82 protein-coding genes and 2 pseudogenes (1 of these 84 only partly in view) are annotated in these 107575 nt (G+C 69.2%); 50 read left to right on the top strand and 34 right to left on the bottom strand.

The features are described 5' to 3' along the window. The first annotated feature begins 247 nt into the window (after nt 1-247). The 10 genes from ACTWQN_RS26225 to ACTWQN_RS26180 all read left to right on the top strand — a co-directional run bounded on the left by ACTWQN_RS26225 (nt 248) and on the right by ACTWQN_RS26180 (nt 15248). Nucleotides 248-1108, top strand: coding sequence for a helix-turn-helix domain-containing protein (locus ACTWQN_RS26225; RefSeq protein ID WP_443206228.1), 861 nt, complete (start codon nt 248-250; stop codon nt 1106-1108). A 55-nt stretch (nt 1109-1163) separates the two neighbouring features. Beyond that, nucleotides 1164-2174: a helix-turn-helix domain-containing protein gene (locus ACTWQN_RS26220; protein WP_443206227.1), complete on the top strand. Its 1011-nt coding sequence runs from the start codon at nt 1164-1166 to the stop codon at nt 2172-2174. Between the two features lie 139 nt (nt 2175-2313). Then, nucleotides 2314-4110, top strand: coding sequence for an FAD-dependent oxidoreductase (locus ACTWQN_RS26215; RefSeq protein WP_443206226.1), 1797 nt, complete (start codon nt 2314-2316; stop codon nt 4108-4110). Between the two features lie 7 nt (nt 4111-4117). Then, a complete protein-coding gene (locus tag ACTWQN_RS26210) occupies nt 4118-6091 on the top strand; it encodes a hydroxyquinol 1,2-dioxygenase (protein WP_443206225.1) in 1974 nt (657 codons plus the stop codon). Nucleotides 6092-6192: 101 nt separating this feature from the next. Next, nucleotides 6193-6930 (top strand): hypothetical protein, encoded by a 738-nt coding sequence (locus tag ACTWQN_RS26205; RefSeq protein ID WP_443206224.1) that lies wholly within the window; start codon nt 6193-6195, stop codon nt 6928-6930. Nucleotides 6931-7394: 464 nt separating this feature from the next. Beyond that, nucleotides 7395-9842: a CehA/McbA family metallohydrolase gene (locus ACTWQN_RS26200; protein WP_443206223.1), complete on the top strand. Its 2448-nt coding sequence runs from the start codon at nt 7395-7397 to the stop codon at nt 9840-9842. Nucleotides 9843-10140: 298 nt separating this feature from the next. Further along, nucleotides 10141-11724, top strand: coding sequence for an alkaline phosphatase D family protein (locus ACTWQN_RS26195; protein ID WP_443206222.1), 1584 nt, complete (start codon nt 10141-10143; stop codon nt 11722-11724). A 165-nt stretch (nt 11725-11889) separates the two neighbouring features. After that, nucleotides 11890-13383, top strand: coding sequence for a DNA-3-methyladenine glycosylase 2 family protein (locus ACTWQN_RS26190; RefSeq protein WP_443206221.1), 1494 nt, complete (start codon nt 11890-11892; stop codon nt 13381-13383). Next, the gene (locus ACTWQN_RS26185) at nt 13380-13895 is read left to right on the top strand and encodes a methylated-DNA--[protein]-cysteine S-methyltransferase (protein ID WP_443206220.1); all 516 of its coding nucleotides are present in this window, start codon (nt 13380-13382) and stop codon (nt 13893-13895) included. The genes ACTWQN_RS26190 and ACTWQN_RS26185 overlap by 4 nt, the downstream gene beginning before the upstream one ends. A gap of 108 nt (nt 13896-14003) precedes the next feature. Continuing rightward, nucleotides 14004-15248, top strand: coding sequence for an MFS transporter (locus ACTWQN_RS26180; RefSeq protein ID WP_443206219.1), 1245 nt, complete (start codon nt 14004-14006; stop codon nt 15246-15248). Here ACTWQN_RS26180 and ACTWQN_RS26175 read toward each other — a convergent pair. Then, nucleotides 15168-15407 (bottom strand): annotated as a pseudogene (locus ACTWQN_RS26175) (histidine phosphatase family protein); the annotation flags it as partial. The gene ACTWQN_RS26180 and the pseudogene ACTWQN_RS26175 overlap by 81 nt on opposite strands. Before the next feature lie 118 nt (nt 15408-15525). Between ACTWQN_RS26175 and ACTWQN_RS26170 the strand changes: the two are divergent. Further along, nucleotides 15526-17208, top strand: coding sequence for an ABC transporter ATP-binding protein (locus ACTWQN_RS26170; RefSeq protein WP_443206218.1), 1683 nt, complete (start codon nt 15526-15528; stop codon nt 17206-17208). A gap of 14 nt (nt 17209-17222) precedes the next feature. After that, complete coding sequence (locus tag ACTWQN_RS26165) at nt 17223-18965, top strand: ABC transporter ATP-binding protein (protein WP_443206235.1); 1743 nt, start codon at nt 17223-17225, stop codon at nt 18963-18965. Between the two features lie 151 nt (nt 18966-19116). On the opposite strand, the gene ACTWQN_RS26160 is transcribed toward ACTWQN_RS26165, so the two are convergent. The 3 genes from ACTWQN_RS26160 to ACTWQN_RS26150 all read right to left on the bottom strand — a co-directional run bounded on the left by ACTWQN_RS26160 (nt 19117) and on the right by ACTWQN_RS26150 (nt 34324). Next, a complete protein-coding gene (locus ACTWQN_RS26160; RefSeq protein ID WP_443206217.1) occupies nt 19117-19326 on the bottom strand; it encodes an MbtH family protein in 210 nt (69 codons plus the stop codon). A gap of 14 nt (nt 19327-19340) precedes the next feature. Then, nucleotides 19341-33026 (bottom strand): non-ribosomal peptide synthetase, encoded by a 13686-nt coding sequence (locus tag ACTWQN_RS26155; RefSeq protein WP_443206216.1) that lies wholly within the window; start codon nt 33024-33026, stop codon nt 19341-19343. Nucleotides 33027-33316: 290 nt separating this feature from the next. Then, on the bottom strand, nt 33317-34324 hold the full coding sequence (locus ACTWQN_RS26150; protein ID WP_443206215.1) for an iron-siderophore ABC transporter substrate-binding protein: 1008 nt from the start codon (nt 34322-34324) through the stop codon (nt 33317-33319). Nucleotides 34325-34448: 124 nt separating this feature from the next. Here ACTWQN_RS26150 and ACTWQN_RS26145 point away from each other — a divergent pair, with 124 nt between their 5' ends. Beyond that, nucleotides 34449-35480: a FecCD family ABC transporter permease gene (locus ACTWQN_RS26145; RefSeq protein ID WP_443206214.1), complete on the top strand. Its 1032-nt coding sequence runs from the start codon at nt 34449-34451 to the stop codon at nt 35478-35480. A gap of 3 nt (nt 35481-35483) precedes the next feature. Beyond that, nucleotides 35484-36548: a FecCD family ABC transporter permease gene (locus ACTWQN_RS26140; RefSeq protein ID WP_443206213.1), complete on the top strand. Its 1065-nt coding sequence runs from the start codon at nt 35484-35486 to the stop codon at nt 36546-36548. 300 nt (nt 36549-36848) lie between these two features. Here ACTWQN_RS26140 and ACTWQN_RS26135 read toward each other — a convergent pair. The 4 genes and pseudogenes from ACTWQN_RS26135 to ACTWQN_RS26120 form a co-directional block, all read right to left on the bottom strand. Next, nucleotides 36849-37358 (bottom strand): annotated as a pseudogene (locus ACTWQN_RS26135) (TerC family protein); the annotation flags it as partial. A 135-nt stretch (nt 37359-37493) separates the two neighbouring features. Continuing rightward, nucleotides 37494-39668, bottom strand: a complete 2175-nt coding sequence (locus ACTWQN_RS26130; RefSeq protein WP_443206212.1) for a xanthine dehydrogenase family protein molybdopterin-binding subunit — start codon at nt 39666-39668, stop codon at nt 37494-37496. Beyond that, on the bottom strand, nt 39668-40627 hold the full coding sequence (locus tag ACTWQN_RS26125) for an FAD binding domain-containing protein (RefSeq protein ID WP_443206211.1): 960 nt from the start codon (nt 40625-40627) through the stop codon (nt 39668-39670). The genes ACTWQN_RS26130 and ACTWQN_RS26125 overlap by 1 nt, the downstream gene beginning before the upstream one ends. Then, a complete protein-coding gene (locus ACTWQN_RS26120; protein ID WP_443206210.1) occupies nt 40614-41066 on the bottom strand; it encodes a (2Fe-2S)-binding protein in 453 nt (150 codons plus the stop codon). Before ACTWQN_RS26120 ends, ACTWQN_RS26125 begins: the two co-directional genes overlap by 14 nt. A gap of 238 nt (nt 41067-41304) precedes the next feature. Between ACTWQN_RS26120 and ACTWQN_RS26115 the strand changes: the two genes are divergently transcribed. Both ACTWQN_RS26115 and ACTWQN_RS26110 read left to right on the top strand, forming a co-directional pair. Further along, complete coding sequence (locus ACTWQN_RS26115) at nt 41305-41889, top strand: TetR/AcrR family transcriptional regulator (RefSeq protein WP_443206209.1); 585 nt, start codon at nt 41305-41307, stop codon at nt 41887-41889. Nucleotides 41890-42084: 195 nt separating this feature from the next. Further along, complete coding sequence (locus tag ACTWQN_RS26110) at nt 42085-43191, top strand: alpha-hydroxy-acid oxidizing protein (protein WP_443206234.1); 1107 nt, start codon at nt 42085-42087, stop codon at nt 43189-43191. Between the two features lie 77 nt (nt 43192-43268). On the opposite strand, the gene ACTWQN_RS26105 is transcribed toward ACTWQN_RS26110, so the two are convergent. Beyond that, on the bottom strand, nt 43269-46469 hold the full coding sequence (locus tag ACTWQN_RS26105) for an LpqB family beta-propeller domain-containing protein (protein WP_443206208.1): 3201 nt from the start codon (nt 46467-46469) through the stop codon (nt 43269-43271). A gap of 435 nt (nt 46470-46904) precedes the next feature. Here ACTWQN_RS26105 and ggt point away from each other — a divergent pair, with 435 nt between their 5' ends. Then, a complete protein-coding gene (gene ggt, locus ACTWQN_RS26100; protein ID WP_443206207.1) occupies nt 46905-48797 on the top strand; it encodes a gamma-glutamyltransferase in 1893 nt (630 codons plus the stop codon). Between the two features lie 217 nt (nt 48798-49014). Further along, entirely contained in the window at nt 49015-49716 is a 702-nt protein-coding gene (locus ACTWQN_RS26095) for an SAM-dependent methyltransferase (RefSeq protein WP_443206206.1), read from the top strand. 162 nt (nt 49717-49878) lie between these two features. On the opposite strand, the gene ACTWQN_RS26090 is transcribed toward ACTWQN_RS26095, so the two are convergent. Next, entirely contained in the window at nt 49879-50472 is a 594-nt protein-coding gene (locus tag ACTWQN_RS26090; protein WP_443206205.1) for a TetR/AcrR family transcriptional regulator, read from the bottom strand. A 99-nt stretch (nt 50473-50571) separates the two neighbouring features. On the opposite strand from ACTWQN_RS26090, the gene ACTWQN_RS26085 reads away from it, so the two are divergent. The 4 genes from ACTWQN_RS26085 (at nt 50572) to ACTWQN_RS26070 (ending at nt 53608) form a co-directional block, all read left to right on the top strand. Then, nucleotides 50572-51624, top strand: coding sequence for an aldo/keto reductase (locus ACTWQN_RS26085; RefSeq protein WP_443206204.1), 1053 nt, complete (start codon nt 50572-50574; stop codon nt 51622-51624). 521 nt (nt 51625-52145) lie between these two features. Then, nucleotides 52146-52808 carry a class I SAM-dependent methyltransferase gene (locus ACTWQN_RS26080; protein WP_443206203.1) on the top strand — a complete coding sequence of 221 codons (663 nt, stop codon included), beginning with the start codon at nt 52146-52148 and terminating at the stop codon, nt 52806-52808. Between the two features lie 303 nt (nt 52809-53111). Further along, nucleotides 53112-53471, top strand: a complete 360-nt coding sequence (locus ACTWQN_RS26075; protein WP_443206202.1) for a BlaI/MecI/CopY family transcriptional regulator — start codon at nt 53112-53114, stop codon at nt 53469-53471. Further along, the gene (locus ACTWQN_RS26070; RefSeq protein WP_443206201.1) at nt 53468-53608 is read left to right on the top strand and encodes a hypothetical protein; all 141 of its coding nucleotides are present in this window, start codon (nt 53468-53470) and stop codon (nt 53606-53608) included. Before ACTWQN_RS26075 ends, ACTWQN_RS26070 begins: the two co-directional genes overlap by 4 nt. A gap of 126 nt (nt 53609-53734) precedes the next feature. On the opposite strand, the gene nicT is transcribed toward ACTWQN_RS26070, so the two are convergent. Further along, entirely contained in the window at nt 53735-54847 is a 1113-nt protein-coding gene (gene nicT, locus ACTWQN_RS26065) for a Nickel transporter NicT (protein ID WP_504230368.1), read from the bottom strand. 271 nt (nt 54848-55118) lie between these two features. On the opposite strand from nicT, the gene ACTWQN_RS26060 reads away from it, so the two are divergent. After that, nucleotides 55119-56471: a DUF1015 family protein gene (locus tag ACTWQN_RS26060; RefSeq protein ID WP_443206200.1), complete on the top strand. Its 1353-nt coding sequence runs from the start codon at nt 55119-55121 to the stop codon at nt 56469-56471. A 21-nt stretch (nt 56472-56492) separates the two neighbouring features. Here the strand turns inward: ACTWQN_RS26060 and ACTWQN_RS26055 are convergent, their stop codons facing one another. Genes ACTWQN_RS26055 through ACTWQN_RS26040 form a run of 4 tightly spaced genes read right to left on the bottom strand, consistent with a single transcriptional unit; the run spans nt 56493 to nt 58983 of the window. After that, nucleotides 56493-57098 carry a hypothetical protein gene (locus tag ACTWQN_RS26055; protein WP_443206199.1) on the bottom strand — a complete coding sequence of 202 codons (606 nt, stop codon included), beginning with the start codon at nt 57096-57098 and terminating at the stop codon, nt 56493-56495. Nucleotides 57099-57115: 17 nt separating this feature from the next. Beyond that, nucleotides 57116-57883, bottom strand: coding sequence for a hypothetical protein (locus ACTWQN_RS26050; protein WP_443206198.1), 768 nt, complete (start codon nt 57881-57883; stop codon nt 57116-57118). After that, the gene (locus ACTWQN_RS26045) at nt 57873-58220 is read right to left on the bottom strand and encodes a hypothetical protein (RefSeq protein WP_443206197.1); all 348 of its coding nucleotides are present in this window, start codon (nt 58218-58220) and stop codon (nt 57873-57875) included. The genes ACTWQN_RS26050 and ACTWQN_RS26045 overlap by 11 nt, the downstream gene beginning before the upstream one ends. A gap of 37 nt (nt 58221-58257) precedes the next feature. Next, entirely contained in the window at nt 58258-58983 is a 726-nt protein-coding gene (locus tag ACTWQN_RS26040; protein WP_443206196.1) for a hypothetical protein, read from the bottom strand. Nucleotides 58984-60160: 1177 nt separating this feature from the next. On the opposite strand from ACTWQN_RS26040, the gene ACTWQN_RS26035 reads away from it, so the two are divergent. The 5 genes from ACTWQN_RS26035 to ACTWQN_RS26015 all read left to right on the top strand — a co-directional run bounded on the left by ACTWQN_RS26035 (nt 60161) and on the right by ACTWQN_RS26015 (nt 66920). Continuing rightward, entirely contained in the window at nt 60161-61033 is an 873-nt protein-coding gene (locus ACTWQN_RS26035) for an alpha/beta hydrolase (protein ID WP_443206195.1), read from the top strand. Between the two features lie 308 nt (nt 61034-61341). Next, entirely contained in the window at nt 61342-62658 is a 1317-nt protein-coding gene (locus ACTWQN_RS26030; protein ID WP_443206194.1) for an MFS transporter, read from the top strand. Nucleotides 62659-63185: 527 nt separating this feature from the next. Then, the gene (locus ACTWQN_RS26025; protein WP_443206193.1) at nt 63186-63788 is read left to right on the top strand and encodes a (2Fe-2S)-binding protein; all 603 of its coding nucleotides are present in this window, start codon (nt 63186-63188) and stop codon (nt 63786-63788) included. 7 nt (nt 63789-63795) lie between these two features. Continuing rightward, the gene (locus ACTWQN_RS26020) at nt 63796-64773 is read left to right on the top strand and encodes an FAD binding domain-containing protein (RefSeq protein WP_443206192.1); all 978 of its coding nucleotides are present in this window, start codon (nt 63796-63798) and stop codon (nt 64771-64773) included. Next, the gene (locus ACTWQN_RS26015) at nt 64770-66920 is read left to right on the top strand and encodes a xanthine dehydrogenase family protein molybdopterin-binding subunit (protein ID WP_443206191.1); all 2151 of its coding nucleotides are present in this window, start codon (nt 64770-64772) and stop codon (nt 66918-66920) included. The genes ACTWQN_RS26020 and ACTWQN_RS26015 overlap by 4 nt, the downstream gene beginning before the upstream one ends. 151 nt (nt 66921-67071) lie before the next feature. Here ACTWQN_RS26015 and ACTWQN_RS26010 read toward each other — a convergent pair whose 3' ends face one another. From ACTWQN_RS26010 to ACTWQN_RS25980, 7 genes are all read right to left on the bottom strand, one after another. Continuing rightward, nucleotides 67072-67383: a hypothetical protein gene (locus ACTWQN_RS26010; RefSeq protein ID WP_443206190.1), complete on the bottom strand. Its 312-nt coding sequence runs from the start codon at nt 67381-67383 to the stop codon at nt 67072-67074. A gap of 385 nt (nt 67384-67768) precedes the next feature. Continuing rightward, complete coding sequence (locus ACTWQN_RS26005; RefSeq protein ID WP_443206189.1) at nt 67769-69259, bottom strand: CehA/McbA family metallohydrolase domain-containing protein; 1491 nt, start codon at nt 69257-69259, stop codon at nt 67769-67771. Between the two features lie 261 nt (nt 69260-69520). Then, the gene (locus tag ACTWQN_RS26000; protein ID WP_443206188.1) at nt 69521-69934 is read right to left on the bottom strand and encodes an arsenate reductase ArsC; all 414 of its coding nucleotides are present in this window, start codon (nt 69932-69934) and stop codon (nt 69521-69523) included. A gap of 46 nt (nt 69935-69980) precedes the next feature. Beyond that, nucleotides 69981-71063: an ACR3 family arsenite efflux transporter gene (arsB, locus tag ACTWQN_RS25995; protein WP_443206187.1), complete on the bottom strand. Its 1083-nt coding sequence runs from the start codon at nt 71061-71063 to the stop codon at nt 69981-69983. Beyond that, nucleotides 71060-71437: an ArsR/SmtB family transcription factor gene (locus ACTWQN_RS25990; protein ID WP_443206186.1), complete on the bottom strand. Its 378-nt coding sequence runs from the start codon at nt 71435-71437 to the stop codon at nt 71060-71062. Before ACTWQN_RS25990 ends, arsB begins: the two co-directional genes overlap by 4 nt. A 124-nt stretch (nt 71438-71561) precedes the next feature. Next, nucleotides 71562-72911 carry an FAD-dependent oxidoreductase gene (locus ACTWQN_RS25985; RefSeq protein WP_443206185.1) on the bottom strand — a complete coding sequence of 450 codons (1350 nt, stop codon included), beginning with the start codon at nt 72909-72911 and terminating at the stop codon, nt 71562-71564. 355 nt (nt 72912-73266) lie between these two features. Beyond that, nucleotides 73267-73647 carry an aldo/keto reductase gene (locus ACTWQN_RS25980; RefSeq protein WP_443206184.1) on the bottom strand — a complete coding sequence of 127 codons (381 nt, stop codon included), beginning with the start codon at nt 73645-73647 and terminating at the stop codon, nt 73267-73269. A gap of 5 nt (nt 73648-73652) precedes the next feature. Between ACTWQN_RS25980 and ACTWQN_RS25975 the strand changes: the two genes are divergently transcribed. From ACTWQN_RS25975 to ACTWQN_RS25965, 3 genes are all read left to right on the top strand, one after another. Continuing rightward, nucleotides 73653-73799: a hypothetical protein gene (locus ACTWQN_RS25975; protein WP_443206183.1), complete on the top strand. Its 147-nt coding sequence runs from the start codon at nt 73653-73655 to the stop codon at nt 73797-73799. A 187-nt stretch (nt 73800-73986) separates the two neighbouring features. Continuing rightward, entirely contained in the window at nt 73987-76188 is a 2202-nt protein-coding gene (locus tag ACTWQN_RS25970; protein WP_443206182.1) for a putative bifunctional diguanylate cyclase/phosphodiesterase, read from the top strand. A gap of 306 nt (nt 76189-76494) precedes the next feature. Next, nucleotides 76495-77592 carry a hypothetical protein gene (locus ACTWQN_RS25965; protein WP_443206181.1) on the top strand — a complete coding sequence of 366 codons (1098 nt, stop codon included), beginning with the start codon at nt 76495-76497 and terminating at the stop codon, nt 77590-77592. Nucleotides 77593-77764: 172 nt separating this feature from the next. On the opposite strand, the gene ACTWQN_RS25960 is transcribed toward ACTWQN_RS25965, so the two are convergent. Next, nucleotides 77765-78148 carry a four-helix bundle copper-binding protein gene (locus ACTWQN_RS25960; protein WP_443206180.1) on the bottom strand — a complete coding sequence of 128 codons (384 nt, stop codon included), beginning with the start codon at nt 78146-78148 and terminating at the stop codon, nt 77765-77767. Between the two features lie 112 nt (nt 78149-78260). On the opposite strand from ACTWQN_RS25960, the gene ACTWQN_RS25955 reads away from it, so the two are divergent. Both ACTWQN_RS25955 and ACTWQN_RS25950 read left to right on the top strand, forming a co-directional pair. After that, nucleotides 78261-81011, top strand: coding sequence for a sensor histidine kinase (locus ACTWQN_RS25955; protein WP_443206179.1), 2751 nt, complete (start codon nt 78261-78263; stop codon nt 81009-81011). Nucleotides 81012-81064: 53 nt separating this feature from the next. After that, on the top strand, nt 81065-81196 hold the full coding sequence (locus tag ACTWQN_RS25950; RefSeq protein ID WP_443206178.1) for a hypothetical protein: 132 nt from the start codon (nt 81065-81067) through the stop codon (nt 81194-81196). A 75-nt stretch (nt 81197-81271) separates the two neighbouring features. Here ACTWQN_RS25950 and ACTWQN_RS25945 read toward each other — a convergent pair whose 3' ends face one another. From ACTWQN_RS25945 to ACTWQN_RS25925, 5 genes are all read right to left on the bottom strand, one after another. Then, nucleotides 81272-81640 (bottom strand): DUF6968 family protein, encoded by a 369-nt coding sequence (locus ACTWQN_RS25945; RefSeq protein WP_443206177.1) that lies wholly within the window; start codon nt 81638-81640, stop codon nt 81272-81274. A 95-nt stretch (nt 81641-81735) separates the two neighbouring features. Further along, complete coding sequence (locus ACTWQN_RS25940; protein WP_443206176.1) at nt 81736-83412, bottom strand: hypothetical protein; 1677 nt, start codon at nt 83410-83412, stop codon at nt 81736-81738. After that, entirely contained in the window at nt 83397-84185 is a 789-nt protein-coding gene (locus ACTWQN_RS25935; RefSeq protein ID WP_443206175.1) for an ABC transporter ATP-binding protein, read from the bottom strand. The genes ACTWQN_RS25940 and ACTWQN_RS25935 overlap by 16 nt, the downstream gene beginning before the upstream one ends. 23 nt (nt 84186-84208) lie before the next feature. Then, the gene (locus ACTWQN_RS25930) at nt 84209-84835 is read right to left on the bottom strand and encodes a TetR/AcrR family transcriptional regulator (protein ID WP_443206174.1); all 627 of its coding nucleotides are present in this window, start codon (nt 84833-84835) and stop codon (nt 84209-84211) included. Between the two features lie 208 nt (nt 84836-85043). Then, complete coding sequence (locus ACTWQN_RS25925) at nt 85044-85781, bottom strand: GntR family transcriptional regulator (protein ID WP_443206173.1); 738 nt, start codon at nt 85779-85781, stop codon at nt 85044-85046. A gap of 185 nt (nt 85782-85966) precedes the next feature. On the opposite strand from ACTWQN_RS25925, the gene ACTWQN_RS25920 reads away from it, so the two are divergent. Genes ACTWQN_RS25920 through ACTWQN_RS25900 form a run of 5 tightly spaced genes read left to right on the top strand, consistent with a single transcriptional unit; the run spans nt 85967 to nt 90685 of the window. After that, the gene (locus ACTWQN_RS25920) at nt 85967-86716 is read left to right on the top strand and encodes an isochorismatase family protein (protein ID WP_443206172.1); all 750 of its coding nucleotides are present in this window, start codon (nt 85967-85969) and stop codon (nt 86714-86716) included. Beyond that, a complete protein-coding gene (locus ACTWQN_RS25915; protein ID WP_443206171.1) occupies nt 86713-87561 on the top strand; it encodes an ABC transporter ATP-binding protein in 849 nt (282 codons plus the stop codon). The genes ACTWQN_RS25920 and ACTWQN_RS25915 overlap by 4 nt, the downstream gene beginning before the upstream one ends. Then, nucleotides 87558-88421, top strand: a complete 864-nt coding sequence (locus ACTWQN_RS25910) for an ABC transporter permease (protein WP_443206170.1) — start codon at nt 87558-87560, stop codon at nt 88419-88421. The genes ACTWQN_RS25915 and ACTWQN_RS25910 overlap by 4 nt, the downstream gene beginning before the upstream one ends. A gap of 1 nt (nt 88422) precedes the next feature. Further along, the gene (locus ACTWQN_RS25905) at nt 88423-89481 is read left to right on the top strand and encodes an ABC transporter substrate-binding protein (protein WP_443206169.1); all 1059 of its coding nucleotides are present in this window, start codon (nt 88423-88425) and stop codon (nt 89479-89481) included. Nucleotides 89482-89491: 10 nt separating this feature from the next. Further along, complete coding sequence (locus tag ACTWQN_RS25900; RefSeq protein ID WP_443206168.1) at nt 89492-90685, top strand: MFS transporter; 1194 nt, start codon at nt 89492-89494, stop codon at nt 90683-90685. A gap of 4 nt (nt 90686-90689) precedes the next feature. Here ACTWQN_RS25900 and ACTWQN_RS25895 read toward each other — a convergent pair whose 3' ends face one another. Next, the gene (locus ACTWQN_RS25895; protein ID WP_443206167.1) at nt 90690-91418 is read right to left on the bottom strand and encodes an IclR family transcriptional regulator; all 729 of its coding nucleotides are present in this window, start codon (nt 91416-91418) and stop codon (nt 90690-90692) included. 272 nt (nt 91419-91690) lie between these two features. On the opposite strand from ACTWQN_RS25895, the gene ACTWQN_RS25890 reads away from it, so the two are divergent. From ACTWQN_RS25890 to ACTWQN_RS25875, 4 genes are all read left to right on the top strand, one after another. Then, the gene (locus ACTWQN_RS25890) at nt 91691-92224 is read left to right on the top strand and encodes a tripartite tricarboxylate transporter TctB family protein (protein ID WP_443206166.1); all 534 of its coding nucleotides are present in this window, start codon (nt 91691-91693) and stop codon (nt 92222-92224) included. 10 nt (nt 92225-92234) lie between these two features. After that, on the top strand, nt 92235-93758 hold the full coding sequence (locus ACTWQN_RS25885) for a tripartite tricarboxylate transporter permease (protein ID WP_443206165.1): 1524 nt from the start codon (nt 92235-92237) through the stop codon (nt 93756-93758). Between the two features lie 25 nt (nt 93759-93783). Beyond that, nucleotides 93784-94755: a tripartite tricarboxylate transporter substrate binding protein gene (locus tag ACTWQN_RS25880; RefSeq protein ID WP_443206164.1), complete on the top strand. Its 972-nt coding sequence runs from the start codon at nt 93784-93786 to the stop codon at nt 94753-94755. A gap of 82 nt (nt 94756-94837) precedes the next feature. Further along, a complete protein-coding gene (locus tag ACTWQN_RS25875; protein WP_443206163.1) occupies nt 94838-95890 on the top strand; it encodes a TolB-like translocation protein in 1053 nt (350 codons plus the stop codon). 244 nt (nt 95891-96134) lie between these two features. Here ACTWQN_RS25875 and ACTWQN_RS25870 read toward each other — a convergent pair whose 3' ends face one another. Further along, complete coding sequence (locus ACTWQN_RS25870; protein WP_443206162.1) at nt 96135-96695, bottom strand: cysteine hydrolase family protein; 561 nt, start codon at nt 96693-96695, stop codon at nt 96135-96137. Nucleotides 96696-97002: 307 nt separating this feature from the next. Here ACTWQN_RS25870 and ACTWQN_RS25865 point away from each other — a divergent pair, with 307 nt between their 5' ends. The 5 genes from ACTWQN_RS25865 to ACTWQN_RS25845 all read left to right on the top strand — a co-directional run bounded on the left by ACTWQN_RS25865 (nt 97003) and on the right by ACTWQN_RS25845 (nt 101258). Then, nucleotides 97003-97200 (top strand): ferredoxin, encoded by a 198-nt coding sequence (locus tag ACTWQN_RS25865; RefSeq protein WP_443206161.1) that lies wholly within the window; start codon nt 97003-97005, stop codon nt 97198-97200. Next, nucleotides 97197-98423 (top strand): NAD(P)/FAD-dependent oxidoreductase, encoded by a 1227-nt coding sequence (locus ACTWQN_RS25860; RefSeq protein ID WP_443206160.1) that lies wholly within the window; start codon nt 97197-97199, stop codon nt 98421-98423. The genes ACTWQN_RS25865 and ACTWQN_RS25860 overlap by 4 nt, the downstream gene beginning before the upstream one ends. Beyond that, nucleotides 98423-99832: an aromatic ring-hydroxylating oxygenase subunit alpha gene (locus ACTWQN_RS25855; protein ID WP_443206159.1), complete on the top strand. Its 1410-nt coding sequence runs from the start codon at nt 98423-98425 to the stop codon at nt 99830-99832. The genes ACTWQN_RS25860 and ACTWQN_RS25855 overlap by 1 nt, the downstream gene beginning before the upstream one ends. Beyond that, complete coding sequence (locus ACTWQN_RS25850; protein ID WP_443206158.1) at nt 99832-100362, top strand: 3-phenylpropionate/cinnamic acid dioxygenase subunit beta; 531 nt, start codon at nt 99832-99834, stop codon at nt 100360-100362. Before ACTWQN_RS25855 ends, ACTWQN_RS25850 begins: the two co-directional genes overlap by 1 nt. Before the next feature lie 113 nt (nt 100363-100475). Beyond that, nucleotides 100476-101258, top strand: coding sequence for an IclR family transcriptional regulator (locus ACTWQN_RS25845; protein WP_443206157.1), 783 nt, complete (start codon nt 100476-100478; stop codon nt 101256-101258). Nucleotides 101259-101312: 54 nt separating this feature from the next. Here the strand turns inward: ACTWQN_RS25845 and ACTWQN_RS25840 are convergent, their stop codons facing one another. From ACTWQN_RS25840 to ACTWQN_RS25830, 3 genes are read right to left on the bottom strand one after another with little or no spacing between them, the layout of a single operon-like run. Further along, nucleotides 101313-102365, bottom strand: coding sequence for a Bug family tripartite tricarboxylate transporter substrate binding protein (locus ACTWQN_RS25840; protein ID WP_443206156.1), 1053 nt, complete (start codon nt 102363-102365; stop codon nt 101313-101315). Continuing rightward, nucleotides 102362-102883, bottom strand: coding sequence for a tripartite tricarboxylate transporter TctB family protein (locus ACTWQN_RS25835; protein ID WP_443206155.1), 522 nt, complete (start codon nt 102881-102883; stop codon nt 102362-102364). Before ACTWQN_RS25835 ends, ACTWQN_RS25840 begins: the two co-directional genes overlap by 4 nt. Next, nucleotides 102880-104379, bottom strand: coding sequence for a tripartite tricarboxylate transporter permease (locus tag ACTWQN_RS25830; protein WP_443206154.1), 1500 nt, complete (start codon nt 104377-104379; stop codon nt 102880-102882). The genes ACTWQN_RS25835 and ACTWQN_RS25830 overlap by 4 nt, the downstream gene beginning before the upstream one ends. A 229-nt stretch (nt 104380-104608) precedes the next feature. On the opposite strand from ACTWQN_RS25830, the gene ACTWQN_RS25825 reads away from it, so the two are divergent. Genes ACTWQN_RS25825 through ACTWQN_RS25815 form a run of 3 tightly spaced genes read left to right on the top strand, consistent with a single transcriptional unit; the run spans nt 104609 to nt 107390 of the window. Then, the gene (locus ACTWQN_RS25825; RefSeq protein ID WP_443206153.1) at nt 104609-105511 is read left to right on the top strand and encodes an NAD(P)-dependent oxidoreductase; all 903 of its coding nucleotides are present in this window, start codon (nt 104609-104611) and stop codon (nt 105509-105511) included. 29 nt (nt 105512-105540) lie between these two features. After that, nucleotides 105541-106266, top strand: coding sequence for a 3,4-dihydroxyphthalate decarboxylase (gene phtC, locus ACTWQN_RS25820; RefSeq protein WP_443206152.1), 726 nt, complete (start codon nt 105541-105543; stop codon nt 106264-106266). Then, complete coding sequence (locus ACTWQN_RS25815) at nt 106263-107390, top strand: MFS transporter (RefSeq protein ID WP_443206151.1); 1128 nt, start codon at nt 106263-106265, stop codon at nt 107388-107390. The genes phtC and ACTWQN_RS25815 overlap by 4 nt, the downstream gene beginning before the upstream one ends. Nucleotides 107391-107408: 18 nt before the next feature. On the opposite strand, the gene ACTWQN_RS25810 is transcribed toward ACTWQN_RS25815, so the two are convergent. After that, on the bottom strand, nt 107409-107575 hold the end of the coding sequence (locus ACTWQN_RS25810; RefSeq protein WP_443206150.1) for a winged helix-turn-helix transcriptional regulator. 340 nt of this gene lie beyond the right edge of the window; 167 of the gene's 507 nt are visible here — the last part of the coding sequence; the start codon falls outside the window, past its right edge; the stop codon is at nt 107409-107411.

The raw sequence follows: 107575 nt of genomic DNA, 5'->3' as shown, positions 1-107575 counted from the left end.
GGGTAGCAGACCTGGCGATTTCGCGCGAAAACGCCACCCGCCCCGCATGGGAGACGGCGATTTCGCGCTAAATCGCCCACCTCACCCGAGGTGGACGGCCCGACACGACCACTTCAAAAACAGGCACCGAAGGCTCCGCTACCCGCACCGCCACGCAAACCAATCCACGCACTCTTCAAGCCGGGCAGTGCACTAAAGTGTGGTGCTTGCTGATGGGCGCAGGGGCAGGAACAACAGCGGAGGTGTGGTGCCGAGCACGGTAACCTCGCGACGCAGACAACTCGGAAACGAGATCCGCCGAGCCAGAGTCGCCGCGGGAATGACCCAGCAGGCGGTCGCCGAGTTGCTCGGGTGCAGCCAGGGCAAGATCAACAAGATCGAATCCGGCATCGTGGCGGTCAAGAACGCCGAACTCAGGCGCATGCTCGACGCGTTCGGCACCGGGAAGACCGAATCCGAGGTGATGTTGGAGCTGGCCCGCTCAAGCAGCAACCAGCGCAGTCAGTGGTCCGGGTACCGAACGGCCGTGCCGCAGTGGTTCCGCACCTTCACCGACCTCGAACCAGCCGCCGCGGAGATCCTGAGCTGGCACGGCGAGCGCATCCCCGGACCGCTGCAATCCGAGCACTACATGCTCACCCAGTTCAGCGAGGACCGGGCTGCCGACGTGACCTCGTTGGTGCGCAACCGGTTGGACCGCAAGCAGGTCTTCGAAATCCCGCGGCCGCCGTACTACCGCTTCATCCTCGGCGAAGGCGCCTTCCACCGGATGCCTGGCGGCCCCAATCCCTCCGTCGCCCTCGACCAGGTCGAACATCTGCTGGACCTCCAACAGCGCTACCCGCGCGCCTACATCCACGTCCTGCCGTTCGGGGTACGCCTGCCGTACGTGCCCAACGACTTCACGATCATGCGGTTTTCCGACGGCACCAAGGACTTCGTCTTCGTCGAGCACGTGGCCGGTGGCCTCTACCTCGACGACGAGGACGACTTCGACCTGTTCAACGACGCGTGGGACCGGCTGCGCGGCGCCGCGCTGGAGCGCCACGACACCACCGAGTTCCTCCATCAACTCGCCGAGCAGTTCCGCGCACAAGTCACCTTCTGACCGGGCGAGCACGGCCAGTTCCCGCGCATTGAGCCCGGAAGGACGGAGGTGGCAGGTGGGGAAGCGACTTCATCTGGCTCCAGAGCGCGGCTTCTCGTATCCGCAGGCTGGGCGGCGGTCGGGTCCGGTTCGTTTCTCCACCGCGGGTTTGCCGACGTCGCAGCGGCTGGAGCTCTGGGAGCACTACAACGCCCGCGCCCTCATCGGCTTGAACTGCAAGACGATCAACGAGGCGCCGCTGGAGGCGACTGAGCTCAACCTGTGGTTGCCGAACGTCGAGGTGGCCCAGGTGACGGGAACCCCGCACTTCGTCGAGCGCACGCTGCACCAGATCGATCACCACCCGGCTTGCGCGGTCGTGCTGTACGTCGCGATGGCCGGTGAGGCGTTCTTCTACTACGACGATGGCGTCCGGATCCTGCGGCCAGGGCAGGCGGTGCTCTGCGACGCCGACGTGCCGTTCGTACGCGGCTTCGCACAGGGACTCACCGAACTCGTGCTGAAGGTCCCGCGCACCGTGTTCGAAGGTCTCGCCGAGACCGCGCCGTCGCGCGTCCCGCGCGTGTTCGACATCGCGGGCGGGCCGGGTGCCAGCAGCCAGGGCTATGCGCTCGCGAAGTTGATGCGTTCCGCGCTGGACGGGCCGCTGAACGAGGACCAGCACCGGTTGGAGCGGGAAGTGCTCGAATTGCTGCGGGCGATGGTGGTCGGCGCCCGGGCGGGCGATACCCGGTCGCAGCTGGCCACGGCCCAGTCCTTCATCGAACGGAATCTGACCGACCGCGCGCTTTCCGCGGCCCGCGTCGCGGCGGGGATCGGGATCAGCGAGCGACAGCTGTCCCGCGTGTTCAGCGAGCACGGCGGCCTGGCCCGCTGGATCACCGACCGGCGTTTGGACCTCGCGCGAGGGATGCTGACCTCGAACCGCGCCGACCAGCCCGCTGTCGGCGACGTCGCCCGCGCGTGCGGGTTCTCGTCGCAGTCCTACTTCGCCCGTGCCTTCAAACAACGCTTTTCGGAGACGCCCCGCGACGCGCAGCGCCGGGCCACCGATCGCCGGAGCTGACGAGCCGAGCGGGGTGGCTGCGCACTTTCCCGCCAAACCCGTGCCCAAATCCGCCAGTGCGTGCTTCCCGGTGCCCCGCCGTGCGACGGTCTGGCCGTTGCCGGAACAGCTGGCTGCGCAGTGCTGCGGAGGAAGAACAATGGCGATCTTCGACGACGGTCTGCCCGAGACCGATGCCCCGGTCTCCGGGCCGGTGGAGACGGAGGTGCTCATCGTCGGCTCGGGCCCGGCCGGTGCCTCGGCCGCGCTGTTCCTGTCCACGCTCGGGGTGGACAACATCATGGTCACCAAGTACCGGTGGACGGCGAACACGCCGCGGGCGCACATCACCAACCAGCGCACGATGGAGATCTTCCGCGATGTCGCCATCGAGGATCAGGTGCTGGCGGAGGCAACCCCGCACGAGCTGATGGGGGACACCGTTTTCTGCACCTCGATCACCGGGGAGGAGATCGGCCGCATCCGCGCCTGGGGCACGCATCCCGCGAGGCACGCCGACTACGAGCTGGCCTCGCCGTCGTGGAACTGCGACATCCCGCAGACCTACCTCGAACCGATCCTGGTTCGAGGCGCCACCGTACGCGGCACCCAGACCCGGTTCTCCACCGAATACCTCTCCCACGTGCAGGACGCCGACGGGGTCACGGCCACGGTGCTCGACCGGCTGACCGGCCGCGAGTACGCCATCCGCGCCAAGTACCTCATCGGCGCTGACGGCGCCCGCTCCAAGGTCGCCACGGACCTGGGGCTGCCGATGGAAGGGCAGATGGACATCGCGGGGTCGATGAACATCACGTTCCAAGCCGACCTCAGCGAACTCGTCGGCCACCGACCGTCCGTGCTGTATTGGGTGATCCAGCCCGGCTCCAACATCGGGGGCATCGGGGCGGGCCTGGTGCGCATGGTGCGCCCCTGGCACGAGTGGCTGATCGTCTGGGGCTACGACATCACCCGGGAACCGCCGGTGATCGACACCGACGCCGCGACCCAGATCGTGCGCAACCTGGTGGGCGTGCCGGACCTCGGGGTGACGATCACGGGAACCTCGCTGTGGGGCAACAACGAGCAATACGCGACGCGTCTGCAGTCCGGGCGGGTGTTCTGCGCCGGGGACGCCGTGCACAAGCATCCGCCGAGCAACGGACTCGGCTCCAACACGTCGATCCAGGATTCCTACAACCTGGCCTGGAAGATCGCGGCGGTGCTGCGCGGGCGGGCTGGCGACGAGCTGCTGGAGACGTACTCGGCCGAACGGGCACCCGTGGCCGAGCAGATCGTGCGGCGGGCCAACAAGTCCGCGCGGGAGTTCGGGCGACTGTTCGAGGCGATGGGCATCTCGGGGGGCGAGAGCGAGGCCGAGATGATCGCGAAGATGGACGGGCGCAAGGCGAACACCCCCGAGGGGGCTGCCAAGCGGGAGGCCATCCGGCGAGCGATGGAGATCAAGAACTACGAGTTCAACGCCCACGGCGTCGAACTCGGGCAGCACTACGCCTCCACCGCCGTGGTCGGTGCCGGATCGTCGCTCCCGACGCCGGAGCGCGACCCGGAGTTGTACTACCAACCGTCCACCGCGCCGGGTGCGCGCCTGCCGCACGCGTGGGTCGGCAACAGCAACCGCAAGTGCTCCACGCACGATCTGGCGCCCTACGGCCGGTTCACGCTCCTCACCGGGATCATCGGCGAACCGTGGGTGGCGGCTGCGGCGAAGGTCGGCGCCACGCTCGGGGTGCCGATCGAGACGGTCGTGATCGGCCCCGGTCGGGAGATCACCGACCTCTACTTCGACTGGGCCGTGCTCCGGGAGGTCGACGAGGACGGTGTGCTGCTCGTCCGGCCCGACAAGCACATCGGCTGGCGATCCCACCGGCTCGCCGACGCCCCGGAAGATGCCCTGCTGAACGCCATGTCGGTGATCCTGAGCCGGAAGGACTGAGCCGCAAATGTCTTTGGAATTCGCGCACCGCACTCTGGGGCAGCAGGTGCTGTTCGGCACCGGTCGCGCCGCGCAACACGTAGCCGCCGAGGTGCGGCGGCTCGGCGCCACCTCGGTCATGCTCATCGCCGCCCCGCCGGAGCGGGAGCTTGCCGAGAAGGTCAGCGCTGACATCGAGGTCGCGGTCAGCTACCACGACGTCGCGCAGCACGTCCCGGTGGACACGGCGACCAAGGCACGCCACGCGGCCGCGGAGCGCGGTGTCGACCTGCTCCTCAGCGTCGGTGGCGGATCCACGACCGGGCTGGCCAAGGCCGTCGCGCTCACCACGGGGCTGCCGATCATCGCGGTGCCCACCACCTACGCCGGTTCGGAAGCCACCAACGTCTGGGGTCTGACCGAGGACGCGCGCAAGACCACCGGGGTCGACGACCGAGTCCTGCCGACCACGGTGGTCTACGACGCCGAGCTCACCCTCTCGTTGCCAGCCAACCTGTCGGCGGCCTCGGGGCTGAACGCGTTGGCGCATTGCGTGGATTCGCTGTGGGCGCCACGGGCAGACCCGATCAACGCGGCGCTGGCCACCGAGGGCATTCGCACCCTGGCAGCCGGTCTACCGGCCGTCGTGGCGAATCCGAACGACCTCGACGCCCGGGAACGGCTGCTCTACGGCGCCTACCTGTCGGCGGTCGCGTTCGCCTCGGCCGGTTCCGGGATCCACCACAAGATCTGCCACGTCCTCGGCGGTGCCTACAACCTGCCGCACGCCGAAACCCACGCGGTGGTTCTGCCGCACGTGCTGGCGCTCAACGCCGCGTCCGCTCCGGAGGCGACCGCGCGTGTCGCCGATGCTTTGGACGGCACCGATGCGGTAGCCGCCCTCAACCAGCTCTACACCCGACTCGGAGCGCCCACCGCGTTGAAGGATCTCGGACTGGCCGAGGCGAACCTCGACGAGGCCACCGACCTCGTCCTGCCCGCCGTCCCGCCCTCGAACCCGCGCCCGGTCACCCGGGATGACGTGCGGGCCCTGTTGCGGATCGCGTGGTCGGGCGCGCCTCCGCTGGACGCGCGCAGCGAGCAAGCCCGGCGGGAGGCGGAGCTCACCGCCACCGTCCTGGCCAGCTTCCACGACGCCGCCAACAAGCGCCTGCAGACCGTGATGCGGTCGTTGACCACCCACCTGCACGCGTTCATCCGCGAGGTGCGGCTGACCGAGGAGGAGTGGAACGCCGGTATCGAGTTCCTGACCGCGGTGGGGCACACCACCGATGACAAGCGGCAGGAGTTCATCCTGCTCTCCGACGTGCTCGGTGCCTCGATGCAGACCATCACCGTCAACAACCAGGCCTACGGCGATGCCACCGAGGCGACGGTGTTCGGCCCGTTCTTCATCGCGGACTCGCCCAGGATCGAGCTGGGCGGCGACCTCACCGGCGGCGCCAAGGGCGAACCCTGCTGGGTCGAGGGCACCGTCACCGACACCGACGGCGTTCCCGTGCCGGGAGCGCGGATCGAGGTGTGGGAGGCGGACGCGGACGGCTGGTACGACGTCCAGTACACCGATGATCGGGTGGCCGGTCGCGCGCACCTGTTCACCGATTCCAATGGCACGTACCGGTTCTGGGGCCTCACGCCGACGCCGTACCCGATCCCGCACGACGGGCCGGTCGGGCGGCTGTTGGAGGCCACCGGTCGCTCACCCATGCGCGCATCGCACCTGCATTTCATGGTCACAGCCGAGGGGCGGCGCACGCTCGTCACGCACATCTTCGTCCGCGGCGACGAACTCCTCACCAGCGACACCGTCTTCGGCGTCCGTCCCTCCCTGGTCAAGGACTTCGCTCACCAGTCTCCTGGAACGTCCACACCGGACGGTCGGGACCTGGGCGCGAGCTCGTGGTCACGGGTGCGTTTCGACATCACCCTGGCGCCCGCCGATGAGCGGGCGACGCGAGGCGGAAGCAACGACGCGACCTGACGTGCACCGCGCTTGCGTCGATCACGCCCTTGGCGGCGGCACCTCCAGCGCTGGAGTCTGTATCGTCCTGGTCTGTGTTCCGGTTATGGCGACTCTTGCTGGTGTTTGTGCTCGTGGCTGCCGTGACGGTGGGCGCGGTCATCTACTTCAGCCAGGACACCTACCGGGACGTGTACTTGCGCCATGCCGACCGGTTCAACGCGATCCGGCAGGCCTTCCTCGCCGTATCGAAGGCGATGCCGCCGGTGGGGCAGATCCACGAGACGGCTTGTCCAGGTGTTCCGGCGGGTCAGCACCTCTTCGATCACCCGGACCCGCAGCTGGAACGTGTCGTTGGCAATACCGTTGTCGTCACGCAGGAGGAGCTGACCAATTTCGCAGACGAGCTGCCGGGTAGGTTCGACATCGCCTCAGGGTCCATCCTGGAGAACCTGATCGAAGGATCCGACCCGTCGTACCAACCGGACGAGCACGACTCCGAGTGGGCGGACGACGGATACGCCGAGTTCGTCGATGCCTTGGCGCGTACGCGATACGTGGTTGTGACCCGCGTCTTCGCCATCGACCCGGGATCTGCCACCCGCACCACCTTTACTGGCGGTTCGATGAACGTCGAGGCTGTGATCGCCGACCTCGATAGCCATGCGATCCTGTGCACTGCCTCGGCGAAGGCGATCCTGACTGCCGAGGAGCTGGAGTACCGATTCCCTGAAGGCGCGGATGAGGCCACGCAGTCGCGAAGCGCGCGGGCTGCCGTCGAGAACGCGTTGCAGGGTACCGCGACAGGTCTGTTGGAGGAGAAGTTGAACGGCCTGGGGCACGGCACCTTCGTCCTCTGACCGGAACCCCGCACGCCGACAAGGCCACGTTCTTGGTGAGCTGAGGCGGACAGTGCGTGACAGACCTCGCATTTCCCGCGTCGCGTCAGCTCGCCGTGTGCCCACACCCCCGGGAGAGCTTGGCTTCGCGTTCAGCCGCACCATGGCGGCGCGCAACACGTGATTAACCCGTTCGGGTGAAGCTCGCTGAGCCCACCAATCACGGACGGAGAACCCCAGATGGTCGACGACTGTCGGCATCCCGGCACGCACCGCAGCGCCTTCCTCGGGCTTGCCGCCGGGGCGATGCCGGGTGAGGCGTTCCTGCCGCCCAAGGCGAGCGCAACGCAGGTCGGCGTGCAGCCGTACCCGCAGACGGTGTTCGACGGCACCAGTCCCGCAGCACGAAAGGACGCTCGTCGTCGGCGACCAGCACGGCGTGGTGCACGGGATCTCCCTCCCCTGAGGGTCACGGAAGGACGGACATGGGTCTGACGCGCAGAACGTTCATCGTCGCGAGCGGGGCCGTCGCCGCGACCGGCATCGCCGCCTCGCCAGCGTTCGCATCGGTCGACGGCTTCGCGGGAGACCGCGCGGAACCGCAGGGGATGTGGCTGGTCGGCGACACGCACGTGCACGACGACCACTCCGCCGACGGGAGCCTGCCACGCCAGCAGTCGAAGCAGACGCTGCCGGGCAACCTGCCCGTCGGTGACCAGATCGGGCAGGCGGAGCGCACCGGGCTGGACTTCCTGCCGCTGACCGACCACCGCACCTACGACCAGCACTGGGATCCACAGTGGACGTCGGAGCGGCTGCTGCTGATCCCGGGCGAGGAGGCCAACGGTTCGCCGCACGCGATCGTGCTCGGCGCGGTCGACCACCTGGTGGACGGCGCCAATCCGCCGGGCTCCCCCGCGTTCCGGCACGTTCAGCAGTCGATCTGGGACGCCCGCTCGCAGGACGCGGTGTGGCACGTCGCGCATCCCGACGACGGCGAGTACACCCCGGCCGACGGGCCCAACGACAACGCCAGCGCACAGGGCATGCACGGCATCGAGGTGCTCAACGTCGCCTCCGACCCCGACGTGCAGGTGGACTACGCGGAGAACCGCTGGAACCGCGGTTTCCGCACCGGTGTCAGCGCCGCCAGCGACTGCCACTTCCGCGAACTGTGGGGGGTCGCCGGGCCGGGCCAACCGGCCACCTGGGTGTTCGCCGCCGACCGCAGCGTCCGCGCGATCCTGGACGCCCTCAAAGCGGGCCGCACCACGGTGTCCGCCAGCGTCGCGGGCCCGTTCGTGACGATCGAGGCCGACCTCGACGGCGACGGGAAGTTCGAGGCGATCGGCGGTGACGAGATCGTGATCCCCCGCGGACCGGCCCGCAAGGCGGCCTTGCGGATCCGGGTCCAGCGCGGCGCCGGAACGCGCCTGCTCGTGTACGCCGCGCCGGGGCGCTCGGCGGGCGCCGTGCTCGACACCACCGTGGCCGGGGACGACGACACCCACGTCCTGCCGCTCACGCTGTCGGCAGACCACGTCTGGTTCCGCGCCGAGGCGCGGTCGCCCGGCGACCCGTCCGGCGCCGACGCCGACCCGAACCGACCGGACCAGTTGCGCGCGGCGACCTCGCCCGTCTTCGTCTCGGTCGGCCGAGCGGCCACGCCCGAGCCGGAGATTCCGTTGCCCCCGGCGGAAACCGGCCACGACGGCGCCGTGGCGGTGCTCGGCGGCAACGGCGAGTTCACCGGGTTCGCCGACGTCGCCGCCACGGGCGGTGACGTGCACGTGGTCGCCCAGCGGCACGCGGGCGGGCGCAGCTCAGTCGTGTACCGCCGGGTCGACCGCGGTGGGCGCGGTCGACCCCAGTTCGAGCTGTCCGACGGCTCCGGGACCGCGACCGCACCCCGGATCGCCGCGTCCGGCCGCGACGTCTGGGTGATCTGGCAGGACGAACGCGGTCAGGAACAACCGCACCGACCCGCGATCTACCTGCGGCACAGCACCAATGGCGGCGCGAACTTCGCTCCTGCCGTACGGCTCGACGGCGGCACCGGCCGCGCTGTGCACCCCGCCATCGCGCTGCTCGGCAGCGGGCATCCGGTGGTCGCGTGGGCGGACAACACCGGCGGTGCCTTCGACGTGTTCGCCCAGGTGATCGGCGTCGATCCGCACCCGGTGAACGTGTCGGCCGCGGGCAAGGCGGTCAGCGCCGGTGACCGGGCCGCCGACGCCCGCTCGCCGCGCTACCCGGCCTCGCTGTTCCCGGCCGTGACCGTCGGCGAGGACGACCGCGTTCTCATCGTCTGGCAGGACGACCGGTTCGACCCGGATCCACTGTGGACAGGACACACCCCGCCCGCCGGATCACCGGCAGGCGGCGGCACCGATCCCGACAACTGGCAGATCCTCGCCAGCACCCGGGCGGGCCAGCACGCCGGTTGGAGCGACGCGGTCCAGGTCAGCGCCGCCACCGACCGCGCTGACCGCCACCCGAGCGCGGCCGCGGACCGCGACGGCGCCTTCGTCGTCGCCTGGGACAGCGGCGCGCTGCAGAGCTCCGGCGCGAACCTGGCACTGCGGTCGAGCCGGTCCACCGACGGCGGGCAGACCTGGTCCGCCTTCCAGTCTTTCGCCGAGGACCCGAACGCGATTAGCCAGCGGCCGCGGCTGAGCCGTGACCAGGACGGCTCCGTGCGCGCGGTCTGGTACGACTCGCGCGCGGCGGACTGGCGGTGGAAGGTCTGCACGGCCCGCGCCACCGCGAACGCCAGCTGGTCGGCGCCCGTCCAGCTGACCAGGCCGGGCAACGCCACCTTCCCCGCCGCCTCGGCCGGGCTCGTCGTGTTCACCGGCGACCGCGGCGCCACCGGCGGCCAGCGGGACGGGACCCAGCAGGTCCACCTGGTCTCCGCCGACGCGCAGTCCTGACGCCGCCCCGAAGGGAAGTTCCCGCCGCAGACCCACCGCCACGTCCACTACAGACCCTGTCAAGTCGGACACTTCCGGCTCTGCTACCGACAGCTCACAACGCCCTGGATCGAGCGTCAACCGAGTCGCGCATCGCTTCCCGGGGAACGTGGCTCGGATGACACCCAGCGCTTCGGGCCCTGCTCGGGTGTTGCCACAACGGCCACTGTTAATACCGCGTTCGATTAGCTGTCAGTTCCGCGCCATCAGGACACCGAACGATCGTCCACATTGTCCTTTGAATACGGGAGGTACGGCCTTGATCGAGCAATCGTCCGATGGTTGGAACCGCAGGAGGTTCCTCGGCGCGATGGGCGGCATCGCTGGCCTCGCGGCGCTCGCCCAGGTGCCAATCGAGAGAGATGCGCTCGCCGCCGCACCTCCGAGCTCGGGTGGGTACCCCTTCGCTCTCGGTATCGCCTCCGGTGACCCCGCACCGGACGGGTTCGTGCTGTGGACCCGCCTCGCCCCCGACCCGCTGGGCGCCCTCGGTGGCATGCCCGCGCGACCGGTCGCCGTCGACTGGAAGGTGGCCACCGACGAGGCCATGACCAAGGTGGTGCGCGAGGGCACGGTTGCGGCGCTGCCGGAATTGGCGCATTCCGTGCACGTCGAGCCCGTCGGACTCCGCCCGGATCGCGAATATTGGTACCAGTTCCGTTGCGGTGCCGACCTGTCGCCGGTCGGCAGAACCCGAACGAGTCCCGCCGCAGGTGCGCGGATTTCGAGCTTGTCCTTCGCGTTCGCCTCGTGCCAGGACTGGGCGAGCGGTTACTACTCGGCTTACCGCCACCTTGCCGAGGAGGACATCGACCTCGTCGTGCACCTCGGCGACTACGTCTACGAGGGCGGCATTCCGGCGGACGGCGGCTACCGGCGCACACCGGTTCCCGCACAACTGAGTCCGGACTGCCAGACGCTGCAACGCTGGCGCCTGCAGTACGCGCTGTACAAGACGGATCCCGATCTGCAGCGTGCGCACGCGCGGTTCCCCTGGATCGTGACCTGGGACGACCACGAGGTGCAGAACGACTACGCAGGCGACTCGTCGCAGTACAACGGCAACATCCGGCAACTGCGCGCCGCTGCGTACCAGGCTTACTACGAGCACCAGCCCCTGCGGCGTTCCGCCATTCCGCAGACCGAGGAGATGCGTCTGTACCGGCGGCTTTCGTACGGCGACCTCGCCGAGTTCAACGTGCTCGACGGTCGGCAGTACCGCAGCATTCCCCCGTGTGGTTGGGGAGAGGCCCCCGCGTGCGACGCGGCGTACGACCCGTCGGTGACGATGCTCGGACAGCGGCAGGAAAACTGGCTCCTAGACGGACTTGCCTCCTCGAACACGAGGTGGAACGTGCTGGCGAACAACGTCATGATGGGCCGCCTCGACCACGACGGGCCAGCCGGAGACATCCTCTGGCACGATGCCTGGGACGGTTTCCCCGCCGCGCGCAACCGAATCACGGATCACCTCGCCGATGCGTTGGTCCGCAACCCCGTCGTCATCACCGGTGACTGGCATTCGACCTTCGTCAACGACATCAAGCGCGACTTCGACGCACCGGATTCCCCCGTCGTCGCGACGGAGTTCGTCGGAACTTCCATCTCCAGCAACGGTGACGGCGATGTTTACGGCCCGTACTACGGCCCGATGATCAAGTACAACCCGCACATCCGGTTCTTCGACGGGGACCGGCGAGGCTACGTCCGGTGCACCGTCGATCGAGAGCAGTGGCAGACGGACCTGCGGATGGTGACAACTGTCAGCCGCTCGGACGCACCGGCTTACACCCACGCCTCGTTCGTGGTGGAAGACGGAAAACCCGGGGCCCTCCCGGTGTGATCTGGCGCCACGGGTGCGACCAACCGCCGCACCCGGTCGGCGTCGGGCCGCCGGATCACGCCGACGACCTCCGCCTAGCGGCGTGAACCGCCCGGGGACGGCGGCGGGCACCGCTTGGTCCGATGACCGCCAGCGCCGACGGGTGCGGCGGTGCAGGATGGCGGGGTGTTGGAGTTCGAGGTCCTGTACCGCGCGATGGCCAGTCGAGATCGGCGTTTCGACGGTCGTTTCGTGGTGGCAGTCACCAGTACGCGGGTGTACTGCCGACCGAGTTGTCCCTCTCGGACGCCTCGGCGCGAGAACTCCCGCTTCTTCCGGCTGCCCGCCGCGGCGGAAGCGGCGGGTTTTCGCGCCTGTCGGCGCTGCCGCCCCGAGGCGGGGCCGTCCTCGCCGGAGTGGAACGTGCGCGGTGACCTGGTGGGCAGAGCCCTGGGCCTGATAGCGGGCGGTGCCGTCGACGTGGACGGCGTCGGGGGCTTGGCGCGGCGGCTCGCGGTCAGCGAGCGGCATCTGCACCGACAGTTGGTGGCGGAGGTCGGGGTCGGGGCGCAGACGTTGGCGATCAGCCGACGCGCCCGGGTGGCCAGGATGCTGATCGAGTCGACGGCGCTGCCGATGACTGACGTGGCGTTCGCCGCCGGGTACACCAGCGTGCGGCAGTTCAACGACGGCATGCGCGCCACGTTCGGCTGTGCCCCGAGCGAATTGCGCGGCGCGCAGGCGGGCAGCGGCAACGGCGAACTCGTGCTGCGGTTGCGCCATCGACCACCGCTGCCCGCGCGGCCGTTGCTCGACTGGTTGGCAGCGCGGGCCTTGGATGGTGTCGAGGCGGTGGACGATCGGCGTTACGTCCGCACGATGCGGCTGTCGCACGGTTGCGGGCTCGTCGCCGCGGAGTTCGCCGACGCCCCGGACGGGCAGGCCGCCCTGACGGTGCGGTTCGCGCTGACCGATCTGCGCGATGTCACCGCCGCCGTGGAGCGCTGCCGGGAGCTGTTCGACCTGGACGCCGATCCGGCGGCGATCGGCGATGATCTCGGTGCTGATCCGGTGGTCGGTCCGCTGGTTCGCGCCAGGCCGGGGTTGCGGGTGCCCGGCTGCGCCGACGGGTTCGAGCTCGCCGTGCGCGCGGTGCTGGGCCAGCAGGTTTCGCTGGCGGCGGCCCGAACGTTCGGCGCCCGGTTGGTCGCCCGTTTCGGCGCTGCGCTCAAGGATCTGGAGGGCTCGCACCCTCGGCCGACGCACCTGTTCCCGACCCCGGACGCACTCGCCGAAGCCGATCTCGCGTCGATAGGCCTTACCAAGTCCCGCGCGGCCACGCTCCGCGCACTGGCCAAGGCGGTGTCCACGGGCGAATTGGTGCTGGACAGAGGGGCGGACCGCGCCGCGTGCGTCGCGGCGTTGCGCGCGCTGACCGGTGTCGGGCCCTGGACCGCCGGGTACATCGCGATGCGCGCGTTGCGCGATCCGGACGTCTTCCCGCACACCGATCTCGGCCTGCTGGAAGCCGCCCGCCGCCACGGCGTGGGCGGCGGTCCGCGCGCGCTCCAACGTCACGCCGAGCGGTGGCGACCGTGGCGCTCGTACGCCGCGATGCACCTCTGGACGAGCCTGCCGCCGCGGTCCCGTCGCAGCCCCCAGGAGTCGACACCGCGATGAACGCGATGGATGCGACCACACTGCCAACCCCGTTGGGACCGTTCAGCATGCTCGTCGACGACGATGGCGCTGTCCGCGCCGCCGGTTTCACCGTCACGCCCGACTCCCTGCTGGACGAGCTGCCGCTGCCCTGGCGCACCGCGACGCTGCGGGCGTGCCACGACCTCGGGGCGTACCGCGACGCGGTACGCGCGTACTTCGTCGGCGACCACCAGGCGCTGCAGGCCATTCCGGTGCTCCAGACCGGGAAGGGATTCCGCATGCGCGCCTGGCAGGCGATGCGCCGGATCCCGCCCGGCGCCACGGTCAGCTACGCCCAACTGGCCGCGATGGCAGGCAATCCCCGCGCCGCCCGGGCTGCCGGAGCCGCCTGCGCGGCCAACCTCGTCCCGCTCCTCGTACCGTGCCATCGCATCATCGCCTCCGATGGCGGGCTGAACCACTACTACTACGGGCTGAGCCACAAACGTTGGCTGCTGGAGCACGAGAAGGCAGCGCTTGCTCGTGGGTGAAAATCCCGGTTCGCACCGGAACAACCGCTCACGAGACGCCGCGCACGCGCGCGATGTCCTAACGGCCCGCTGAAGATTTCCCGGTCACCGCCGCGAGAAAGGATCGTGATGCGGCGATACTCGCACGTCCTCAGAACCGCCGATTTCCGCCGATTGTGGCTGGGTGCCTCGGTATCCGCGCTGGGCGACGCGATGAGCTGGGTCGCCCTGGTCTGGCTCGTGGTCTCCGGCTCGGGCGGCGTCGGCCAAGTCGGTCTGCTCGCCGTGTGCTACACGGCCCCGGTCGCGCTGGGCGGCCTGGCGGTCGGTCCGTTGTTGGACAGGTTCGACAAGCGCACCGTGCTGATCACCGACAGCGTGCTGCGTGCGACGGCGGTCGCAGCTATCCCGGTGACCGCCGCGCTCGGTGCGATGCCCGGCTGGCTGCCGTTCGCCGTGGCGGCCACCTACGGGCTGCTGAAAATGGTGCCGCTGGCGGGGTTTCCGGCCAGCATCCCGCACCTCGTCGAGGACCGCGATCTCGATGCCGCCAATGCGCTGGAAACACTGAGCTACAGCGTCGCCAACGCGGTCGGCCCAGCGGTCGCGGGACTGCTCATCCCAGCCCTGGGGCCGACGAACGTGCTGATCATCGACTGCGTGTCGTTCGTCGTGCTCGCCCTCACCGCGGCGTCTGTTCGCAAACCGCTGCGACCGGCGTTCGACACCACATCGGCTCCCGACGGCCCGGCGCCCGGCTGGAAGCCGACGTTCGCCCGGCTCCGCGGCGACCACGTGATCATCGGCACCACGATCTCCTTCATGGCCTTCAACATCGCCGAAGGCATGCTGCTCGTGACCGCGCCCTGGCTTGCCGACAACCGCCTGCCCGACGGTCCGGCAGCCCTCGGCCTGCTGCTGTCCTCGATCGCCGTCGGCGAACTCGTCGGCGCCATCACAGCGGGCGCGCACCAGCCACGCCGATCCCAGGCCCACGCCATCGGTGTCGTCCAAGCCGTCGCCGCGGCGGCCTTCCTCACGCTGCTCGCCGCCCCGCGGCAACTTCCGATCGCCGCGGGCTGCTTCGCCATCGGCCTGCTCAGCGCGCCGATGACCGTCTGGGCCCAGTCGCTGCGGATGCGCCGCGTCCCCCAAGCCCTGCACGGCAGGGTTTTCGCCACGCTGCGCACCCTGATGCAAACCACCCCCGCTATCGGATCCGCGCTCGTCACCCCGATGCTCGCGCAGGGCCGATTCACCATCGCCGTGATCGCCATGGTCATCATCGCCGGTCTACCGGCGCTGTACCTCGTAGTCCGCCACGCCGACCGGACCCCTGTTGCACCGGGACCACCAGGCGCGGTGTCCAAATGAGACACCCGACCGCCCGTGTGCAACCAACGCCGAACGCCCGGCCGGTCGTGCCGAGTTCCAACACTCGCGCAGGCGGGCGTCCTCCCGAACGCGCAGACCGGCCCCGGAAGCGACGATCTGCGCGGTCTCGCGAGCGCGTCGCAACGGGCTGCTGATGACCGATTTTGCCCTTCGGGTGCCGACTCCATGACCAACTCCTCACTTCTTAGCGTAGCCTTACCTACGGTCTGGGTTCTGGACGGGTGCGGTTCGAGACCGCCGGGAGGGTGAGGACGCGATGTCAGAGGCCACGCGCCCCGGTGCGCTCGGCAACGCGATTCGCGGGCAGTGGCGGCTGGTCACCGCGAGCACCGTGCTCTACGCGATGCACCAGGGCTCCGAGGCACTCGTGCCGGTGCTGATCGGCGTGATCATCGACGAGGCGGTGACCACCCGTTCGTCCGGCAGTTTGGTGTGGTGGCTGGCGGTGTTGGCCGCGGTGTTCATCGCGATCTCGCTGAGCTTCCGCTACGGCGCGCGTTTCGGGGAACGCGCGTCGTACCTGGCGGCCCACTTGCTGCGACTGGATCTCACCCGACGGGTCCTCGATCATCGCGGCGGAGCCGAGGCCGGGCGGCTGTCCGGGGAGCTGGTGAACATCGCGACCAATGACGCGAAGCGGGTGGGCGTGGTGAACCTGGCGCTGCCGATCGGAGCGGCCGGGCTCTCAGGGCTGCTCGTCGCCGGTACAGCGCTGCTGCAAATCTCGGTCGCGCTCGGCCTGATCGTGCTGCTCGGCACGCCGTTGCTGCTCGGTCTCGCCCACCTGCTCGGCAAACCCCTGGAACGGCGCAGCGATTCGGAGCAGCAGCGGGCCGCGCTCGCCTCCGGCATGGCAGCCGATCTGGTCTCCGGGCTGCGCGTGCTCAAGGGAATCGGTGCGGTGCCCGCGGCGGTCGCCCGATATCGGCGGACGAGCCGGAGTTCGCTGGCCGCCACGGTGCGGGCCGCGCGCGCGAAGGCCTGGCACGACGGTGGCATGCTCGCGCTCACCGGTCTGATGATCGCCGTCATCGCGCTGGTCGGCGGTCGACTGGCGGCGCAGGGCGAGATCAGCGTCGGCGGTCTGGTCGCGGCGGTCGGGCTCGCGCAGTTCCTGCTGGGCCCGCTGGAGATCTTCGCGTTCGTCAACGGGGAACTGGCGCAAGGCCGGGCGTCCGCGAAGCGAATCGACGCCGTGCTCTCCGCACCCACGGCGGTGCGGGGCGGGACGGCACCGCTGCCGGAACCGGTGCGGGGCCGGATCCGCTTGCGCGGTGTCACGCACGGTCCGCTGCGGAAGGTGGACCTGGACATCGAGCCCGGCAGCCTAACCGGTGTCGTGACGACCGATCCGCGCGCCGCCACCGCGCTGCTGGAGTGCCTCGGTCGATCCGCCGACCCACCGGCCGGGTCGGTGGAACTGGACGGCCATGAATTGTCCACATTGGACCTCATAGGCTTCCGCAGGACCGTGCTGGTCGCCGCGCACGACGCGGACCTGTTCGAGGAAAGCCTGCTGGACAACGTAACCGCGGGTGCTCGACGTGCCGCGCTCGACGATGCGCTGCGGGCGTCGGCCGCGGATGAGGTCGCGCGGACCTTGCCCGCGGGCACGGACACCGTGCTCGCCGAACGCGGGCGCTCGCTGTCCGGTGGGCAGCGGCAACGCGTCGCGCTGGCCAGGGCGCTGGCCGCCGAGCCGCAGGTGCTCGTCCTGCACGATCCGACCACGGCGGTCGACGCGATGACCGAGGCCCGAATCGCAAGCGGGCTGCGGGCCATCCGCGCCGGGCGCACCACGATCCTGGTGACCACCAACCCGGCCCTGCTCGGCGTGACGGAGCGCGTGCTCTTCGTGGACGGCGGCGCGGTGACGGCACAGGGTGATCACCACGACCTGCTGGCCGACGAGCGATACCGAGCGACGGTGCTCGCGTGAACGTCGAGGAAGCGATGCCGAACCACCTGCTGCCCACCGCCGACGGCGCCCGCGCCCGGTCCGCTGTCGCGGCACTGCTCCGGCCGCACCGATCGGTGGTCGCGAGCTCATTGGCGCTGATGTTCGCCGCGACCGGCCTCGGGCTGCTGATCGCCCCGCTGCTGGGCCACATCGTCGATCTGGTCGCCACCGGGCGCGGCGCGGACACGATCACGGTGCCGGTCCTGCTGATCCTGCTGGTCGCGATAACCCGGGGTGTGATCAGCGCCGTGAGCCTCGGGCTCGTCGCCAAGTTCGGCGAGGGTGCGCTGGCGTCGCTGCGGGAGCGCTTCGTGCAGCGCGCCCTCGACCTGCCGCTGGAGCAGGTGGAACGCGCGGGCTCGGGCGATCTCACCGCGCGGGTCACCAACGACGTCACCACGATCGGGCAAGCGGTCCGCACCGCCCTTCCCGAACTGGCGCGCTCGGGGCTGACCATCGCGCTCACCCTCGTCGGGCTGATCGTGCTGGACTGGCGATTCGCGGTGGTGGCGCTGGTGGTCGCCCCGATCCACATCTTCACGGTGCGGTGGTACCTGCGTCGAGCCATGCCCCTGTACACGGCGCAGCGGATCGCCGCCGGGGCCCAGCAGCACCAACTGCTGGACAGCATCGGCGGAGCGGACACGGTCCGGGCGTTCGGGCTCGGCGACGAACACGCCGATCGCGTGGACCGGCGCTCCTGGCACGCCGCGGAACTGATGCTCCGGGGCGTCCGGTTGGTCACCGGCTTCTACAACCGGCTGAACCTGGCCGAATTCGTCGGCCTGGCGACCGTGCTCACCACCGGATTCCTCCTGGTCGACAGCGGTGCCGCGACGATCGGCACGGCGACCGCGGCCGCGCTGTACTTCCACAACCTGTTCAACCCGATCAACGCCGCGCTGCGGCTGGTGGACGAGGCGCAGGTCGCGCTGGCCAGCCTCGTCCGGCTGGTGGGCGTCGCCGATCTGCCGGAGCCCCCGGAGCCGACGCCGACGCAGCGCCTGGACGCCTCGATCAAGGTCGCCGACGTCGAGCACGAGTACCGCCTCGGAGAGCCCGTGCTGCGCGGCATCGATCTCGAAGTCCGCTCCGGCGAGCGGGTGGCGCTGGTCGGCGCGAGCGGCGCGGGCAAGACGACGCTGGCCAAGCTGATCGCCGGTGTGCACCACCCGAGCCGGGGTTCGATCACCGTCAGCGGAGTCGACCTGCGCGAACTGGGGCTGGCCAGCAGCCGGGAGGTCGCGCTGATCAGCCAGGAGGTGCACGTCTTCGCCGGTCGGCTCGCCGACGATCTTCGGCTCGCCCGGCCGGATGCGACCGACGACGAACTCCGCGACGCCCTGGATGGCGCTGGCGCGCTCGACTGGGCGCACGCCCTGCCCGACGGGCTGGACACCGTCGTCGGCGAGGGCGGGCACCGGCTGACCGTGACCCAGGCCCAGCAGCTCGCGATCGCCCGAGTCTTCCTGGCGGATCCGCCCATCGCGATCTTGGACGAGGCGACCGCCGAAGCGGGCAGCGCCGGAGCGCGCGTGCTGGAGACCGCGGCGCTGAACCTGCTGGCCGACCGAACGGCGCTGGTCGTCGCGCACCGGCTCACCCAGGCCGCCGCGTGCGACCGCGTCATCGTGCTCGACGCGGGATCCATTGTGGAGGATGGCACCCACGACCAACTGCTCGCCGCCGACGGACGCTACGCCGAACTGTGGCGGACGTGGTCGGACGCCAGGTAGCGGCAACCGCGCCGCGCGGATCCGCCTCGCGTGAGGGTGGGCGATTTCGCGCGAAATCGACGTTTTTCATGCGGGGCGGGTGGCGATTTCGCGCGAAATCGCCAGGTTCGCCACCCGCACCGCCGCACAAAACGAGTGCGAAGACAGGTTCTCAGGTTCCGGGGGAATCGACGAGGCTGCGCGGGCGCAGGTCGGTCCAGTTGGCTTCCACGTAGGACAGGCAGGCTTCGCGGGAGTCCTCGCCGAAGGCGATCCGCCAGCCCGCCGGAACCTCGACGAACGACGGCCACAGCGAGTGCTGGTTCTCGTCGTTGACCAGCACCAGGAAGCGGCCTTCGGTGTTGTCGAACGGATTGCTCATCGTCACTGCTCTCCTCAGGTCAACGTCGACAACTTGGCGTTGGGGTCGTGCACTGCGTTGTGCAGCACCGTCCGCAGGCGATCGGCCAGCCCGCGGACGGTGCTCTCGTCGAAGGCGTCGGTGGCGTACTCGAACCAGCACTCGACCGGTCCGTCGTCCAACGGCTCGTAGCTGCTGAACGTCAGCTCGGTGCGCGCACCGCCGGTCGGGACCGCCGCCAGCCGCAGGCCCAACCGCTCCTGAAGCGGCGCCTGTTCGTGGTGCACCAGCATGACCTGCGGGATAGGCCGAATCCCCAGTTCCTGGACCAGGTGCTCGAACGGAACGTCCGGCCGATCAAGGGCGCTGAGGTCCGTTTCGCGCACCCGAGCAAGCAATGCGCGGAAGCTGGGGTCGTCAGCCGTGCTGGTGCGCAGCAAGACGGTGTTGAACAGGCAACCGACCACCCCGCCGAGTTCCGCCTCGGTGCGGCCCGCGACGAGCGTGCCGATCGGGAGGTCGGTGCCCGCGCCGGAGGCGGTCAGCGTCGTGGCCAGCGCCGCGTGCAGCACCATGAACATGCTGGTGCCGGTGTCGCGTGCGAGCGCATCGATCGCGCGGTGCAACTCCGGTGCCAAGGTGACTTCGAGCAGCTCGCCCGCGCCGCCAGGCATCGACGGCCGGTCGACCGGCAGCGCCAGACGGGTTGGGGCGCCCGCCAGCGTTCGCCGCCAGTAGTCCGTCTGCGCTGCGATGACGCTGTTCGGGTCGGCCGGGTCGCCGAGCAGGCGATGTGCCCAGACGGTGTAGTCCGGGTAGCCGATCGGCAGTTCATCCCATTCCGGCTCGTCTCCGGCCAGTCGGGTGGTGTAGGCGTGCGCCAGGTCGTCGAGCAGCGGCACGACCGACCATTCGTCCACCCCGAGGTAGTGCATGCTCAGCAGCAATGCGTGCCGACCCGTGCCGTCGGTGAGCAGCTGCGCCCGCAACGGCGGCCGACTGCCCAGTTCCGGATCCTGCCGCGCCAACTCCCGCAGCCGCTCGTTGAGCGTGCCGTCCAGGACCGGGACGACCTCCATTTCCGGCGGCTCCACCAGTCGCTGCACGACCGAACCGTCCTCTTCGGACAGCACGGTCCGCAGAGGTTCGTGGCGGCGTACGACATCGGCCACGGCCGCCCGCAGCGCGGCGGGATCCAGCTGCGGCCAGCGGACCGCGAGCACGTGGTCGTAGCGGTCCCCGGCCCGGAGATTGCGCTGGTTCGGCGCGAGCGGCAGCACGTCCGGCCTGGGCACCGGCTCCAATGGCGGTCGAACAGCCGTCGCGGCCACCAGCTGTTCCGCCAGTCCGGCGACCGTCGGCGAGTTGAACACGTCGCGGACGCTCAGGTCGACGCCGAAGACGGCGCGGATCCTGCCGAGCAGCCGCATCGAGGTCATCGAATGCCCGCCGAGTTGGAAGAAGTTGTCCCGGACGCCGACCTCCGGCAGGCGGAGGACTTCCGCGAACAGTTCCGCCAGCGCCTGCTCGCGCGCGGTGGTCGGCCGGGCGTTCCCGGCCAGTTCCGACCAATCCGGCTTCGGCAGCGCGCGGCGGTCCAGCTTGCCGTTGGGGGTCAGCGGGAGTGGTCCGTCGAGTTCCACCACGGTCGCCGGGATCATGTAGTCCGGCAATGACGCCGCCAGGTACGTGCGCAGTTCGGCGACTTCGAGCCCGCCTTCGACCGGCACGGCGTAGCCGACCAGTCGCGGGTCGCCGGTCTCCCGGTCGAGGATGACCGCGGCCTGCCGCACCGCCGGGTGCCGACTCAACGCCGCCTCGACCTCACCGAGCTCGATGCGGAAACCGCGGACCTTCACCTGGTCGTCCACCCTGCCCAGGAATTCCAGCGCGCCGTCCCGCCGCCACCGGGCCAGGTCGCCGGTTCGGTACATCCGCTCCCCCGAGGCGAACGGGTTGGCCACGAAACGCTGCGCGGTCAGCCCGGCGCGTGCGAGGTAGCCACGCGCCAGACCGCGACCGCCGACGTAGAGCTCACCGGCGACGCCCGGCGGTACCGGGCGAAGCGCGGCATCGAGCACGTAGACCGCGGTGTTCGGATCCGGGGTGCCGATCGGCGCGGGCCCGCGCAGGCCCGTTTCCGCCCGCCACAGCGTCGAATTCACCGTGGCCTCGGTCAGCCCGTAGCAGACGAACACGGTGCACCGGTCCGCCCATCGGTTGATCAGCTCCGGCGACACCGCCTCGGTCCCCATCAACAGCGTCACGTCCGCGGGCAGCGCGCAGTGTTCGGGCAGCGCCGAGACCAGCGAAGGCGGCAGAGCGAGGTGGGTGATGCGCCGTTCCCGCACGAAGTCGGTCAGCACCTCGCCCGGCACCCGAACTTCGTCCGGGGCCAGCACCAGGGTCGCGCCGACGCACAGGGACATGCACAGCTCGAAAACGGCGACGTCGAAGCCGATCGAGGCGAACTGCAGGACTCGTGAGCCGACGCCCACCCCGAACCGCTCCACCGCGGTGGCCACCAGGCTGGCGATCCCGTCGTGCGAGACCACCACGCCCTTGGGCCGACCGGTCGACCCGGAGGTGTAGATCACGTAGGCCGCCCGGTCCAGCCCGATCGGCCCGTTCAGCGCGATCGGCCCGTTCAGCGCGATCGGCCCGTTCAGCTCGACCGGCCCGTCCAGCTGCTCGGCTGGCAGGTCGGCCAACTCGACCTCGTCGATCAGCAGCCGCTGCACACCGATCACCTGCGGGATCTTCTCGCCGTGGCCCTCCGCCGCGAGCAGCAGCCGGGCGCCGGAATCAGCGAGCATGAACTCCAGCCGATCGGCCGGATGCGCCACGTCCAGCGGCAGGTACGCGGCGCCGAGCTTGAGGATGCCCAGCAGCACGGCGACCAGCTCGGCCGAGCGGGGCATCGCCACCGCGACGACGTCGTCGGCACCGACACCGCGTGCGGCCAGCAGCCGCGCGATGCGGTTGGCCCGCACCTCAAGCTCCACATAGGACAGTTCGCGGGCGCCGTCCACGACAGCGGTAGCGGCCGGGTTCTCGGCGGCGCGGGCTTCGACGAGCTCCGGCAGCGTCGCCTCCGGCACGGCGCGCCGGGTGTCGCCTGCCAGCACCTGTTCCCGCTCGGCGGTGGTGAGCAGGTCGACCGAGCGCACCGGCCGGTCCGGTTCGGCCGCGACGGCCTCGGCCAGCCGGGCCAGGCGATCGGCCAGGTCGATGACGCCTGCTTCGTCGAAGAGGTCCGCCGCGTACTCGACGAAGCAGCTGATCCGGCCGGTGCCGTGCTCGGAGAAGCTGAAGACCAGGTCGAACTTCGCGGCGCGGTTCTCGAACGGCTCCCACGCCACGTCCAGGCCGTCCAGTTCGACCGCGGTCTCCGAGCGGTTCCGGTAGCTCACCATCACCTGGAACAGCGGGTTTCGGGCGGCGGATCGAACGGGGTTGCACTCCTCGACCACGGCTTCGAACGGGATGTCGGCGTGCGAGAACGCGGCCAGATCGGTTTCCCGCACCTGTGCGACGAGCTCGGCGAAACTGGGGTCGCCGGTGAATCCCGTGCGCAGCACCAGGGTGTTCACGAAGAACCCGACGAGGTCGTCGAGCGCCTCGTCGGAGCGACCCGACACCGGGGCCCCGAGCGGGATGTCGTCGCCGGAGCCCATGCGGTGCAGCAGTGCCGCCACCGCGGCGTGCAGCACCATGAACATGCTGGCGCCGCTGCTGCGGCCCACCGCCCGCAGCCCGTCGCTGGTGGCCTCGGCGAGATCGAACTCGACGACACCGCCCACGCCGCTGGGCGCACCGGGGCGTGGTCGGTCGGTCGGCAGCGCGATCTCCTCGGGAATCGCGTCCAGCGCCGCGCGCCAGTACGCCAGCTGCCGGGCCGCCAGACTGTCCGAATCGGACGGTTCACCTAGCAACTTCTGCTGCCAGAGCGTGTAGTCCGCGTACTGCGCCGCCAGCGGCGGCCAGTCGGGCCGCCGCCCCGATCGCCGGGCGGCGTAGGCCGCGGAGAGATCCCGCAGGAACGGTCCGTCCGACCATTCGTCGGTCGTGATGTGGTGCAGCAGCAGCACGATCACGTGCTCCGCCTCCGACAGCTGCGCCACCGTGACCCGCAATGGCAGTTCGGTGGCCAGGTCGAACGGGCGGCCCAGCGCCTCGCGCACCACGTCGGGCAGCTCGGCCTCGGTCACCGCGCGGACCTCGACCGGCACCGATGCGGCGCCGACCACGTGCTGGAACGGTCTGCCCTCCCGCACCCGGATCGTGGTGCGCAGCGCCTGATGCCGGTCCACCACGTCGTCCAGCGCGGCTTGCAGCGCGTCCACGTCCAGTCCGCCGCGCGCCCGCAGCACCAGCGGGAAGTTGTACGCCGCCGATCCGCCGGTCTGCTGGACGAGCCAGAGCCGCTGCTGCGCGAAGGACAGCGGCAGCTCCGCGGGCCGCTCCTGCCGGACGAGTCGGGGCCGTTGCCCCGGTACATCTCCTGGCGAATCGTCCGCGCGGAGCGCCAACTCGGCCACCGTCGGCGCTTCGAACAGATCCCGGATCGCCAGCTCCGCACCGAGCGCGGACCGGGCTCGGCTGATCAACCTGGTCGCCAGCAGTGAATGCCCGCCCAGGTCGAAGAAGCTGTCGTCGATGCCGACCCGTCGCGCCCCGAGCACCTCGGCGAACAGCTCGCACAGCACACGCTCGACTTCACTGCGGGGGGCGCGGCTGACCGCCGCGGCCTCGATCACGGGCTTGGGCAGCGCCGAGACGTCGAGCTTGCCGTTGACGGTCAATGGCAGCCGCTGCACCGCGACGATCGCGGCGGGCACCATGTAGTCGGGCAACCGCTGCTTGAGGTGCTCCCGCAGCGCGGAAGTGTCCTCATTGGACTCCTCTCGGACGACGTAGGCCACCAACCGCTGCTCGTGCACGATCACCGCCGCCCGACCGACCTCGGCGTGCTCGACCAACGCTGCCTCGATCTCGCCCAGCTCCACGCGATAGCCGCGGATCTTGATCTGGTCGTCGGTGCGGCCGAGGAAGTCGAGGTTGCCGTCCGGACGCATCCGCACCAGGTCGCCGGTGCGGTACATCCGCTCCCCCGGCGCTCCGAACGGGTCGGCGACGAACCGGTCGGCGGTCAACCCGGGGCGCCGGTGGTACCCGCGCGCCAGGCCGATACCGGCGATGTAGAGCTCGCCCGGGGTGCCGGGCGGGACCGGACGCAGGTAGCCGTCGAGCACGTGGGCGCGGGTGTTCCAGATGGGTCGGCCCACGGTCGGCGTGTCCGAGTCGAGGGTGCCGCCGCCGAGGGTGTTGATCGTGTACTCGGTGGGGCCGTAGAGGTTGTAGCCGAAGGTGCCTTCGGTGTCGCGCAGCCGGGACCACACCGCGTCCGAGACGGCCTCGCCGCCGAGCAGCACCAGTGGCGGCACGTGCCCGTCCAGCAGGCCTTCCTCGATCAGGTGCTGGGCGTAGGTGGGCGTCACGTTGACCACGTCGATGGCGTGCTCGTCGCAGTACGCCACCAGCGCCTCGGCGTCGCGCCGCAGGTCCTCGTCGCAGACGTGCACCTCGTGGCCTTCGATCAGCCACAGCAGCTCTTCCCAGGACATGTCGAAGGAGAACGACACGGTGTGCGCGATCCGCAGCCGCCGCCCGGCCATGGCCACCGTCGGGTCGAAGATCGCCTCGCGGTGGTTGAGCTGCATGTTCGTCAGTCCGCGATAGGGCGTGACGACACCCTTCGGCTTGCCGGTCGAGCCGGAGGTATAGATCACGTACGCCGGGTGTTCCAGCCGCTCCGGCCGGGTTCGGGCGAACGCCCCGAGTTCCGCGTCCGACGCCCGCGTGGCCGGGAGCGCGGCGAGTTCGGCCAGCACATCCGGGGCGTCCAGGAGAACGGCCCGGCTGCCCGCCGGCAGCGAACCGCGTGCCGTGCTGGTGGACAGCACGCACATCGGTTCGGTGTCGGCCAGCATGTGCGCCAGCCGGTCGGGCGGATGCTCCAGGTCCAGCGGCAGGTACGCCGCGCCGGTGCGCAACACCGCGAACAGGGCCACCACCATGTCGATCGATCGCGGAATCGCCAGCGCGACCACGCGTTCCACCCCGGCGCCGCGGGCGAGCAGCAGCCGCGCCAGCCGGTTGATCCGCGCGTCCAGTTCGGCGTAGGTCAACCGCCGCTGCCCGCAGACCAGCGCGAGTTCGTCCGGGTTTGCCTCGGCACGCGCGGCGAGCAGGTCCGCGACCGTCTCGTTGCCGACTTCGTGCTCGGTGCTCGCCCGTTCCGCTGCCACCGCGCGGCGCTCGGCGGGGCGCAGCAGGTCGAGCGAGCCCACCCGCGCGGCCGGGTCGCCGACCAGGCGCCGCAACAGCGTGGCGAACCGGTCGAGCACGGCCTCGGCCGCGTCCGGCCCGAACTGATCCGGGCGGTAGGCCAGCGTGACCCGCAGTCGCGATCGCGGGGTGACGATCAGGGTGAGCGGGTAGTGCGTGGCGTCGACGTTGTGGGCGTGGGTGATCCCGTGCCGGTCCTGCAAGTCGGCCAGCCACCGCTGCCCATCGGCCGGTCGCAGCACGAACAGCGTGTCGAACAGCTGGCGGTGGCCGGATTCCGACTGCACGTCACCGAGCCCGAGGTACTCGTGCGGCAGCAGCGCGAGGCGTTCGGCTTGGGTCCGCCGCAGCAGTTCCAGCACCGATTCGTACGGCTCGAACGTCACCCGCGCCGGGACGGTGTTCAGGAACATGCCGATGATGCTGTCCACTTCGGACACCGATGCGGGGCGGCCCGCCACCGCCGTGCCGAACACCACGTCGTCCCGACCGACCGTGGCGGACAGCGTCAGCGCCCAAGCGGTGTTGAGCAGCGTGTTCAGCGTCAGCCCGTGGTGTCGCACCACGTCCCGGAGCTGGTCGCTGAGCTCGGCGGAGAACTCCCGATCCAGGTTGGTCGGGATCACCGGTCGGGTGCTGCGGTCGCTGGCGGCGACCAGGGTCGGTTCGTCCAGTCCTGCCAGAGCCTCGCGCCAGGCCCGCTTGGCCGCGTCGAAGTCCTGCGCGGACAGCCAGGAGAGGTAGTCCCGGTAGGAGCCGGGTTTGGCCAGCAGCCGGTCGCTTCCGGCCAGCTCGTACAGCGCGAACAGCTGCTCCAGCAGCAGTTCCGCCGACCAGCCGTCCCAGGCGATCAGGTGGTTCGACAGCACCAACCGGTCGTGCCCCGGGGCCAGGCGGATCAGCAGCAGCCGGAACAGCGGCGGGCTGGTCAGATCGAAGCGCTGGGTGCGATCGTCGGCCAGCAGCCGGTCGACCCGCTCCTGCTGGCCCTCGGTGTCCAGGCCGGTCAGGTCGTGCTGGACGATCCGGGGTGCTGGTTCGGCGACCAGGAACTGGACGGGATCCGGCAGCCCGTCACTGGTGAATCCGGCCCGCAGGCTCGGGTTCCGGGCCAGCAGCGTGCGGCACGCGGCGCGCAGCCGGTCGAGGTCGAGCGTGCGGTCGAAGTCGAAGGTGGCTTGTGCGGTGTAGACGTCCAGTTCACCCGTGTCGTAGCTGGCGTGGAAGTACAGACCTTCCTGCAACGGCGACAGCGGCCAGATGTCCTCCACTGGTTGTCCGCTGACCGCCCGCACCCGCTCGGCGTCCGCCGCGCTGAGCCGAACCGTCACGTCCGCAACCGACTGCGGGAGGACGGTGCCGGTCACCGCGCTGGCCAACGCCGCTGGTGTCCGGTGCTCGAACACCTCCTGCGGGCCGATGTCCATGCCGTGCGCCCGTGCCTTGCTGGACACGCTGATCGAGGAGATGCTGTCGCCGCCGAGCCGGAAGAAGTCGTCGTCGACGGACACCTCCGGCACGCCGAGAACTTCGGCGTACACCGCGCACAGCACGCGTTCGCGCTCGTTCGCGGGCTCCCGCCGCAGCACCTGCCGGGTGACTCGCGGGGCGGGCAGCGCGGCCCGGTCGAGCTTGCCGCTCGGCGTCAGCGGAAGCTCGTCGAGCACCAGGACTGCGCCCGGCACCATCGGGTTCGGCAGTCGCGCCGCCAGCGCCGCGCGGAGCTCGTCGGAGTCCAGTGCCGCGCCGGTTGCCGGTACCGCATAAGCGACCAGTGCGTCGTCGCGGACCACGACGGCGGCTGCCGCCACCCCCGGCCGAGCACGCAGCGCCGCCTCGATCTCCCCGAGTTCCACGCGGTTGCCGCGGATCTTCACCTGCTGATCGGAGCGGCCCAGGAACTCCAGCGCCCCGTCCGGCCGTCGCCGAACCAGGTCGCCGGTCCGGTACATGCGCCCGCCGTCGAAGGGGTTGGCGACGAAGCGCTCGGCGGTCAAACCCGGCCGCGCGTGGTAACCGCGAGCCAGCTGCACGCCCGCGAGGTACAGCTCCCCCACCACCCCGTTGGGCACCGGCCGCAGGCACGAATCGAGCACGTGCAGGCGGGTGTTCCACACCGGCCGACCGATCGGCACGCTCGCCGCCCCGGCGTAGGGCCACCACGTGACGTCCACCGCCGCCTCGGTGGGGCCGTACAGGTTGTGCAGCGGCACGTCGGTGAGCCCGGACCAGCGGGCGGCAACGTCGCCGCTGAGCGCCTCGCCGCTGGTGAAAACCCGGCGCAGCGTCCGCGCCCAGGTCGGGTCCCCGGTCACCTCGTCGGCACCCAGGAACGCGTCCATCATGGACGGTACGAAGTGCATCGTGGTGATCCGCTCGTCGCGGATCAGGTCTGCCAGGTAGCGGGGATCGCGGTGGCCGCCCGGCCGGGCCAGCACCACGGCGGCGCCTTCGCGCAGCGCCCAGAAGAACTCCCACACCGATACGTCGAAGCTGGCCGGGGTCTTCTGCAGCACCCGATCGTCGGGCTGGAGGCCGAACTCGCCCTGCATCCATTCGAGCCGGTTGACGATCGCCCGATGGCTGACCACCACGCCCTTCGGGCGCCCGGTCGAGCCGGAGGTGTAGATCAGGTACGCGGGGTGGTCCGGATGCTGCTGCCGCCCGGCGCTGCCGCCGACCGCCCCGGGCTGGTCGACTCGCACCGTCGAAACACCCGGCAGCGGCGCGAAGTCGTCCGCCGTCACCACTGTGCGCGCCCCGGAGTCGGTGAGCATGAACCGCAGCCGTTCGGCCGGGTAGTCCAGATCCAGCGGCAGGTACGCGGCGCCCGACTTGAGGACACCGACCAGCGCGACCATCAATTCGATCGAGCGGGGCACCGCGACGCCGACGATCCGCTCCGGCCCGGCGCCCTCGGCGCGCAGCCGTCGAGCGAGCGACTCGGCCCGGCGGTCGAGCTCCGCGTAGGTCAGCCGGTCGGTCCCGCAGATCACCGCTGTGGCGTCCGGTGCGGCCGCCACCTGCGCGTCGAAGGCGTCCAGGAGCGTGCCCGCTGGCACCTCCCGGCCGGTCGCGTTGAGCTCGGCCAAATCCCGATGTTCGTGCTCGGTGAGCAGGTCGACATCGGCGATCGATTGGTCGAGATCGGCGCTCATCGCCTCCAGCAGGCGGACGAAACGTTCGCCCAACCGACCGGCTTCGGCGGCGTCCAGCCGTGCCGCGTCGTACTTCAGCGCGAAATCGAGGGTTTCGCCCGGGGTCACGATGAGCGCGACCGGGTAGTGCACGGCGTCGATCACCTCGACACCGCTGATCCGGATCGTCTCGGCCGGGTCCGCCACAGCTCCGTCGCGCGGGTAGTTCTCGATGACGACCAGGGTGTCGAACAGGTCGCCGTCCACCCCGACGAGGCGCTGCAGTTCGGCCAGCCCCAGGTGCTGGTGGTCGAGCAATTCCGCCTGCTCGTCCTGCAACCGGGCCAAGGTGTCCACAATGGACATCGTTGGTGACCAGCGGAGCCGCAGCGGCACGGTGTTGATGAACAGGCCCACGGCGGACTCGATGCCGGGCACCTGCGAGTCCCGGCCGGAAACCGTGCTCCCGAACACCAGGTCTGCCCGGCCGGTGAGCCGCCCCAGCAGCAGTCCCCACGCGCCGTGCAGGACCGTTCCCAACGTCACGCCGCCTCGCCTGGCGCGCTCGGCCAGCCGTGCGGTGGCCTGGGCGCGCAGGCGGAATTGCAGTTTCTCGGGGCGCAGCTCGGCGCGGTCGGTATCGATCAGGCGGGTCGGTTCGTCGATCCCGCTCAAGGCGGCCGTCCACGCCGTGCGCGCCGCCGAGTCGTCACGGGAGGCCAACCAGGCCAGGTGGTCGCGACGGCTGCTGAGCGCCGGGAGCGGCTGCGGGTTCCCGCCCGGTGCGTATCGGGCGAGCAGTTCGCGCAGCATGATCGTCACCGACCACCCGTCGGCGACCAGGTGGTGGAAGGTGAACAGCAAACGGCTGCGTCCGCTGCCCAGCCGGGCGAGCGTGGCGCGCAACAGCGGTGGCCGCGCCAGGTCGAAGCGCCGCGCCCGGTCCTGCTCGGCGAGGGCCGCGAACTCGCCCTCCCGCAGGTCGACCTCTTTCCAGGGCAGCGCCGCCGAAGTCGCGACGACCTGGACGATACGGCCGTCCGGGCGCTGCCGGAAGCCGGAACGCAGCGAGGCGTGCCGGTCGAGCAGGTCCTGTGCGGCACGGCGCAGCGCGGCGCCGTCCACCTCGCCGGTGATGTCGAAGGCTTCCTGCACGACGTACACATCCCGCCCGCCGCCGCTGGCGATCGAGTGGAAGAAGAACCCCTGTTGCAGCGGAGTCACCGGCAGAACGTCCTCGGCCCCGTCGAACTCGCCGGGCTCGACCGACAGCAGCGGCTGCGGTGCCGTCGGGCTCGCCGAACGCGCCACCGCCAGACCGGCCAACGCCTCGATGGTGCGGTGCTGGAACACGTGCCGAACCTTGAGCACCAGATCATGCCGGGCCGCCAGGGTCGTCAGGCGCAGCGCCAGGATGCTGTCGCCACCGAGGGCGAAGAAGTCGTCGTCGATCCCGACCGACGGCAGGCCGAGCACCTCGGCGAACAACTGGCACAGCAGTTCCTCGCGCGGATCACGCGCAGCACGCCCGCTGGAGCCCGCACCGAACGACGGCGCGGGCAGCGCGGCCCGGTCGAGCTTGCCGTTGGGCAGCACCGGAAGCCGTTCCAGCGCAACGAAAGCCGCAGGCACCATGTAACTGGGCAGCGACTGCTCCGCGTGCGAGCGCAAGGTCTTGACCAGCGTCGTGGTGTCCCGGAACACGGCGGGCGTGTTCGCATAGCTGGCGGGCGGCCGCCGCGAGCCGGGCAGGTAGCTGCCGCCGCGCAGCTCGGTCCGGCTGAACACCGCGTCGACGCTGCCGTCCTCGGCCGCGCCGGACCACGTGGTCACGACCTGGTACCCGAGCCGTTCGCCGAGTTCGTGCAGCTGTTCGGGATCGATCGCGGTGGCGGGCGCGGGCTGTTCGCCATCAATCGCGCGGAGCGCGGCGAGGTCTTCGGCCAACCGGGCGTTGGGCACACCGGTCACCCGCACGCTGTCGGGATTCTCGCTGCGCAGCCACGCCGACAGCGCGTCGATCCCGTTGACCCAGCTGAGTTCGGCTGGTGCGACCGCCTCGGGCGCGGGTTTCCCCTTGCGCAGCACCACGTCGTAGCGATAGCGGCTGAGCTCGTTGTGCTCGCGTGCCCGCTTGATGCGCACCTCGACGTCGCCGATGTCCTCGATCTCCCGGGTCAGCGCGGGGAAGAAGTCGGGGTCGAGCAGCAGCTCGCCCTCCCACGCCACCGCCGCGTCCACTGCGGCGCGATCCCCGGGCGTGACGCCCGCGCGCAGGCAGCGCAGCAGCCGCAGGTTGCGGATGTCGCCGAGGAACACCGAACCGCCCGGTGCGAGCAGGTCCACGGCCTGCCGCAGGACCTCCACCAGGTAGTCCACGCTCGGGAAGTACTGCGCGACCGAGTTGATGATCACGGTGTCGAAGAAGCCGCGCGGCAGACCGCCGAACTCGTGCGCGGGCTGAGCGCGCAGCTCTACCTTGCCCGACAACTCGTCGAACTCGTCGACCTGGCGCCGCAACGACGCGATCGCCTCGTCGGACAGATCGGTGCCCCAGCAGGACTCGCACTCGTGGGCCAGCTGCGACAGGATCAAACCGCTGCCCACGCCGATCTCCAGAGCTCGCCGCGGCCGCAACGCCCGAATCCGGTCCACTGTGGCCTGTCGCCACGCCCGCATCTCCGCCAGCGGGATCGGCTCGCCGTCGTAGGTGCTGTTCCAGCCCGCGAAGCCTTCTTCGAACGGCTCCGAGCCCGCCGCCGAATACAGCAGCTCGTGCAGGTCCTTCCACTGGTCGACCTGCTGGCGCTCGGCGTCGGCGTCCCGGCGCGCGCTCCGCTCGGCGGGCACGACGTAGGCGACCAGCCGTCGGTCACCGGCGCGGACCTCGTGCGGCACGACGGCCGCGGCGGCCACCGACTCGTGGGCGGTGAGCACCTCGATGATCTCGCCCGGTTCGATCCGGTGGCCCCGCACCTTGATCTGGTCATCGGCGCGGCCGAGGAAGTCCAGCGAGCCGTCGGCACGCCACCGCGCCCGGTCGCCCGTGCGGTACATCCGGTCCCCCGGCGCGCCGAACGGGTCGGCGACGAACCGCTGCGCGGTCAGCCCGCTGCGGCCGACGTATCCGCGAGCGAGCCCGCGACCGGCCACGTAGAGCTCACCTTCGGCGCCGACCGGCACCGGCCGCAGCGCCGAATCGAGGACGTAGCACCGGGTGTTGACGTCGGGTATGCCGATCGGCGCGGGCCCCCGCCAGTCGGGTTCGGCCTCCCACAGGGTCGAGTTCACCGTCGCCTCGGTCAAGCCGTAGCAGACGAACACGCGCAGCGTCCCCGACCACCGCTTGAGCAGCTCGTTGGGCACGGTCTCGGTACCGACCCCGAGCACCGCGCCCGGCGGCAGCGCGCACTCCTCCGGCAGCGCCGCGACCAGCGACGGCGGCAGGAAGATGTGCGTGACGCCGTGTTCGCCGATGTAGTCGGTGAGTTCCTGGCCCGCGACCCGGCGCGCCTCCGGCACGATGACGACGCGGCCGCCCACGCACAGCGACATGCACAGTTCCCAGACCGCCACGTCGAAGCCGATCGAGGCGAACTGCAGCACCCGGCTGTCGGAGTCCACGGCGAACCGTTCGATCGCGGTGGCGATCAGGCTGCCGATCCCGTCGTGCGAGACCACCACGCCCTTGGGCCGACCGGTCGACCCGGACGTGTAGATCACGTAGGCGGCCTGGTCCAACCCGACCGGTCCGAGTCCCGGGTTCGTGCCGTCGTAGGCGCCGAGGTCGACGGTGTCGAGCAGGATTGGTGGCGGCGCCGAATCCGGCAGTTCTTCGGCGAGTTCGGTCCGCGTCAGGACCGCACGCGCCGCGGAGTCGCGCAGCAGGTAAGCCAACCGCTGCGCGGGATGCGCGAGGTCCAGCGGCAGGTACGCCGCCCCGGCCTTGAGCACACCGAGGAGGGCCACCACGAGTTCCGGTGCGCGCGGCATCGCCACCGCGACCACGTCTTCGGCACCGATCCCCCGCTCGGCCAGCAACCGGGCGAGGCGATTCGCGGCGGTATCGAGCTCGCGATACGTCAGCTGCCGGTCTTCGCACTCCACCGCGATCGCGTCCGGAGTGCGCGCGGCCTGCCGCTCGAACGCTCTCGGCCAGGAGACCTCGTCGACTCGAACGTCTTGTCGCGCCGCGGAAAAGGGCATCGCATGCCCCTCGCCATCAAGCGTCATGTGGACTCCCTCGCGAATTCGGCTGCGCGCGTCGGGTGGTTCAGTTGCGTCGGCCGCGGGATGTCGGCTCGCGAGCACCGCCGCTGCGATGCGCGGCGGCGGTGCGCACGAGGCGGTTATCGCTGCCGGGGGACCCGGCGCGGCATCCGAAGTGTTGGGCGAACGCTGTCGGGACTCGACTTGGCGGTTGCGCGGATCGGTGTGCCTGGCGGCTGGGGCTCGTGCGTGGTTGTTCCGGCGAGAACCGGGATTTCCGCTCACGAGCACGTGCTGCCGATCCGCGCGCCCGCTTATCGGGGATTCACGTCGTTCTGCTCCAGCAACGGCACCAGTTGATCGATGGCGTAGGGAATGCTGAGCACCGTGTTGAACGACACCGCGGCGCCGATCGGCGGGTCGTAGTAGGTGAGGAACACGGATCGGCCCTCCCGCCCGACCTTCGACCGCTGGTAGACCGTGTCGGCCTCGACCCGTTGCCGCACCGACGGATCCGCGACCGTCCACACCATCCGGTCCGCCTCGTCGAGCAGGTCGAGCCGCTCGGAACTCACTTCGGCGGCGTTGTTGTTCGCGGCCAGCTGGGTGATGCGGTCCGAGGCCTTGAACCCGAGGTCGGTCATGAACTCGGTCTTGGCGTCGTGGCTGGCGAAAAGCGCGTAGTTGCCGGGCGTGAAGCTGTCCGCGACCACGATCGTCTGCTGCGCGTACTCCGGGTGCTTCTGGCGCACCGCGTCGAAGCGCGCGTCGACATCGGCGATCAGCTGCTTGGCCTGGTCCGCGCGACCGAGCGCCTGACCGATGCGCTCGGTCATCAACCGCCACGGCGCGGCGTAGTCCTGGTAGCCGGGCGGCTGGGCCACCGTCGGCGCGATCTTCGAGAGCTGCTGGTACTGCTCCTCGGTCATGCCGCTGTACTGCGCGATGATCAGATCGGGTTTGAGCGTGGCGATCTTCTCGATCTGGTACTCGTCGCGCTCACCCACGATCTCGGGCTTCGTGGCACCCCACAACGGCTGCGTCCACGGCCAATTGCCGTAAGGGCGTTCACCGAACCAATCCACCACCCCGACTGGCTTGATCCCCAGCGCGAGGACGGACTCCTGGTCGTTGAGCCCCAGCGCGACGACCCGCTTCGGATCGGTGGGCAGCTCGGTGGATCCGTACTTGTGCTCCATCCGCACGCCGGAAGTGCCCTGGTCCCCGGTAGCGGGGGAACCGCAGGCGGCGAGCACGATCGCCATCAGGAAGCCCAGGAATGCCAAGGACTTCGCTCGACGCCGCGCGATCGGTGTGGACATTTGCTCCTCCCAGGTGGCGCAAGCGCCAGCAACAAGGTTAGGTTAGGCCAACCTAATCGCGGCCAACAGTAAGGAAAGGATCACCTAACCGTCAAGCGATCCGAGAGGTTACGGTGACCATGTGATGGGCACAACCGAAGCACGCGCCCCGGCGCAGGCGCGTCCGCACCGACGAGTGGGCGTACTGCTCGCCGCCGCATGCGCGCTCGTCCTGCTGTGCCTGCTGTCCATCGCGATCGGCGCCCGAACCATCCCGCTCGACGAAGTCGTCAAGGCGCTGTTCTCACCCACCGGGACCGAACTCGACGCCATCGTGCGCGATCTGCGGATTCCGCGCACCGTGCTCGGCGTACTGGTCGGCATGGCGCTCGGACTCGCCGGTGCGGTGGCGCAGGCGCTGACCCGCAACCCGCTCGCCGACCCCGGGCTGCTCGGCATCAGCGCTGGCGCGTCCTTCGGGATCGTCGTGTCGGTCGCCGCGCTCGGCCTGACCGCCGTGCACGGCTACATCTGGTTCGCCTTCGTCGGCGCGCTGCTCGCCAGCATCGGCGTCTACCTGCTCGGCGCGATGGGCGGAGCAGGCGCCACGCCGGTCAAACTCGCGATCGCGGGTGTCGCGGTGACGTTCCTGCTCAGCTCGTTCACCAGTGCGCTGGTGCTCACCGATCCCCAAGCGCTGAACCGCTACCGGTTCTGGTCGGCCGGATCGCTGGCCGGACAAGACCTCGGGACCATCGTCCAGGTGTTGCCGTTCCTGGCCATCGGCGCACTGCTCGCACTCGGCATCGGCCCGGCGTTGAACGGCCTCGCACTCGGCGACGACGTCGCCGCGTCGCTCGGCCACCGCCTGCGGCTGGTGCGCCTCCAGGGCGTGCTCGCGATCATGCTGCTCACCGGGGCGGCGGTGGCGCTGGCCGGTCCGATCGTGTTCGTCGGCCTGATGATCCCGCACGCGACCCGCATGCTGATCGGCCCGGACCACCGGTGGCTGCTGCCGGGTTCGATGCTCGTGGCGCCCTGCCTGCTGCTGGCCGCCGACATCCTCGGCCGGTTGGTCGCCCGGCCCGGCGAGATCCAGATCGGCATCATCGTGGTGTTCCTCGGCGCGCCGCTGTTCGTCGCACTCGTCCGCCGCCGCCGACTCGCGGAGCTGTGATCCGTGGCCCTCGTCCAGATCAAACGCACCGCCGACCGGATCACCTTCCGCTCGACAACCCCACCGGTGTCCGGAATCCTCCGGCTGCGCACCTGGCTGGTGGGAATCGCGTTGGCGGCGGCCACGTTCCTCGTGTTCTGCATCAGCCTCGGTGTCGGGGACAGCCCGCTGAGCCCGACCGACGTGCTGCGCGGCCTGTTCGGCCAGGACGCGGCGAGCGCACTCGTGGTGCGCGAACTCCGCATGCCGCGCGCCGTGGTGGCGCTCCTGGTCGGCGCGGCGCTCGGCATGTCCGGGGCGATCCTGCAAACGATCACGCGCAACCCGCTGGCCGGTCCGGACATGATCGGCATCACGCACGGCGCGGGAACCGCCGTGGTGACCGGCATCGTGCTCGGCGTCGAATCCCAAATCGGCACCCAGGTCCTGGGCCTCAGCGGCGGACTCGCCGCCGCGCTGCTGATCTACCTGCTGTCCTGGAAGCGGGGCACCACCGGATACCGAATCGTGCTGATGGGCATCGGAATCTCCTGGACCTGCATCGCCATCACGGACTACCTGCTCACCAAGGCGTACGCCTACCAAGCCCACCGAGCGCTGGGCTGGCTCGTCGGCAACCTCAACGGCCGGGACTTCAGCCAGGGACTCCCGCTGCTCGTCGCGATGTCGGTGCTGGTGCCGACCGTGCTGCTGCTCAGCCGCTGGATGCGCGTCCTGCAACTGGGCGACGAAACCGCGACGGGACTCGGCATCCGGGTCCAACTCGCCCAGCTGGCCCTGCTGGTCACCGCGGTCGGTCTCGCCGCGTTCGCCACCGCCGCCGCCGGGCCGGTGCTGTTCGCCGCGCTCGCCGCGCCGCAGATCGCGCAGCGGCTGTGCCACCAGGCCGCGCCGCCACCGATCGTGTCCGCGCTGACCGGCTCGCTGATCGTGACGGCCGCCGATCTGACGGCGCGTCAGCTGCTCGGCGACGCCGAACTGCCGGTCGGCGTCGTCACCGGCGCGTTCGGCGCTGCCGTCCTGCTGTGGCTGCTGGCCAGGACGAATCGCAGCAGGATGACTCGGTAGCCACCCGTCCACCGGAGCCAACTCGCCGCGCCCATCGGCGGTATCCCCGGACGAGGCGGAAATCCCTTGCCAGGCAAGATGTTCCGCGGTGCGCACCGAGCCACCCGCAGGGCTGCTCCGGGCTAGGCATCCTCGACGTCTTCGCACGACGCGAGTTCCTCAGGTATGCGGGTCCTGCCGTTGTTCAGGGCCGGGGTTTCTTCGGCAGGTGGGCGTCGAGGAGCACGGCGCAGGTGATCAGGAGCGCGAGCAGGACGAGCGCCGTCGCGCCGATTTCGATGAGGACGTCGGTGGGCATGGTCAGCTCCCAGGAGTGGGTTCTGCTGCGCCGCGGCGAGCGCGCAGACTGGTCAGCGTGATGGTCGCCAGGACCAGCACGATGACCGCCAACGAGATCGGAGTGGGGATTTCCGGTACCTCGGGCCAGATTCCGTGGGCCCAGTGCAGCACCAGCTTCACGCCGATGAACGCGAGGATGACGGCGAGGCCGTGGTTGAGGTGGACGAGCCGGGTCAGCGCCGCGCGCAGCACGAAGTACAGGGCGCGCAGGCCCAGCAGGGCGAAGGCGTTGGTGGCGAACACCAGGTATGGATCCTCGGTGATCCCGTAGACCGCGGGCACGGAATCGACGGCGAACACCACATCGGTGGCGAAGACGGCCACGACCACGACGGTCAGCGGGGTCAGGGCACGCCGACCGCCTTCGACGACCGTCAGCCGGGTGCCGCGGTAGTCGTCGGTGACCGGCATCAATCGGCGCAGGAGTCGCACCGACCTCAGCTGTGACACGTCGCGGTCGAAAGCCGATCCGCCGTATCGGACAAAACACCCGTGCCGCAAGGTGATCTAGCTGTCGGACCGCATTCGCACTCCGGCGCCCGCGAGTACTACCGAACAACCCGGCGTCCGACCTGGGCTGTCGCGGTAGTACTCGCTAGGCGTCGATCACTGCTCCAGGAGGTCTTCGAGCACGATCGGGATGTGGCGGACGCGGATGCCGGTGGCGTTGTAGACGGCGTTGGCGACGGCTGCCGCCATGCCGACCATGCCGATCTCGCCCAGGCCCTTCGCGCCGACGGAGTTGTGCAGCGTGTCCGGGTACTCGACGAAGTGGACGCCGACATCGGAGATGTCCGCGTTCACCGGCAGCAGGTAGCCCGCGAAGTCACCGTTGGCCAGTCGGCCGTTCGCCTCGATCTCCAGACCCTCGTGCAGCGCCGCCGACACGCCCCAGATCATGCCGCCGATGATCTGGCTGCGAGCCGCCTGCGCGTTGATGATCCGGCCCGAGTCGAACACGCCGAGCATCCGGGACACCCGGGCCTCGCGCGTCAACCGGTGCACCCGGACCTCGCAGAACTGCGCACCGAACGAGCTGAACGAGTGCTTGGTCAGCTCCTCGCCGGGGGCCGACGAACCCGTCGCGGAGACCAACTGGCGGTTCACCGCCCGCAGCACCTCGCCGAACGTCATCGACCGCCCGTCGGACAGCACCCGACCGTCCTCGTAGGAGACCTCCAGACCGTCGAACGGCGCTCCGGGGGACGACGCCAAGGCCAGCAGCTGGTCGATCACCTCACCCGCGGCGATCATGATGGCCGAACCCACGCTCGCCGTAGCGGTCGAGCCGCCGGACAGGCCACCGGGTGGGAGCGCCGAGTCGCCCAGCCGCGGCGTGATCCGCTCCGGCGCGATGTCCAGCGATTCGGCACCCACCAGGGAAAGCACGGTCAGCAGACCGGTTCCCGGGTCCGCCCCGCTGGTCTCGACCACCGCCGTTTCGTCGGCCCGCAGGGTGATCCCGACGGTCGCCGGGAACCGCAGGGCCGGGAACATCGCGGTGGCCGTGCCGAGACCGACCAGCCAGTCACCATCGGAGTGGCCGTGCGGCGAGCGGTTCGCCCAGCCGAAGCGGTCCGCGCCGATGCGGAAGCACTCGTCGAGGTGCTTGCTCGACCACTGCAGATCGTTGCCAGGCGGCGCGGTCGAGTTGTTGCGCATGCGCAGCTCGATCGGATCCATGTGCAACGCGACCGCCAGTTCGTCGATCGCGCTCTCCAACGCGAAGGACCCGGGCGCCTCACCCGGCGCTCGCATGAACGTGGTCGGCGGGATGTTCAGCGGCACCATCTTCTGGCTGATGGCCAGGTTCTGGGTGGCGTACCACTCCCGCGACGTGCCGTGCGAGGTCGGTTCGACGAACGACCGGTCCATCGGCGTGGTGGACCACGAGTCGTGGCGCAGCGCGATCAGCGTACCGTTGGTGTCCGCGCCGAGACAGATCCGCTGCACTGTCGCGGGCCTGGTCGCGGTCGCGGTGAAGACCTGTTCCCTGCTGAGCGCGGCCTTGATCGGCCGGTCGAGGCCCTTGGCCGCGGCAGCTGCCAGGAATGCGGGCGCGGACGTGCGGCCTTTGCCGCCGAAAGCCCCGCCCACGAAGGGGTTCACCGCGCGGACCGACGACGGATCCACGTCCAGCGCGAGGGCCAGCTCCAGAGCCTGGAGGTGCGCCCCCTGGTTTCCGCTGTAGACGGTCAGACCGTCGGCGTCCCACACCGCGACCGCGGAATGCGGTTCCATCGCGGCGTGGTTCTGCGTCGCGGTGGCGTACGTCGCGTCGACGACCACCGGACTTGCTGCCAACGCGTCCTCGAAGGATTCGACGTCGGGTGCGAGGACTTCCAGGGACGGGGCCTCCACCCGGACCCCCGCTGGCGCGTCCTCGGCCGAGGCAAGACCGTCCTCCAGCGAGGTCAGCGCCGGTCGCTCGTGGTACGAGACCTCGATGAGCATCGCCGCGTCCCTGGCCTGCTCGAAGGTCTCCGCCACCACGAAGCCGATCGGCTGGCCGTAGTACGCGACTTCCTTGTCCTGCAGGGGAACCCACGTCTCGCCGAAGGCCGGCAAACTCGGCGTGCGCAGCTCCAGCGGGTCGAACGGCGTGTACACGGCGAGCACGCCGGGAGCGCTCTTCGCCGCCGTGATGTCCATCGCCGCGATCTCGCCGTGGGCGATCGTGCTGAGCACGACGTATCCGTAGGCCATGCCGGGGAAGTTGTTGTCCGCCCCGTACTTGGCCCGCCCGCTGACCTTCAGCGGGCCGTCCAGCCTGCTGGTCATCAACGACTCCCCTCGGTCAGTTCGAGCAGTGCGCGGACAACGGTCCGCTTCAGCAAGGACACCTTGAAACCGTTCGAGGACAACGGCTTGGCGCCTTCGGCCGCCACCGACGCGGCGTCCTCGAAGGCGGCCTGGGTCAACGGTGCACCGCGCAGGGCCGCCTCGACCGCGGTCAGCCGCCACGGCACGGTCGCCACGCCGCCGACCGCCACTCGGGCGTCGACGATGCGCGAGTCCTCGACGTGCAGTGCGACCGCGGCGGAGCACAGCGCGAACTCGTAGGACTGCCGGTCGCGCACCTTGACGTACGTGGAGTGCGACGCCCAGTCCAGCCGCGGCACCAGGACCTCGGTGATCAGTTCACCGGGCCGCAGGTCGTTCTCCACCTCGGGAGTCCCACCCGGCAGGCGGTAGAAGTCGGCCAGCTTGACGGTACGGCTTCCCGCCTCGCTGACCAGCCGGATCTCCGCGTCGAGTGCGATGAGGGCGACTGCCACGTCGCTGGCGTGGGTCGCCACGCACGAGTCGCTGGTGCCCAGCACGGCGTGCATCCGGTTGGCCCCCGAGATCGCGGGGCAGCCGCTGCCGGGTTCCCGTTTGTTGCACGGCGTGGCGACGTCGCGGAAGTACGTGCAGCGGGTGCGCTGCAACAGGTTCCCGCCGATGCTGGCCATGTTGCGCAGCTGCTGGGAAGCGCTCAGCAGCAAGGCGCGGGAGATCACCGGGTACACCCCGGGGTGCTTGGCGATATCGCCCATCCGCTCCAACGCGCCGATCCGCAGCCCGTCACCGGTGTCGATGCCGCGCAACGGCAACTCGTTGATGTCCAGCACGTGCTGCGGCGTCAGAACGTTGAGCTTCATCAGGTCGACGAGCGTGGTCCCGCCAGCCAGGAACGTGCCGGGTGCGGCAACAGCGGCTTCGACGGTGGTCGGTGCCGTGAGTTCAAAGGGACGCATCAGCCCGCCTCGCTTGTTCGACTGCCGCGACGATGTTCGGGTAGGCCGCGCAGCGGCAGATGTTGCCGGACATGAACTCCCGGACGTCCTCGACGCCCTGCTCGACCGCGGCAACCGCCGACATGATCTGACCGGACGTGCAGAAACCGCACTGCAGGGCGTCCTGGTCGACGAACGCCTGCTGGACCGGATGCAACTGGTCGTCCGTGGCCAGTGCTTCCACCGTTGTCACCTGCTGTTTCACGGTGGCGGCCAGGGTGAGGCAGGAGAGCACGGGCCGGCCGTCGACATGCACGGTGCAGGCGCCGCACTGGCCTCGGTCGCAGCCCTTCTTCGGGCCGGTGATGGCGAGGTGCTCCCGCAACGCGTCCAGCAGCGTGACACCGGGATCGACGCTCAGTTGTTCTGTCCTACCATTGATTTCGAGTGAGATGTCCACTGGATCTCTTTCCCGCAGATCGCCCGGCTGGGGCAGCCTCGCGGCATGGGTATTGGTGGTGGTGGCTACGTCGAGTTCGTCGTCGAGCAGAACCGGATATCCATCCGCTTCATCTCGCCACCGAGGCTAGCGGATTCTTATCCGCTTCGCAAAGAAGCTCCGCACCCTGGGGTTGTTCCAGGTCCGACGACTTTTGCATTACATTCCACGGGGACGTGACGGACAACCGGGAGGGACGATGACGACGGGATCGGTCAGCCCCCGACGCGCGGACACCCGGCGGAACCACGAGCGCATCCTCGTCGCGGCGGCGGACTCGCTGGCCAAGTCGGGAGAGGTCTCGTTCAACGCCATCGCGAAGCAGGCCGGTGTGGGGGTCGGCACGGTGTACCGGCACTTCCCCACCCCGGAGGCGCTCATCCTGGCGGTCTACCAGCGCGAGGTGCGGCACCTCGTCGACATCGTGCCGCGCCTGCTTGAGACCAACACCCCGGAACAGGCGTTCCGGACCTGGACCTCCGATCACCTGGCGCGCTACATGATGACCAAGCGAGGCTTGGCCAACGCCCTTCGCGCCGCGACGTCATCGCACGGCGAGCTGCCCGCGAGCGCCTACGAGGCCATGATCGGCGCGGTCGCCACGCTGTTGAAGGCCAACGTCGAGGCCGGAACGGTACGCGCCGGTCTGGATCCGGAGACGGTCTTGCGCGGCCTGGGCGGCCTGCTGTACCTCGACCCGAGCGGCGACTGGCGGAGCCAGACCGCGAGCCTCACCGACCTCCTGTGGCGAGGCATGTGCACGGACGAAAGCTGCCGGAACTGATCCACCCCGGTCGACGGTTCGAACCGAACAGCACCTTCGCGCAGCAAGGTCAGTGCGAACAGCTCGGCCTGGCCGCCGGTTTTTCCTTCGGGGACAGGTGCCGGGCGGCGTAACCTGCTCCTCGTGAACAGGCCGCACTCGCCGACCTTCGGCGACTTCCAGAACGAGATCTACCTCGCCGGGCTGACCGGCCGGATGCCCACCATGCCGATGTCGTTCGCGGAACTGGAAAGCCGTGCGGCACAGGCGATGCCGCCGACGGTGCTGTCCTATGTGGCTGGTGGCGCGGGCGACGAGGCGACCCAGCGCGCCAACACCGACGCCTTCGCCCGATGGGGACTCGTACCTCGGATGTTCGTCGGCGCGACGGAACGCGACCTGTCGGTCGAACTGTTCGGCATGCGGTGGCCCGCTCCCCTGTTCATGGCGCCGGTGGGTGTGATCGGCATCTGCGAGCAGGGCGGGCACGGCGACCTGGCCACTGCCCGCGCCAGCGCCCGCACTGGCGTGCCGATGGTCGCGTCGACGCTGATGGCCGACCCGCTGGAGGAAGTCGCCCCCGAACTCGGCGACACCCCCGGGCTCTTCCAGCTCTACACCCCGACCGATCGCGATCTCGCCGCGTCCCTGGTCGGGCGTGCCGAGGCGGCCGGGTTCGCGGGCATCGTCGTCACCCTGGACACCTGGCTCACCGGCTGGCGCCCGCGCGACCTGTCCACCGCCAACTTCCCGCAGCTTCGCGGGCTGTGCCTGGCGAACTACTTCTCCGATCCGATCTTCCGGTCCCGGCTCGCCTCATCGCCCGAGGACGATCCCCAGGCGGCCGTCAGCTTGTGGGCGCAGGTCTTCGGCAACCCGCTGACCTGGGATGACCTCCCCTGGCTGCGATCGCTGACCACGCTCCCGCTCATCGTCAAGGGCATTCAGCACCCCGACGACGCCCGCCGCGCGATCGACGGCGGCGTCGACGGCATCTACTGCTCCAACCACGGCGGCCGCCAGGCCAACGGCGGCCTGCCCGCCCTCGACTGCCTCGCCGACATCGTCGACGCCGCTGGCGACACGCCGGTGCTGTTCGACTCCGGCGTCCGGTCCGGTGCCGAAGTCATCAAGGCCCTCGCCCTGGGCGCGGCCGCGGTTGGGGTCGGCCGCCCGTACGCCTACGGTCTCGCGCTGGGCGGCGCCGACGGAATCGTCCACGTGCTCCGCACGATCCTCGCCGAAGCCGACCTGATCATGGCGGTGGACGGCTACCCGACCCGGGCCGACCTCACCCGCGACACCCTGCGCGAAGTCCGCTGACCCGCCAGCCGTGCTGCGGCTCGTGAGCGGTTGTTCCGGTGCGAACCGGAATTTCCGCTCACGAGCGCTGCCTGGCGTCAATGGCCTCCTGGTGGGTGGGTGGTCGGGTGTGGGCCTTCGAGGTACGCGTCGCAGGAGTGTTCGTAGTCGGTGGCCACGATTTCCGGTGCGTGCCACCAATACCGGGACGCGGCTGCGGGATTCGCCCGCTCGGCAACCGAAGTCGCCGGGGCCGGTGCGCCCGCTGCCTGGAGCGCCTGGGTGCCGCCCGCGGGCGGCGTCGCGGTGAAGGGCGCGAGCAGCTCTTCCCGGGTGTGCAGGTGGCCACCGACCATGGTCATCCGCACGTCCATCGCGGCGTCGATGTCTTCCAGCGGATTGCCCTCGACCATGATCAGGTCGGCGACCTTGCCGGGTTCGAGGGTGCCGACATCATCGGCGACACCGAGGTTCTGCGCGGCGTTGACGGTCGCGGTGCGCAACGCGTCGTACTCGTCCCAGCCGTAGCCGACCATCTCGCGGAGGTTGGCCTGCAGTCCGATCGCGACGTAGGTCAGCGGCGAGTCAGTGCCCGCCAGCACCCGACCACCGGCGGCCGCGATGTTCCCCAGCGCCTCGACCTCCAGGCACTCGGCGGTCTCGCAACGTGGATCCGAGGGCGGTGTCGTGTTGCCCGCGGTGGTTTCGAGCAGGTCCTGACGGGTCCACGGGGGCAGCAAGGCCATTCGCGGATCGGCCGCCATTTCTTCGCCGTAGAGGAAGTCGGAGGTGAACAGGGTCGCGGTCACCGACCGCTTCCCCGCCCCGTACAGGGCCGCGACGTCGCCGTAGGAGGTGCCGGTCGCGGTGAGGGTCCGGGCGTAGCCGAGTCGTTGGGTGGCGGCCAGGTGGGTGGTGCCGTCCTGACCCAGGTGCGCGCCGGGGGACAGGTAGTGCGAGTCCGACGGCACCCCCATCTCGTGGGCGGCGTCGATCACCGTCTTCATCCGGTTCGCGGGCAGCCGCACGTAGGTCTTGACCATGTCGTAGTCCAGCGCCCGCGCGCGGGAGAGCTCGAACTCGACCTGCCCATCACTGCTGGTGGGACGCATGAAGTTGTAGTAGACCCGCGATCCGTCGATCGGCTCGCCGGTGGCGTAGAACCGCGGACCGATCCGGTCCCCGGCAGTGAGCGCCTCGCGGTCCTCCATCGCCCGGTAAACCTGATCACCGACCGACATGGTGGAGGTGACGCCGTACGCCAGGCTGATCCGGCCCTGCCGGTCGCCGTAGAACCGCGACTCGTGCTCCTGGTGCACGTGGGAGTCCATCAGGCCGGGCATCACCGTCAACCCCGAGGCGTCGACGACGGTGCCCGCGGGATGGTCACCGCGGTGCGGTGTCACCGATTCGATCCGGTTGCCGACCACGACGATGTCCACGTCGTGCCGCAGCTCCCGGGCGTTGCCGTCCCAGAAACCACCGGCGTGGATCACGGTGCGGCCTTCCGCCACGTCCGCCCGGTAGGTCAACGGCACGTCGATGGTCCGCGCGCGCCCCGTTGCCGCGTCGGCGAGGCGGAGCTCGCCGTTGGACAGGTAGAGCAATTCGCTGGCATCGCCGCTCCACGAGGGCGCATCGGTGATCTCGCCGTTGAGCTCCCGCGCCGGACCGGTCGGGGTGCCGGTGTCGTCGACCGGCATCACCCGGAGCGTGGAATCCACCACGAACGCCATCCGATCGCCGTTCGGTGACCACAGTGGACCGTCGTCGCCGCGGGTCGAGATCGAGGCGTGTTCCTCGCCGGGTGCGTGGAAGGTTTGCTGCCCGGTTGCGACGTCCACGGTGAGGATCTGGCTAGTTCCCTCGCGGAACCGCTCGGAATACCGCTTCACCGCGGCGAACGCGATGGTGGACCCGTCCGCGGACCAGGTCGGGCGCCCCGGCCCGAACAGCGGCGGCACCAGCTCCCGCACGCCGCCGGAGCCCAGGTCGAGCACGTAGGTGGCACCGGCCTGGTCCTGGTACGCCAACCGCGTCCCGTCCGGCGAGAACGCGGCGGAGACCTCTGCGCCGTCCAGCGCCGTGACCCGCCGCTCGTCGCCGGTCTGGACGTCGCGCAGGTAGATGTCCTCGGTGCCAGCCCGGTCGGAGGAGTAGGCCAGGTAGCGGCCGTCAGCGGACCACGCCGGGTTCACCTCGTAGAAGTCGTCGTCGGTGACCTTGCGGGGTTGACCGCCGATCGGCATCAGCCAGAGGTCGCCCAGCGCGACGAACGCGACCCGCGTCGCATCCGGCGACAGCGCCGGGGTCAGGATTCCCTTGACCTGCTTCGGAGTTCGGTCGTCGAAGTCGTGCGCCTTCTTGTCGTAGTGCACGGCGGGCTGACCGACGGTGGCCTCGAACGGGATGTCCGAGGGGCGATCCGCATCGAGATCTCGGGAGCGGATCTTGCCGTCCGCGGTGTAGAGCAAACCGTTCGCGCCGGACCACTCCGGGGTGAACAGGAAGACGTCCTCGCCCGCCGTCACCGGCTGCCCGTCCACCATCAGGTCCGCTCGGGTTCCGGCTTGCTGCACGTAGGCCATCCGCTGCCCGTCCGGCGCCCACGCCGGGGCGTGCACGGTGGCCTGCTCCGCGGTGGGCGCGGGGATGACGGTGCGGACGGCGCCACCGGCATCGATCGCCGCGATGTGATCATCGGCGACATAACCGATCTGCTGCCCGTCGGGGTGCCAGGTCGGTTCGTACTCCAGGCCGGGTGCACCGGTCCGCTGCGTCAGTTCGCCGGTGCGGACGTCAACGGTCCAGATGTCGTAGGTGCCCGCCCGGTCCGAGGAGAACGCGATCCGGCTGCCGTCGGGCGACCAGCGGGGTTCGCGGTCGTCGAAACCACCGCTGGTGAGCTGCACCGGGTTGGTCCCGTCGGCATCGGCGATCCAGATGTGGAACTGGCCGCTGGCATAACTCTGGAAGGCGATCCGGCCGTCCGGACCGACATCCGGTCGCGCGGGCTCCAGCTCCGGCTGGGTGAGCTGCTGGGCGGTGCCGCCGCCCGGTGGCACCCGGAACAGCAATCCCTGCAGGTCGATGACGACGCTGCCGTCGGATGCCGCGGCAGCGGTGAGGTTGGTGCCTTCGGTGACGGTGACCTGGGTCAGCTCGCCGAGTTCGGTGGCCGAAGCGGGACGAGACGGGCTGGCGGTGACCACACCGCCGAGCAGCACGGCGGTGGCGGTGAGCGCGGTGGCGGCGGCACCGAATTCGCGAGTGGTGGCGGTCCTTCCGTTCCGGATCATGCGCGGCCCTCCAGAACTGGCGGGTACAGGGCGAAACGGTCGTAGGTCCAGTCTCGACCACAACTTCGGCGATGGAGAGCCGGTAATCGACTGAATACTTTCGACGCTCGGCGGCAGTCGCAGCGCCGAACGTCCGCATCCGTTGCGCCGCTTGGCAGATCGAGACCTGACCGCGATCGCCGCGCCCCAGGCGGTTCTCCAGCCTTCCGGGGGCACCTCCAGTCCACAAAGCACTTAGCCGGTTCACGTCCGCTATGGACCCCTCGGTTGCGGCACATGTCGCAGCGCCTCTCGGGCAGGCCGCTCAGCGACCTCCCATCAGCAGACACCGGCCTGTGTCAGATGGCCTAATCGATCGGCATTTTCTTGTCATGCGCTAACGAGTGCGCGTTAAGTGTTGCCTGGCAGGGGAAGCCCAGAAGGGGATGAACGCTTGTGAGCGACATTCGGCCGTCTCGTCGCAATCTGCTCAAGGCCGGTGGTGCGACCGTCGCGCTGTCCGCGATGGGTGTCGCGGGTGCCGGACCCGCCGCCGCGGCCAACCCGGCAGCGGACCCGAAGAGCACCACCGGTGAACCGACTTTCAGTGAAACGCCGTTCGGCCAGCCCACGGCGTCGATCCCCGATCCCGGCGTGAACATCACCGCGGTCCGCGGTGGCCGCACTTCCGGGTACGTCGCGCAAACCCGCTCCGAGGTGCTCGCGCGCAACGGCGTGGTGGCCACCAGCCAGTCGGTCGCCGCGCAGGCCGGTGTGCGGGTGCTCGCCGAAGGCGGCAACTCCGCGGACGCCGCCGTGGCCACTGCGGCCATGCTCGGCCTGGTCGAGACGGGCAGCGCCAGCATCGGTGGCGACAGCTTCGCCCTGCACTACTCGGCAGCCGACCGCAAGGTGCACGGGCTCTACTCCGCTGGATGGTCACCGGCCGCCTGGACACCGGAGTACTTCAGCAGCCGCGGCTACAACGCCGAGACCGGCATGCCCAATGACGGCATCGATTCGGCGACCGTGCCCGGCGCCGTGGCGGGCTGGGAGCAGCTGCTGCACCGCTTCGGCCGCAAGGGTTTCGACACCGTGCTCCAGCCGTCCGTCGAGCTCGCCGAAGAGGGCTTCGGTGTCACCGAACGCATCCGGGACCAGTGGTCCGGTGCGGCGAAGAAGCTGAGCAGGGACCAGGATTCGGCCAGCGCCTTCCTCGTCGACGGCAAAGCGCCCGGCCTGTACGACATCTTCCGCAACCCCGACCTGGCGCGCGCCTACCGCGCGATGCAACGGCGCGGCGCGGACGCCTTCTACCGCGGTGAGATCGCGGAGGCCATCGTCGCCAAGAGCGCGAAGCTTGGCGGGGCCATCACCGCGGCGGACCTCGCGGAATACCAGGCCGAATGGGTGGAACCGCTGTCGGTCGACTACCACGGCTACGAGATGCACCAGCTGCCGCCGACCACGCAGGGGTTCGCGGTGCTGATCATGCTCAACGTCATCAAGCAGATCACCCCGGTGCACGGCTACGACCTCGCGCAGCTCGGTCCGAGGTCACCGCTTTTCTGGCACCTCATCATCGAAGCCAAGAAACTGGCCTACGACGACCTGAACCGCTACAACGGCGATCCCCACCTCGTCGACATCCCGATGGACATGCTGCTTTCCGACGAGCACGGCATCGAGCTCTGCCGCCAGATCGACCCGCAGCAGGCCCACCCGCCGCAGGTGCCCGGCGCGGTCAACTCCGGCACGGTCTACATCACCACGGCGGACCGCTGGGGCAACATGACCTCGTTCATCTACAGCAACTTCTCCAGCTTCGGATCGGGCGTCACCATCCCCGGTTACGGCTTCCCGCTGCAGAACCGCGGCGCCCTGTTCAACCTCGATCCCACCTCGCCGAACAGCGTGGCGCCGCGCAAGCGACCGTTCCACACGCTGATCCCGGCGTTCGTCACCAACAAGGGCCGCCCGGTGCTCTCCTACGGGAACATGGGCGGCAGCGAACAGGCGCAGGCACAAGCCCTCGAAATGGTCTTCATGATCAACCTGGGTATGAACCCGCAAGCCGCCACCGACGCCGCGCGCTTCCACCACGACCACTTCAACGACGAACTGGAACTGGAACCGGAACTGCACGACCTCGTCGGCGCGCAGCTCGCCGCCATGGGCCACCACCTCTCGGAACCGTCGAGCGACGGCATGGGCGGCTACCAGGCCATCCACTTCACGCCGGAGAAACCCGGCGACTGGCCCGCCGCCACCGGACCCGGGGGACCCGTCAACGGCCTCTACCGAGCAGCATCCGACCACCGCAAGGACGGCTCGGCCATCGGCTGGTGACGCCCGCCCGGTGAACCACCCGCGTCGGCACCACCTGTCGCCTCGCGAGTGGCGGATCCGGTTCGCACCGGAGAAACCGCCCACGACCGGCAGGTGGTTCGACCACGTGGGCATTCGGGGACGGGTCCCCATGTCGTCGCACTACGGTTCGGGTTGTGGTGCCTGACCGGGTCGAGGTCGCGGAGCTCGTCGGCTCGCGGACGTCGGGGGTGCGCGCATGATCGAGTTGCCCGCCGTGCCGGATCCGTCGACCAGGTTCTTCGACGACTTCTTCCAGGACTCGTGGCGAAACGGCGTCACCCAGGCGGTGATCCTGGCCGCCGGGCTGGACGCGCGGGCCTGGCGGCTCGACTGGCCGGACGGCTGCTCCGTCTACGAGATCGACCAGCCGAAGGTGTTGGAGTACAAGGACGACGTGCTCGCCAAGGAGGGTGCCCGCCCGCGCTGCGCACGGCACCCGGTGGCCATCGACCTGCGCGAGGACTGGGCGACCGCGCTGGAGGACAGCGGGTTCGACCGGTCCCGCCCCACCGCGTGGCTGGCCGAAGGCCTCCTGATGTACCTCCCCGACCACGCCGAGGCGAGCCTGCTCAAAGCGGTGCACGAACTCTCCGCACCGGGCAGCCGCATCGCCGTCGAGCACATGCGCTCGGTCCTTTCGGTGGTGCAGCTCATGTCCAGCCGTTACGACCGGCTCGCGGAACAATTCGGCCTGGACATGAACGACCTGCTCTACGACAACGACCAACGCCCCGACCCGGACGTCCGGCTGACCGAGCTCGGTTGGCGGACCGACTCCGCACCCGGCAACGAGCTCGCGCGAACGTTCGGCCGCACCACCGACGGCGCACCCGAGGACATGAGCCAACACCTGCGCTACATCACCGCGCAGCTCGTGTCCGCTGGTGTTGACACCTGACCCGCGACCTGGTCGAGCTGCGAACGGGACGGCTTCGCAGCGATCGCCGACCTGACACACTCCTGCCGAAGTCGATCCGGTCAACCGATACCGCTCCATCGGCCCGATCAGGCCGTGACCGCTCAGGTGATCCCTCGGAGAATGACTGATCCAGCGAGCGCCTCAGGCGTCCGAAGCAGATGGCTGCCGTCGGGCTGCGATCCCCTTGAACACCATGTCGATCAGCCGGCGCCCCTGTGCGACGCCGTCGTCGTTGGGAGCGACGCGCCACAGGAAGCTCATCAACAACAGCACGTCCCCCGGATCGTGCCCGGGTCTCACTGATCCCTCGGCAACGCAGGCGTCGAGAAGCCTTCCGACTGCCGCCGTGACGGGCGCGTATGTCTCGTTGATGGCGTCTTGGATCGCAGCATTGTGCAGCGCCTCACCGAGTCCGTGCTTGACACGGATGTAGGCCGCCAGCTTCTCGAACCAGGCGACGAACCCGTCCCGAGCGCTCCCGGAGGCCAGCACTGCGTCAACGGAGTCGACCAGGCGCTGCACATCGTGCCGGTAGACCGCCAGGATCAGGTCCTCCCGGGTCGGGAAGTGCCGGTAGAGGGTGCCCGCTCCGACACCGGCCCGCTTGGCGACCTCGTTCAGCGACACCGCGGGGTCCGCGGCGAAGAGTTCATGCGCCGCGTTCAGGATCGCCGTGTGCTTGCGGGCCGCAGCCTGTCGTTGCGTCCCGTACGTCTGCCTCTGCTCTCGTGGCATCCAGCGGCTCCCCGATTGACTTGCGGAGAACTCTCCGTTACTTTGGTCGATGTCGCGGAGATCTCTCCGCAAGTTCGAAGTTTAGCAGGAGGCATCCGCATGCAGTACGTCAAGCTCGGCACCACCGGCCTGGACGTGTCCCCCATCGCGATCGGCGCGATGACCTACGGCGAACCCGACCGCGGTCACCCCGTCTGGTCGCTGGGCGAAGAAGACGCCCGGCCGTTGATCAAGCACGCCCTGGACGCCGGGATCAACTTCTTCGACACCGCGAACATGTACTCCCAGGGCTCCAGCGAGGAGATCCTCGGCCGTGCTCTGAAGGACTTCGCCGACCGCGACGACGTGGTGATCGCCACCAAGCTGCGCCATCCGATGCGCCCTGGCCCCAACGGCAGGGGTCTCTCGCGCAAGGCGATCATGACCGAGGTCGATCACAGCCTCACCCGGCTCGGCACCGACTACATCGACCTCTACCAGGTGCATCGCAACGATCACGCGACGCCGCTGGAGGAAACGCTCGAAGCGCTCAGCGACCTCGTGAAGATGGGCAAGGTACGCTACCTGGGCGCGTCATCCATGCACGCCTGGGAGTTCGCGAAGGCGCTGCACCTGCAGAAGCAGCAAGGCTGGGCGCGCTTCGTCTCGATGCAGGACCACTACAACCTGTTGGCCCGGGAGGAGGAGCGCGAGATGATCCCGCTGTGCCTCGACGAGGGCGTCGGCACCATCGTCTGGAGCCCGCTGGCCCGGGGCCGCCTCGCCCGCGCGTGGGACGACGCGAAGGCCACTGCGCGCGCCGAGACCGACGGCGCGTACGCCGACATGCTCTACACGCCCGCGGAGCAGACCGCGAACCGCGCGATCATGGATGCGGTGGGATCGATCGCGGATGCTCGCGGTGCGAGCCGTGCGCAGATCGCCTTGGCCTGGCTGCGCCGCCAGCCCGTCGTGACCGCCCCGCTGGTCGGCGCGGGCACGGTGCAGCAGATCGACGACGCCGTGGCGTCGCTGGATGTCGAACTGACCGACGACGAGGTGCGCACGCTGGAGACGCCGTACACACCTCGGTACGACTTCCAAGGCATCTCCGACGAAGCCGAGCTTGAGGCGATCCGGGCTCGCGTGCCCGGCATGGCGCTGAAGGCGTGACTCCGGTGACATCCGTTATCCGCTCCGGCACGGTGCGGCGGGTGGGCGCCGTGCTGCTTCTCGTCGGCCCGCTGCTCGCGTGGGTTTTCGCCATCCCTCACAGTCACCCACACGCGCCCCATCGCCCATCAGCCGTCGCCGCCAATTCAGCCCCATCGCGCCGAGCGCCGGATCTCCATGGTGGTCCACCACCCGGCACAGCGCCCGTTCATGCGGTGACCACAGCGACCGCTGGCCGGTCAAGGCACGAACCGCCGGGAGAACAATCATCCTCGGCACCTTGCGCATCACCACCTGACCACTATTGTGGCTAGTAGATAGATCGTGACTTTCGCACAACGGCCGCTAGATCGCGTCCGCGCTCAGTCGACGGACGCGCCACCGCAGGCGGCCGAGCGCGTGGACGGCAGTGCCGCCGATGATCCGCAGTCGATTGGTCACGCCATTCCAACAATGCGGAGCCCTGCGCGCCAGCAGACTCCGAAATCGAGCAATTCGTTGCAAAACAGCCGAGGATCGCAATGCCGGGTCTGTTCAACGAGTGCCAGCCACCGTGGCCACCCGACTCGTTCAACTCCAACACATCTCGACCGCGCACCAACAACCATCGGCAACGCGGACCGAGCAGTCCGCAAGAAGCGATGCGGCGCCTGCTGGAAGATCTTCGGGGAAGCGTCATCGAGATCGGTGCGGGCGTGGGGATCAGCTTTCCGCACTACCCCGCGGAAGTCGGCAGCGTGCTCGCGATAGAGCCGGACCCCCGCTACCGAACGCGTGCGATGCAGGAGGCCGAGTTGTCGCCGGTACCGATCCAAGTCGTTCCCGGCGATGCGGAGGCACTGCCGGTGCCGGACGCCAGCAAGGACGCCGCCGCCATCTCCCGGCTGCTGTGCACGGTCCCGTCATCGGCGCGCGCCCTTGCGGAACTGCACCGCGTGGTGCGCCCGGGGGGAGAACTGCGGTTCTTCGAGCACGTCCGGTCCGATCGAGCGCTCATCGCGTGCTTGCAGGACAGCGTCGCGGCTCCTTGGCACCGGTTCCGAGGCTGCCACGCGAACCGCGACACCGTGGCCGCCATCGAACGGGCCGGATTCGAGATCGTCGCCATCAGCCGCTTCAACCTCAGCTGGATCCGCTTCGGCCCCGCCGCACCACGCGTGATCGGACGAGCCATCCGACGCTGACCACCACACCGAATCCACTATCTCTAATAGTAGACAGGCGCGGATCTTTCGAGTACAGAGGAGAAATTCGCAACGTGGCGTCACACCGACTCAGGAAGTCGATGCACGCGGCGCTCGCGGCGCTGGCCACGACGATCGCGGTCCCCGCCTGCGCGCAAGCCATCGGATCCCGTCGAGGAATACCAGAAGTTGGGCGCCGACGGCCATTACATCGGCGCCCGCCGAATCGTCGGCTGACCTTCTCCGGCGTTCGTACGCATTGGTGTGGACCCGTATCCTCTGGCTCGCGAGCAGGAGGTTGGTATGCAGGGTCTGGGAGAGCTCGAAGGTGCCGTGATGGACGTGCTGTGGCAGTCCACCGAACCGATGACCGTTCGAGAAGTCCGCACCGAACTGAACAACACGCGCAATCTCGCCTACACCACGGTCATGACCGTGCTCGACAACCTCCACCGCAAGGAGTGGGTCGATCGCGAACTCCACAACCGCGCCTACCTCTACACACCGACCGAGGCGCGCGAAGCCGCAGCCGCGCGCGCGTTGCGCGAGCTGCTCGAATCCAGCGGCGATCCGGAGGCCGTCCTGCTGCACTTCGCGCAGTCGGCATCCGAAGACGAAACGGCCGCCCTGCGGCGGGGTCTGCGGCGACGGTCCCGGCGATGATCCTCGCGTTCGCCCTGCTCCTCGGCGTCGGCATCGCGGTCGGCTACTCCCCTGGCCTGCTGGACCGGATGATGGCGAGGCGGATCGACCCGCAGGTCGTGCTGGTGACCTCGCACCACGGGTGCGGCGGGCCGTGACTTCCGGCTTGGTGGGGGTCACCGTCGCATTCCTGCCAGCGCTCGCGGGATTGGGCGTCCTGGCCAGCCTCGCGATGATCGCCTGCCCCATCCTGTTCGAGATTTGAGCAGCAACCGCGATCGTCGCTATTTCTCCACTGTGGACGAAACGGCCACCGCCGACCACTTCTCCTCGATTCGTCCCCACCGCCAGGTGGCGAGTGCGATCGCCCAGGTCACGACGAAGAGTCCGACGATGCCGAATCCGACGTAGTCCAGTTCGATGGAGGCGATCCAGGCCAGCGGGCCGGATTCGATGCCGAGCTTCTCGGCCAGCAGGCCGATCAGTTCGATACCGCCGATGATCACGGCGACGGCGATCGACAACGCGGTGACGACGATGTTGTAGTAGATCTTGCGCACCGGGTTCGCCAGGGCCCAACCGTAGGCGTAGCTCATGAACACGCCGTCGAAGGCGTCCAGCAGGCTCATGCCCGCCGCGAAGAGCACCGGCAGGCACAGGATCGCGTACCAGGGCAGGCTGAACGCCGCAGCACCACCCGCCAGGACGAGCAGCGAGATTTCGGTAGCGGTGTCGAAACCCAGTCCGAAGAGGAATCCGACCGGATACATGTGCCAGGGCTTGGTGACCGCGCGTGCGACGCGCCCGAGGATCCTGTTGATGAGACCCCGGTTGTCGAGGTGCCGTTCCAGCTCGGCTTCGTCCCACTCGCCACGCCGCATCCGGCGGAACACCCGCACGATGCCGACCAGCACGACCAGGTTCAGCAACGCGATCAGCACCAGGAAGACACCCGAGACCAGCGTGCCGATCAGCCCGGTGATCTGCTGCAGACCCGAGCCGTCGTTCTCGACCTGCGAAGCCAGCGCCCGAATCCCGAGGCTGAGCAGGAGGCAGAGCACGAACACCACGGAGGAATGCCCGAGGGAGAACCAGAATCCGACCGAAAGCGGCCTCCTGCGGTCGGCCATCAGCTTGCGCGTGGTGTTGTCGATCGCCGCGATGTGATCCGCGTCGAACGCGTGGCGCATGCCGAGCACGTACGCGGTGACACCCAGCCCCACGCCGAAGATCTGGCCGCCCACGGCGTATTGGTGCGGCACGACGATGCCGATCAGCACGCCCCAGCCCAGCACGTGCAGCAGCACGATGAAGCCGAGCATGCCCAGCAGGCTGCGCCGCTCCCCGCGATCGCGTGGCACCCGCGCACCCGAAGTCCGCGTGGCGGTGTCGCTCATCCCGCTCCCCTGAACCGTGGCCTACTAACTGCGACCGTAGGCTACTGCCAGGCCATGGCAACAACAACCAGCGCAAACCGCACCAAGCGCGTCAGCCGGACAAAGACGCCGCGTCCCGATGGTGAGCCCCGTCGCATGTTTCGCCGCACCGCACCCGGACGAAACGCCGCCCCACCCAGCCCAGCACCGAGATCACCGTGGCCAGCGCCGACGCAAGAGCTCCTTCGTCGGCGCTGCCAAAAGCTTCCTGCTCATCGGCCAATCCGCAGGGGTGCCGCTGGTAGATCTGGTGCCGGTCGCCGCTGCCGTTATGGTGATGGCCTGCATGGTCGCGGCCCTGCTCGCGTTCGGCCCGGCACATCGGGAGAGCTATGCCGAACTCGAAGAAGAGGACACCGAGGTGACGACCCAGTTGCCAGCCGCCGGTGCGCTTGAACCCGCTGGACATGGCACCAACGGGGTACGTGTCGCGCCCTTCCGCGGATGGCGCATCGCGCCGGAGCGCCTGCGGGATCTGGCCGGTCGGTACGCCACGCCCTGGGACCAGGGCGCTGGCGCCTGGGACGGCTCCGCCGAGGAAACAGCGAGCGTGCTGCGATCATGGCAGCGCAGCGGCTCGCTGGTACGCGAGCCCGACCGGGCGGTGTACGCCTACGAGCAAACCGGGCCCCACGGGTCCCAGCGCGGGCTGCTCGCCGCAGTCCACCTGGACAGCCGCCTGTTGCCACATGCGGAGGTCATCCCCAGCAGGTCGGACGGCATCTGCCGAGTCATGGAGGTCGGGCAGCTGAACCTCGAACCCCTGCTGCTGGGCTACTCCGGGAACGGAAGCACCGCAGCGCGTCTCGACGCGGTCACCCAGGACCGGGCCTACGCGGAGACCCTCGGCTCCGATGGACAACGACACCGGCTGTGGCGCATCACCGATCGAGCCGTGCACGCCGAGATCGCCGCCGAGCTCAACCGGGTGCCAGCACTGCTCGCCGACGGGCACCACCGCTGGATCGCGGCCCGGCAGCATCGCCGCTACTGCTACGCCGAGGGACAAGGAGCGGGCCCGTGGGACTACATCTCCGGCTTGCTGGTCGATGTCCGGCGCAGTCCGATGACGCTCTCCCCAGTTCACCGGGTCCTGCCCTACGTCAATCCCGGAGCGGCCCTGGACGCGGCGGCCAACCGGTTCCGGGTGACCAGGTTGCCCGGCGACCTCACCGAATGGCTCCGCGTGCTCCGGCAGAACGCCCGGCACACGATCGCATTCGTCGTGCTGACCGGACACGAGGCGTTCTTGTTGATCGACCCCCACCCGTCGTTCGTGTCCGAAGAACTGCGCCGGGTTCCGGAACCGCTCCGCGGGATGCAGCTCACCGTCCTGCACGTGGCACTGATCGAAATGCTCTGGGGCGTACCGGATTCCCCCGAGGACATCCACTACGAGCCCAGCCCGACCAAGGCGATGCGACAGGTCCAGGAGTTCGGCGGCATCGCCGTGCTGGTCGCGCCGCCACGACAGGCGGATTTCCAGCACGCCGCCGCCGCTGGTCTGCGACTGCCCCACAAGGCCACCTCGTTCGGCCCCAAACCCCACCCCGGCCTCGTCCTCCACCTCCTCAACGATCGCTGATGGCCAGCGCGCCTCGGGCGTTCAACGGTGCGGGGGCGGGTTGTGCGGGCCGGAGCTGTACTTGTGCACCAGCCCCGGGGATGGGCGCAGCAACCGCCAGCCGATGATCATGTTCAGGGTGGAGAGCAGCAGCGGCGCGCCGAGCAGGATCAGGTAGCCGATGATCGACGGGGTGTAGCCGACCAGCTGGCCGTGCAACTGGCGGTACAACGGATCGCCGGATGCTTCGACCGACGCTTCAACAGCACCGGTGAAGAAGAAGATGGAGATCATCGTGGGGAATACCGTTCCCCCCAAGAATATGACGAGCAGTCGCCGCGCCTTGCTCGCGGATGTCAGGTTCAGGTACCCGTTTTTCACATGCGTTGGGCCGGTCGCCAGTGTGACACCGGAAAAAAGGTGAAAGAACGCGGACAACGCGCCCATCCATATCGCGATCGCCATCGTTGCCCAGGTCGACGTGGGCAGCTGGTGGCCAACCGCGACGATCACAATACCGATGATCACGCTCAAGCCGATCGACAGCGAACCGATCAGGGCAGATGAGGATCGGATCCGCTGCGCGAGCCTTGGCGGCAGCGCCACGAACCCGTGATACGCGGGGGAATAGTGCTGCTGCGGTGGCACTGGCACTCCGCCCGGGTTCATCGGTTGACCCGCCAATCTGTTCCGTCTCCATCCCGCACGCTGCCATCGGAGAACTCACGATCCGAACGCGACCAAGCGCTGCCCACGTCGTGGATCTTCTGCTGGAGCGCGATTTGCTCAACTTCGATGACATCGAAGTAGGAGTTCATAGCCACGATCGCGGTCGTTACCAAGCCGATGGAGACGCCAGCGGCGCTAGCGATCGCACCGACCGCGGCACCCGCACCAGCGACGGTGCATGCTGCGGCTATGGCACCTACGGCACCGACGATGAACACGCCCACGGCAATGATCATCGCCATGTTGAAGGCGTCGAGCGCGTTTGCCAGGCTGTTCAGCGAATTGCGGATCTGCAGGGCGAGATCCTTGACGCCGGTGAGCCCGTCGGCTTGGGCAGGAACAATCGCTTTGTAGGCTTCGGCGGCGCGCCCCGTCCAGTCGACGTTCGCGTCCAGCTTCTCCAGGGCAACGTCGCCTGCGACGTCACCGATCGGGTTGGCCACCGCGCTTGCCCAAATCTCGCTTTTGACCCTGAGCACGGTGGCGTCGCCAGGCTGTTGTCGCCACTGCTGGACCCTGTCCCAGAATTCCTGGACCTTCTGGTTGACGACTTCCATACCCCGCTGGATCGGCTCAATGAGGTGTGCGAAGGCTTCCGGCACCCAGCTGAGCACGCCGTTGATCTGGTCGAAGAACTCCTGGATCTTCTGATCGAGTTCTTGAAGCTTTCCGTTGACCTGCTCGACGAGCGGATCAGCCACCATGGTTGTCCCCCTGCGTGCGATAGGCGTTCTGGATTTCGTGCAGCCCTTGTTCGTCGTCGCGCTGGTACTGGTCGGCAGCGCCACGCAGGTCGGCTCCGATCTCCCGGAAGTACTCGGCAGCCTGACGGATCATGGTTTCAATTGCCGCGCGTGCGTCATTGAAGGTGGTGTCCAGTCCCCTGTCTGCCGCCCACATCGAAACGTCCTTGGCGGAGATATCGAGCGAGCCGAGTGCGTTCAAGGGGGCGCTGAGGTTGTCGGCCGCGTCTTCCCACACGATCGCGTCCGAGCGCAAACTCTCCAATGCGGCGCCGATACCCCCATCGGGTTGAGTCATTTGGCACTCCCCGGATCATGAGGTCCAACCAGGATGGTCACGGCAGCAACCCAACTCGTCGCAGGAGCAGTTGCGGGTCGCTGGCGAGCGCCTGCAGTTCGTCGATGGCTCGGCTGCGGGGCCCCTGCGCCAACTCCCCGGGCGAACTCTGTTCGCCCAGCTGTTTCAGGACCTCGGTGAGCTCAAGTTCGATCTCCGATTTCCGCGCTGATGAGGCCCAGCCGGAGTCGATCCTCAAAGCCAAGATCTGTCCGCTCCTAGCAGAACCCTGTACGTGCCCGCCAGAACTCCGAATCGACACGATCTGCTCGACGCGGGTGGACAGCTGCTCGATGAAGTCGTTGAGATCAGCCGAGACAGCATCCAACAACCGCATCACGTCTTCCTTGCCCAGCGGTGACGTGTCGGGCACGTCGGCAGTCGTGCCGGATGCAGGAACCGCTGATGTCTCCGCTGTGCCTTCGATCCGGTTGGCCAGCACCTGCATGGTGGCCGCGTTCGCAGCGGACAGCACACTCGTGTGCAGTTCACGAGGGTCAACCGATCGGCGCCATGACGAGGCCAGCGCAACCGATGTCACTTCCCCAGTCTCTGAAACATGAACTATGACCACCGGGGCATCGTCAGAGTCCGTGGTGTCGTCGTAAGCATTCGCGCGCTGGTCGTCACCCGACGCCGGATCGCCCGCATATGAGAGATTTTCGAACTCTGCCAGCGGGTCGTACTCGAATTCCCAGTCAGGCCGACGCCTGCTGTAGCTCATGCGGCAAGCCCCCTTCTCGCCGTAGCGGAAACCGCTTTCGGAGGTCGGGTGGACGCCGTTTCGCGCCCCCGGTCGACAAAGGTGGTGTCGGGCATCCTAATCGCCCGAATTCACGGTGTGGCACAAGTGGCCTGGTCTCCACTCGTTCGGCCCAGTTTGAGACGAGAGACCCTGAAACAAGGGCGGAGTTCTTGGTTGGGCGAAGTAGTTTGAGGTTGGCTGGCGCGGATGCGAAGCAAATGTAGGAGCGTCTCGGCTGTACTCGGTTGCACTGGAGGCGGTCGAATTCGCTCCGACGACGGAGTGTAGGTGGGCTGGGCCGTTTGGGCTGCGGTGCTTGTGGTCTGGTTGATGCGGTTGGTGGCTGGTTAGGTTTGTGGGAGTGGCGGTTTTGGGTGACCGGTTGCTGATGCCGCCTGCACTCGTCATCGCGGAAATAACGGGTGGTGGCCAAGTTGGCTCCTGTTCACATGAGCAACCAGCGGTCGACGAAGACGTTGTCAGTGGGACGGAAATCCTGTTTTCGCGTGCACCACAACGGATCCATGGTTGGCGCTGATCACCGCGCTGCCGTAGCTGCCACGGGATGCGGCGGGCACCCGGCAGCGAGATCACCGAACGGAACGGTCTTCGATCCGTTGTGAACCCTCAGCCCCCTGGACTGGGCTCGCAGCGCACGACGACACACCAACCGGATCCTCGCTCAATAGTCGGGAGAGCTACCGCCATGCCAACGCGGTTTTCGATCACCAGCGTCACGATCCAGCCGTGTCACGACAAGTAGTTGATCGGGTGACAGATCGCCACCCATCGTGCCGGGCGAACTCCTTGATCCCCCAGCGGAATCCAGCTGGGCGCTGAACCGAGCGAATTCGGGTCGCGGATCCGAAGTCCGGGTCCGTTCGTGGTCAGGATGGTGCGGCGTTCTTGATCGTCTTCCTTCGCGTCGTCGACGTCTCGGTCGGGCAGCTCGGGGATCGGTGTGCGCGGTGCTGCGGCTCGTGAGTGATTGTTCTGGTGCGGACCAGGATCCTCGCTCACCAGCGTCGTCTCGCGGGGACCTCCCCAGCGTGTTGTATTGGGTCCGCAGCGCTCGGATGGCGCAGCTGGTTGCTGGCGCGACCGTCCCGGTCGGGGCGGTCCGAACCCGTGTCGAGCTGTGTGCGAGGAGGGGCAGATGAGACTCAAGCGACGATCGGACCCCGCCTGCGCGGGGCGGCGGTTCAACGTGATAACGCCCGTGATGGCACTCGGCGTGGTCGCCGCCGTGCTGGCGGCGGGTACCTCGGCGGCGGCACCGAGGCAGCTGGTGCCCTGCGACTTACCGGCAACTTCGCGGCCCACGGTCGTGCTGGTCCACGGAGCCTGGGCGGACACTTCCAGTTGGCAGGGCGAAGTGAGTTCCCTGCAACAGGAGGGCTACATCGCGCGGGCAATCGCGAACCCGCTGCGGGACCTGACCAGCGACGCCACCACTGTCTCGGACTTCCTGAAGACCATTCGCGGGCCGGTGGTGCTCGTCGGGCACTCCTACGGCGGCTCGGTGATCACGAACGCCTCGGCGGACAATCCGAACGTCAAGGCCCTGGTGTACGTCGACGCCGCCGCTCCGGACGTCGGTGAGACCACCGGTCAGCTCAGCGGCTCCGAGTCCGCGCTCAACGCGGATCCCGCCACCCTCTACGACATGGTGGCCTATCCGGGAGCGCCCGCGGCGGCGATGGACCTGTACCTCAAGCAGCAGGTCTTCGTCGATTCGTTCGGCCAGGACCTGCCCAAGGACACCGCCAATCGGCTGTGGGCCTCGCAGCGAGCCGCCTCGTCCAGCGCGTTCATGGCGCCGTCGAAGGCGGCGGGGTGGCGGACGATCCCGTCCTGGTACTTCATCAGCACCGGCGACCGGATCATCACGCCGTCCTCGGAGCAGGCGATGGCCAAGCGGGCGCGGGCGAACATCACCGAGTTCCCGGGCGGCTCCCACCTGACGTTGATCTCGCATCCGGACGCGGTCACCTCGGTGATCGGGGCCGCCATCTGCGCCGCGCGCTGACGGGCAGCCGGACCCGGCATCGAGTGGGCCACTGCCGCCATCGCCTCGTGGACGCGCGCCCAGCGGCACCGCGTCCACACAAGACAGTTCACAAATCCTTGGCGCACAAAGAGATGCGGTGCGGCTCTTCGCACGGCGGATGCTTTGTCGGCTAATGGTGGTATGTCCTCCTTCGCGAACCTCCCGGACGCAGGCGTGGCCGGGCGGCCGCAATTCGGATTGGCGCCCCCTTGACAGCCCCCGAGCGGGATTGCAGGCTTTCGATTCAACCCACAGATGGTTGAGTGGCTGAGCCAATGGAGGCTGCCATGCCGAACGGCACCAATTCGCGTCGAACCCACCGCCGTCGCGCCGTGATCGCCAGCACGGTCGGCACGACCATCGAGTGGTACGACTTCTTCCTCTACGGGACCGTAGCCGCGCTGGTGTTCCCGAAGCTCTTCTTCCCCGGCACCTCGGAGAGCGCCGGTGTGCTGGAGTCCTTCAGCACCTTGTTCGTGGGATTCGCCGCGCGCCCGGTCGGCGCCGCGATCTTCGGGCACTACGGCGACCGAATCGGCCGAAAGGCCACCCTGGTCACCACGCTGATGCTCATGGGTGTGGCCACGGTGCTCATCGGCCTGCTTCCCGGGTACGCCACGCTCGGCGTCGGAGCGCCGCTGCTGCTGGTCCTGCTGCGCATCGTCCAGGGCCTCGGGGTCGGCGGCGAGTGGGGCGGTTCGGTGCTGATGTCCATGGAGTGGGGATCGGAGTCCCGCCGCGGCCTGATGGCGAGCATGCCGCAACTCGGTGTTCCGCTCGGGCTGCTGCTGTCCACCGCCGCGGTGACGGTGTCCAGTGCGGTGAGCGGCAGCGCGTTCGAGTCCTGGGGCTGGCGGGTGCCCTTCCTGCTCAGCATCGTGCTCATCGCGATCGGGCTGTGGGTGCGGATGCGGGTGCTGGAGAGCCCCGACTTCGCCGAGATCAAGAAGCAGCGGGCCGTCGAGCGGCAGCCGGTGTGGGCCGCCATCCGCAAGCACCCGAGGGAGATCCTCACCTCCGCCTTCGTGCGGCTGTCCGAGCAGGCGCCGTTCTACCTCTTCATCACGTTCGTGCTGACCTACGGCACGACGCAACTGGACATGTCGCGCTCCGAACTGCTCAACGACACGATGGTCGCCGCCGCGATCGGCCTGATCACCGTGCCGCTGTTCGGCCACCTGTCGGACCGCTACGGCCGACGGCTCATCTACGGCATCGGCATCGTGTGCACCGGGCTGTACGCTTTCCCGTACTTCGCCCTGCTGGACACCCGATCTTCGGGAATCGCGCTGCTGGCCATCGTCGTGTCGCTGATCGTGCACGACATCCAGTACGGCCCGCAGGCGGCCCTGATCGCGGAGAGCTTCGGCACCAACGTCCGCTACAGCGGCGCCGGGATCGGATACCAGCTCGCCTCGGTCATCGCCGGTGGGCCCGCACCGCTGATCGCCGCCGCCCTGCTGCAGTCCACCGGTTCCAGCACGGGGATCAGCTGGTACATCGTGCTCTGCTGCGTCGTCTCGCTGATCGCCCTCGTGCTGATGCCCCGGCGCACCGCGACCGCGGTACCCGCGAAGCCCGACGCGGATCGCGCGGAGGCGTAACCGGTCGCCGCTTCGCGACGTCATCTCGTGGGTGCATCGGCTATCGCTGAGCCGGTGCGCCCTCTCGCGCCTCCGGTGAACTCGCCGGGCCGAAGGTCGGGAGGCGGTGCCGAGGCTCGACGTGGCTTGCCCGGAGTAGTTCAGGCGCCGGTTGCCGCACGACTCAAGATCGCACGCACCCGCAGGCGAAGAATCGGGATTCATATCGCGAACTTCGCTCTCCCGGGATGTGCCATCGCGCTTTCACCGCCTGCGGGCGACGGGGCCTCATCGTTGCGCTCCGGATCCGGGGATCGCGCCGACGCGGGCGGACCTGTCTTCCTGAAAGCGACAGAACCCCCACCATCGGGTAAGCAACCCTAGCCTGGTAGTCGTGGACAGCAGGAACGATGTCTCGAATCGGGGAGGAGGCTCGGGTTGGCGTTCCTGCCGAAGGCGCACCGACACCTGTCGGAGGGACCCTGCACGTCACCTGGCGAGCCGCGAGGTGTGATCAAGGCGTGATCCGGGGCAGAAAGGATTCCACAATGGACGACAGCACCGACGCATCGACGAAACTGACCCGGCGGAGATTCGTCGGGACCTCCGCCGCGCTCGGCAGCATCGCGGCCGCCGCTCCGCTGCTAACCGAGCAGGCCGAGGCCGCCGTGAACACCGAGCCCGGCACCGAACAGGCCGTCACGTTGACGATCAACGGTCGGCGGCAGACCGTGCCGGTGGACAACCGCACCTCGCTGCTGGACCTGCTGCGGGAGCGAATCCACCTCACCGGCGCCAAGAAGGGCTGCAACCAGGGTGCCTGCGGGGCCTGCACGATCCTGCTCGACGGTCGCCGGGTGAACTCCTGCCTGACGCTGGCCGTGATGCACGAGGGGGCCGAGATCACGACCATCGAGGGACTCGCCGACGGCGACCGGCTGCACCCGTTGCAGCAGGCGTTCATCGACCACGACGGTTTCCAATGCGGCTACTGCACATCCGGGCAGATCCTCTCCGGGGTGGCGTGCATCGAGGAGGGGCACACCGGCTCCCGCGCGGAGATCCGGGAGTGGATGAGCGGCAACATCTGCCGATGCGGGGCCTACACGAACATCGTCACCGCCATCGAGCAGACCGCCGGGGGAAGGTGAGCGGCAAATGTTCCCCTTCGCTTTCATCAAGGCGAGTTCAGAGCGCGAGGCGTTGGCGGCGGGCGCGGACGGCGGACGCTACATCGCGGGCGGCACCACGATGGTCGATCTGATGCGGGAGACCGTGGAGCGTCCCGCCACGGTGGTCGACATAAACACCCTGCCCTACCGGGACATCGAGGTCGGCCCGTCGGGACTGCGCGTCGGTGCACTGGTGCGGATGAGCGATCTGGCCGCGCACCCCCAGGTCGTCGCGCAGTACCCGGTCATCTCGCAGGCCCTGGAGCTCAGCGCGTCGGCGCAGCTGCGCAACATGGCCTCCATCGGCGGCAACATCATGCAGCGGCCGCGCTGCCCCTACTTCCGGGACGTGACGGCGGCGTGCAATCGGCGGCAGCCCGGTTCGGGCTGCGGAGCGATCGGCGGCGAGAACCGGTCCCAGGCGATCCTGGGCACCAGCGACGCCTGCGCGGCCACCCATCCCTCGGACCTGGCGGTCGCCCTCGTGGCTTTGGACGCCACCGTGCGGCTGCGCTCCCAGCAGGGGGAGCGGGTGGTGCCGATCGCCCAGTTCTTCCGCCAGCCGGGACAGACCCCCGATCAGGAGCACGATCTGCGCCCCGGCGAACTGATCGTGTCGGTGGAAGTGCCCGCTGCGCCGCACACGCGCCGGTCGGGGTACCTGAAGGTGCGCGACCGGCAGTCCTACGAGTTCGCGTTGTCCTCGGCGGCCGTGGCCCTGGACATCAGGGGCGGTGTGGTCAACGCGGCCAGGGTGGCGGTGGGTGGCGTGGCCACCGTGCCTTGGCGGCTCTCAGAGGTGGAACGCGTGCTCGTCGGCGCGCAGGCGGGCCAGCAGTTGTGGCGGGATGCGGCGGCGCGGGCCGCCGACGGCGCGAAACCACTGTCGGGCAACGGGTTCAAGGTGGAGCTGATCAAGCGAACGGTGGCCCGTCAACTAGCGACGATAGGAGCCCTGCGATGACCGGCGAAGCCGTGGGCACCGCGATGTCCCGAGTGGACGGACGGTTGAAGGTCACCGGTGGCGCCACCTACGCCGCCGAGCACGTCATCCCGGGCCTGGTGCACGGGGTGATCGTGAGCAGCACGGTCGGTCGGGGCACGATCACCGCCATCGACACGAGCAAGGCGCTGGCGCTGTCCGGTGTGCTGCGGGTGCTGACCGATTTCACCGGAGTCCGGCTGGCCTTCAACCCGCGGCAGGTGAATTTCTTCGGTCAGCCGGTGGCGATCGTCGTGGCCACCAGCTTGGAGCAGGCCGAACACGGCGCCTCGCTGGTGGAAGTGAGCTATGCGGCACTGCCGGGGCTGACCGACATCGACTCCCCCGCCGCTGTGCCGCAGCCCGCACCGGGAAACCCGGACTACAGCCGGGGCGACGCGGATGCGGCACTGCACGAGGCGCATACCGTCGTGGACAACAACTTCACGATCCTGCGCGAGAACCACAACCCGATGGAGCTGGGCTCCACGATCGCCCGGTGGGACGGCGGCAAGCTCACCCTGTGGGACAAGACGCAGTGGGTGCTGGGCACCCAGCGCGAAGTAGCCGCCGCGCTGGGCGTCGCCGTCGAAGACGTGCGGGTGATCTCGCCGTTCGTCGGCGGCGCGTTCGGCAACCAGGGGCGGACGTGGGAACACCAGTTGCTGGCCGCCTTCACCGCGCGCGAGGTGGGGCGGCCGGTGAAGATCGTGCTGACCCGCAAGCAGATGTACACCGGCACCGGTTACCGCCCGACCAGCAGGCAGCGGGTGGCGATCGGGGCGGACGCCGATGGCCGGATCAGCGCGATCGTGCACGAGGCACGCACCGAGACCGCCCGGTACGCCCAGTACGCGGAGAGCATCACCGAGCTGTCCACGTTCATGTACGGCGGGCCGAACGCTCGCACGCAGTACCGGTTGGTGCCGGTGGACGTGAACCTGCCAACGTTCATGCGCGGCCCCGGCTTGAGCACCGGCGCATTCGCGCTGGAGTCCAGCGTGGACCAGTTGGCGCACGAGTTGGGCATCGATCCGATCGAACTGCGGCTGCGCAACGAGCCCGCCGTCGACGAATCGAACAACCTGCCGTTCTCCTCCCGCCGACTCGCCGACTGCTACCGGGCCGGGGCGGAGCGCTTCGGTTGGTCGCAGCGCCGTGCCGTGCCGCGCTCCCGTGAAGAGGGCGACCTGCTGATCGGCATGGGCATGGCCGCGGGCGCGTACCACGCCTTCGGTTCGGGCACCGATGTGCTGGCCCGCATCCACGACGACGGCACCGCCGAGGTGTTCACCGCGACCAGCGACTCCGGACCGGGTACTTACACGTCGGTGACCCAGGTGGCCGCCGACGCGCTCGGGCTTCCGGTGAGCAGGGTCCGGTTCACGCTCGGCGACTCGGCACTGCCGAGGGCACCGATGCACGCCGGTTCCCAGACCATGGTCAGCGTGGGATCGGGCATGTTCACGGCGTGCAACGCGCTGCGGGATGGTTTCGTGCGCATGGCGGTGGTCGATCCGGCGTCGCCGTTGTACGGGGTCAAGCCCGCTGACGTGTCGGTCGAAGGCGGTCGCCTGTTCGTGACGGCCGATCCTGGCCGTGGTGAGACGTACCAGCAGATCCTCCGGCGGCGCGGCCGGCCGAGCATGGACACCACGCAGGTCTGGGAACCGGGCGACGTGGGCAAGAGGTTCTCGTCGTACAGCTACGGCGCGGTGTTCGCCGAGGTGTCGGTGGACGAATCGCTGGGTCTGGTGCGGATCCGACGCATGTTCGCCGCCTACGACGCCGGGCGGGTGGTCAGCCCCAAGCTCGCGCACAGCCAAGCGCTCAGCGGCATGGTCCAGGGCATCGGGATGAGCCTGCTGGAGAGCACCGTGTTGGACCACCGGGACGGCCGGGTGATCAACGCCAACTTGGCCGACTACCTGGTGCCGGTCAACGCTGATGTGCCGGAACTGGACGCGGTGTTCGTCAACGGGGAGGACATGGCACTGGACCCGATCGGGGTGAAGGGGCTGGGCGAGGTGGTGATGGTCGGCGTCCCCGCCGCGATCGCCAACGCCGTGTTCAACGCCACGGGCCGCCGCCCGCTGGACCTGCCCATCACCCTGGACAAGATGCTGTAAGCGGGATCTTCTGATCAGAAGAGGACCACATTGGACGCCGAGCGTCCGATGTGGTCCTCTCGCGTTGCCGAGTTGGCGCGCACCGGCACGGCGGACCGGTGACAGTCTTTCGTGTTACGCCTAGGACGGCCGCCCTGCGCGTCAGCGCGGCTCACCAGATGTTGCCGCCACCGGGGCCGCCGGTGCCGCCACCGCCGCTGCCATTGCCGCCGATGCCGTCACCGCCGAAGCCGCCGTTACCACCAGGGCCGTTGGAGCCGCCGCCACCGCCAGCGCCGCCGGCACCGCCACCGGTGCCGCCCCCAGTGCCACCACCGGAGCCGCCGTCGCCACCGTTGACGTTGAAGTCGCCCTGGATGACTCCGGGGAACGGCCACGTCGTCATAACCGTGCGCGCGGGCAGCAACTCCACGCGCTGGTCATCGAGCTCCGCGGAGCTGACCGACCGAGTCGAATCGAACATTTTGGTCCTCCTTTGCCGTTCGGGCTAGGAACCGACGCGGAGATCGATGCCCAAGCAAAGGCCCTGAACTTCCAGATCTCCATTCCAACGCCCCAGATTCGCTGGCATCAGCACGGAGCGTAGGTCCACTCAAAATCCCGCGCAGCAGCGAAGTTTCGCCATCACTCGCACGACGGGTCCCCATCACCCGCGCGTGTGCAACAAACCAGGGCGACACGGCACACGGCGGTCCCGTGATCATCGCGGGCAGCGATCAAGTCCCGCAATAGGCTGACCATTGACGTCGAGGCGAGCTGAACCGAACTGTCCGGCACTTGCCACGTCGTTCGTGGCTCTCGGCCGATGGAGGGGCCCGGCAATGGGCCCCTCCGCCAGCAGCGGTGAATCAGCGGTCGATGAACACCGGGTTGGAGTAGAACCACAGGTCTTCCCACGGGTTGGAACCCAGCGGGTCGGGTTGCGGTTCGAGCTCGTCGGTGCTGGTGCCGCGCACCCGCACGTACATCGGGCCGTCGATGTCGCGCACGGTGTGCCGCACGACGATCCAGCCGTCCTCGACCCGCCAGTCGCCCGGTCCGTACCGGCCCGCGACCTGCGTCGTCGGATTCGTGTCCGCCATCGGGTCGGAGACCGGGCCGGTCACGCGCCCGGTGATGACGTCCACCCGCTTCACGTGCGGGCGGTCCCCGGCCGCGTTGGGATTGCGCGGCTCGCGGATCCGGACCTCGACCTCGACGTCCCGGCGCGGCCCCCGGAGCTCCAGGGTTTCCCCGACGGTGACGCGCTGACCGCCCGGAACGGGGCGGGCGGAGAGGTCGAGCCGGTCGATCAGGTCCCCGATGGTCACGAAGATGCGACCACGGCGCAGCGCGTCGAGGATGTCGGCGTAGTTCCGGTCGGCGAAGACGTAGGTCTTGGAGTACTCGCCGGGCCAGAAGTCCGACCCGCCTTCGGTGTAGTGCACGTGGGAGTCCGATGTGGACGTGATCCACCAGCGGCGGCCCTCACCCAGCAGCGAGTCCCACAGACCGCCGAGCCGCGCGGTCATCTGGTCGAACCCGCCCATCGTCGGGAAGTTGCCGTAGCCGCCCCGCTCGCCCGTCGGGTCGACGGTTCCATCGGGGTTGAGCGCACCGGCCTGGTGGCCCGGCGCCCCTTCGAAACCGGACACCACGTCCGGGGCGGTGTCCTTCCAGTTGCGGAACTCGGCGGGCGTGTCGTCGCCGTACACGCCGAGCCCGGCAGCGGATCGGGCCGGGTGGTTGGCGAACACCACCGGCCTGTCGCGCATCCGCTGCATCACGTGCAGCGCCTCGATCATCTTCGCCTCGGTGTCGAAGGACGGGTCGGGCGGGAAGGGGTCGCGCTTGGCGAACCGGCTTTCCAGGTTGAACAGGATGTCCCGCTCGTCGGCCACCTTCGGGATGATCAGGCTCGAATGGTCGGCCGCCGGGGTGTCCAGCTCCATGCCGTAGAACTGCAGCACGCCCGGCACGGACCGCCGCGCCTCCAGCAGGCTCGGATAGCGCTGCTCGGCGTCCAGTTTGGAATGGTTGGGGCCGCCGTGGTCGGTGGAGACGATCCAGGCCAGGCCGAACCGGCGGGCGTTGGCCGCGTTGACCGCCAACGGGTAGATGGCATCGCCGCCGATGATGGGCGTGGGCGGTGTGGTCGACTCGTCGTAGCCGACGCTGAACTCGCTGTGCACGTGGTGGTCGCCCGGCAGCCAGTCCCGTCGGCCGCCGCCGATCCGCGGTACAGCTGCTTGTGCGGCACCGGGCAGCCCACCGACCGCGACCGCCCCGACCAGACCGCCGGTGACCGCGAGCAGCCGCCGCCGGTTCATGCGCCGAGACTTCGCTTCGTCCGCAGCCATGAAGATCCCTTCTGTCCTCCTCGTCGGAGACTTCCGACAAGGGCGTGCACATCCCAATTGATGTGCATGGCCACCGGCTGAACGGCGGTTGGCCCCACAACGAACAACCTTGCTCAAGGCCATTCGGGCGCGGTGGGGCCGAGCCAGGTGAACGGATCTTCTGATACGTCCGAAGTGGACAGTTGACGCCGTGCCGCGACTCGGTTCCGGCAGCCGGGCCGGATCACCCGCGCGAAGCTCCGGACGCTGCGCAGCGCGTCGTCACCGCGCGTCCCGCGGAACGAGTTCGGCGAGCAGGGCGCGGACTCGGCGGTCGATGTCGTCGCGGATCGGCCGGATTTCGGCGGCGGATCTTCCGGCGGGATCGGCGAGTTCCCAATCGAGGTAGCGCTTGCCGGGAAAGACCGGGCAGGCATCGCCGCAACCCATGGTGATCACCACGTCGGCCGCCTCGACAGCATCGGTGGTCAGCTTCTTCGGGAACTCCTGCGACAGGTCCAGGCCGAGTTCGTCCATGACCTCGACCACCGCGGGGTTGATGGTGTCGACGGGAGCGGATCCGGCGGAGCGGACGATGACCTTGCCCTGCGCGTGGTGGTGCAGCAGGGCGGCGGCCATCTGGGAGCGTCCGGCGTTGTGCACGCAGACGAACAGGACCTCGGGGGTGGCGGACACGATGGCTCCTCGGTTCTAGGCGATGTCGGCCAGCGTTGCGGGCGGGCTAGGTGGTACGGACATGATCGGCCTCCCGCGAACCGGCGGTGGGCGCGAACCGGCGGCGGGCCGCCAGCGAGACGTAGACGAGGGCGACCAGCACCGGCACCTCGATGAGCGGTCCGACGACGCCCGCCAGGGCCTGTCCGCTGGTCACGCCGAAGGTGGCGATGGCCACCGCGATGGCGAGTTCGAAGTTGTTGCCCGCGGCGGTGAAGGCCAGTGTCGCGGTCCGCTCGTAGTTCAGGCCGATCGCCTTGCCCAGCACGAACGAACCGGTCCACATGATCGCGAAGTAGGCCAGCAGCGGCAGCGCGATCCGCGCCACGTCGAGCGGGTTGGCGGTGATGGCATTCCCCTGCAGGGCGAAGAGGATGACGATGGTGAACAGCAAGCCGTAGAGCGCGATCGGGCCGATCTTCGGCAGGAACCGCGACTCGTACCACTGGCGCCCCTTGGCGCGCTCCCCCAACTTGCGGGTCAGGTAGCCCGCGACCAGCGGGATGCCGAGGAAGATCAGCACGTTCTTGGCGATCTCCCACGCCGAGACGTCCAACCCGACCTGCGGCAGGCCGAGCCAGCCCGGCAGGACCGCGAGGTAGAACCACCCCAGCGCGGCGAAGGCGATCACCTGGAAGACCGAGTTCAGCGCCACCAGGACGGCGGCGGCTTCGCGGTCGCCGCAGGCCAGGTCGTTCCAGATGATGACCATCGCGATGCAACGCGCCAGACCGACGACGATCAGCCCGGCGCGGTACTCCGGCAGGTCGGCCAGGAAGATCCAGGCCAGCCCGAACATCAGCGCCGGACCCAGCAGCCAGTTCAGCACCAGCGAGGACACCATCAGGCGCCGGTCGCCGGTGACGGTGTCCAGCCGGTCGTAGCGGACCTTCGCCAGCACCGGGTACATCATCACCAGCAGGCCCAGGGCGATCGGCAGCGACACCCCGTCGACGGCCACGGTGTCCAGCACCGGGCCGAGGCCCGGGATCCAGCGCCCGGCCAGCAGCCCGACGAGCATCGCGGCGGCTATCCACAGCGGCAGAAAACGGTCCAGTGCGGACAGTTTGGCGGCCACCGCCCGCGTCATGCCGACACCACCGCATCCTGGGCCGGGACCAGCGATTCGGACAGCAGCCGCAGGGTGTCGGGCCGGACGCGGTAGTAGATCCACGTCCCGCGTCGATCCCCTTCGATGATCCCGGCTTCCCGCAGCACCTTGAGGTGGTGCGAGATGGTCGGGCCGGAGAGCTCGAACGCCCCGGTGAGGTCGCACACGCACGCTTCACCACCGGCGTGGGAGGCGATCAGCGACAGCAGCCGCAACCGAACGGGCTCGCCGATCGCCTTGAACGCCCTGGCCAGCTCCGCGGCCTGCGCGGCGGTCAGCGGTTCCCGCATCACCCGCGTCGCGCACGGCTCGGCTTCGCCGGTGTCCACGATCGGCAGCTCGTATTTCGACATACCTCTAATTTGACATCCATCTATCCAGACTGCAAGGCCGCCGTGCGATCTGATCGGGCATGGGCTCTTGCCAGAACGATCACTCGCGACCTGGCGAGGCGTTCGAAGGCAGCTGCTGGTGCGGTCAGCGCTCGACGGCCCGCAGCGGGCTCAGCTCGACGAATTCCGGCTCCGGGACGGCATGCGGAGCGGCGCAGCACCCGCCGCCTTGGTCGGCTGCGGGCTCGTCGAACAGGCCCGCGCCGCCGCAGACCCCCGTTTCCGGTAGCACGAGCTCGACCCGCTCCGCCGCCTCGACGTCCCCGGCGATCGCGGCGACCACGCTGCGAACCTGCTCGTAACCGGTCAGCGCCAGGAACGTCGGAGCGCGCCCGTAGCTCTTCATGCCGACCAGGAACACCCCTGGCTCGGGGTGGGCGAGTTCCTTGGCGCCGTGCGGGTAGACCGTGCCGCAGGAATGCACGTTCGGGTCGATCAGCGGCGCCAATCCGGTCGGCGCCTGCAACACCGGGTCCAGGCCCAGCCGGATCTCCGACAGCCACGACAGATCCGGACGGAACCCGGTGAGCACCACGACCTCGTCGACCGGCTCGATCTTGCCGCCCGCGAACGAAGTCAACACCAACCGGCCAGCCCCGTCGGCCTCGACCGAAGCGGTGCGGAAACCGGTCACCGCACGGATCCGACCGGCCTCGGCGGCTCGCTTGGCCCGCAGGCCCAACGCCCCGCGCGCCGGGAGCTGGTCGGCCTCGCCACCACCGAAGACGTCGCCCACGGCGCCACGGCGCAGCAGCCACACGATCTCCGTGCCGGGCGCTTCGTCGGCCAGCGCGGCCAGACCCACCAGGGCCGTCAGCGCCGAGTGCCCGCTGCCCGCGACGGCGATCCGCTTTCCCGCGTAACGTGCCCGCGCCTGCGGATCGGCGAAATCCGGGACCTGGTAGGCGATCCGGCTGCTCGCCGTGCCCTCACCGATGGCGGGCAGCCCGTCGCCGCCGAGCGGATTCGGGGTGTCCCAGGTTCCCGAGGCGTCGATCACGGCGCGTGCGGTGATCCGCTCTTCGCCAGCCGCGGTCCGCACGTGCACGGTCAACGGTTCGGTATCGCGTCCGGCATCGACCACCCGGTCCCGGCCGCGCCGAGCCACGCCCACGACGCGGGCACCGAAGCGCACCCGCCCGCCCAGCGCCGCCGCCAGCGGCCGCAGGTAGTCGGCAGCCCAGTCCGCACCAGCCGGGTAGGCGGCCGGATCCGGCCGCTGCCACCCCTGCTGCTCCAGCAGCCGGGCCGCGGCCGGGTCGATCAGCTCGGACCACCGCGAGAACAACCGAACGTGCCCCCACTGCCGAACCGAAGCACCCGCCTGCGCGCTCGCCTCCAGCACCAGGGGCCGCAGACCACGCTCAAGAACGTGCGCCGCGGCGGCCAGACCCACCGGACCGGCGCCCACCACTACGACCGGCAGCTCATCCACAGCCTTCTCCTTTACATCGATGACGCTCGATGAAGTTGTCAGAACTTTATCGACACGGATCGATCGATGCAACCTCGCCGACCGAGCCGTGGGCATCGGCCGGGTCAACCCGCACGCACCACGCGCGCAAGCTCGCCGAAGCGGGTTTCGCAGTGCCGCGCAAAGACATCGCCATCTGACGCAGCAAGGACCGGCGCTCGTCGGACGTTCGTCCGCACCGGGCCGATGCCGTGGAGCGGACCGGACGGGGCTGCGCGGTCGGCGACGCCCGGAACGTCCGGCGGTACTGCTGCGGGCTGGTGCCGGTGAGTTCGTGGAAGTGCCCGCGCAACGACCCCACCGACCCGAACCCGGCTCATCGGATGCTGGCGCCCGGCCGGTGGGAGTCGAGCCTTGTTGCGGCGTCGCCGAATGCGAACGGGTGGGGTTCGCATTCGGCGATGAAGTCGCCGGGGAACCCGAGTTGGAACTCCGCTGCCGCTTCCAGTTTCGCGATCGCGTCGTCGGGCAGGGCGAGCTCGACCGCACCCAGGTTCTCGGCGAGCTGCTCCACACTGCTGACACCGACGATCGGGAGCACCGCTTGCGATTTGCTGCGCGTCCACGCGATCGCCACCTGTGCGGGGCGGACGCCCAGTTCGTCGGCGACCGCGCGGACGGCGTGCGCTGCGGCGCGGTCCCGAGCGGTGAGCGCCGCCGGGTCGACCCGGGTGGACCGGCGTAGAAAGCTGGGCACACCCGGTGCTTGGCGGGCTGCGGTTGGCCTACGAAAGCCTCCCCCTGCCCGACACCGACGAACAGCGCCTCGTCGTCTACCTCCCGGCCGACGCCAGCACCGCCGACACCCTCGCCGCGCTCAACTCGGACCCGGTCGAGACGACCAGCTGACGCGGTACCGACCGAGGGATGTTGCTCGACTGTCTCACGGTATGCGCACAATTCGGCGCGCTGCGCAAAGCCCGTTCCCTCGATCGGGTTACAAAGGGTTGTCTGCGCTGTGCTGATTGGCACACCCCGGTCCACTCCCCGTGACATCCAGGAATCCCCGGAGGAGTATGGGTCCACGCCGAGCTGGGTGTCCCTCGTCGTCGGAATCGACGAGGCGACAGCTCGTGGCACAGCGCACGGCGACACTGGCGGTGAGCCCGCCTCCAACGCCCTGGCCGGTGAGAACATGATCGATGGATCGGGTAAACCGGAAACGCCCAGTGACGACGACGTGACGGGCCCACACAACGGCGCCAACGCGCGCGACTACATCGCGCCGATGGCGGCCTCGCTGCACGAGTACGCGCTGTTCACCACCGACACGCACGGTTACGTGACGAGCTGGAATCCGGGCGCCCAACGGATGTTGGGATACCGCGCGGGCGAGATCGTCGGCAAGCACATCGCGATCTGGTACGGGCAGGAGCAGCTGGAGGCCGGACTGCCCGGCCGGATCCTGCACGAGGCGGCCGAGGCGGGCACCACCACCGCCACCGGCTGGCGACTGCGCAAGGACGGCTCCCTGCTGTGGGCTTCGGTGGTGTTCATCGCCCTGCGGACCGGAGACGGCGCGCTGGACGGGTTCATCGTGCTGTCCAGGGAGGACACCGAGGTCCACAACCGGCTTGAGCGATCCAGCCAGCAGTTCAGCGACCTGTTCGAAGTCACCCCGGTGGCCATCGGTCTGTTCGACGACGCCGAGCGGTTCCTGCTCGCCAACTCCGCGCTGTGCGACCTGCTCGGCTACCGCCCGGACGTCGACAACGCGTTGGGATCCGACCTGATCCACCCCGACTACCCGGCCGAATCCCTGCTCCCGTGCGACACGGCCCCGGCCTCGCAGTCGGACCGGCCGACGCTGCCGCACCGGGTGCTGGCGCGAGCCGACGGGCAACCCGTGTTCTGCGACCTGCACATCTCCCGGTCGACGCGGGAAAGCGGCGAGCAGTTCTGGATGGTCGTCTTCCAGGACGTCACCGAACGGCGCCGGGAGTCCGAGCGGCTGCACCACCGCGCGACGCACGACGACCTGACCGGCCTGCCGAACCACGCCATGCTGGGCACGCTGCTCAGCGCAGCCGATCCCGAACACGCGGCGGTGGTGTACTGCGACATCGACAACTTCAAGCGGATCAACGATTCGCTGGGGCGCACCGTCGGGGACGAGCTGATCGTCACGTTGGCCCGGCGGCTGGAGGCCGGACTTCCCAATGGCTGGTCGGCAGTCCATATGAGCGGCGACGAGTTCGTCGTCATCTGCCCGAACGCCGAGGAGGCGGGCGGCGTCTCGTCGATCATCGCCACGGTGACTCGCCTGATGTGCACCACCCTGCCGCTGCGCGACCAGCTCGTCCGGGTGTCGTGTTCGTTCGGCATCGCCGTGCTCGACGACTTCGAAGCGGGCAGCGAAGACCTGGTGCGCTTCGCGAGCGCCGCGATGTTCGAGGCGAAGCAGGGCAGCGAGCGCATCGCCCGGGCCACGCCGGAACTGATCACCTCAGTGGACCGGCAGGTCAATCTGGAGGTCGAACTCCGCGACGCGATCGACGGGGACACGCTCAGCCTGCTGTACCAGCCGATCGTCGCCGCCGACGGGAGCATCGTGGCGGCCGAAGCGCTGCTGCGCTGGCCGCATCCGGAGCGCGGACTGCTCACCCCCGACGTCATCCTCCCGGTGGCCGAACAGGGCGGGCTGCTCAGGGATCTCGATCATTGGGTGCTGCACACCGCTCTGACCGATGCGGCGCAGTGGCCCGCGCCCGAGGGCCCGGTCGCCGTGACGGTGAACCTGCTCGGCCTGGTGCCCGGTGTGCCGTCCTTCGCCGAACTGGTCCGCAACACCGTGGCCAGCAGCGGGATCGCTTGGGACAGCGTGATCCTGGAACTGGTCGAGACCTGCCTGATCGACATCCCGTCGCGTTCGCGGCGGGCCATGGGCGAGTTGATCGATCACGGCGTGCGCTTCGCCGTGGACGACTTCGGCACCGGCTACTCGTCGCTGGCGCGGCTCAAGGATTTCCCGGTCCAGATCATCAAGGCCGACCGCCAGTTCGTCCAGCGAATCGGCACGAATCCAGCCGACCTCGCCATCGTCCGCGCCGTGGCCGACCTCTCCCGCGCGATGCGCTGCCTGTGCGTGGCCGAAGGAGTCGAGACCCGCAACCAGTTCAACGTGCTGCGCGGTGTTGGCCTGGACGCGTACCAGGGTTGGCTGTTCTCCCCCGCGGTCGAATCGCAGAAGCTGAGCTCCCTCATCAAGGACGGGCCGCTGTCGTTCATCCGCGACTGACGACGAACACGCGGGCGGCATCGCCCGCACCACCCGACGCCGCGCGGAGTACGACTCCCGATGCGAAGCCCTCGGACGATCCGACCACTGCGCTGATCGAGCTGCCGAGCGACCGCTCCTCCCGCATCCGAGAAGATCGTGATCCAATGTGGACAGAAGCGAATTGGATTAATCCGTACGGCATATTCGTCGTGTCGCTCGGATCTTGATCCGAATGGTTGGAAATCTCCGGAACCCGTTTGCGACCGACCCGCGGATGGTTGGCTGATGCCCTGGCCCAAAGGTCTAGCCGATGGGAGCGAGCTCATGAACAGGTCCGTCGAACGGCGACGTCTGCACGCGTACGGGAACGCGGAGCCCGGCGAGGTGATCGTGCCGAAGGGTTTCGTTCACCCCCGACGAGGACCGGTGCGCAGTGTTGCGGCACCACTGCTGGTGGAAAACCTGCGCCGACACGGTCACCGCGCACGCATCGCCGACGTCCGGGCCGAACCCGGCGAAACCGAGCTCGCGCTGTTCGCGGTGAGCTATCTGGACCTGCGAGGCAAGGCCACCGGTTTCGCCACCGCCGCGTGCACAACCGACGAGACCGCGATCGCACGGGCCGAGAACACCGCCGAGCAGTGGTCGCACACCCTGCGCACCCGCCGGATCCTGGTCGCCACCGTGACCACACCGTGCACCGACGCCTGCGCGCTGACCTGCCCGATGGTGCTGCGCACGAGGGCACGGGTGCGCAGGTTCACCGAGCGCGGCGACACCGTGCTGCTGATCGGCAAGGCGGGCGCGGTCGCCGCTCGGCTGCGCATCCGAGACACCGTGCCGGTCGAATCCAGCGCCGACGTGGACGTCCTCGAACGCCTCGATCCCGACCGGATCTCGTTCGTCATCGTGCCTGGGACCCCGGTGGAGGACGCCTTCGACATCGCCGCGGCGCTGCGTCAGCGCTTCCCACAGCTGCGCGGGCAGCATCCGGACGAGTTCTGCTACGCGGCCTCAGACCGACGGGAGGCGGTGCGGTCGGTCGCGGCCGCCAGCGAGCTGCTGTTCACCGGCGCCGACGCCCAGGAGGTCACCGCGACCGACCACGCGCACCTGCTCGATCGAGCCACGGATATGCGGCCGGAATGGCTCACCTCCGCGACCACGATCGGAATCGTCCCCTCCTGCGGAGCGCCCGAGCTGCCAACGGAGATCATCGAGCTGCTTTCCGGCCTCGGGCCGATCGCCGTCGCACACCGGCGCGTCACGACCACAAAACCAGACGGCGTCCAAGCCGCGGAGCCACCGGGCTTGCCCTCCAGCACACCGGCAACCGGCTGTCACGCACGAGGACGCACACCAGCACGCAGAGCGGTACCAGCCCGCTGCGAAGACAGCAGGGGGAAATCGTCGAGGCGGTGAAGCTCCACCACCGAGCTGGCAGTCAACAGCGATCATTTCCGGTAGTGCTGACCACCATACCGTCCACATGAGACATATGTGGCGGGGAACCCGAGCGGCCACGAAGTTTCGCCGCGGTCCACGCCCACCGCTTCGACGGCTTAGCCAGCGGTGGACGTGGCGCGGTCGGTGATCACGCTAGCTGCATCGATTTCGGCGTCATCTGACGGCACATGGCCGCGCACCGGGTCATCATGTCCGCCAGGTCGGTCATCTCCCTGGTGCCCATCCGGTTGCACATCTCAGCGGTCATCTCGCACATGTCCGCGCACATGCCGCACATCCGGACGCACATCTGCACCATGTCCGCCCCGGCCTTCGTCATGCTCGAACAGCGCATCATCATGTCCGCGCACATGCGACACATGTCCGCGCAGGACATCATCATCATGCTCATCTGCATGGCCTGCTCACCGCGCGTTTCCATGCAGCGGGACAGCATTTGCTCGCACATGTCGTGGCACTTGTTGCACATTTCGATGCACTGCTGCATTTCGGTGCTCATCTGGCGTGTCATTTGAACCTCCAACAATCTTCTGGACCGAGCGCAAGCTGCGCGCGCCGGGCACCCCACGTGCCCCGGCTTGCACCTCAGAACGTCCTGCGTACTCCTGACCAGCCGAGATCGCATGTTGGTGGTACGCGGATCCATCGCCCGGCATCCCGATGCCGTGGTGTTGGACCCCAGGATCTGCCGCGTCGACCCGCCGGACACCGCGGACTGGTACGAGCGCCTTCGATCGGCCGCCGGGGCGAAGCAGCGGCGCCGGTCCGCGGTGGCAGCCCGCCGCGAGCGAGCGGCCGGGTCGGCGGAGCACACTGGACGCGTGACTGGCAACACCGCAACACGCCGAGGTGAGCTGCGCATTTACCTGGGCTCAGCGCCCGGTGTCGGCAAGACCTACGCAATGCTCGGCGAGGCCCACCGCCGGCTGTCCCGGGGAACGGACGTGGTGGTCGGGTTCGTGGAGACCCATGGCCGGACCAAGATCGCCGAACAGCTCGAAGGACTGGAGATCGTGCCGCGCCGCCGGTTGCAGCACCGCGGCGTGGAGTTCACCGAGATGGACGTCGACGCGATCCTGGCGCGCAATCCAGAGGTCGCGCTGGTCGACGAGCTCGCCCACACCAACGTGCCCGGCTGCCGCAACGCCAAGCGCTGGCAGGACATCGAGGAGTTGCTCGACGCCGGGATCACGGTGCTGTCGACGGTCAACATCCAGCACCTCGAAAGCCTCAACGACGCGGTTGAACGGATCACCGAGGTCCGCCAGCGCGAAACCGTGCCGGACGAGGTGGTGCGCCGGGCCGAGCAGGTCGAGCTCGTCGACATCACGCCGGAGGCGCTGCGGCGGCGGATGGCGCACGGCAACATCTACCCGGCCCGCAAGATCGACGCCGCGCTGGGCAACTACTTCCGCACCGGGAACCTCACCGCGCTGCGGGAACTCGCCCTGCTGTGGGTGGCCGACCAGGTCGACGTCGCCCTGCAGCGCTACCGCGCGGACAAGCACATCACCAACATCTGGGAAGCCCGCGAGCGGGTCGTGGTGGCCATCACGGGCGGCCCGGAGAGCGAAACGCTGATCCGCCGGGCCCGGCGCATCGCCGCTCGGGTAGGCGCCGACCTGCTGGTCGTGCACGTCCTGCGCGGTGATGGGCTCGCGGGTGCCTCACCGGTCAACATCGCCCGCGCCAGACGGCTGACCGAGGACGTCGGCGCCACCTTCCACACCGTCGTCGGCGACGACGTGCCCGAAGCACTGCTGGAGTTCGCGCGGGGTGTGGACGCGACCCAACTGATCGTCGGCACCTCCCGGCGTCCCCGCTGGGCGCGGGTGTTCGAGGAGGGCATCGGGGCCACCACCGTGCAGAAATCCGGCCCCATCGACGTGCACATGGTCACCCACGACGAGGCACATCACGGCCTGCGCTTCCCGCACACGCCCCGCAACCCGCTCCCGCTGTCCCGGCAGGTGTGGGGCTGGGCGCTGGCCGTGCTGCTGCCGCTGATCGTCACCGCCCTCGGCTACTGGTGGGAGACCCACCTCGCGCTGTCCACCGATGTCGTCGGCTACTTCCTGGCCACGGTGCTGGTGGCGCTGGTCGGCGGCACCGCGCCAGCCGTGGCCGCGGCCGTGCTGGCCGGGGGGCTGCTGAACTTCTTCTTCGCCGAGCCGCGCTACTCGCTGGCGATCGCCAACCCGGAGAACGTGATCACGGTCGTGGTCATGCTCGTCGTCGGCGTGCTGGTGGCGATCGTCGTCGACCGGGCGGCCCGGCTGGCCAGCCAGGCGGCCCGCGCCCGCACCGAAGCCGCGCTGCTGGTCTCCTACGCCCGCACGGTGCTCACCGATCCGGATCCGCTGCCGCGGCTGCTGGAGAAGATCGTGGAGAACTTCGGCCAATCCTCGGCGGCACTGCTGGAGAAGACCGACGGCCGGTGGCGGATCGCCGCCTGCACCGGGCCGAATCCATGCGCCAAACCGACCGAGTCCGATGTGGACATCGAGGTCAGTCCGGAGGTGCACCTCGCGCTGCGCGGCCGGGACGGCTCCGCACCCCTGCCCGCCGCCGACCAGACCGTGCTGGAAGCCGCCGCGGGCCAGGCGCTCATCGCGCTGCGGCAGCAGCGGATGGCCGACGAAGCCGCCGAAACGCAGCGCCAGGCCGACGCGAACAAGCTGCGGACCGCGCTGCTGTCCGCGATCGGCCACGACCTGCGGACACCGCTTTCGTCGATGAAGGCGTCGGTGAGCACGCTGCGCTCGCCCGAAGTCGAACTCGACGAGGCCGACACCCGCGAACTGCTGACCGGGATGGACGAATCCCTCGACCGGCTCAGCGCCCTGGTGGACAACCTCCTCGACTCCTCCCGCCTGGCCACCGGCGCCGTGGTGCCGCAGCTGCACCCGATCACCTACGACGAGATCGTCGCGCGCGCCATCGCCGGACTGGACGGCAGGCGCTTCGTCACCGTCGACGTCGACGAACGGCTTCCCGCGGTACTCGCCGACGCGGGTCTGCTGGAGCGGGTCGTGGCCAACGTGCTCAACAACGCCCTGACCTACGGCCGCGTGCACGACGAGAACCCCGACATCCTGGTGCACGCCAGCGAACACGCGGCGCGGGTGGAACTGCGGATCGCCGACCACGGACCCGGCCTGCCCAAGTACACCGCGGAAGCGCTGTTCGCCCCGTTCCAACGCCTGGACGACCGCAACCACAAGGGCATCGGCCTTGGCCTGCACGTCGCGAAGGGATTCGTCGAAGCGATGAACGGTGAGATCCACGCCGAAGACACCCCGGGCGGCGGGCTGACCATCGTCGTTTCGCTGCCCGTCGCCGCCGCACCCCACCCGAGCCCGACCGAGCGCTGACCTGCGCGACGGGCGAACCGCGTGCACCTGTCCCCGTCAGGAAGGTGCGCACGATGGAGTTGACCGCGCTTGGTACCGAAGGTCTGAGCACTCGTCTGGAGCAGTACCGCGCCGATTGCAAGCGGCTGCTCGACGAGGGCCTTTCACTCGACCTCACCAGAGGAAAACCAGCCGCGGCTCGCTGACGGCGACTCGGCGGTAGTCCACGACGGCCCGGTCGACGTCCTGCGGCACGAAGCGGTCCGACGAACATCCCACGGTCAGTTGCTGGATCGGCCCGGTGCGGGCGGCGCGATCTGGTGCACTTGCGGGTCGACCGTCAGCCCCAGGTCGGGCAGGCCCAGCCAGTCGAGTTCGACGGATGCCCGCTCCGCGCGTTCCGCCAGGTTCAGCCGCAAGCCGTACACGCACAGCAGGAAGGCCTGCAGGGAATCAACGCCGAATGTCGCCTGCACGGACTCATCGCCCAGGCCCAGAACCTGCCTGGGGCAGTACCAATCCCCGCCAGGCATGGGGTCCGGCTGCGGCTTGCCGATCTTCACGATCACCGGCGTGCGGTTCCCGTCCTCGGCGATGGCATCCACCTGCCGCTCGGCCACCGTCTCGCCGAGCTCGTAGGTCATCGTCATGCGTACCTCAACTCGTTGACGTCCCAAGGCAAAACCACACAATAGCGACACCGGTCGGCTGCGCGGCGACCACCGGATCCGTCCACAAGCGACTGTCAGTTCCCGCCTTCGCGGGCTCGGGATGCCGCGATGGCCTCCTTCTCCGCGGCCCGCTCCAGGAAGCCGAGCAGCCCGCCGCCTTCGGCGCTGACGAACGGAACTCCCGGGTAGCGCAGTCGGGCGAAGGTCTCGGGCAGTCGGGTGCGCAGTTGCGCGACCGCCAGGCCGCCGAGCGAGGCGGCTACCACCGTCCCGTTGACCAACGCCAGCAGCAGCGCGGCCAGCGGAGCCCATGGCGGTAGGACGCTCGGGGCGACCATCAGGATGATCGCGACCGCCGCGGTGGGCGCGCTGAGCACGGTGGCGGCGTACAGCCCTAGCTGGCCGACCAACTGGTTCTCCCCCGCATCACTGGGATTCACCCGCCGGTGCGGATCGACGCCGGGCGTCACCGCGATCACCGACAGCAGCACCGAAAGCCCGCAGCCGACGCCGAGCAGCACGATGATGAGGCTGGCCACCGGCACGGCGAACTCGAAGCTGCCGCTGATCGCCATCAGCACCACGGCGAGCACGGCGGCGGGCAACCCGTAGGCGACGACGACGCCGACCTGGCGGCCGCGCACATCGGCCCGGACCACGTCGTGGCCGTCGGTGACCACGAGCTGCCACAACGCCGTGCCGTCCTGGCCGTAGAGGTTCGCGGCGCTGATCGCGCAGATCAACGCGACCGCCACCCCGCCGAGCCCGCTGAGCTGCGGCAGTCCCCCGATCGCCGCGTAGCCCGCCAGGAAGATCCCGAACCACAGCGACGCGCGCAATTCCAGGCTGCGCCACGGATCCCGCAGCCAGGTGCGCAGCTCCTTGCCGACGACCGCGCCGAAGGCGCCATCGGGCAGCAGGCCGCGGCGTTCGAAGACCCGGCTGCCGAGCGGCCGTCGCCTGCGCGTGCTGGTGCGATTGCCGACGAACGGCCGCAGCAGCGTCGCAGCGCCCAGCGCCGACAGTGCGGTGGCGCAGCCCAGCAGCACGAGCCACCCGGCGGCCGCGCCGAGATCGCCGTTCGCGGCGGCATCGACCGCTCGGATCGGCCAGCCCGCCGGTGTCCAGCCGAGCACATCTCCAGCGGGTGCGGAACCGAAGCCGTGGCGCAGGAATTCCGGCATCGAGGACAGCACCGGCCAGACGATCAGCCAACCGGCGAACATGGTCGACAGCAGCAGCCCGTACTGGATGGCGGCGATCTCCACCCCCAGCCGGGTGCGCATCGCCGCCCCCAGCAGCGCGTAGGCGATCCGCGACAGCGAGATGACCAGCACCAGGTACAGCGCGGTGCCGACGACCGCCACCACAACCGCCAGCGGCGCGGCGGCCAGCGCCGCGTGACCGATGATCGAAGTCAACGCGAGCCCCGTCACAACACCGCCGACGCCGACGAATACCGAGGCCAGCAGCCCGAATCCGAGTCGACGCGGCGGCAGCGGCAGCAGGCTGAAGTACTCCGGCCGCAGCACGCTCGCCCCGGAGGTGAGGATCGGCCCGACCAGCCATCCCACCAGCCAGGCCAGCAGCACGAACGCGACGACGTCCGAACGCGCTTCGGCCGAGGAGAGCGCGACGAGCCCCCAGGTCGCCGCGACCGCGACGAGACCCAGCGCGCCGCCGAGGCGGCGCTTCCACGGCAACGTGTGCCGTTGCACGGCGAAGCGAAGGCGGATCAGTTCCCCAACCACGTCAGCTCCTGTTCCCGCTGCGCAGGCTCGCCGACCAAGCGCACGAAGACGTCTTCGAGGGGGGCACCGGCCCGCACCTCGTCCAGCGGCCCGGCCGCCAACACCCGGCCGGAAGCGATGATCGCGACGCGGTCGCAGACGTTCTCCACGGTGGCCATCACGTGCGAGGAGATGACGATCGAGCCGCCAGCGTCGACGAACCGCCGCAGGATCCGGCGCAGCACCCGGGCCGAAATCGGGTCCACCGCCTCGAACGGCTCGTCCAGCACCAGCACCCGGGGCGAGTGCAGCAGCGCGGTGGCCAGGCCGATCTTCTTGCGCATCCCGGTCGAGTACTCGATGACAAGCCGCCCCTCGCTCTCGGCGCCGTCGAGTTCGAGGATCTCCATCAGCTCCATCGCCCGGACCCGGACCTCGGCCTTGGGCATGCGCCGCAGCGCGCCCCAGTGCCGCAGCAGCTCCGCGCCGGTCAGCCGCTCCGGCAGCGCGAGGCCGTCGGGCAGCACACCGAGCATCGCCTTCGCGCGCATCGGCTCCCGCCACACGTCGACGCCGTGCACCAGGGCCGTTCCGGCGTCCGGGCGCAACAGCCCGACGGCCATCGCCAGCGAGGTGCTCTTGCCCGCGCCGTTCGGGCCGACCAGTCCGGTCAGCGAACCCGGCGGCACGTCCAGGCTGACCTGGTCGGCGGCGAGGTTGCCGGAGAACCGCTTGGTCAGCGCCGCTAATTGGAAGGCTGCCTGCTGCTGGCTGGCCTCGGTTGCCACGCTCATGGCTGAAATCCGTTCTGCAGTGGTCAATTCCGCTCGGTCGACTGGCTGGCGACCGCGTTGACGAGGAAGTCGGCGGCTTGTTCGGCGATCAGCTCGGCGTCGGCGTCGGGATCACCGAAGAGCATCCCGGGCAGTTGCTCCAGGAAGGATTGGATGCCCAGCGCCATCACCCGGGTGTCGGCGTCGCGCACCTCACCGGCGGCCACAGCCGCGCTCAACAACTCCGCCATCCGCCGGATGTCCCGCTCCCGGTCGATCTCGCCGATCGGCGATCCGGCTCGGCCCGAGGCCCGTTCCAGGTGGTAGAAGACCATCATCTCGTCCCGGTGCGCGGCCGCGTACCGCACGAATCCGCGCACCAGCCTGCGCAATACGTCCAGCGCCGTTTCGGCGTCGCCCACGGCGGCTTCCAACGCCACACCGAGCTCGTCGCCGATCGTGGCGGCAACCGATCCGATGAGGTTGGCCTTGGAAGCGAAGTGGTACGAGATCAGACTCGGACTGATCCCGGCCCTGGCCGCGATCCGCGCGAAAGACGCCTTCTCATACCCAACCTCGGCGATGACCCCCACCGCCGCCCGCACGATCTGCTCACGCCGAACCCGCTCCACAAAACTCGACGCCCGCCCCGAGACCTGCTGCTCACCCATGACTGGCCACCCATTCAAAATCCTGGTCAACCAACCAGGACATTACCACAAGAGAAGACAAAGCAGACAAAAACCCGAACAGGGTCGCGATCGCACAAACAACCCGCACGTCACGGCGCCATCGGGTGACGAGGACGGGGTGAGGGGCACCTGTGACCCAGTTACTTGGTCACAGGTGCCCCTCACCTCTCACCTGTACGGGTCGTGCCTAGCTTCGGGCGCGGGACAGGTGCGATGTCAGGACGACCTGATCGCCGCGCATGTAGCCGGTGCCGACGTCCACCGCCGCGCCGTCGACCAGCCGGAGGGTTCGGCGCAGCAGCAACAGGGGCCAGCCCGTCGGTACCTCCAGGAGCTCGGCCACCGCTGGATCGGCGGCCACCGCCTCGGTCTGCACCTCCGACGAGCCCAACCGCAGCCCCAGCGATTCGACCAGCTGGTAGGCGTTCTCGGCAGGTGGCGGGTCGCGGTCGAGCAGCGGTTTGGCGAGGTGGTGCGGCAGGTACGTGGTCCACAGCGCCGTCGGCGTCTCCCGCACCAAGGTCAGCCGCTCCAGCAGCAGCACCGGATCACCGGCCCGCACCCCCAGCGATGCGGCGACCTGCTCGGCGGCCGGAACCGTCTCCAAGGTGATGATGCGTCGTCGCACCGCGGTGTCCTCGGCGGCGTCCTCGCCCAACGCGCGCAGCATGTCGAAGCGGTGGATCGCCTTGCGCGAGATGACGAACGTACCGGCGCCGGGAACCCGATCGAGCAGCCCTTCACCGACGAGCATCGCCAATGCCTCGCGAACCACGTTGCGCGACACCGACAGCGACGCCGCCAACGCGTCTTCCGACGGCAGCGGACCGGGAATCCACCGGCCGGAAAGCACGTCCTCGCGCAGCAGATCCCGGGCTCGCCGAGCGATGTGGCGCCGTCGGGGCCGCGAGGCGTGGATCTCCATGTGCGGAGCATACGGCGAAAAATGGTGGAGTTATTCGCCTACTGGATCACATAACCGCTGGTCACAGCGTCGACACGAGCGAGTTTCGTGGCGTAGCGCCAGCGTTACGGCGGCGAGAAACCAGCGCAAATACCCGAACTTAGCGTTCGCTTCCGACCGCACGGCGGATGACAGGGAGCGCGCACATGAAAATCTGGGACGAATACCTCACCGAACGCGATCGCCAGGTCTTCGCAGCGTCCGGCTACGGCACCTACCTCGGCATGGGCGAGCGTCCCGCGGTGCTGGTCGTCGACGTCAACTACGCCTTCGTCGGACACGAACCGCAGCCGATCCTGGAGTCGATCAAGAACTGGCACAACAGCTGCGGCGAAGAGGGCTGGAAAGGCGTCGAGGCGATCGCGACACTCCTCGCGGGCGCCCGCGAGAAGAACGTGCCGATCTTCTACAGCACCGGCGTCGACCACCGCCCGGACGGCTTCGGCCGCGGCCTGTGGCGCAACAGCCGAAACAGCGAGGGTTCCCAGGTCCCCGATGTGGACGGCAACACCATCGTCGCCGAGATCGCCCCGCAACCGCAGGACGTGCTGATCGCCAAGACAAAGCCCAGCGCGTTCTTCGGCACCGCGCTGATGAGCTACCTCACCGAGTTGGCCGTCGATTCGCTGCTGGTGGTCGGCACCACCACCAGCGGCTGCGTGCGGGCCAGCGTCATCGACGCGTTCTCCAACAACCTGCGGGTCAGCATCGTCGAGGAAGGCACCTTCGACCGCGGTGAGGCCTCGCACGCGATCAACCTCTTCGACATGAACGCCAAGTACGCGGACGTGGTCAGCTTGGAAACGAGCCTGACCTACCTCGCCGGGCTGCGTTCGGACATCTTCGCCGGTCGGATCGCGCCCGCCAAGGACCCCGAACTGGTCGCCGCGCCATGACCGCGCTGACCGAAGTTCCCGCGCGGACAACCACTTCCCGAGGCGCCGACCTGCGCATCGACGGGGTCAGCAAGGTCTACCAGCGGCAGGTGACGCGCAAGCGCGTCGAGGAGGTCCCGGCGCTGGCGCCGATCGACCTGCACGTACCCGCTGGCGGCTTCGTCTCGGTGGTCGGCCCCTCCGGGTGCGGCAAGAGCACCCTGTTCTCCATCATCGCCGGATTGGAACGGCCCAGCGGCGGATCGGTGCGCATCGGCGGGCAGGACACCACGGGCAAGACCGGCCTGGTCGGTTTCATGCTGCAGAAGGACATGCTGCTGCCCTGGCGCACCGTGCTGGACAACGTGGTGCTGGCCGCCGAGGTCTGCGGGGTGGCCAGGAAGCAGGCCGTGGAACTGGCCCGCCCGCTGTTGGAGCACTACGGGCTGGGCGAGTTCGCCGACTCCTACCCGGCGCAGCTCTCCGGCGGCATGCGGCAGCGCACCGCCCTGCTGCGCACCCTGCTGTTCCACCGCGACGTGATGCTGCTCGACGAGCCGTTCGCCGCGCTGGACGCGCAGACCCGCGAGCAGATGCAGAACTGGTTGCTGGACATCCAGGCCGACTTCGGCAAGACGATCGTGTTCGTCACGCACGACATCGACGAGGCCGTCTACCTGTCCGACACCATCTACGTGCTCTCCGGGCGGCCCGGCCGGGTGATCGACACCGTGCCGGTCGACCTGCCCAAACCACGGCAACAGCATCCGGACCTCTCCAGCACTCCGGAATTCACCGCGATCCGGGCGCGGGTGCGCGCCCTGCTGCGGGATGCCGGACGAACACCGGCGGAGGAACCGCGATGACCGCCAGCACACCTTCCCAGGTACTGTCCACACTGGACGAACTGCTCGGTGCGCGGGACAAGGTCCGGCCGCGCAAGGAGCGCCGCACCGCCCCACCCGGGCGAGCGGTGGTGATCCTGCTGCGGGCGGCGGTGATCGCGGTCGCCGTCGGCGGCTGGGAGTGGTTCGCGCGGCTGGGCGTGATCGACCCGTTCTTCTGGTCCATGCCGAGCGAGATCTGGGCCAAGGCCGTGCAGCAGTTCTCCTCGGGCACGCTGATCAGCGACACCGCCTACACCTTCGGCAGCGCCATCGCCGGATTCCTGCTCGGCACCTTGCTCGGGGTAGCCATCGGCCTGTCCTTCTGGTGGTCGCGGACCTACGCCAAGGTCGCCGAACCGTTCGTGGTGGCGCTGGAGGCGATTCCGAAGCTCGCGTTGGCACCGATCGTGGTGCTGGTGCTCGGCATCGGGATCTCCTCGAAGATCGCGATGGCCACCGCGCTGGTGGTCGCGGTGCAGGCGCTGGGTGCCGCCGCCGGGGTGCGCGCCATCGATCCGGACCTGACCAGGATGCTCAACAGCCTCGGCGCCAGCCGGTGGAAGGTGTTCCGCAGCGTCGTGGTGCCCGGCACGATGCCGTGGATCATCTCCGGGCTTCGGGTCACCATCGGGCTCGCGCTCGCTGGCGCGATCGTCGGCGAGTACATCGGCTCCGAGCGCGGACTCGGGCGGCTAGTCGTCTACGCGGGGACGGTGTACGACATCTCGCTGATCTGGGTCGGCGTGCTCATCCTCGCGTTGCTCTCGCTGCTGCTGTACCTGGTCGTCGGACTCGTGGAGCGCCGACTGCGCGCCCAACTACTGCACGGAGGCAATTGACATGCGGCCAACGTGGCACGGCTCGCGCCGCGCGGCGCTGCGGCTCGCGGCGGCCAGCGCCGCCGCGGTGCTGGTGCTCAGCGGGTGCGGCTCGACGTCCAGCGGCGACACCAGCGAGGTGGTCATCGCCGAACCCGCGCACAGCCTGGGCTACCTGCCCCTGTACGTCGGCATCGATCGGGGCATCTTCGCCAAGCACGGTCTCGACGTGCGCGCGCTGACCCTGCAGGGCGGTGCCGCGCACACCAACGCCGTGCTCAGCAGGCAGGCGTGGGGCTTCATCGGCGGCCCCGAGCACAATGGCTTCGTGCAGGCCCAGAACCAGTCGCAGAGCGCGTCGATCAAGGCAGTGGTCAACGTGGTCAACCGGGGCAACGTGTACTTCACCGCAGCAGCCGGGAAAGACGCGCCGCCGATGACCGACGTGCGGTCGGTGGCGAACTACCTGCGCGGCAAGCGAGTGGTTACCGGGGCCTACGGCGGCACGCCGAACTCGATCCTGCGCTACGTGATGGCCGAAGGCGGGCTGCGCGCGACTGACCTGAAGCTCATCGAGGCCGTGGACGCGGCCGCGCCGATGAGCATCGTGGCGCAGGGCCAAGCCGACGTCGCGGTGGTCGCCGACCCGGTGCTGGCGCAGGGCGTGGCGCAGGGCGTCTGGCAGGAACCGTTCTTCAGCCCGCCGAGCGGACTCGGCCCCTACGCGTATTCGACCGTGAACGTCCGAACCGACACCGCGACCGGCGACGGCGCGGCGACCACTCGGAAGTTCGTGCAGGGCATGCTGGAGGCGCTCGCGGTGGTCCGCGACGACCGGCAGGCCGCGACCGAGGTCGCCAAGAAGGAGTTCAGCAACCTGCCACCGGAAGTCGTCGAGGCGACGCTGCAACGCGCCTACGCCGACCAGTTGTGGGAGTACTCCGGTGACATCAGCGAACAGGCGGTGGCCACCGCGCTGACCGTGGTGCGCCGCGCGGGCGTGCTCAAGGACGGCGACAGGCCGGTGGGCTACGCGGATGTCGTCGACCCGGAGTTCGTCCGGGCTGCCGCGCCGAAGTAGTCCGCGGCGGATGAGCACGACGCAACACCGCCTGCCGACCGGGCTGCGGCGGGAACAGCTGGTCATCTGCTGCGGCCTGGTCGCGGCGACCCAGATGACCTGGGGCTCGGTGGTTCCGGTGCTGCCGGTGTACGCGGCGTCCTTCGGCGCTGGCCCCGCGATGCTCGGCCTGGTCGTCGGGATCTTCGGGGTCGGTCGGCTGCTGGCGAACCTGCCAGCGGGCCTGCTGCTGGCCCGGGTTCCGGCGCGGCCCCTGCTGCTGATCTCGGTGGCGGGCGTGGTGGTCCTGACCGTCGCGACCGGCTTCGTCACCTCGCTGCCGCAGCTGGTGGCGGCGCGCCTGGTCAACGGTGTGCTCGGCGCGGTGGCGATCACCAGCGGGCAGACCCTGTTGGCGCAGCGCACGCCGAAGTGGCGGCGCGGCCGCGACATGGCGACGTTGCAGGCGATGCAGCTGGTCGGCGGGGCCGGTGGGCCCGCGCTCGGTGGCCTGGCGATGCTGCTGGGCGGCCCGACGCTGGTCTTCGGCCTCGCCGGTGCCGCCGCCGCGATCTTCCTCTGCTGGGCGCTGATCCGCCCCGACGACGGTCCGCTGGTGCGCGATGGCGACGCGCCGCTGGAGTTCGACGACGAGCCAGCGCCGAGGTCGTTGGCCAGCAAGGCGTTGCTGGCGGTGAACATCGTGGGTTTCGCGGTTTTCTTCGCCCGTTTCGGCGGCCAGCAGTCGCTGATCCCGCTGATCGCCTACCAGCACGTCGGGGTTTCGCCGGAGCTGTTCGGCCTGGGTTTGGGCGTGGTGACCGGCCTGTCGTTGTTGCTGCTGCCGCTGACCGTGCAGCTGGCCGAGCGGTTCGGCCGACGGCCGGTGCTCGCGGCGTCGCTGCTGGCCAGCGGTGCGGCCACCGGGTTGTACCTGGCCGTCGACGAGCCGCTGGGTTTTCTCGGCGTGCTGCTGGTGGTCGGCGGCCTGACCGCGATCAGCGGGCCGCTGCCAGCGGCGATGCTGGCCGACCACGCCCCGCCGAACCGGATCGGCGTGGCCACCGGCATCTTCCGCACCTGCGGCGATCTGGCCACGGTGCTGGGGCCGGTGCTGCTCGGCTGGCTCTACGAGCGGTTCGGGATGTCGCTGCCGATCGTCTTGCTCGCGGTGTCCGGAGTCGCGGCGGCACTCGCATTCGCCGCGCTGACCAGGGTCCGGTAGACCGCTACCGGCCGCCCAGGGCCGTGCTGACGTCGCGCGCCGCCGCGAGCAGCGTCGGGGCGAACTCCTCCATCCGCTGGATGGTCCAGCGGTCGTGCGGTCCGCTGACCGTCAGGCCCGCGATCACATCTCGGGAGGTCCGCACCGGCGCGGAGATCCCGGCGATGCCCACGCCCTTGTCACCGATGCTCGCGTGGTAACCGCGGCGGCGGATCAGTTCCAGCTCGCGTGGCAGGCGGCTCATGTCGCGTCCGGCCGAGGCGCCGTCGGCCAGTACCGAGGCGACCTGTTCCGGCGGCAGGAACGCGGTGATGACCTTGCCGGTGACGCCCACGTAGAGCGGGTTGGCCTCGCCGATGTGCGCGACGCGCCGAACCGGCTGCGAGCTGTCCGCGCCGTCGACGCACACCCGTTGCAGGCCGACCCGCAGTTGCAGGGTCACGGTTTCGCCGCTGGCGTCCCGCAGCCGTTGCAGGTGGCTGTGCGCGGTCGCCCGCAGCGGCGAGTTGTCCAGCACCCGGGTGGCCAACAGCAGCAGCGCCGGACCGGGTTCGTACCGGCGGGTTTCCGGGTCGCGAGCCACCAGTCCCCGGCCGCACAGCATCGCGAGCAGCCGAGACGCCGTGCTCTTGTCCAAGCCCGCCGCGGTCGCCAACTCCATCAGGCCAGCTGGCGCGGACCGGGCCGCGATCTCGTCGAGCAGGTCGAAAGCCCGATCAGCACTCGTCGCCATCCTCTCACTCTACAAGAATGTGTTGTTCATATTGAGAGCGATGGCTTAGCGTTTGGCCGAGCCACCGCCTGGCTCCCGAAGTGGCGACGCCGAACCTGGTGACCGCCACGCGTCTCTCAGCGCGGAGAGGAGTTGCGAGCAGCCGTGAGCCGTCCAATTCCGCTGTGCAGCTCGGATTCCTCGACCGCCCGAACGAACCGCGATCCCCGTTGTCCAATTCGGACTGTTCGCTCGCGGAACGTCCCCGCGCGTTTCCGCCCACAGGAGCCGTGATGTCAGAAGCCGTTCGCGAAAAACGCCCCATCGCCGAACGGATCGCGGCGGGCGTGCTGCTCGCGCTGTCCGTGCTGCTGCTGACCGTCTCGCTCGGTTACGGCTTCTTCGACGGAAACCGCCCCGGACCGGGCATGTACCCGACGATCATCTCCAGTGGACTGCTCGTCGCATCGCTGGCCTGGCTGTGCGCCGGAGCTCGTGCGCCGGAAACCCGGCCGACGGAAGCGGAACCGGCCGACGACGCCGATGCCCCGATCGACGAGCAGCCGCCCATCGACGCCATCGGGTTCCGCCGCATCGCGTTCGTGGTCGCCTGGACCCTGATTCCGTTGCTGCTGCTGGAAACGGTCGGCTACCTGATCTCCCTGACCGGCTACGTCGCCGGGCTGCTGATCGTCATCGGCCGCAGTCGGATCTGGATCGCGTTGCCCGCGACGGCGATCGGCGTGCTCGGCACCGCCTACGGGGCCAACGCACTGGGCATCGTGCTGCCCGATCCGCTGAACATCATCCAGCTACTGGGACTGTAGAGGCCGCGCCATGAACATCATCAGCGATCTCGCGTTGGGCTTCTCCCACGTCCTGACCGTGCAGAACCTCAGCTACGCGGTGCTCGGCTGCGCGCTGGGCATGATCACCGGTGTGCTGCCGGGCTTCGGCCCGTCGGCGGCCACCACGCTGCTGCTGCCGCTGGCGTTCGTCGTCGGCCCCACCGCCTCGATCGTGATGATCTCGGCCATCTACTACGGATCCATGTACGGCGGCACGATCACCTCGGTGCTGCTGCGGGTGCCCGGTGAGGTCGCGTCCGTGGCGACCTGCCTGGACGGCTACGAGATGACCAGACGCGGCCAGGCGGGCAAAGCGCTGTCGATCGCCGCCATCGGGTCGTTCATCGGCGGCATGATCGCGCTGCTCGGCATGATCTTCGCCAGTCAACTGGCCGACCTGGCGTTGGCACTGGGCCCACCGGAACTCTTCGCGCTCAGCCTGCTGGCGCTCGGCCTCGTCATCGGCCTGGCCGGAAAGTCGGTGGTCAAGGGATTGGTGTCGGCGCTGCTTGGGCTGTTCGTCGGCGCCATCGGCCTCGACCTGGTCACCGGTGCGCCGCGCTTCACGATGGGCATCGTCGAACTGCGCGACGGCGTGGAGTTCGTCGCGGTGATCATGGGGTTGTTCGGGCTCGCCGAAATCCTCGAACACATCGGCAGCCGCACCACGGTCGACTTCTCCGGCAAGATCGGCTCGGTTCGGTTGAGCTGGCAGGACTTCCGGGAAAGCCTCGGCGCCATCGCGCGCGGCACCGGGATCGGGTTCTTCTTCGGACTGGTGCCCGGCTCGCCCGCCGCCGCCTGCTCGTTCGCGTCCTACGCGGTGGAAAAGCGGGTGTCGAAAACCCCGCACCGGTTCGGCAAGGGCGCCATCCAGGGCGTCGCCGGTCCGGAGACCGCCAACAACGCGTTGGCCATCTCGAACTTCATCCCGCTGCTGACCCTGGGCATCCCGTCGTCGGCGACGATGGCGATCCTGCTCGGCGCCTTCACCATCAACGGGCTGCAGCCCGGACCGCTGCTGTTCGCCCAACAACCCGAGATCGCCTGGGGATTCATCGCCAGCCTGGCGGTGTCCAACGTCATCCTGCTGATCATGGCGCTGCCGATGGTTCGGATGTGGGTGGCGGTGCTGCGGATTCCGCCGATGGTGCTCTACGCGCTCACCCTCGGCTTCATGACCGTCGGCGCCTACACCATCAACAACCGGGTTTTCGACATCGCGGTGATGTGGATCGCCGGACTGATCGGACTCGTGCTGCGCCGCTTGGACGTGCCGCTCGCGCCAGCGGCCCTGACGTTGGTGCTCGGTCCGATGCTGGAGGAGAACTTCCGCCGGACCCTTTCCATCCACCAGGGCAGTTTCGCCGGATTCATCACCAGCCCGGTCGCCATCGCCGCCTACCTGTTGATCGTGCTGACCATCGTGGTCAAAGCCGTCGGGACCATCCGAGGTTTGGCGGGTCGGCGCGCCGCCAGCCGAAGCAGCATCGATGTCGTCGGACATCTGTGAGCCCCACCGAAGAACTGGAGACGCGATGAAGCGAACCCCGTTGGCCGCCGCGCTGGCCGCCGGTCTGCTGTGCCTGAGCGCCTGCGGCACGCTCAGCAACTCCGACCAGGGCGCCTACCCGAAGCAGGGCGACACCGTTGCGCTGCTGCTCGGCCTGTCCGCGGGCGGCACCACCGACACCTGGGCGCGCATCCTCTCCGATGAACTGAGCCAGAAGTCCGGGGCGAAGTTCCAGGTGGTGAACAAGCCCGGCTCCGGCGGACAGCTGGCCATCAACGAACTGCTGGCCAAGAAGGACGTCAACGTCATCGCGAACGTCAACCTGCCCACCGCGCTGAAGTACCTCTACCCGAACGCGCAAGCGGACTACTCGCGGCAGGACTTCTCGCTGGTCGGCTGCACCGGCTACACCCCGAACGTCATCGCGGTGCACGCCGACTCGCCGTACCGGACGTTCTCGGATCTGATCAACGACATCCACGCGCGGCCAGGCAAGGTCAACGCCGCCGCCGACGGCGCGCTCAGCGACGACACCGTGGCCTACGCGAACTTCGCGCGCGCGGCAGCCGCCGACTTCAACACCGTCGTGGTGGACGGTGCGTCGGAGAAGGTCACCTCGCTGCTCGGCAAGCAGGTGGACTTCTTCAGCGGCGGGCTCACCGGACTCCAAGCGCAGTACAACGCGGGGCAGTTCCGGATCCTGGCGACGCTGGCCGACCAGCGCAGCCCGTACCTCCCGGACGTGCCCACCGCCAAGGAACAGGGCGTCGACCTGCTTTCCGACTCGTACTTCTGCGTCACGATGGCCGCTGGTGCCCCGGAAGAGGCGCGGGCGAGCCTGGAGAACGTGATGCGCGAGGTCAGCGCCGACCCGAAGTACCAGCAGGCGAACGCGAAGGTCGGCATGGAGGTGAAATTCCTCGACGGCCAACAGCTTTCGACGCTCTGGTCGCAGCAGGAGACGAACCTCCGCGAAATCATCAAGACGATCGGCTGAGAGGCACCCGACGGTCGTGAGTGCGAAAACCGGCTCCAGCGCGCTTTCGCACTCACGACCCCCGTTCATCGAAGGGGAGAAGATGACCAACCCGAGCGCTGACCAGCACGGCTTCTTGGACGAGCCGCCGGAATTCCACGAGAAGCTGCTCGACTACGGCGAACGCCCGTACTGGTCGCCGGATGGCAGCCGAATCGCCTTCATCGACAAGAACTTCGGCGATGTTTGCGAGCTGGACCTGCAATCGCGGCAGGTTCGCAACCTCACCAAGGACAACGGCGCACACCACAGCTTCCTCCGCGTTCTGTTCCTGCCCAACGGGGATTACCTGCTGATCGGCCCGAAGCACTTCGAGGACCGGGAGCGCAGCCGGTTCGACTCCTCGGAGCTGTGGTTCATGGACCGCGACGCCGCCGAGCCGCCTCGACCGCTGGGCCGCAAGATCTTCGAGGGCTGCGGGGTCTCCACGCTGACGCCGACGCTGACGTACTCGGTGCACGGCCGGATCGACCCGAGCACCGGCGCGCCGGAGGACTTCGAGATCCGGGTCGCCGACATCGACTACTCCGGCGACCGGCCCGAACTGGTGGACCGCAAGGTCGTCTACACCACCCGCAACGGTCGCTGCCCGGAGCCGCAGGACTTCCGGCACAACGACACCGAGGTCATCTTCGCCGAGTACGTCAACCGCTTCCCCCGGCGCAACACGCTGGACTGGAAGACGGTGGTGAAGGGCGTCGAGGTGGAAACCGGCGTGGTCCGGACCTACATCGACGAGCACCTCACCCACAACGAGCCGGAAGGCATCTTCCCCGACGGCGAGCACATCTGCCTCGAATCGTCCTGCGACTTCGAGAACTACTGGCCACCGATCGACCTGTGGAAGCTCAAGCTCGACGGCAGCGGTCGGCGGGTGCGGATGACCGCCGCCATCAACCGCCCACCGTGGCGGTGCAGCAACTCCAACGTCAGCCCGGACGGCCGCTGGCTGGCGTTCATGGTCAACACCCGAGGCGACATGTCCGGCTACGGCCGCGGCCTGGGCCTCCTCGACCTCGAAAAATGGGGCCAGAGCGAAGCTTCCCAACAATGGGAGGCACCAGCCGCCTACCGCAGCATCCCGATCAGCAGCTAGCGCGCCTGGCCGAGGGTGGCGACCGCCTCGGGCGCAGGGTCGTCTTTGGTTTGCTGGGGGGGATTTCGCGCGAAATCGCCCCCAGCCCCGCACGAGGACTGCCGATTTCGCGCGAAATCGCCAGCCCGCTCCGCGAGTCCGCCGCGGCCGCTCGTCGGAAGATCTCGCCGCGCCTGCGCGTGAATCGCGCCCTTGGACAGTCGTGCGGGCTCGGCGTCGAAGTCACCAGCGGGTGTCTCGGCGGCTACTTCAGCGCGGCCGTCCATTCGGTGATGGTGGTGACTTCGGCTTGGCGGGGGAAGACCTTCTCCAGGAGTACCCGGTGCACCTCGGGGTCGGCGTCCAGGCAGCCGTCGGAGAGGACGGCCAGGCGGTAGTCCAGGTCGGCGGCCTGCCGAAGTGTGGACAGCACCACGCCGCTGGTGGCGATGCCGGTCAGCACCAGTGTGTCGATGTCGCCCGCGCGCAGCACCACGTCCAAGTCGCTGCCGGAGAAGGCGGAGACGCGGCGTTTGATCACCACCACGTCACCCTCGGCGGGTGCGACGGCCGGGTGGATCTCGGTGGTGGCGTCCTCGGTGCTGAAGGCCGCCCCGGATCCGGCGATGGCGGAGAAACCCAGGTTGCGCTTGCTGACCTCCGGGAAGCCGGGCCGGAACGCGACCCGCACGTAGATCACCGGGACGTCGGCCGCGCGGGCCGCGGTGATCGCCGTCCCGAGTCGGGGCAGGTACTCGGCGTCGTCGGCGAATCGCTCGACGATGCCGCGCTGCACGTCCATGACCAGCAAGGCTGCCTTGGGCACGTTCTCAACCCTTCCGGATTCGGGTGACCGCCGGATCGACCGACCGGGTTGGCCAGCCGTCGGCCGAATAGCCGAACGATACCGCCGAACCGCTGGCGCCGCCGCGTTCCGGACATCCGGGCATCCGCCATCCATTGTGGACATTTGGGCGGATCAGGCCGCTTTCCGGCGAACTCGTTTTTCTGCACAGCAGACATAGCACTGCCCGACACGCCGGAAGCCTTGCCTCAAGTCCGACAAAAACTGTACGTTGTGGAGACAAACTTTCTGCAATAAAGAAAACACTGCACGGCTGCGAGGAAACGGGATGACGCACATCGAGTCCGACGTCACCAAGTGCCAGGGCTACGCCAACTGCGTCGCGCTTGGCAGCGAGCACTTCGACCTCGACGACGACGGCCTGGTGGTGGTCCTGCGCGAGGCGGTCGAAGACGACGAGCGCGAGACCGTCGAAGCCGCGGTGCGCAGTTGCCCGGTCAACGCGATCTGGGTCCGCGAAGGATGATCCGCCGCGTCGTCGTGGTCGGCGCCTCCGTCGGCGGGGCCGCCGCCGTGCGCGGCCTGCGCTCCAGGGGTTTCGACGGCGAGATCACCGTCATCTCCGCCGACCCGCACCTGCCGCACGACAAGCCGCCGCTTTCCAAACAGCTGCTGGCCGGGGCGTTCGACGCCGAGCAGATCTCGCTGCTGGACGCCGAAACCCTCGCCGGGATCGACCTGCGTCGCGGCGTGGCCGCCACCGGCCTGGACGTCGGTCGGCGCGAAGTACTGCTGGACGGCGGCGGGAGGGTCGGCTACGACGCGCTGATCATCGCCACCGGCGCGCGGGCCCGCACCCTGCCGGGCGAGCCGATCCCCGGTGTGCACGTGCTGCGCAGCCTCGCCGATGCGACGGCGCTGCGCGCCGACCTGCTGCGCGGCGGTCCGCTGGCGGTCGTCGGCGGCGGCTTCGTCGGCGGCGAGGTCGCCGCCACCGCACGCGGCCTGGGCGTCCCGACCACCATCGTCGAGGCGCTGCCCACCCCGTTCTTCCGCGCCGTCGGGCCGGTCGTCGGCGAACTGCTGGCCGAGCTGCACGAAGCGCATGAAGTCGGGCTGCTCACCGGAGTTCGGGTCGCGGGATTCGAACGCGGCCGCGACAGCGTGCGCGCGGTCGTGCTGGAGGGTGGCGCCAGGGTCGAGGCCAGCGTCGTGGTGGTCGGTGTCGGCGTCACGCCCAACACCGAATGGCTGGCCGGATCCCCGGTGCTGGTGGACGACGGCGTGGTCTGCGACGAGCACGGCGCGGTGCGCGGCGCGGCACACGTCTACGCCGTCGGTGACGTCGCGCGGTGGGCCGACCCCCGGGACGGCGCGCACCACCGGGTCGAGCACTGGACCACCGCCAACGAGCACGGCGACCTGGTCGCGCACAACCTGCTGGCCGAGCCCGGTGCGCGCCGCGCGCACACCGACGTGCCCTACTTCTGGTCCGACCAGCACGGCCTGAAGATCCAGCTGGTCGGCCGGGTCGGCGCCGAAGACCACGTCGAACTGCGCCGCGCCGGGAACCGCACCATCGCGCTGTACTCCGCCGCTGGCCAACTCACCGCCGCGGTGACGTTGGGCTGGCCGCGCGCCCTGGCGACCTGCCGCCGACTGCTGCGGGAGGGCGCCGACCTGGCCGCCGCGCTGGCGGCGCTCGAACCTGCCGAAGCAATCGAACGACAACGCGAGAGGGTGAATTGATGGGCGAGGACCGCTCCTACCCCGCCGTGCGGGACATGGTGAACACCCGCGACGGGGTGATCAGCCGCGACATCTTCATGAGCGAGCGGATTCACCAGGCGGAGCTGGAAAACCTGTTCCCGCGCGCGTGGCTGTTCGTCGGGCACGCCACCCAGGTGCCCAAGCCGGGCGACTTCTTCTCGTCCTGGATGGGCGCCGACCCGGTGCTGCTGACCCGGGACGACAAGGGCGAGTTGCACGTGCTGCTGAACTCGTGCCGACACCGGGGCATGCGGGTCTGCCGGTACGACGCAGGCAACTCGATGCAGTTCACCTGCCCGTACCACGCCTGGTCTTACTCGATGGACGGGTCGCTGGTCGCGGTACCCGGCGACCTGCACGGCGTGCCGCACAACCGCGCCGCCTACGGCGGCCGGTTGGAGAAGGAGAAGTGGGGCCTGGTGCGCGCCCCGAAGATCAAGGACTACAAGGGGCTGGTGTTCGCCAGCTGGGACGCGCAGGCACCCGAGTTCGACGACTACGTCGGCAATTTCCGCTTCTGGCTGGACAACCTCGCCGACGCCTTCGACGGCACGGAAGCCGGGACCGAGGTCTTCCACGGCGTGCAGAAGTGGCGGATCAAGTCGAACTGGAAGTTCGTCTCGGAGAACTTCCTCGGCGACACCTACCACGGCGAATCCACCCACGCCTCCGTCGAAGCGGTCGGCATCGGCCCCGGCGGCAAGGGCAAGCGCAGGCACGGCGAGCTGCAGAACCAGGGCGGTTTCTCCAAGGGCCGGATGAAGACCTCGTTCCGGCTCGGGCACGGCGCCTCGGACAACCTCGACTACGAGCTGCCCTACCCGGAATTCGCCCAAGATCGGTTGACCGACTACTTCGCCGACGCCTGGCAGACCCGTGCGGCGAAGCTGCGCGCCGAAGGCCGCCCGCTGGGTGGTCGTGGTCCGGCCACGATGTTCCCGAACATGTCCTTCTCGGCCGGTTTTCCGCGCACCATCCTGGTCTCGCACCCGCGCGGGCCGTGGGAGACCGAGGTGTGGCGCTGGTACCTGGTGGACAGCAGCGCCCCGGAGCACGTGCGCGATTGGCTGCGGCACTACTACATGCGCTATTCCGGCCCGGGCGGCATGACCGAGCAGGACGACATGGAGAACTGGGACTACGCCACCGAGGCCAGTCGAGGCGTGGTGGCCCGCCGCTACCCGTACAACTACCAGCAGGGTCTCGGCGACGAGCAGCCCAGCGACCTGCCCGGCGCGGTGCACTCGCACCACGCGATCGCCGGTGAGGTGAACGCGCGCGCCTTCTACCGGCGGTGGGCCGAGTTCACCGACGGGCTTTCCTGGCCGGAGCTCAACGAGCTCGCCGAGCAGGACGAGCGCGCCAAGCCGGTTGCGAAGGAGGCGTGATGCTGACCGACGAACGACAGCAGCGGCTGCTGCTGACCGCCGACGTCGCGGATTTCCTCTACGCGGAGGCGGATCTGCTCGACCAGCGGCGCTACCACGAGTGGTTGGAGCTGCTGGCGGAGGACTTCCAGTATTCGATGCCGATCCGGATGAACGTCTCCTTCGACCAGCCCGACGAGCAGGAGCAGACCCGGGCGGGTACGGACATCTGCTGGTTCGACGAGAGCAAGGAGACCGTGTCGCTGCGGGTCGATCAGCTGATGACCGGCAAGCACTGGGCGGAGGAGCCGGTCTCGCGGGTCTCCCACCTGGTCACCAACGTCCGGCTCACCGAGGTGGCGCTACCCGAGGTCTCGGTGACCTGCCGATTCCTGGTGTACCGCAACAGGGTCGCGGACGAGACCGACTTCCTAGTCGGCCGCCGCCAAGACCGCCTCCGCAGAGTCGAAGACACCTGGCAGATCTACCAACGCGAACTACTCCTCGACCAATCAGTACTCCTAGCCAAGAACCTATCCACCTTCGTGTGATCCACCCCGCGATGCGAGCTGAGTGAAGGGCACCTTCGACCGACTATGCCGGTCAAAGGTGCCCTTCACTCTTCACACGAACGGCGGGTTGAGCGAGGCGGTAGTATTCTGCTGTGCAGAAAGAGCTACCGGCCTATCCGATCTCCTCGGTCGACAACGCGCTGCGGTTGCTGCTGATGTTCCGCGATCGGCAGCGGCTCCGGTTGTCCGATGTGAGCGCCTCGCTGGACGTCGCGCACTCCACCGCGCACCGGCTGCTGGCGATGTTGGCATACCACGACTTCGTGCGCCAGGAACCCAACCTGCGGACCTACATCGCCGGTCCCGCACTGGTGGACATCGGCTTCGCCGCAGTGCGCAACATGGACATCCGCACGCACGCCCGCCCCATCCTGGAGGCACTGGCCGAAGAGGTGGAGGAAACGGTCCACCTGGCACAGCTGGAAGGCAACAAGGTCCGCTACCTCGACGCCGCCGAATGCAGCCGCATTCTCCGGGTGGCCGCCCGCACCGGCCAACTGCTGCCCGCCAACTGCACCGCCACCGGCAAAGCGCTGCTGGCCGAACTCAGCACGGAGCACCTCGACGAACTGTTCCCGCCTGGCAAGCGCCTGCCCACCTCGACCAGGCACTCCGAGTCCAGCCGCAAGGCCCTCGACGCGGAGCTGAGCCGGGTGCGGGAGCAGGGTTACGCCACCAACACCCGGGAAAGCGACGAAGACATCGTCTCGGTGGCGACGGTGGTGCGAAACGCTCGGGGCACCGCGATCGCGGCGATCAACGCGTCCTCCCCCGCGACCCGACTGCCGAAGAAGAAGCAGCTCCAGGTGGTGCGGCAGTTGCAGTCCGGCGCCCGGCAGCTGGAAGAAATCCTCGCCGGAATCGTCGACGGCTGAAAACAAGCGCGAAATCGCCAACTGCCCGCGCCGCAACCTGACAGGTTCCGCGGCTCAGCCGCCGAATGCTTCGCGCAGCAGCGCGACGTACTCCGGCGAGCTGTGCATCACCTCGTCGACGAGCTGGTCGATCTCCTCGCCGCTGGCGAAGGAGACCGGGCGCTTCTGCGCCTTGGCGTCGGCGATGTAGCGCGGGTCGGTCACCACTTCCCGGAAAGCGGTCCGGAAGGCGTCGAGCACCACCGGGTCCATGCCCGGCGGTCCGGCCAGCGAACGCCCGCTGGCGATCAACCGCACGTGGTCCTCGATGATGGTCCGGTTCGCGTCGTTGGCCAGCGAGCTCAGCGTCGGCACGCCGGGCAGTTCCGGAACCGGCTGGTCGCCGATCAGCAGCAGCGGCTTCGCGTCGCCGCTCTTCACCGCGGGCAGCTGGCTGGACAACGAGCGGCTGTGGCAAGCCGCGTATCCGGACATCACCGCGAGCCAAGCCTCGCCGCTGCCGACGAAACCGGTGACGACCTTGGCGTTCAGCTTCAGCGCCGCGTTGACCACCACCGCGTCGATGTACTCGTTGGAGCCCGGCCCGGTGGCCACCGCGCGAATCGGTTCGCGGGCGTGGTAGAGGTCCTGCAACGTGTCGTACGGGCTGCTGGCGGCGGTCATGGTCAGGTCCGGCTCGCCGCTGATCCGGCCGATGTAGGAGAAGTCCTGCGCCCGGTAGCGCACCCCCTGCGCACCGGCCAGCGCGCTGCCCAGGTGGCCGACGGTGTTCAGCAGGGTGATCTTGGTGCCGTCTGGCTTGGCCTTCCACACGTCGTTGGTGGCCAGCAGACCACCGGCACCGGGCTTGTTGATCACCACCACGTCGGCGTGCAGTTTCTTGCCGAGCTCCGGTGCCAGCTGGCGCGCGTAGAGGTCGTAGCCGCCACCGGGCTCGAACGGCACGATCAGCTCGATCGTCTTGCCCGCCAACGGTCCTTGGGCGGTGTCGGCGTCGGCCCGGTCGAAGACCGAGCAGCCCGCGAGCAGCGTGGTCGCGGCGAACGCGGCGAGAATCCGGCGGATCGCGGACCGGGCGCGTGGCCCGCTGGATGCGGTGCGGTTCAAGACTGCTCCCAGACGGCGGTGGGGATCGGAATGGTCAGCACGAATTCGAAGGCCAGGTAGATCCCGGCCAGCACCACGGCCGCGTAGACCACGCTGAACAGCCAGGACCGACGCGCCCCGAACCGCAGGTAGCACAACGCGAACAACGGCGCGGCGATGAGCAGTCCCAACAGGTAGAGCGCGACGAAGAAGCCCGCCGCCCAGCCCAGTGCCGCGACCCACGCGCGCCGACCGGCGGTGGCGAAGACGTAGTCGACGTCCCCGTCGGCCGCGTCCGTCGGAGCTTCCGGCTCGACCGGGTCCGCCCGCCGTCGGTGCCACAGCAGCGTCGCCAGGTGCGCCAGGCTCAGCAGCAGCGCGACGCCGCTGACGATGGTCGGGAACAGCGCGGTGCGAAACGGCCAAGCCCCGGTGGCCAGCAGCGCGGCGCCGAACACCAGCACCAGCACGGCCGTGATGACCAGGTCGGTGTTCTTCGCATGGCCGCGAGGTGCGGGAGTTCGCTGTGCCTGGGTCATTTGCTGGCCACCTTGCTGAGTTCGCGCCGCCGGTTGCGGCGTTCCCGCCACAACGGCAGCCAGAGCGCGAGGACGATGAGGACGGCGATGCCGAGGAAGATCGGCCGGGTCAGCCAACTCCAGCCGAACAGCGAATAGGACAGGAAGAAGTAGCGCTCCGCGATGTCACCGAGCACGATGCCCAGCAGCAGCGGAACCCGCGGCCAGTTGAAGTGGATGCAGGCCACCCCGAGCGCTCCGAAGGCCAGCATCACCAGCACGTCGCCGAAGCTGTTGGTGGAGCTGTACGCGCCGAGGCAGAGGAACAGCAGCAGGAACGGCACCAGCGTCTGGCCGGGGATGTGCACCAGCTTGGTCAGCGGCCGCAGCACCGCGAAGGCCAGCGCGGTCGAGATCAGCGTGGCCGCCACGGTGATCCACACCATCGAGAAGGTCACGTCGAGGTCGTTGGTGAGCATCTCGAAGCCGGGGTCGAGCCCGACGATCAGGAAGGCGCTGAGCAGCACCGCGCTACCAGCCGAGCCGGGGATGCCGAAGGCGATGGTGGGGATCAGCGAGCCGGAGTCCTTGGCGTTGTTGGTGGCGCTGGCGGCGATGACGCCCTCGATGGCTCCGTTGCCGAATTCCTCCGGGCGCTTGGAGATCTGCTTGGCGTGGCCGTAGGCGATGAACTGCGCCACCGAGCCGCCCAGTCCCGGCACCAGGCCGACGCCGGTGCCGATCGCGCTGGAGCGCAGCACCAGGCTCCAGTGCCGCAGCGCCTCGCGCGCGCCCGTTCCGGCGCGGTGCACGTCACTGGGCGCGGTGTGCTGCGCGACGCTGGTCTTGGACAGCATCAGCTGCAGCACCTCGGCTCCGCCGAAGAGCCCGACCACCACCGGGATGATGTCGATGCCGTCCCACAGGTAGATCTCGCCGAAGGTGTAGCGCGGCACGCCGTCGACGGGATCCATGCCGACCAGCGCGACCAGCAGGCCGAGGCAGGCCATGATCAGGCCCTTGTACAGGTCGCGGCCGGAGAGGATCACCACGAAGGTCAGCGCCAGCAGCGCGAGTCCGAAGAACTCCGGTGGACCGAGTTGCAGCACCAGCGGCCGGATGATCGGGACCGACAGGGCCAGCACCACGGCGCCGAAGATGGCACCAACCGCCGAGCTGGCCAGCGCCGCTCCCAGTGCCCGGCCCGCCTGGCCGCGCCGGGTCAGCGGATAGCCGTCGAGCACCACGGCGGCCGAGGTCGCCTCACCGGGGACGCCGAACAGGATCGAGGTCAGGTCACCGGTCGTCGCGGTGACCACGTACATCCCGAGCAGCAGCGCGAAGGCCGGGATCGGGTCCATGTTGAAGGTGAACGGCAGCATCAGCGCCAGCGTCACCGCGCCGCCGAGTCCGGGCAGGATTCCGACCAGGAAGCCGATCGCGATGCCGAGCAGCATCATCGCGATGGTCTGCAACTGCAGCACTTGGTCGAGGCTGGCTAGGAGTGCTTCGATCACTGTTCCTCCGCCGGGAACGGTCTCGCGGGCTGCGCCGCTTCGGCCGGGGGAAGCAGAGTTCGTCCACTTTGACGACCGGGGCACGTGGTGGGACGGGGAAGTCCTTCTTGCCGCCACCAAGAAGTTTTTTCTGCTCCGTGGCGGGATCAAGGTAGCCGAGGGCATCAGGAGCGTCAAGATTGCCCGCCGCGCATCGCGTCGCTACTGTGCATCAACAAGAAGATTTTTCTTGAACGGAGAAATACTGGAGGACCTTCGGTTGCGGCACATCGGAGTGATCGGGCTCGGCGGGATGGGCGCGGCGTTGACGAAAAGCCTGCTCGACGCCGGTTATTCGGTCAGCTGCTGGGACCGGCGGACCGAGGCGGCGAGGCCGCTGGCCGAACTCGGCGCGCGGGTCGCCGGTGGTGCGCGGGAGCTGGCCGCCGAGGTCGAGTTGGCGCTGACCTTCCTGCCCGGCCCGGCGCAGGTCCGCGAAGTCGCGTTGGACCCGGACGGCGTGCTCGCCGGTCTCGCACCCGGGGCGATGATGTTGGACATGTCGACCTGCGAGCCGGTCCTGGCCACCGAGCTCGACGCGGCATTTCGCGCCGTTGGCCGGAAATTCGCCGATTGCCCGGTGAGTCGGCGGGCGCCGCGGATGACCGCGCTGGTCGGTGGCCCGACAGGCGCGCTCGGGGCCGCCGAGCCGGTGCTCGCCACCGTCACCGAACACATCGTCTACTGTGGACAGATCGGGGCCGGTTACGCCACCAAGCTGCTCAACCAGCAGATCAAGTACACCTGGTACCTGGCATCCGTCGAAGCCCTCGCCACCGCCCGGAAGCTGGGCCTGGATCCGGCGCTGGTGGTCGACGCGGTGCGCAAGAGCAGCGGCGGCGACTCCGGATTCGCCAACGCCGCCGAGTACTTCCTCGGCGACGACCAGGCGATGCGGACGCACGCCCCGGCCAGCACGATCGAGAAGGACATGCTGCTCGCCGAGGCGATGACCACCCGCGCCGGGACCCGCAGCCGAATGCTCGCCCCGGTGGTGGACTTCTTCCGCGCGGTGGCCCAAACCCCGTGGCGGAACAGGCCGTTCCCGGAGAGCTGCGCGCTGCTGGAAACGATGCGCGAGGACCACCTGTGAACCGCCGACCTCGCCCGGAGGGCACCGCCATGAGCGAACGCGACGAAGACGCCCTGACCATCGCACTGGCCTGCCGGGTGCTCGCGCACCAGGGCCTCGCCGAGGACGTGCTCGGGCACGTCAGCCTGCGCACCGGGCCGAACACGATGCTGGTCCGCTGCCGGGGTCCGCAAGAGGAAGGTCTGCTGTTCAGCACCGCCAAGGACGTCCGGGAGGTCGAGTTCGACCCGACCGGTGAGCTCGGCGACGGCTACCGACCGCCGAACGAACTGCCCATCCACGCCGAGGTGATGCGGGCCCGCCCCGAGGTGCGCGCCGTGGTGCACGTGCACCCGCCAGCGGTGGTGGCCGCGGATCTGGCCGGACTGCCGCTGCGGCCGATCATCGGCGCCTACAACATCCCGGCGCTGCGGATGGCCGAGGCCGGTATTCCGGTGTTCCCGCGCGGCGCGCTGATCCGCCGCCCCGAACTCGGCGTCGAGCTCGCCCGAGCGATGGGCGACGCGCCGGTGTGCGTGCTGCGGGCGCACGGCCTGGTCACCGTCGGCGACACCGTGGCCCAAGCCGTGGTGCGCGCGCTGAACATCGACGCGCTGGCCCGGCTGACCCTGCGGCTGGGCGACGCGCTGCCCGCCGTGCCCGACCTGCCGCCGGAAGACCTGGCGGAACTTCCCGACCTGGGCGGCGGTTTCAACGACGAACAGGTCTGGCGCCACCAGCTCGCGCGGCTGCGGCACGCCGGGCTTTGCAAGTGACGCCGAACCGGCGTCGGCTGGACGTGCTGGCCAGCGGCGGCGGGGCGGCGATCTTCTCGTGTTCGCTGGGCATCGCGGGTCTGGCGCTGCCGCTGCTGGCGATCGAAGCCGGTTACGGCGCGACGGCGCTGGGCGTGCTGACGGCGCTGTCCGCGGTGTCGCAGGTCGCGGTCCGGCTGGTGATGAGCGCGATGCTGCGCAAGCTGCCGGACCGCGTTTTCGTCGCCGTCTCCGGCGCCTGCCTCGCCGTCTCGTGCGGACTGGGCGCGCTGTCCAGCGGAGTCGCGGCACTGGTGGCCGCCCAACTGCTCCAGGGGGTGGCACGCGGGTTCTTCTGGACCGGCACCCAAACGCACGCGGTCCGGATGTCGGCCCCCGCGGTCAAGGCGTTGGCCCAGCTGAACGTGCTCGGTGGTGTCGGGCTGCTCGTCGGCCCGGTGCTGGCCGGGGCGTTGACCGAGAGTTCCGCGCAGCTCGCGTTGGCCGTCGGCGCCGTCTTCGGCGGGCTCACCGTGCTGATCGCGCTGCTGCTGGTGCCGCTGCCGCCGTTCGCGCCGGGCGCCGAAGGCCGCAGCCGGGGTGCGCTTTGGCGCCAGCCCGGCATGGCCAGCGCGTGTTGGGCGGGCGCCACAGCCGGTGCGTGGCGCGGACTGCTCGGCTCTTACGTGCCGCTGGCGCTGGAGCTCGCCGACCAGTCCGCGACGACGATCGGGGTGCTGGTCTCGGTGGCCACCGGCGCGTCGCTGGCGGGCAGCGGCCTGGTGGGTCGGGTGCGCGGGCGCGGGATCCGGTGGTCCTTGGCGTTGGGGATCCTCAGCACCGGGATCGGCACCGGCGTGGTCGGCTTGCTGGCCACCGACCTGCCAGCTGTTGCCGCGGCACTGGCCGTCTCCGGTCTCGGTGCCGGAGTGCTGCAAACCGTGGGGCCAGCCGTGGCCACCGACGCGGTGCTCCCGGAGCAGCGCGGCGAGGCCGTGGCCGCGACGGGCACGTTCCGCGCGGCGGCCCTGTTCCTCGCGCCGTTCGCGGTCTCCGGCCTGGTCGCGGTGGCACCCGTGGCCCTGGCGCTGGCCCTGGCAGGCGCCTTGATGTCCGCCCCGATCATCCTGACCAGGACCGGCTGAACCGCCTCCCGACGGGCGTCACGTCGTCGGCTGCTGTTCGGGGAACTCGTGCGGATAGCGGGTTCGGAACGGTTCACTGGCGGCCGGGCCCGCGGTGAAGATGAAGTTCTCGTCGTCGAGCCGACGGCCGGTGGCCCGGTCGACGATGATCGGATCGGCCTCGACGCCGGTCTTCGCGTCGACGA

The sequence above is a fragment of the Saccharopolyspora antiqui genome, from assembly GCF_052246905.1.
Taxonomy (GTDB): domain Bacteria; phylum Actinomycetota; class Actinomycetes; order Mycobacteriales; family Pseudonocardiaceae; genus Saccharopolyspora.
Note: the sequence above shows the minus strand (reverse complement) of the source record. Positions and strands in the feature narration are given on the sequence as shown.

Coding starts and splice junctions, on each gene's coding strand:
- ACTWQN_RS26165 (WP_443206235.1), top strand. CDS start 17,223: ATGCCGAACCACCTGCTGCCCACCGCCGACGGCGCCCGCGCCCGGTCC.
- ACTWQN_RS25890 (WP_443206166.1), top strand. CDS start 91,691: ATGTCAGAAGCCGTTCGCGAAAAACGCCCCATCGCCGAACGGATCGCG.
- ACTWQN_RS25990 (WP_443206186.1), bottom strand. CDS start 71,437: ATGTCGAAATACGAGCTGCCGATCGTGGACACCGGCGAAGCCGAGCCG.
- ACTWQN_RS25950 (WP_443206178.1), top strand. CDS start 81,065: ATGGAGTTGACCGCGCTTGGTACCGAAGGTCTGAGCACTCGTCTGGAG.
- ACTWQN_RS26215 (WP_443206226.1), top strand. CDS start 2,314: ATGGCGATCTTCGACGACGGTCTGCCCGAGACCGATGCCCCGGTCTCC.
- ACTWQN_RS26030 (WP_443206194.1), top strand. CDS start 61,342: ATGCCGAACGGCACCAATTCGCGTCGAACCCACCGCCGTCGCGCCGTG.
- ACTWQN_RS26210 (WP_443206225.1), top strand. CDS start 4,118: ATGTCTTTGGAATTCGCGCACCGCACTCTGGGGCAGCAGGTGCTGTTC.
- ACTWQN_RS25905 (WP_443206169.1), top strand. CDS start 88,423: ATGCGGCCAACGTGGCACGGCTCGCGCCGCGCGGCGCTGCGGCTCGCG.
- arsB (WP_443206187.1), bottom strand. CDS start 71,063: ATGACGCGGGCGGTGGCCGCCAAACTGTCCGCACTGGACCGTTTTCTG.
- ACTWQN_RS25850 (WP_443206158.1), top strand. CDS start 99,832: ATGCTGACCGACGAACGACAGCAGCGGCTGCTGCTGACCGCCGACGTC.
- ACTWQN_RS25920 (WP_443206172.1), top strand. CDS start 85,967: ATGAAAATCTGGGACGAATACCTCACCGAACGCGATCGCCAGGTCTTC.
- ACTWQN_RS25880 (WP_443206164.1), top strand. CDS start 93,784: ATGAAGCGAACCCCGTTGGCCGCCGCGCTGGCCGCCGGTCTGCTGTGC.
- ACTWQN_RS26095 (WP_443206206.1), top strand. CDS start 49,015: ATGATCGAGTTGCCCGCCGTGCCGGATCCGTCGACCAGGTTCTTCGAC.
- ACTWQN_RS26115 (WP_443206209.1), top strand. CDS start 41,305: ATGACGACGGGATCGGTCAGCCCCCGACGCGCGGACACCCGGCGGAAC.
- ACTWQN_RS25965 (WP_443206181.1), top strand. CDS start 76,495: ATGAACAGGTCCGTCGAACGGCGACGTCTGCACGCGTACGGGAACGCG.
- ACTWQN_RS26160 (WP_443206217.1), bottom strand. CDS start 19,326: ATGAGCAATCCGTTCGACAACACCGAAGGCCGCTTCCTGGTGCTGGTC.
- ACTWQN_RS26110 (WP_443206234.1), top strand. CDS start 42,085: ATGCCCACCATGCCGATGTCGTTCGCGGAACTGGAAAGCCGTGCGGCA.
- ACTWQN_RS25915 (WP_443206171.1), top strand. CDS start 86,713: ATGACCGCGCTGACCGAAGTTCCCGCGCGGACAACCACTTCCCGAGGC.
- ACTWQN_RS26130 (WP_443206212.1), bottom strand. CDS start 39,668: ATGACCAGCAGGCTGGACGGCCCGCTGAAGGTCAGCGGGCGGGCCAAG.
- ACTWQN_RS25860 (WP_443206160.1), top strand. CDS start 97,197: ATGATCCGCCGCGTCGTCGTGGTCGGCGCCTCCGTCGGCGGGGCCGCC.
- ACTWQN_RS25865 (WP_443206161.1), top strand. CDS start 97,003: ATGACGCACATCGAGTCCGACGTCACCAAGTGCCAGGGCTACGCCAAC.
- phtC (WP_443206152.1), top strand. CDS start 105,541: ATGAGCGAACGCGACGAAGACGCCCTGACCATCGCACTGGCCTGCCGG.
- ACTWQN_RS25875 (WP_443206163.1), top strand. CDS start 94,838: ATGACCAACCCGAGCGCTGACCAGCACGGCTTCTTGGACGAGCCGCCG.
- ACTWQN_RS25885 (WP_443206165.1), top strand. CDS start 92,235: ATGAACATCATCAGCGATCTCGCGTTGGGCTTCTCCCACGTCCTGACC.
- ACTWQN_RS25955 (WP_443206179.1), top strand. CDS start 78,261: ATGTTGGTGGTACGCGGATCCATCGCCCGGCATCCCGATGCCGTGGTG.
- ACTWQN_RS25930 (WP_443206174.1), bottom strand. CDS start 84,835: ATGGGTGAGCAGCAGGTCTCGGGGCGGGCGTCGAGTTTTGTGGAGCGG.
- ACTWQN_RS26185 (WP_443206220.1), top strand. CDS start 13,380: ATGAACGCGATGGATGCGACCACACTGCCAACCCCGTTGGGACCGTTC.
- ACTWQN_RS26080 (WP_443206203.1), top strand. CDS start 52,146: ATGCCGGGTCTGTTCAACGAGTGCCAGCCACCGTGGCCACCCGACTCG.
- ACTWQN_RS25935 (WP_443206175.1), bottom strand. CDS start 84,185: ATGAGCGTGGCAACCGAGGCCAGCCAGCAGCAGGCAGCCTTCCAATTA.
- ACTWQN_RS26005 (WP_443206189.1), bottom strand. CDS start 69,259: ATGGCTGCGGACGAAGCGAAGTCTCGGCGCATGAACCGGCGGCGGCTG.
- ACTWQN_RS26010 (WP_443206190.1), bottom strand. CDS start 67,383: ATGTTCGATTCGACTCGGTCGGTCAGCTCCGCGGAGCTCGATGACCAG.
- ACTWQN_RS25900 (WP_443206168.1), top strand. CDS start 89,492: ATGAGCACGACGCAACACCGCCTGCCGACCGGGCTGCGGCGGGAACAG.
- ACTWQN_RS26155 (WP_443206216.1), bottom strand. CDS start 33,026: ATGACGCTTGATGGCGAGGGGCATGCGATGCCCTTTTCCGCGGCGCGA.
- ACTWQN_RS26170 (WP_443206218.1), top strand. CDS start 15,526: ATGTCAGAGGCCACGCGCCCCGGTGCGCTCGGCAACGCGATTCGCGGG.
- ACTWQN_RS26070 (WP_443206201.1), top strand. CDS start 53,468: ATGATCCTCGCGTTCGCCCTGCTCCTCGGCGTCGGCATCGCGGTCGGC.
- ACTWQN_RS25925 (WP_443206173.1), bottom strand. CDS start 85,781: ATGGAGATCCACGCCTCGCGGCCCCGACGGCGCCACATCGCTCGGCGA.
- ACTWQN_RS26035 (WP_443206195.1), top strand. CDS start 60,161: ATGAGACTCAAGCGACGATCGGACCCCGCCTGCGCGGGGCGGCGGTTC.
- ACTWQN_RS26200 (WP_443206223.1), top strand. CDS start 7,395: ATGGGTCTGACGCGCAGAACGTTCATCGTCGCGAGCGGGGCCGTCGCC.
- ACTWQN_RS26020 (WP_443206192.1), top strand. CDS start 63,796: ATGTTCCCCTTCGCTTTCATCAAGGCGAGTTCAGAGCGCGAGGCGTTG.
- ACTWQN_RS25895 (WP_443206167.1), bottom strand. CDS start 91,418: ATGGCGACGAGTGCTGATCGGGCTTTCGACCTGCTCGACGAGATCGCG.
- ACTWQN_RS25910 (WP_443206170.1), top strand. CDS start 87,558: ATGACCGCCAGCACACCTTCCCAGGTACTGTCCACACTGGACGAACTG.
- ACTWQN_RS25945 (WP_443206177.1), bottom strand. CDS start 81,640: ATGACGATGACCTACGAGCTCGGCGAGACGGTGGCCGAGCGGCAGGTG.
- ACTWQN_RS26085 (WP_443206204.1), top strand. CDS start 50,572: ATGCAGTACGTCAAGCTCGGCACCACCGGCCTGGACGTGTCCCCCATC.
- ACTWQN_RS26180 (WP_443206219.1), top strand. CDS start 14,004: ATGCGGCGATACTCGCACGTCCTCAGAACCGCCGATTTCCGCCGATTG.
- ACTWQN_RS26125 (WP_443206211.1), bottom strand. CDS start 40,627: ATGCGTCCCTTTGAACTCACGGCACCGACCACCGTCGAAGCCGCTGTT.
- ACTWQN_RS26105 (WP_443206208.1), bottom strand. CDS start 46,469: ATGATCCGGAACGGAAGGACCGCCACCACTCGCGAATTCGGTGCCGCC.
- ACTWQN_RS25835 (WP_443206155.1), bottom strand. CDS start 102,883: ATGACCCAGGCACAGCGAACTCCCGCACCTCGCGGCCATGCGAAGAAC.
- ACTWQN_RS25960 (WP_443206180.1), bottom strand. CDS start 78,148: ATGACACGCCAGATGAGCACCGAAATGCAGCAGTGCATCGAAATGTGC.
- nicT (WP_504230368.1), bottom strand. CDS start 54,847: ATGAGCGACACCGCCACGCGGACTTCGGGTGCGCGGGTGCCACGCGAT.
- ACTWQN_RS26025 (WP_443206193.1), top strand. CDS start 63,186: ATGGACGACAGCACCGACGCATCGACGAAACTGACCCGGCGGAGATTC.
- ACTWQN_RS26045 (WP_443206197.1), bottom strand. CDS start 58,220: ATGACTCAACCCGATGGGGGTATCGGCGCCGCATTGGAGAGTTTGCGC.
- ACTWQN_RS25855 (WP_443206159.1), top strand. CDS start 98,423: ATGGGCGAGGACCGCTCCTACCCCGCCGTGCGGGACATGGTGAACACC.
- ACTWQN_RS26090 (WP_443206205.1), bottom strand. CDS start 50,472: ATGCCACGAGAGCAGAGGCAGACGTACGGGACGCAACGACAGGCTGCG.
- ACTWQN_RS26145 (WP_443206214.1), top strand. CDS start 34,449: ATGGGCACAACCGAAGCACGCGCCCCGGCGCAGGCGCGTCCGCACCGA.
- ACTWQN_RS26050 (WP_443206198.1), bottom strand. CDS start 57,883: ATGGTGGCTGATCCGCTCGTCGAGCAGGTCAACGGAAAGCTTCAAGAA.
- ACTWQN_RS26150 (WP_443206215.1), bottom strand. CDS start 34,324: ATGTCCACACCGATCGCGCGGCGTCGAGCGAAGTCCTTGGCATTCCTG.
- ACTWQN_RS26015 (WP_443206191.1), top strand. CDS start 64,770: ATGACCGGCGAAGCCGTGGGCACCGCGATGTCCCGAGTGGACGGACGG.
- ACTWQN_RS26040 (WP_443206196.1), bottom strand. CDS start 58,983: ATGAGCTACAGCAGGCGTCGGCCTGACTGGGAATTCGAGTACGACCCG.
- ACTWQN_RS26075 (WP_443206202.1), top strand. CDS start 53,112: ATGCAGGGTCTGGGAGAGCTCGAAGGTGCCGTGATGGACGTGCTGTGG.